Below are 115,343 nucleotides of genomic sequence, written 5' to 3' on the forward strand. Positions count from 1 at the left end.
CGCCGTGCGGGAGATCTCGCAGAAGTACGACCCGCAGTTCGCCTCGCTCACCGTCGGCGACGCGGGCGCGGCCGTGGTGCTCGACGGCACCGACGGGCCGGGGCTCGACTACGTGGAGCTCAATACCAGCGCCGCCTTCGCCGAGCTGTGTCTCGGGATGCCGAGCGATCAGGGGCCCGGGGTCGCGCTCTACACCGACAATCGCGCGATGCACAACGAGTCCCGGTATCTGCTGTGGACCGCACGGCAACAGGAGTTCCTCGCCGCGCGCGGATCGAGCTTCACCGCGGAGGGTTACGACTATCTGATCCATCATCAATTCAGCGGCCCAGCAGTGGAATTGATCAACAAGATCGCTGAGCGCGAATTCGACGCGGCGATGCCGCCGGGGCTCGCGGTACTGGACCGGTACGGCAACACCGCGTCGACCTCGCATTTCGTGGTGTTGCACGACGCTTTACGGCAGGGACTGATCGCGCCGGGGTCGAAGGTACTGCTGGTACCGGCCGCTTCCGGGGTGGTCGCGGGATTCTTGTCGGTGACAATCGGCGATCTGCGGGTATAGGACAGTATGGGAATCATCATTTCTTCGGCAGTGACGCGCAGCGGCGGAGTCAGCTCAATAGGTCAGGCGGCAGATGCCGCGCGCGACGCGCTAGCGGGTGCCGGGTGTCCGCCCGAACAGGTCGACGCGCTGATCAATGTGGGGGTCTATCGCGATGCGAACCTCGTGGAACCGGCGGTCGCGGCGCTGATCCAGCAGGCGGCGGGGATCGGGTTGGACTATCGGCGCGGTGATGTGCCGTGTTTGTCGTTCGATCTGATGAACGGCGCCTGCGGAGTGGTGAACGCGGTGGGCGTAGCCGCTTCGCTGCTGGCCGATCTGCCTTCCGGGCATGTGGTGGTGGTGTCGGGGGACGCGCACCCGTCGGGGCAGGCCGGCGCGGAGTTCGCGTTCGAACCGGTGGGGGCGGCGTTCGTACTCGAGAACTACGCGGAGGCCGCGGGATTCGGCGGAGTCCACGTGAGTGCCGGTGACGCGCCGCCCGAACCGCAGGGTTATGTGAAGTTGTCCGCGATGGGCGCCGAGGGGCGCTCTTCATTGACGGTCGAATTACTCGCCGGGACAGCGGAACTCGTCGAACATGCCGCCATCGCGGCGCGCGATGCGTTGACGGCGGACGGGCTCGACGCCGCGCAGGTGGTACTGCTGTGCGGCAAGCCGACGCCGGACTTCGCGGACGAACTGGCCGCCCAGCTCGGCGTGGGCGCGGTGGTGACCGACGACTTCACCGGCGACGCACACACTTCCGCGTTGACCGCCGCGTTCGTGGCGGCACGCGATGCGGGACTGGCTGATCGGCCGTTGCTGTTCGTTGCCGCTGATGGTGGACCCACCGCGGCGGCGGTGACCTATCGAGGGGTTGGTGTGCGGTGACGCGGGCTCTACACGTTGTTCCGGATCCGGTGAGCGCGCCGCGGCACGGTCGCCATCGTGCGGTGTCCGATGCCCCGGTGGGGGTGCCGAGTCGGCGCACGGTGCTGGCCTTGCGCTCGATTCCGGTGGTCGGATGGGTGTTCCTGCTCGTCGGGGTGGTGCGGCCGTTCCAGGCTCGGTGGCTGCGGGTGGCCTTCTGGATCGATGTGGTGCTGAGCATCGGGGTGCACGCCGCCCAGATTCCGGCGGCCCGGGCGGTGGCCGCTGAGCGGGGGATCTCGGGTCGGCGGGCGGCCGTGATGACCATGTTGTTCGGCGCTACCTGGTGGAAGACGCTGGGCGAGGCCGAACAGTGACCGATGCGCCGGGCTCGGGTGCTGTGACCACCGGCTTCGCGCCGCGGGCCATCGGCGGGAGGACCTCGCCCGGCTACGGCCCACGAGATCGCCGACGCGATAGCGCGCCGCGATGACTGTGCTGGTGACCGGCGCAACGGGATTCGTCGGCGCGGCGATCGTGCGTGGACTGGTGGACCGTGGCGTGCCGGTTCGGGCGATGGTTCGGGATCCGGCATCCGCGCCCGCGGGTGCCGAGGTGGCGGTGGCCGACCTCGCGGACGCGGGTGCGCTGGCGGCCGCGGTGGCCGGGGTGCGCGCCGTTGTGCACGCGGCGGCGCTGCTCGGCGAATTCGGAAGGCCTGCTGAGTTTTTCGCGGTGAATGTGGCCGGGACCGACCGGCTGGTGCAGGAAGCGTCGGCGGCCGGGGTGCGACGGTTCGTGTTCATCGGCAGTCCGAGTGCGTTGATGGCGCCTGATGGTGGGGATCAGGTGGGGATCGATGAGACCGTGCCCTACCCCGCCCGGTTTCTGAACAGCTATTGCGAAACCAAGGCCGTGGCTGAGCAATTGGTGCTGCGCGCTGATGCGCCGGGGTTCACGACTTGTTCGCTGCGACCGCGGGCAGTGTGGGGACCCGGGGATCGGCACGGGCCGATCGTGCAGATTCTGGCGAAGCTGCGAGCGGGACGGTTGCCGGATCTGTCCGGTGGGCGCGATGTTCAGGCTTCACTGTGCTACATCGACCATCTCGTCGATGCTGTAGTTCTCGCTCTCGACGCCGAGAAAGTCGGTGGGCGTGCGTATTTCGTCGCCGATGCGGCACCTGTTTCGGTGTGGGCGACATTGGACGCGGTGGCAGACCGGTTCTCCTTGGCTCGACCGAGCGTCACCGTGCCCGCGCCAGTGCTCGGTGGGGCGTTGGCGGCGATCGAAACGCTGTGGCGGATCCCGGCGGTCGCGCAGCGGTGGGCTCCGCCGCTGTCGCGGTACGCGGTCGCGCTCGTCACCCGGTCGGCGACCTACGACATCTCGCGCGCTACCCGCGAACTCGGCTTTCGTCCTACGGTGCCGTTCGAGACGGGCTTGGACAACTTCCACCGCTGGGTCGACCAGGTCGGCGGGCTCGACCGGCTGCTGGAGGATGCGTGAGTGAGCTGTGGGTGGTGATTCCCGCCTTCGACGAGGAACTCGGCATCGGCAAAACCCTGGCTGCCATCGCGGCGCAACAGGACACAGATTTCACGGTGGTCGTGGTCGACAACAATTCCGCCGACCGCACCGTCGAGGTGGTCCGGGCCTTCGCCGCGGCGCATCCGGTGCCGCGCATCGTCGTGATCGGCGAACAGCAGAAGGGCACCGGCGCTGCCGCCGATACCGGTATGCGGCACGCGATTGCACAAGGTGCGACCTACCTGGCCCGCACCGACGCCGATTGCCTGCCTGCCCCCGACTGGACCCGGCGGGTCAAAGCCGGGTTCGGCTCCGGGCTGCGACTGGTCAGCGGTCAACTGATTCCACGCACCGACGAAGGTGTTTCGTGGATCGACCGCACGATCATCCGGGTGGCCCTGGAAGTGGCGTCGACCTTCGGCAAGGTGCGTTCGGGAAATCGGGATCCGAAGTATCTCGGGCCATATGTGATGACGCCGGGGTGCAACATGGCGATCACCGCTGAATTATATGACGCCGCAGGCGGATTCCCACGAACCGCGATCGAGGATCTGCACGAGGACCGCGCGCTGGTCAATGCGGTGCGCACGATCACCACCGACTATGGTTTGCGCCGGGACGTGCGGGTGTACGGCTCGAATCGCCGGGTGCGGGCCTGGGGCATTCGCAAGACTCTCGCCTGGTATGCCGATCATCGGTATCGGCCCGACGTGGTCGATATTCGGTGAACGAAGTGGAGGGGAGCACCGGTGACCGACTTTCTCGAAAGGCTTGCCACGCAGGCTGAACGGATTCCGGACGCCTCGGCGCTCGGAACGGTCGGCAAGCGTGCGCTCACCTATCGGGAACTTGTGGAGACGGTCGGCGGGGTCGCGCACAATCTCGGCGAGGCGGGGTTCGCGCCGGGTGATCGGATGCTGTTCTCGATTCGGCCGAGTGTGTCGTCGGTGCTGTTGATCTTCGGTGTGATCGCGGCGGGCGGGACGATCGTGTTCGTCGACCCCGGCGTGGGCCCGGAGCTTTTCGCCAAACGCGTCGACGTGGTCGAACCGTCTTGGGCCGCAACGGAATCCCTGCTGTACACCGTGAGTGGACCGCTGGCCGGGTTCGGTCGAAGGAAGGGGCTGGAGCTGCCCCGGTTCGGCGCGCTCGATGTTCGGCATATCCACAGTGGGGTGTGGTTGCCCGGCACACCGCTCGGGTCGATTCCGTTGCGGCGGTTCACCGGTGACGCGCGCGAGAGGGCGCTGCCCGCCGCGGATCCGGATGCGGCGGCGTTGATCGTCTTCACCTCAGGAACCACCGATGAGCCGAAAGCCGTGGTGCACACCCGTGCTTCGCTGAGCGCAGGCCTCGCCGCGATGGGCGGAAGGACGAGCCTCGCACCTGGCGCCTTCCTGCACACCGAGCAGCTCATGATGGGGCTGCCCGCGCTGATGGCGGGGGCCCGGTGGGCGATGCCGCGGTATCCGCGCTTCGGCACACACATCGATCCGGTGCGGTTCACGCGGAATCTGCGCAGCGCTACGCACGCCTTCTACACCCCGGCCGATCTGGCTGTCGCCCTCGCCGCGATCGAGGCCGACGCCCTTGCGGCGCCGCCGAATCTGCGCCAGGTAGCGCTGGGCGGGGCGCCGGTCACCTCAGCCCTGCTGCGTCGAGCACAGAAGTCGTTGCCCGACACCGAGTTTCTCGCCGTCTACGGGATGACCGAGATCCTGCCGGTGGCGGTCGCGACCGGCGCCGCGAAGCTCGCACACGACGGGGATCTCCTCGGCACACCTGTGCGTGGTGTGCGGGCAAGGATTGCCGACGATGGCGAACTCGTGCTGTCGGGCCCGAATCTGTGCCGCGGATATCTCGGCGCGGAGCCCATGACCGAGATCGCGACCGGCGACCTCGCCCGCTGGGACGGCAAGGAACTCGTCCTCACCGGACGCAAGAAGGACATGATGATCAGGGGAAAGACCAACATCTACCCCGGGCTGTACGAGCCGGTGATCACCGCGATCGACGGGGTGCGCGAAGCGATCATGGTCGGCCTGCCGGACGAGATCGGCGACGAGCGGATCGTGCTCGCCATTGTCGCCGAACCTGAGTCCGCGGACATCGTGGCACTACTTCGCGAACGACTGCCGCAGATCATCGACACCACCGCCGTCCCCGATGACATCGTGGTGGTGGATCGAATTCCGGTCAGCGGGCGGACGAACAAACCGGACCGGGCGGCGCTACGGGAGCTTGTGGTCACGCTGCTCGCGTGAGCACGCGGCCGAGCGCCCCAGTGCTGAACTCAGCGGCGCGATGACGGTTGCCGGTCGGCTCAGCGGGTGACCGAGCGGATGGTGCTGTCGGCGAGGGATTCGATGGTCGCTCGCGGGAGCATGGTGTCGACGTAGCAGAAGGTGATCGACATCGTGGTGCTGAGAGTGGCTACCGCGACGGTCAGCGCACTGGCGCAGGAATTCGTTCCGGCGACCGTCAGCGCGGTGATGTCCAGCGGCTCAGGGGTTTCGGGTGGCGACAGTCTGCCCAGGTTGCTGAGGGTGACGTTCCAGGGGGCGCGGCGGTCGATGAGTTCGATGGTGCGCCTGCCGGATTCGAGCGAGCGGGGGCAGCCGTGGCGGATGGCGGCCAGGGCGGTGAGATCGTTGTTCTTCGACAAGTGTTGGGTCAGTTGAGTTTTCGCCGCACGGGCCGCATCCCAGCGGGAGCCGGCCGGTCCGTAGGGGACGAAGGTGGGGACTACGGCGGTGAACATGCCGGGCTCGTCGGCGGCCGGGGGTGGGTTCAGGCGGGCGCGGACGTCGACCGGGATGCCGATGCCGGCGACCCCGGATGTCCGGGGAGCGAGTTCTCCGAGGGCCTCGGCCAAGGCGGCGGCCAGCGCTGCGTTGATCGTGACGTCGTGCTGGTGGCAGCGAATACGCAACTCGGTGAGGGCTTCACCCTCGATGGTGCGGATCACGGTGCGGGTGCGGCGGATCGGTAGCGGTGGCGGAGTGCCGGGCAGACCGGCCGGGCGGCGGGCCATCGCGGTGAGTTGGCCGCCGATGTTGGTGCGCAGGCAATGCAGGAGGCCGGTGTTCGCGGGTGGGATGAGGTCGTCGGGGGGCGGACTCGGCGGGCGCGATGTGGCGGGGACGGGAGATCCGAAGGTGTAGGCGAGGATTCGCCAGGCCAGCGACACCATCGAACGCCCGTCGAGCAGGACGTGGGACAACACGAGGATCAGGTCGTGGTGTTCGGCGGAAGTGCCTGGGCGCCAGGCTAAATCGATGAGCCGTCCGGGCGCTGTCGCCAGATCGATGGAGTCGGCCAGTTGTTCGTCGAAGATCGAGCGCCACTCGTCGGGGTCTTCGACTAGGCGGTGCAAGACCGGCAGGTGCGGGTCGGCGGACGGAGCGAAACAGGGGCCGTCGACAACCGTTGTTCGCAGCAGCGGGAATTCCGCGAGCACTGCGTCCGCGGCTTCCTCGAGGCGGTAGGCGCCGATCGAACCCCGCACCCGCAATCGGACGACGCAATTCGCCGGCGACAGCTGATCGACAAGCCAGAACCAGCGCTCCGCTGCCGACAGCGGCCGCGTCACCTCGCCCATCGCGGCCTCCCCTGTCTCGGCAACTGCGTCACCGCGAGCGTATCGAACCGATGCCCGCCCGAAACTCAGCGCTTTCACATGGAGTTACTACATGCGTATTATGGACTTATGGGTTTCGAGTGGCCTGATTGGGCGATCGCTCACCTGATCGGCATCGAACCCAGCGAGGTTCGGCAGGTCCTCGCAGCGTCACGACGGTGGCCACGCCCGGCCTTCGACGGCCAGGTGACCGTCCTGACGGTGTGGGGGCGCACCACAGCAGGCCGCCCGCTGATCGTGGTGATGCGACAGCGGGAGGACTGGACGTGGGTGATCATCGGCGCACGGACGATGCGCGCCGAGGAACTGGCGCAATTCGAGCAGTGGGAAAGTGGGAACCGATCATGAGCGAGCAGGGACTTCCGTCCAGCAAAGAAGAACTCGCCGACTTCATGGATCGGCTGAGTTTCACCGACGAGCCCACCGACGCCCCACCACGCCTTCCGGTCAACGAAGACATCATGGTGACCACGTCGATGCGCCTGCCCCTCGGCCTGCACACCCGCCTGAAATCCCTCGCCGACGAACGCCGGGTAGGCGTCTCCACCCTCCTGCGCGAATGGGCCGAGGCAGCCGTCGCCGACATCGACGACGAAGACCAGATGATCTCCCTCGCCGAAGCCAAACGCGCCCTCTCCCGAGTCCACCCCATCCACCGCGCGAGCTGACGAGCGAACCCGCCGTTGCGACCGGCTATCGCGGCGAAGCGCCCGCCGGGGCCGTCAGAACACGCACCGTGCAGTTGACCCCCGGCGCATTGGCCAATCGCGAATCAGTGGTGAGCAGGTCGCACCCGTAGGCCTCCGCCGCGGCGACGTAGGCGGCATCGTAGGCAGTCAGGTTGTCGTGTAGCTCCCAGATCCTGGGTACGAGAACGCGGGTGACGGGGACTTCTGGGTCGAGTTTTTCCAGGGCGGTGACCGCTCCGGCCGCTTGCTCGATGCTGATCGTGCCCGCACGGGTGAAACGGCGGATCACCGAAAGGACCTCGACGGTCCAGTGCTGAGGCGCGATCCATCGGTTGTCGGCTTCGAGGGCCGCGCGACAGCTGTCACCGAGGGGGTCGGGATTCAAGAGAGCATGGACGAACACCGAAGCATCGACCACGATCACTCGCCGATCTCCGGTCCGCCGAGCACCGAATCGCGCTCAGCGCGTTCAGAATCCAGCGCTACCACCACATCCTGCGCGGTGAAGGCAACATCCCACGTCGCGGGACTGAACTGTTTGAGTACCGCGATGTTGTCCTGACGGCGGGCTTCGTCACGGACCAGGTCGAAGAGAAAGGCCTGCAGCGACTGCCCCCGCCGCTGCGCCAGCGCGACCAACTGATCGCGCAGCGGCTCGGGAACGTCGCGGATCTGCAAGGCAACCATGCATGCAATAGTACATGCACACTTGATCAGCGACCAGGTGGCAGGTGCGGGGCAGTGGAATACCACGAAGGCCCCCACTCAGGAGTGAGGGCCTTCGTCGGCGGTTCAGCGGTGCCTCAGCGGCGGCGCTTGCCCTTCGAATCGGTGCGGGCGGCTTCGCGGCGTTCGCGGCGGGTGCCGGGTTGCTGTTGGCCGCCGTATTCCTGGGCGTCGGAATGGGATTCGGCGTGGCCGTCTTCGGCGGGGCCCGAGTAGTTCATGGCTCGGGGAGCCTGGTCGGTGATGCCCTTGGCGCGCAAGGCAGGCGGGGCCTGGGTTTCGGTGGGGGTGTCCTGGGGGCGGTTGCCGACCGGGGAGCGCAGGCCCTTGTCGATGGAGACGCCTTCGGGCTGGGGCTGCTGGACTTCTACCTGGAGGTTGAAGAGGAAGCCGACGGACTCCTCCTTCAGGCCTTCCAGCATGGCGGCGAACATGTCGAAGCCTTCGCGCTGGTATTCGACCAGCGGGTCGCGCTGGGCCATGGCGCGCAGGCCGATGCCCTCCTTGAGGTAGTCCATCTCGTAGAGGTGTTCACGCCACTTGCGGTCGAGGACCGAGAGCAGGACCTGGCGTTCCAGATTGCGCATGGCGCCTTCGCCCGCGAGGCCGTCGATTTCCTGTTCGCGCTTCTCGTAGGCGTTGTGGGCGTCTTCGAGGAGGACCTCGCGTAGTTCGTCGCGGGTGAGCTCGCCCGCGTCGCCGGTGGCCGTCTCGCCGGTGAGTTCCTTGTGGTCCAAGGTGACCGGGTAGAGGGTCTTGAGGGCGGTCCAGAGCTTGTCCAGGTCCCAGTCCTCGACGTAGCCCTCGGCGGTGGCGCCGTCGACGTAGGCGGTGGTCACGTCGGTGATCATGTTCTGAACCTGACCCTCCATGTCCTCGCCACGCAGGATCTGGTTGCGCTCGCCGTAGATGACGGTGCGCTGCTGGTTCATGACCTCGTCGTACTTCAGCACGTTCTTACGGATCTCGAAGTTCTGCTGCTCGACCTGGGTCTGGGCGCTCTTGATGGCCTTGGAGACCATCTTCGCCTCGATCGGCACATCGTCGGGCAGGTTCAGCCGCGTCATGATCGCCTCGAGGGCGGCGCCGTTGAAGCGGCGCATCAGCTCGTCGCCCAGCGAGAGGTAGAAGCGGGACTCGCCCGGATCGCCCTGGCGGCCGGAACGACCACGCAGCTGGTTGTCGATTCGACGCGACTCGTGGCGCTCGGTGCCGAGCACGTAGAGACCGCCGGCCTCACGGACCGTCTCGGCATCGTCCTCGGTCTGCTTCTTCACCTGCTCGAGCGCGGAGTGCCAGGCGGCCTCGTACTCGTCGGGGGTGTTCACCGGGTCGAGGCCCTGCTTGCGCAGCAGGATGTCGGCGATGATGTCGGCGTTGCCGCCGAGCACGATGTCGGTACCACGACCGGCCATGTTGGTGGCCACCGTGACCGCGCCGGGGCGGCCGGCCTCGGCGATGATCTGGGCTTCCTGCTCGTGGAACTTCGCGTTCAGCACCGAGTGCGCCACACCACGCTTGGTGAACTGCTTGGACAGGTACTCCGAGCGCTCGACGCTGGTGGTACCGATCAGCACCGGCTGGCCCTTCTCGTGCCGCTCGGTGACATCGTCGACGACGGCGGCGAACTTGGCCTCTTCCGACTTGTAGATCAGGTCGGCCTGGTCCTTACGGACCATCGGCTTGTTCGTCGGGATCGGGACCACGCCGAGGTTGTAGATCGAGTGCAGCTCGGCGGCCTCGGTCTCGGCGGTACCGGTCATGCCGGACAGGCGGTTGTAGAGGCGGAAGTAGTTCTGCAGGGTGATCGTGGCCAGGGTCTGGTTCTCCGGCTGGATCTCGACCTTCTCCTTGGCCTCGATAGCCTGGTGCATGCCCTCGTTGTAGCGGCGCCCGACCAGGATGCGGCCGGTGAACTCGTCGACGATGATCACCTCGCCGTCGCGGACGATGTAGTCCTTGTCGCGGGTGTAGAGCTCCTTGGCCTTGATGGCGTTGTTCAGGTAGCTCACCAGCGGCGAGTTCGCGGCCTCGTAGAGGTTGTCGATGCCGAGCTGGTCCTCGACGAACTCCACGCCGGCCTCGTGCACGCCGATGGTGCGCTTCTTGATGTCGGTCTCGTAGTGAACGTCCTTCTTGAGCAGCGGCGCGATGCGCGCGAACTCGGCGTACCACTTCGAGGAGGCGTCGGCCGGACCCGAGATGATCAGCGGGGTGCGGGCCTCGTCGATGAGGATCGAGTCGACCTCGTCGACCACGGCGAAGTTGTGACCGCGCTGGACGAGATCGTCCAGGGAGTGAGTCATGTTGTCGCGCAGGTAATCGAAGCCGAACTCGTTGTTCGTGCCGTAGGTGATGTCGGCGTTGTAGGCCACGCGGCGCTCGGCCGGGGTCATCCCGCCCAGGATCACGCCGACCTCGAAGCCGAGGAAGCGGTGCACGCGGCCCATCCACTCGGCGTCGCGCTTGGCCAGGTAGTCGTTTACCGTGACCACGTGCACGCCGTCGCCGGAGATCGCGTTCAGGTACGCGGGGAGCACACAGGTGAGCGTCTTGCCCTCACCGGTCTTCATCTCCGAGATATTGCCCAGGTGCAGCGAGGCGCCACCCATGATCTGGACCTTGTAGTGCTTCTGGTTCAGCACCCGCCACGACGCCTCACGCGCCACGGCGAAAGCCTCGAGCAGCAGGTCGTCGAGGGTTTCCCCGGCGGCGTAGCGCTCGCGGAACTCGTCGGTCTTGGCGCGCAGCTCGTCGTCGGTCAACGGCTCGATCTCGTCGCCGTACGCGATGACCTCATCGGCGAGGTTCGAGAGCCGCTTGACCATGCGACCTTCACCAATCCGTAGCAACCTCGTCAGTGTCAGCGCAGGCACGGGTCTCGTCAGTCCTCTGGTCGGAGTTGTGTTCAACGGCGATGGTAGTCCGCAGACCACCGTACCCGGCGGCGTGGACCCGTGCCTGACGTACCGGCGCAGTCATTGCCCCAGGTCACGATGCCCGGCGAGCCTCGTTGCCCGGCACTGCGATTCACCTGCCGTGACGTAGGATGTAGCGCGTGCCCGATCAGCGCCACGCGGCACCGGAAGGAGCATCGGAGCGCGTGATCACGAGATTGACGCCGCAGGACGCGTCGTTCTATCGGCTCGAGTCGAGCAGCAACCCGATCCACATCGGCTCTCTCGCGATTCTGAACAACTCCTCCCCCGACGCCGCGGGCCAGGTACTCGACTACGAAGGCCTCGTCGACCTGGTCGAATCCCGGCTGCCGATGGTGCCGCGCTACCGCCGCAAGGTGCGCGAGATCCCGCTCGCCATGGGTCGGCCGGTCTGGGTCGAGGACAGTCGTTTCGACATCAGCTATCACATCCGCCGCTCCGCGCTGCCCGGTCCGGGCAGCGACTCCCAGCTCTACGATCTCGTCGCCCGGCTCGCCTCACGCCCGCTGGATCAGGGGCGGCCACTGTGGGAGATGTATTTGATCGAAGGCCTCGCCGACGGTCGCGCCGCGGTGTTCACCAAGTCACATTCGGCGCTCGTCGACGGTGATACCGCCCTGGAAATCGGGCACGTGATCCTCGACAACTCCCCGCTGCCGCGCGAACTGGCCGACGACGCGTGGCGGGCACCGCGCGAACCATCCGATGTGGAATTGCTGGCGGGGGCGCTGTCGCGACTGGCCGCGCAGCCGCGAGAGGCCTACAGCGTGATGCGCGACGCGGGATCGAACGCGTTCGGAGTGGTGCGCGGCACCCGGATGGCGGTGCAGGCCGCGGCCAATGTGGTGCGCGCGGCGACCTCGAGCGCGGCGCCGGACAGCCCGCTCAACGCCCGCACCTCGCGCAGCCGCCGCTTCGACGTGGTGCGCACGGATCTGGAGGACTACCGCACGATCCGCGGGCATTTCGACTGCTCGATCAACGACACGGTGCTCGCGGTGGTCACCGGAGCGCTGCGCAACTGGTTGCTCTCGCGCAACGAGGCGCTGGTCGAGTCCACCAATCTGCGTGCGGTGGTACCGATGTCGGTCTACGTCGACGGCGACAACCAGCTGACCCCGGCCAGCGAGGTGTCCTCGTTCCTCATCGATCTGCCGGTGGGCGAACCGAATCCGACGATGCGGCTGTCGCACATCTCGCACGCCACCGACGCCGCGGGCAGGCAACGTCGCGGTGTCAGGGCGCGCACACTCGTGCACCTGGCCGGGTTCGCGCCCGCGAGCCTGCACGCGATGAGTGTGCGGGCGGCGAGTACCTTCGCCGACAACAGTTTCAATCTGGTGATCACCAACGCGCCGGGACCACAGACCGCGATGTACATCGGCGGGGCGCGCATGCTCGAGATGTATCCGGTATCGCCGCTGCTGCGCAATCAGACGTTGAGTTTCGGGCTCACCTCGTACGACGGTCAGGTCTTCTACGGACTCAACGCCGACCGCGACGCCATGGCCGATATCGATGTCCTCGCGGCATCGGTGCACGAATCGATGGAGGAGTTGCTCGGTGCCTGTCTCTGAGAACGACACGATGCGCGTCTACATCCCGGCGACGATTCCGATCCTGCGCCAACTCGTCGACGAGCAGCAGCTGTTCCCGCTCGGCGGGACCGCGTTCGCCGTGACACCCGCCCTGCGCGAGGCGTACGCGGCGGGCGACGACGACGAGCTCGCGGAAGTGGCGATGCAGGAAGCCGCACGGGCCTCCATGCGCCTGATCGGCGCCGAACGCGACGGCCTCGACGATCTCGGCGACAGCGAAGGCGCGGCGGCCGACCCGGTCAGCCCGGTGTACCGGCGCGCGGTGATCGCGGCGGATGTGCCGGGAGCGACACTGCGGCCCGATCTCGACGACGCTGTGGTGAAACTGTCGGGGCCGCTCACCTTCAAGCAGGTCGCGGCGGTGCATGTGGACTTGGCCGACGCCGAGCCGCAGGTCGCGAAGGCGGTGGACGTCATCGACGCCGCCGACCTCGGTGACACCGATGCCGAATTCGTGCTCGGTGACGCGGAGGACCATCAGCTTGCCTGGTACGCGCCACAAGAAGTGCCGTTCCTGCTCGAGCTGTTGTAACTGTCGGCGCAGGGCCGACGGGGTTGCCCACTGTTCACAACTGGCGCTGAACCTACGATGCCGTAACCTGGCTGCGAGCGAGTCACCCCACGGTGGCCCGAATGCACGACAGGGAGAAATCGCAGCGCATGGTCCTCAATAAGTTCCGGGAATGGCTCGAAGCACCGGCGGCGCAGGTCGCCGACCGCGGCGGCAAGCTGAACGTGTTGCGCGGCGCGGTCGCCCGGGTGACCACTCCCCTGCTGCCCGACGACTACCTACACCTGGCCAACCCCCTGTGGTCGGCGCGCGAGCTGCGCGGGCGCATCGTCGAGGTGCACAAGGAGACCGCCGACTCGGCGACCCTGGTGATCAAGCCGGGCTGGGGCTTCGATTTCAAATACCGGCCAGGGCAGTACATCGGTATCGGCATCCTGATCGACGGCCGCTGGAACTGGCGTTCGTACTCGCTCACCTGTCCGCCCGACTGGACCGGCGAGGGCGGCAAACGACTCATCTCCATCGCGGTGAAGGCGATGCCGGAAGGCAAGCTGTCAAGCCACCTTGTCAACGGGGTGGCCGCGGGCACGATCGTGCGGCTGGCCGCGCCGCAGGGCGGGTTCGTGCTGCCGGAGCCGCCGCCGGCGAAGGTGCTGTTCCTCACCGCGGGCAGCGGCATCACCCCGGTCATGTCGATGCTGCGCACGATGGACCGCCGCGACGGCGTCCACGATGTGGTGCACGTCCATTCCGCGCCCACCGACGCCGACGTGATGTTCGGCGCCGAGCTGCGCGCCCTGCATGACAAGCACCCCAGCTTCGTCTCGCACCTGCAGCTCACCGACGCGCAGGGCCTGTTCTCCCTGGCCAGCCTCGACGAGCTCTACCCCGACTGGCGCGAGCGCGAGACCTGGGCCTGCGGCCCCGCCCCGATGCTCGACGCGATCGAGAACCACTGGAAGAACGCGGGTGTGGCCGACAAGCTGCACATCGAACGCTTCGAGGTGGAACGCTCCGCGATCGGCGAGGGCGGCACCGTGACGTTCGGCACCACCGGGCGCAGCCTCACTGTCGACGGCGCGACCAGTCTGCTCGAAGCCGGTGAATCCGTCGGCGTGCAGCTGCCCTTCGGCTGCCGGATGGGCATCTGCCAGACCTGCGTGGTCACGCTGTCGGCCGGACACGCCCGCGACCTGCGCAACGGCGACGAGCGCCAACCGGGCGACAAGGTGCAAACCTGCATCTCCGCCGCCGCCGGCGACTGCACCCTCGACATCTAGGTCGGCCCGCCGGAGCAACCACCGGGTACCCTCGGAGTTATGCGTCGGTCACACACCGTGACCAACGGCAATCGTTGAGGCCACTGATTTCGATCAATTCCGGCCGGGCACGACTCAGGACCACTCACAGGAGGACCCCCGGTGGCTATCACCGATATCCAGGCCTTCGCCCATCTGACGGCGGCCGACATCGAGACCCTGGGGAAAGAACTCGATTCGATCCGCCGTGAGGTGGAGACCTCGCGCGGCGAGCGCGACGCGAAGTACATCCGTCGCACGATCGCGGCCCAGCGCGCACTCGAGGTGGCGGGGCGCGCGGTGCTGTTCGGCAGCCGCAACCGGTGGGCGTGGCTCGGCGGTACCGCCATGCTCTCGGTCGCCAAGATCATCGAGAACATGGAGCTGGGCCACAATGTGAGCCACGGCCAATGGGATTGGATGAACGATCCCGAGATCCACTCCACCACCTGGGAGTGGGACATGACCGGCACGTCGTCGCAGTGGCGGCGCGCGCACAACTACTCGCACCACACCTACACCAACGTCCTCGGCAAAGACGAGGATCTCGGGTTCGGCATTCTGCGGATGACGCGCGACGAGCAGTGGCGCCCACTGCATCTGGCCCAGCCCGCCGCCAACCTGCTGCTCGCCGCGACCTTCGAGTGGGGTATCGCGCTGCACGATCTCGGCATCGAGAAGGAACTGGCCGGCGTCAAGGCAGGCACCCTCACCTCGCCGCCCGATCTCGATTTCTACCGCAAGGCGGGGCGTCAGGTCGTCAAGGACTTCGTGCTGTATCCGGCGCTCACCGGCCCCGCCTGGAAGTCGACACTCAAGGCCAACGCCACCGCCAACCTGGTGCGCAACCTGTGGTCCTACGCGGTGATCTTCTGCGGCCACTTCCCCGACGGCGCGCAGAAGTTCACCGCCGAACAGCTCGACGGGGAGACCCAGGGCGAGTGGTACCTGCGTCAGATGCTGGGCAGTGCCAACTTCAAGGCCGGTCCCGTGATGGCGTTCATGAGCGGCAATCTGTGCTACCAGATCGAGCACCACCTGTTCCCCGACCTGCCGAGCAATCGGTACTCGGAGGTGGCGGTGCGGGTGCGCGAGCTGTGCGACAAGTACGACCTGCCTTACACCACCGGGTCGCTGGGCAAGCAGTACCTGCTGGCCTTCCGCACCATCCACAAGCTGGCACTGCCGGATCGTTTCCTCAAGCGCACCGCCGACGATGCGCCCGAGACGTCATCGGAGCGCAAGTTCGCCGGTATCTCGCTGCCCGAGAGCCTGCGGGTCGATCCGGAGACCGGTAAGCGGTTCGGGCTGCGCTCGGCGCTGCACGATGCGAAGGTCGCGCTCGAGATCAAGGCACGGCACGAGAAAGAAGTGCTGCGCGAGGCGAAAACAGCGCTCAAGGCGCGGGCACGGCAGGAGAAGCTGGCGCTGCGCGAGGCAAAGCGGGCGCTGGGCGAACGCGCGGTGCGCGAGCGTGGCGTGCTGCGCGACAAAGCCGCCCGTCGCATGGCCCGACACGCCTGATAACATTTACGTCTCGGTTTCGCAATAGGACTTATCACACATTTCGTCGCGAAAATCGCCAACCTACGCTCTCGTAACTTACGGTACTGTAGCCGCCATGGCGATCTCGGATGTCAAGGAATACGCACACCTCACCGCTGCGGATGTCGAAGCTCTCGGTGCGGAGTTCGATGCGATCCGCCGGGAGATCGAATCCTCGCGCGGCGCGGCCGACGCGCGCTATATCCGCAACGTCATCCGGTTACAGCGAGCGCTCGAGATCAGCGGCCGCACGGTACTGTTCGCCAGCTTCCTGCCCCCGGCCTGGCTGGCCGGTGTCGCCCTGCTCGGCTCGGCCAAGATCATCGAGAACATGGAGATCGGCCACAACGTCATGCACGGGCAGTGGGACTGGATGAACGATCCGGAAGTCCACTCCACCTCGTGGGAATGGGACAACGCCGGACCGTCGGCGCACTGGAAGATCACCCACAACTTCCTGCACCACAAGTACACCAATGTGCTCGGCATGGACGACGACATCGGTTACGGCCTGCTCCGCGTCACCCGTGACCAGCGCTGGATGCCGTTCTACCTGGGCAATCCCGTCTACAACCTGCTGCTGCAGGCGCTGTTCGAGTACGGCGTCGCGATCCAGCATCTCGAGCTGGGCAAGGTCGCCAAGAAGAAGTGGGCCAAGGACTCGCCCGAGTGGAAGCAGTTCGAGGCCGACCGCACACTGGTGCTGAAGAAGATCGGCAAGCAGGCCGCCAAGGACTATGTGGTCTTCCCGCTGCTCACCGGCCCGGCGTTTCTCACCACGCTCACCGCCAACATCGCCGCCAACGTGGTGCGCAATGTGTGGACCAACGCGATCATCTTCTGCGGGCACTTCCCCGACGGCGCCGAGAAGTTCACCAAGGCCGACATCGAGGGCGAGACCAAGGGCGAGTGGTACCTGCGCCAGATGCTGGGCAGCGCCAACATCAGCGGCGGGCCGCTGCTGCACTTCATGAGCGGCAACCTCAGCCACCAGATCGAGCACCACCTGTTCCCCGACCTGCCGAGCAACCGCTACGCCGCCATCGCGGTGCGGGTGCGCGAGCTGGCCGAGAAGTACGACCTGCCCTACACCACCGGTTCGCTGCCGGTGCAGTACTTCAAGTCGTGGCGCACCATCCTCAAGCTCTCGCTGCCGAACAAGTACCTGCGCCACACCACCGACGACGCGCCGGAGACCAAGTCCGAGCGCCTGTTCGCCGGCAACACCACCCCCTCGATCGACCCGGCGACCGGACGTCGTCAGGGCCTGCGTACCGCGCTGGCCGCCGGGCGCAAGCTGGCCCGCCGGTCTCCTGCCTGACCCGGCTGCGGTTGGATGGTCGGTGTGAGTGCCGATCAGCTGAGCGTCTACGACGCGATCCGTCTGCGTCGTGACGTGCGCGCCGAATTCACCGGCGAGCCGATCGACGACGACACCCTCCTGCGGATTCTCGACGCGGCGCATCGCGCGCCCAGCGTCGGGAACTCACAGCCGTGGGACTTCGTGGTGGTGCGTCAGGCCGAGACGCTGCGCCGTTTCGCCGAACATGTGGCGGACAAGCGAGTCGAGTTCGGTGCGTCGCTGCCCGCCGAGCGGGCGGCGACCTTCGCGCCGATCAAGATCGACGGAATCATCGAGAGCGGCACGGGTGTTGTTGTCACCCACGATGATTCGCGTGGGGGGCCGCAGGTGCTCGGCCGGGCGAGCGTGCCGGAGACCGGCGTGTATTCGACGGTGCTGGCGATCCAGAACCTGTGGCTCGCGGCGACCGCCGAGCAGGTGGGGGTGGGCTGGGTGTCGTTCTACGACCCGGAATTCCTGCGCGAACTCGTCGGCCTGCCTGTCGGGATCAAGCCGGTGGCCTGGCTGTGTGTCGGGCCGGTGAGCCGATTCCAGCAGGTACCGGATCTGGAACGGTTCGGGTGGCGTGCGGGACGCTCGTTGACCGACGCCGTGCATCGCGAGACCTTCGGCGGCTGAACAAGGATCCGGACACCCGCACAGCGGATGCCCGGATCGGTCAGCGTTCTAGGCCAGCTTGATCAGGCCGTAGTCGAAGGCGTGTCTGCGATAGACCACCGACGGGCGGTCTGTCTCTTTGTCATGGAAGAGGAAGAAGTCGTGGCCGACCAATTCCATCTGGTAGAGGGCGTCGTCAACCGACATCGGTGTCGCGGTGTGCACCTTGGTGCGCACGATGTGTCCTGGGCCCGATTCGTCGACCGGCTCGTCGTGATCGTGGGCTGCGGAACCGTTCGGCTGGGTGAACAGCGACTCGTCGACCAATGTGGCAGTGGCCTGCGCGACCGAGACCGGCGTCTTGTCGCCGTAGTGCACGACGCGCCGCTTGTCCTTGGACCGGCGCAGTCTGCTCTCGATCTTCTGGGTGGCCGATTCGAGCGCGGCGTAGAAGCTGTCGGCGCACGCCTCGGCGCGCACGATCGGTCCACGGCCGCGCGCGGTGATCTCCACGCGCTGACAGGCCTTGCGTTGACGACGGTTGCGTTCGTGGAACAGTTCCACATCGAAGAGGAAGATCGACGGGTCGAAGCGCTCCAACCGAGACAGCTTCTCCGTCACGTAGATTCGATAGTGGTCTGGTATTTCGACGTTACGACCGGATACCACCACTTCGGCGTGTGGTGTCTCGGATTCGATCGTCTCGGTGGCACCGTTGAAATGTGCCGTGGGTTCAGCATCTTGCACTGATGCCCGTGAAGAAGTCGTCACGCGTACCTCCCGGATATGGCCGCACAACTACGAACGTAGGGCGGCGGGATTGAGCTGTGCCGATCGGGAATCGCCCGGCACCTGTATCCGCGGCACCACCTCCCAAACTTGTGGTTCGGTGTGTGCTCGCGACGCTAGTCCGCCATGAGCAAGTCCGCCACTGTTCACGCGAACTTTCCTCAGTCAAGCCGCGCAGGTCACCAAAACCGCTCGCGGAACTATGCCGATTCGGCCAAGAACACGTACCGATTCGCACGCGGTGGCACCGGTAGTGAGTACGTCGTCGACCAGCACTACCTGGTCTTTTCCAGTGATAACACCCCGGTCGCCCTGACCCGCGACGGTCGTGATCTTGCCGCGCAGATTGTGGGTGCGTTCATGCGGCGTCAAGCCCACCGAATCGCGCACACCGCGACCCATCCGCAGCAGCGGTGCGGTTCGGCAATCGATCAGCCATCGCGCCGCCACCGCGGCCGAGCGGGCCACCGGATCACCGCCACGCCGTCGCGCTGCCGCGGTTCTGGTCGGTGCGGGTACGAGCACCAGCGGGCGGTCGGGGGCGCGCAGACGGACCAGTGCGTGGGCCAGTGCCAGGCCGAGTGGGTCGGCGAGATCGCGCCTGCTGTGTTCCTTGGCTGCCAGCACCGCCCGCCGGCCAACGCCTCGGTAGGGCCCGAGCGCCCAGCACGGAACACCGGGGTCCGCACGCGGCCGAACCCGGACCAGCCCGCGGCCGAGCTCGGCGGCGCACCCGGCACACCATTGCTCGCCGACCGCACCGCAGCCCCCACACCGGTCGGGCAGGATCAGATCCAGCAGCGCCTTCATAGCGAGCGAGTATGGCAGTGGCCACCGACACATTCAGTCGCTCGACCAGCGTTCTCGGCCCGTCGCTCGACGGTGTTGTCCTCGGCGTGCCACCGCCGATGTGTCAGCTCGGTAGGACCGGTACAACCTGTTCTCCGGTCAGTCCGGGTACCTCGCGCCAGAAACGGTCGTTGCGGGTCGGATCGGCGGTCTGTAGCTGCAGGACGGCCCGGGAATCGGCCACGTACTGCGTGGCCGGGGCCGCTGTCACCACCCGGACCGGCGGGGTGAGGTTCTGCGAGGTCACCGCGCTGAATTGGGAGCCGTCGATGGAGACGGTGAAGACCGGGTCGACGTTGCCTTCGCGGGCGACCATGACGGTGTCGCCGGTGACCCAGCTCAGCGAGACCGCGCGCGAACTCAGGCCGAGCGCCAGCGGCACCGGGGAGGTGAGCGCGTACTTGCCGTCGGGACGACGCTCGACCACCGCAACGTAGACCTCGCCATCGGCGATCAGCGCCGCCCGCACGCCGGTGCGCGAGATCATCACCTCGCTGATCGGCGGCCGTGGTGCGCCCGCGCCACCGACCAGGGCCGAGATGTCGACGTCTTCGGTGGAGACATTGCCGGTGGCGCGATCGGTGACCGCCCGGATCACCCGTTCGCCGTCGATCACCGTCCAGGCGGCGCCGCCGTCGCTGGTCCAGGACGGGCGGGCGATGCTGGCGCCCTCGGCGACCGCGAACGCCTTGGCGCCGTAGTTGCCGATGAGCAGGGTGCGCGCCGGTTCGGGTGCCGGTTTGCCGGAGTCGGCGACCGCGGCGACGAACTGGCCGTCGGCCGAGATGCCGACCGATTGCAGGTTGGTCGCCTCGCCGAAGGAACCGCTCGGCGTGACGATGCCGTCAGGGGTGACCTGCACCAGGGTGCCGTTGCGCAGGGCGTGCAGGCCGATCCGGTTCTGGCCGGGCGCCGAGGCACTGTACTGGTCGACATCGGCCACCGACCAGCCGTTGGCCGCGTACCGGTCGTCGAGCGGTTTGCCGTCGGCGAGCAGCACGTACGGGCCGAGGATCTCGGCGCCGGACAGGGTGAGCACCACCTGCGCAGCGAGCAGTTCACGCTCGCGCTGGCCGAGCCCACCGATGCCGGCGAAGTCGATCCGCACCCCGCCGATGCCGACGCCGACATCGCCCGGTTCGTTGTTGGCCTTGGTGATCGGACCGCGCAGCGAGACCGGGTCGGCCAGCTGATTGCGGACCACCGGGGCGATCGTGGACTGTGGTCCCTCCGCGAGCATGCCGATCAGTCGCTCGGTGAGCTGGGCGCGCGGCACCGAGACCCAGCGCGGATCAGGGACGAGCAGCGAACTACCCGGGTCGATGTAGTGCAGGACATAGCGGTGATAGGACTTCACGAAGGCGTCGTTGTCCATCACCACGCCCGACGGCAGCTCGGTGATCCGCCACTCGCCGTCGATCTTGCTCATCTCGATCTTGTTCTCGAGGGTGCCGTCGGTGGCGCGGTAGCCGCCGTCGCGAGCGAGCTCGCCGACCTTGCGAGCCCGCAGCACGTAGCTGGCCTTGTCGCCCGACCGCGACTCGCGCAGGGTGTCGGGGCGGTCGTCGACGATCGTGGTGCTCGCCTCGTCGTTCCAGCTGCCCGCGGTCTCCGGCGCCATGTACTGGCGGGCCGCGGCGTGCCGGTTGGTGGGATCGGCGCTGGCTGTGAGGAAATCGCCGAGCAGCAGGTCGGGGTCGCGGCCGGAGATCGGCGGGGTCGGGCCCTCCGAGGTGGGAGCGCGGTTGATCGTGCCGAGCGCCTGGGGCGCGGAGGACTCAGGGAGACTGGCGCACCCGGTGAGCACCATCAGGGCTACCAGTACCGCTGCGAGCAATGCGGCGCCGTGCCGATCCCGACGATCACCACGCGCGCTGGTCATGACTCTCCTTCTCCGGTCTCGACGGGTCTCGACTTGTCAGCGGGGACCGTGCCACGTCCATTGGTCTGGGCGCCCGCGGCAGGCGGTTCGATGGTGGACTCCCCCACCGCGGGTTCGGGGTCGAGTGGTTCGACCATCTCATGTCCGTCGGGCTCGGCGCCCGTCGGCTCGATCACTGCCGCATCGGCTCCCGTCTGCTCAGCTTCGGTCGACCGGGCCTCCGGCACTACGGCCCCCATCGACTCACCGCCGGTCGATTCGGCGGCAGGCGCATCCGTGGCAGGCACATCGGTGGACGCGTCGTCGACCGTCGGCTCGGCCGGTTCGACTTCCGGCAGCGCGGGGACCTTGCGCAGCATCGGTTCCAGGGCGAGCGGGCTCTGCCCGAGCTTGCGCCCGCGCACCATCGGCAGCAGCAGACGGAAGCTCGCGCCGACGCCCGGATCGCCCCATGCTTCGAGCCTGCCCTCGTGCAGATTCGCGTCCTCGACGCTGATCGACAGGCCGAGCCCAGTACCGCCCGAGCGACGTACCCGCGACGGGTCCGAGCGCCAGAACCGGTTGAACACCAGCTTTTCCTCGCCGGGCCGCAACCCGACGCCCTGATCGCGCACCACCGTCGCGACGGCATTGGCCTCGGCGTCGCCGCGCATGCGGATCAGCACCGGTTTGCCCTCGGAGTGGTCGATCGCGTTGGCGAGCAGATTGCGCAGCACGCGCTCGACGCGGCGCGGGTCGACCTCGGCGACCACCGGCTCCTCCGGCAGGTCGATCACCACCTCGATCTCGGCGTCGCGGGCCAGGTGGCGGACCGTGGAGATCGCGGCCCGCGCGCACATCCGCACGTCCAGCGATTCGATCTGCAGTTCGGCCACGCCCGCGTCGTGACGGGAGATCTCGAGCAGGTCGTTGAGCAGGCCCTCGAACCGGTCGAGCTCGTTGACGAGCAGCTCTGAGCTGCGCGCGAGCGCGGGATCGAGTTCGTCGCTCGAGCCGTGGATGAGGTCGGCGGCCATGCGCACCGTGGTGAGCGGGGTGCGCAGTTCGTGGCTGACATCGGAGGTGAAGCGGCGCTGCAGATTGCCGAATTCCTCGAGCTGGGTGATCTGGTTCGACAGGCTCTCGGCCATCTCGTTGAACGCCTGCGCCAGCCGGGCCATGTCGTCCTCGCCGCGCACCAGCATGCGTTCTTTGAGCCTGCCGTCGGCGAATCGGCCCGCGATCCGCGCCGCCGACCGAATCGGCAGCACCACCTGCCTGGTGACCAATGCGGTGATCGCGGCGAGCAACACCAGCAGCACCACACCACCGATGAGCATCGTGCCGCGCATCAGCGACAGGCTCGATTCCTCGCTGGCCAGCGGGAAGATCAGATAGATCTCCAGGGTCGCGACCTCGGCGCTCGGGCTGCCGATCACCAGTGCGCGCCCGCGGTAACCGTCCGGGTCGGCGACGGTGGTGAACTGGTAGGAGACCTGGTTGCGCTGGACGAAACGGCGCAACTCCTGCGGCACCTCGCCGAGCGGTCCGGCCTGGATCTCGTGCGGCGGAGTGCCGCCGACCATCGCCAGCGCCGAGTCGAAACTGCCCGCGGCGCCGGTGGACTGACCGGTGCCGCCGCGGCTCGACAGGGCCGCCCGCGCGTCGGCGAGCTGCTGGTCCTGGCTGATGCCGGACTGCACGCCCGACATCTTGTTCTCGATCGTGCTGCGGGCACGATCCATCTCCTCGACAGCCGCGTTGATCTTGGCTTCGAGGAGCCGGTCGGTGATCTGACCGGTCAGCACGACCCCGAGGATCGTGATCACGATGAGCGACAGGGTCAACGTCGAAACGATGACTCGCAGCTGCAGCGAACGGCGCCACAGATGGCCGAGTGCGGTCCCGACGGCCTGAAACCAGGCCATGATCGGGGTCGCCCACCGCCGCAGCTGCGCCACTGGACCAGTGGTCACAGCGGCGCCCCGCAGTGACCGATCACGGCGGTCCGGCCTTGTATCCGACCCCGCGCACGGTCAGCACGATCTCCGGGTTCTCGGGATCCTTCTCGACCTTGGCGCGCAGTCGCTGCACGTGCACGTTCACCAGACGGGTGTCGGCGGCGTGCCGGTAACCCCAGACCTGTTCGAGCAGTACCTCGCGGGTGAACACCTGACGCGGCTTGCGCGCGAGCGCGACCAGCAGGTCGAACTCCAGTGGGGTGAGCGAGATCTGCGCGGGGCCGCGGGTCACCTTGTGCGCGGGCACGTCGATGACGATGTCGGCGATCGAAAGCAGCTCGGCGGGCTCGTCCTCGGTGCGGCGCAGGCGCGCTCGCACGCGGGCGACGAGTTCCTTGGGCTTGAAGGGTTTGACGATGTAGTCGTCGGCACCGGACTCCAGGCCGAGAACTACATCGACCGTATCGGTCTTGGCGGTGAGCATGACGATCGGAACGCCGGAATCGGCCCGCAGCACGCGGCATACGTCGATGCCGTTCATGCCGGGCAGCATCAGGTCCAGCAGAACCAGGTCGGGGCGGATCTCCCGCACCGCTGACAGGGCCTGTGTGCCGTCGCCCACCACATGCGGGTCGAACCCTTCCCCGCGCAAGACGATGGTCAGCATCTCAGCGAGTGCCATATCGTCGTCGACGACCAGAATCTTGGGCTTCATAGTCCTATGTTGTCATCTCCATGGCCAGGATCGGGCTGCCACGCCATTAATGGTGTGAACCCGTCGCGTATCCAACCTTATCCGGCAAAGATTTCCGAGCAGAGGGTGAGTAACGCAGGCCTATCGTCATCGGATCGGTATGTCCACCACCGGCCGAACCAGTCGCGGTCGGCGAGTTCACGATAGACCTCGCCGGTGCGCTGCTGCAGACCGCCGTCCCGTTCGTAGGCATCGAGGGCGCGCGTGTCATCGAGTTCGCCACGGCGACGGGCACGTTCGGCCGCCACCTCGGTGGACACGTCGAGCAGTACCGTCAGATCCGGCGCCGGCAGTTCGAGCCTGCCGAACTCCAGATCGCCCACCCACGAAACGATTTCGCCATCGGCGTTCTGCTGCGCCCGCGCGGCCGAGTAGGCGGCGTTGGAGGCCACCCACCGGTCCAGAATCACGATGTCGTTGCCGCCCAACAGGTCCGACAGCTCCGCGCGCGCCGCGGCCCGGTCGAGCGCGAACATGATCGCCATCGCGTTGATCGACCCCGCGAGATCACCGTTGCCCCCGCGCAACGCCTCCGCGGCGAGATCGGCGTGGATCGAATGCCCGTACTGCGGAAAGGCCATACTGTCCGCCCGCAGCCCTTTGCCGGACAATTCGGCGATCAACCCATCGATCAGCGTCCGTTTTCCTGCCCCGTCGAGTCCCTCGACCGCAATCAGCACGCCCATGCGCAGCAGATTACCCGCAGATCACGGCACCGACCCGACCCCGGCCGTCCCACCCCGGAAACATGGTCTGGTCGGCGCCATCGCGGTCGACGAGGATTCTCGCCATGAGGTTGATTCTCCGCACCACGGCGGCCACGTTCGCCATCACCGCCGCCCTCGCCTGCGGTACCGCGACCGCGCAGGCCGCCGATCCTGTCCTTCCCCCCGACGCGGGGTCCTCCACGGCCTTCAATTCGGTGATGTGCGCGCTGCTCGGTATCAGCAGTGAACACAACATCTTCTGCACCGGCCCGATCCTCGGCTAGCGGGCGCGACCTCCCGATTTCCCGTCGCCGGTCGACCACCACGACGGGCAGCAACGCGATCACCAGCGGCACCGCCGGTGCGCTCGGCGCACCCGGCGTGCTGTGTTCGCTGGCGACGATGTCGGGCGTGTCACCGCAGAACACCTTCTGCCTGGGCTAATACCCCGGCTGAGGCCGAGACGACAGTGGCCCGCCGACCGGATGGTCGACGGGCCACTCTCATGTCTGAATCAGTAGCGGTAGTGGTCGGGCTTGTACGGGCCTTCCACGTCCACGTTGATGTACTCGGCCTGATCCTTGGTGAGCTTGGTCAGCGTGCCACCGAGGGCCTCGACGTGGATCTTGGCGACCTTCTCGTCGAGGTGCTTGGGCAGGCGGTAGACCTCGTTGTCGTACTCCTGCGGCTTGGTCCACAGCTCGACCTGCGCGATCACCTGGTTGGAGAAACTGTTCGACATCACGAACGACGGGTGGCCGGTCGCGTTGCCGAGGTTGAGCAGACGACCCTCCGACAGCAGGATGATCGCCTTGCCCGAATCGAAGGTCCACTCGTCGACCTGCGGCTTGATGTTGATCCGGGTCGCGCCCGAACGCTCCAGCGCCGCGATATCGATCTCGTTGTCGAAGTGGCCGATATTGCCCAGGATCGAGTGATCCTTCATCGCCTTCATGTGCTCGAGGGTGATGATGTCCTTGTTGCCGGTCGAGGTGATGACGATGTCGGCATCGCCGATCGCCTGCTCGACGGTGACCACGTCGTAGCCGTCCATCAGCGCCTGCAGCGCGTTGATCGGGTCGATCTCGGTGACCTGCACGCGCGCGCCCTGGCCCGCGAGCGACTCCGCGCAACCCTTACCGACGTCACCGTAACCGCAGATCAGCACCTTCTTGCCACCGATGAGCACATCGGTGCCACGGTTGATGCCGTCGATCAGCGAGTGGCGGGTGCCGTACTTGTTGTCGAACTTGGACTTGGTGACCGAGTCGTTGACGTTGATCGCCGGGAACACCAGCTCACCCGCGGCGGCGAACTGGTACAGGCGCAGCACGCCGGTGGTGGTCTCCTCGGTGACACCCTTGACCGACTCGGCGATGGTGCTCCACTTGGTCTTGTCGGCCTCGATGCTCTCGCGCAGCAGGTCGAGGAACACCGTGTACTCGGCGGAGTGGTCGGCGTCGGCGGGCGGAACCACACCGGCCTTCTCGAACTGCGCACCGCGCAGCACGAGCATGGTCGCGTCGCCGCCGTCGTCGAGGATCATGTTGGCCGGGGCGCCGGGCCAGGTCAGCATCTGCTCGGCGGCCCACCAGTACTCTTCGAGCGTCTCGCCCTTCCAGGCGAAGACCGGGATGCCTTTGGGCTCGTCGACGGTGCCGTTCGGGCCGACCACGATGGCGGCGGCGGCGTGGTCCTGGGTGGAGAAGATGTTGCAGGAGGCCCAGCGCACGTCGGCGCCCAGCGCTACGAGGGTTTCGATCAGGACGGCGGTCTGGACCGTCATGTGCAGCGATCCGGAGATTCGCGCGCCCTTCAGCGGCTGAACGTCGTGGTATTCACGACGCAGTGCCATCAGGCCCGGCATCTCGTGCTCGGCGAGGCGGATCTCCTTACGGCCGAATTCGGCCAGCGAGAGGTCTGCCACCTTGAAGTCGATGCCGTTGCGGACGTCGGGGGTGAGCTCGGTGCGCGCGGGGAGTTCTGAGGTCGTCACGGTGGCTAGGTTACCGGTTGGGGCCGCGCGAGTTCCCCGCTGTCGTCAAGGTCGAGCCTCAGGCCGCGGCGCGGTATCGGGCCAGCAACCGTCGCGGCTTGTCTGGCGCGACATTGGCCAGGCTCAGGTCGCCGCCGTAATGGGCCGCGACCCTGGGGTCCATCACCGCACGCCACAGCGGTGGGACGGCGGCCAGCAGGATCATGGTGGCGTACCCGGCGGGCAGCTGCGGCGCTTCCTCGGTGCTGCGCAGGGTCTGATAGCGCCGGCCCGGGTTGGCGTGGTGGTCGCTGTGGCGCTGCAGATGGAACAGGAAGATGTTGGTGACCAGGCGATCGGAGTTCCAGCTGTCACGCGGGGAGCACCGTTCGTAGCGGCCGTTGGGCTTGCGCGCGCGCAGCAGTCCGTAGTGCTCGACGTAGTTGACGGTCTCGAGCAGGCCGAAGCCGATCACGGCCTGGATGACCAGCCACGGCAGAATCGCCGGGCCGAAGACCAGGGTCAGCGAACCGAACAGCACCGCCGTCATCGCCCAGGCCTGCAGGATGTTGTTCTCGATACTCCACCAGCTGCGCCCCTGCCGGTACAGGCGCGCGCGCTCGAGTTGCATGGCCGACCGGAACCCGCCGAGCACGCTGCGCGGCAAGAATTCCCAGAGCGATTCACCCATCCGGGCACTGGCCGGATCCTCGGGCGTTGCCACCCGGGCGTGGTGTCCGCGATTGTGCTCGACGAAGAAGTGCCCGTACCCCGATTGGGCGAGCGCGATCTTCGACAGCAATTTTTCAGCACTCTCCACCCGATGGCCCAATTCGTGGGCGGCGTTGATGCCGATGCCGCTGACGAAGCCGACCGTGGCGGCCAAACCGAGCTTGTCGACGAGCGCCAGCTCGGGGCTCGTCCACATGAAGCAGGCCACGCCGAGGCTGATCATCTGGATCGGCAGGAACAGGTAGGTGCACCACCGGTAGTACCGGTCGGCGGAGAGCGCCGCGTAGTCCTCGTCGCGGGGATTGTTGCCGTCTTCGCCGACGATCCAGTCCAGCACCGGGATGGCGATCAGGACGATGACAGGCCCGATCCACCAGAACACTTCAGCCTTGGTATGGAACACCAGCTGGGAGGGCAACAGCGCGCACGCCGGGGCGATCAGCCCTAAAGCCCAGAGATACCGTTTGGGATCACGAAAACCCCCCGGTTTGCCAACCGTTTGCACACCCGCTCCGCTACAAAAAGACCGATCGTCGACCGATGTGAATACTGACAGACCATAGGCGCGTTACACAGCGGCAGATCCTCAAACGTGGTGACGGTTACACAGGAGCGAATCAGGGCTCGTGACTTCTCTCAGTGATCCAGCTCACCTGATGGGACGCGCATGCCCCGTACCTGCACAATCGCCTCCACGTACGGAGTGAGCAGGGCGCTCATCTCGGCGGGGGCGTCGCGCTCGGGGACCGGCGGGTTCGGGATATAGCTCAGCGCGATGCGCACGAGCGCGTGCGCGAGCACATCGGCCTCGGCCCGCGTCGCGTTCACCCAGCTGTGCATGAAGACCTCGGTCAACCGCGCGGTGGCGTGCTCGAGCAGCGGGGCCGCGTCGAGAGTGATCAACCGCAGCAGATCCGGCTTCATCTCCCCGCTCAGCAGCGAGCGGACCAAAGGGTCGCCCGCGGCGGAGAGAAAGAAGCCGGTCATTCCGACCTGGATCGCGGCCCGCGCGTCACCGGCATTGGCGTCGAGCGCCTCGCGCACGTGGTCGACGAGATCGTCGGCCAGGCGCAACGCGTAGGCCTGCGAAAGCCCCGCGCGCGAACCGAATTCGTTGTAGAGGGTCTGCCTGCTCACTCCCGCGCTGGCCGCGACGTCACCGAGGGTGACCTTGGACCAGTCACGCTCGGTGAGCAGTTCGCGCATCCCGTCCAGGACCGAGTTGCGCAGCAGTTCGCGCGCGGCCTCCTGGTACGGGACGCGCGAACCGGTGCGCGGGGTGCCCGCGACGCTCACGAACGTTCGATCTCGACCATGAAGAAGTCGGACTTGCGGGCACCGCAGTCCGGGCAGGTCCAGTCGTCGGCGATATCGTCCCAGCGGGTACCGGGGGCGATGCCGTCATCGGGCCAGCCCTGGGCCTCGTCGTATTCGAAACCGCACTGTGCGCACTGATACAGCTTGTAGTCGGTCACAGCGATTCTCCTACCGCCTCGAAGTCGATCTTCTCCCGCACCCCGCAGTCCGGACAGCACCAGTCGTCGGGGACGGCCGTCCACAGTGTGCCAGGCGGAAATCCTTCGCGTGGGGCACCTTTGGCTTCGTCGAAGACGAAATCGCATACCGGACATCTGTAGGCGCTCACGACCCGACCTCGGTTCCGTACTTTTCCAGCACCTGCTCCCGGCGCTTGGGTTCGATATTGGCGAGGGTGACGTCCCCGCCGTAGTGCGCGAGCACGCGCTTGTCCATCACCTTGCGCCAGATCGGCGGGAAGTAACCGAGCAGGATCATGCTGGCGTAGCCGCTGGGCAGGTTCGGCGCGCCGTCCCAGCTGCGCAGCGTCTGGTAGCGCCGGGTCGGGTACGCGTGATGGTCACTGTGGCGCTGCAGGTGATAGAGGAAGATGTTGGTGACGATGTGGTCGCTGTTCCAGCTGTGCGCGGGTGCGGGGCGTTCGTAACGTCCGCTCGCGGTCTTCTGCCGGACCAGGCCGTAGTGCTCGAGATAGTTCACCGACTCGAGCAGACTGAAGCCGACGACTGCCTGCAGGATCAGGTACGGCAGCACCTCGATGCCGAACACGGCGATCAAGCCGAGCCACAACACCACCGACATCGCCCAGGCGTTGAGCACGTCGTTGCGCAGCGTCCACGGACTCTTCTCCAGCCGGCCCAGTCGTTCCTTCTCCAGATGCCAGGCCGAGCGCAGGCTGCCCCAGACCGTGCGCGGCCAGAAGGCCCAGAACGATTCGCCGATCCGCGAACTCGCGGGATCCTCCGGGGTGGCGACCCGGACGTGGTGACCGCGGTTGTGCTCGATGTAGAAGTGCCCGTAGAACGACTGCGCCAGCGCGATGCGCGCGAGCCAGCGTTCCAGTTCGACCTTCTTGTGGCCGAGTTCGTGCGCGGTGTTGATGCCGATGCCGCCGATCATGCCAACGCTGATCGCGATGCCGATCTTGTCGACCACATTGGCGCCACCGGGGAAGCCGAGCCAGTGCAGATTCGGCGCGGTGATGATGTAGCAGGCGAAGATCAGCGAGGCGTACTGGAACGGCAGGTACAGGTAGGTGAGGTAGCGGTAGTACTTGTCGTTCTCCAGGTACTCCATCACCTCGTCGGGCGGATTGTTGCCGTCCGGACCGAAGAACAGGTCCGCGAGCGGGATCACGAGGTAGACCAGCACGGGGCCGAGCCAGAACGGGATCTCGGCGATGCGGTGCCAGCCGAGTTGGTTGAGGCCCCAGATCAGGGGGATCGCGATCGTGAACAGGCCGGTCGGGGCGAACAGGCCCCACAGCCACAAATATCGCTTGGAATCTCGCCATTGCGGCGGCGCGACCCGCTGCTCGGACGCGTTGGCATCAGTCGACATCATCGTCTCCAGTTCCGAGGCACATCTCACACCTGTGATGTGCGTAACTCTCTGTCACAGACGATATGTCCGGATGCGTCCGCTGTCTAGACAAATTTGCCGATTTGTAAAGCAGTGTCGGTCCGATAACGCCGACGGCGACCGTGCCCGAACTGGACACGGTCGCCGTCGTTACAGGTCAGTGACCTATTCAGGGGCCTTTACATTCGGCCTCTGACCGGAAGCAGCACGTCCGCGCCCGGTGGTAGCCCGTCGACCGGCCACCACCGCAGATCGGTCGATTCGGCGCTGCGCACCGGGACCGCGTTCGGCGGTGCCACGATCTCGAAGAGCAGGTCGAGATGCCGCGTCGGGACGCCGAGCGAGCAGGTGATCGGGTGCGCCTGCGCGCCGTAGAGACCGGGCGTGAGAACCAGGTCGGGGATGCCCGATTCCTCCACGGCCTCGCGCAGCGCCGCGTCCGGCACGGTCTTGTCATCGGGTTCGCAGTGACCGCCGAGCTGGATCCAGCGGCCGACGCGCGGGTGCAGGGTGAGCAGGATGTCGCGGCGATCGTGCGACAGCACGATGGCCGACGCGGTGATGTGGCCGGGGGCGTGTTCACGCAGGCAGCCGCGAGGCGCCGAGCCGAGGAAGGCCAGAATCGCTTCGCGCAGTGAGCGATCCGGGTTCGTGTCCGGCTCCCACTCGGTGAGCAATTCGGTCGCCGAGGCATGCAGCGATTCCGCGCTCATCGGACCAGCTCCGTCACCGCGGCGCGCGTCACCACGCCGGGCGTCGGCTGTGCGGCATGTGCCGACTCCGCGGTCGCCGCACGCAGCTCCGACGCGGCGGCGAGCGCCTTCGCGCTCACAGCTCTACCAGCCCAGCGCCGGCCGGTCCGACGGTGCGCGGGACAGGCTCTTCGAGTGGATGACCGATCGCGATGGCGCCCAACGGCATCCAGTCCTCGTCGAGCCCGAGGACCTCGCGCACGATCTCGGGCGCGAAGATGGTCGAGCCGATCCAGCAGCTGCCGAGTCCGTCGGCGGCCAGCGCGACCAGCAGACCCTGCACCGCCGCGCCGACGGCCACCGTGAACATCGTCTGCTCGGCGGCCTGACGGCGAGCGTCGGGATAGTCGTGGGCGCCGTCGGGCACGCAGAACGGGATGATCACCTCCGGCGCGTCGAAAAGGATACGACCGCGCGCGATTCGACGTCGCACGCGTTCGGCATCGAGCCCGTCGGCGGTGAGGTCGGCGCTCCACTTCTCGGCCATGGCCTCGAGCAGCTGTGCCCGCAGCGTCGCCTTGCGCAGCCAGACGAAACGCACCGGGCGGGTGTGGTGCGGGGCAGGCGCGGTGAGGCCGACCGCGACGGCGGCGCGGATCCGTGCCGGGTCCACGGCGTCGCCGGCGAAGGCACGCACCGAACGGCGCAGCGGCACAGCCTCTTTGCGCCCCTGCTCGAGCGCTTCGGCGGTGCCGAGCCAGAACAGGTCGTCGACGCCACCGCGCAGCAGCGCGGCCGCGGTCGAACCGTCGTCGTCGGTCCGCAGCCCGCGCACCACCGCCACCGGGACGCCGCCGAGCTTGCCCTTGACCAGGTCGGCGGCCGCGGCGAGTTCGTCGGCGATGGCCACCTGGGTGACGTGTAGTTCGTTGCCCTGCCCGTCGACGGCGCCGTCGTAGTCGTGCAGCACACGCAGCCCGGCCGAACCGATGGCGGCGTCGATCTGGCCGTTGCGCCAGGCCCGGCCCATGGTGTCGGTGATGACCACGGCCACGTCGACGCCCAACCGCTGGGCGAGCGCGGTACGCAAAGCCTTCGCGCTGCCGTCGGGATCGACCGGCAGCAGCACCAATTCGCCCTCGGCCACGTTCGAGCCGTCGACCCCGGAGGCCGCCTGCACGATGCCGAGCCGGTTCTCGGTGATGAGGGTGCGGCCCTTGCGCGCGAGCACCCGAACGGCTTCGTCCTCGACGAGCTGGCGACGCACGGTGTCGCGTTCGTCGGGGTCGATCGGCGCGGCCACGATGCGACCCTCCACCTTCGACACGATCTTGCTGGTGACCACCACGACGTCGCCATCGGCGAGCCAGGGCGCTTGCGCCGCAAGATGTTCGGCGAGATCATCGCCCGGCCGGAACTCCGGCAGCCCCGGCACCGGCAGAATCCGGAGTTCGTCGGCGGCATGGTCGGGCAACGCGCCACGACTGTCACCAGCCAGTGGCTGCGACGCTTCCTGGCGAATCTCGCTCATGCCTTCACTCCCGCCAATTCCAGTGCGGCGCGCGCCATTTCAGCGGTCGCCTCGGGGTCGCTCATCAGCAGCGGCACACTGCGCACCTCGACGCCGGGAACCTCCGCGGAGTCGGTGGAGTGCACCAGCCAGCCGTCGAGGATGCCGGTGGCCGAGCGCGCACCGTAGTGACGCCCGATGGCCTCGGCCGTCGACTCGACCCCGATCGCCGATAGGCACTCATCGGCCATGCCGCGCAACGGCTTTCCGTCGATCACCGGCGAGAGCCCGATGACCTTGGCCTCGGTGGTGCGCAGCGCGCCCCTGATTCCGGGCACGGCGAGGATCGCGCCGATGCTCACCACGGGGTTCGACGGGGCCAATAACACGGCGTCAGCGGCGCCTATGATTTCGGTCACATTCGGCGCCGGGGAGGCTTGCTCGGCACCGATCGAGGCAAATCCGTGCGTCGGGAGGGCCGCGCGGTACCGCACCCACCACTCCTGAAAATGGATCGCGCGACGTTCGCCAGCATTGTCGGGATCGCTGACCACCACGTGGGTTTCGCAGCGATCGTCGGTAGCCGGGATCAGCCGCACCCCCGGTTGCCACCGATTGCACAGCGCTTCGGTGACCGCGGACAGCGGATATCCGGCGCGCAGCATTTCGGTGCGAATGAGGTGGGTGGCGATATCGCGATCGCCGAGGCCGAACCAATCGGGCTGGGCGTTGTATTTCGCCAGCTCCTCTTTCGCGTGCCAGGTTTCGTCGGCGTGGCCCCAGCCGCGCTCGGTATCGATGCCACCGCCGAGGGTGTACATGCAGGTGTCGAGGTCGGGACAGATGCGAAGGCCGTGCATCCAGACGTCGTCGCCGACGTTGACGACAGCGGAGATGTCGGCCTCGGGCAGCAGCTGCCGGACGCCTTGGAGGAACCGGGCACCGCCGACGCCGCCGACGAGTACGGCGATCTTGGGCTCGCGCACCGAGTGTTGTGCAGTCACAAGGTCACAGCCTAGTGACCGAGGGTTGCCGACTGATTTCGCGCCGAATTCCAGCGAAGTTGCTGATCATTTGCCACAGCACATAACAAGATCAACACGAAAGGCGGGTGCGGAGTGTAACGGAAGGGTGACGGCGGGTTGACCACCGGCAAGTGCGGCGTGTCTAATCACAGACATGTCATTCCGGTCACCGCGAGAGGGCATAGCGCGGGGGCGTTTGCGAGAGGGTTCCAACTCGCCTGAAAAGGCCACCGCGCGAGGACTTGGCGCACGGGTGGGGTTGCGAGCGGGTTCCAACTCGCCGGAAGGCAGGCTCGGGGAAGCCCGCGAGACTACGTCGCGGTGTTGGGCCGTCGGGGTTGTATCTGGTCCGACGGAAAGAATCATTCTGCGCTAACACATAGTGAGGAGGCGGAACGATGACCGAAGATCTGGTCTCGCCGACCGATTCCACAGCAGGCGCAGCTCACGCTGTCTGCGCTGACATGAGCTGGCAGGAACCGGACGTGGTAAGCGAAGTCGCGGCTCCCCGGCTGAGTCTGGTCGTGCCGGGCTTCGACGAAATGTTCGAGTCGATCGAAGAGCAGTGGCAGGAACGTGCCCTCTGCGCTCAGACCGACCCCGAGGCGTTCTTCCCCGAGAAGGGCGGCTCCACGCGTGAGGCCAAGCGAATCTGCTTGGGCTGTGAAGTACGTGACCAGTGCCTGGAATACGCACTGGCACATGATGAACGCTTCGGCATCTGGGGCGGTCTCTCGGAACGAGAGCGTCGCAGGCTGAAGCGCGGAATCGGTTAAGTGACTGTTCGAAAGTAGACTCTCTCCAGGCCTGGCCCGGAGCCACGCAGGCGCAGTACGTCGGTGTCTCCGGGCGAACGCCCTTGTTGATCTTCACGGTGCAGGCGAGAGAGGTGAAAGACCCATGGCACGTTCCCGGCGTCATTCCCCGGCACCCACCGCCCGTTCGGTGACCCGCCGCGGCCGCGGTGTTCGTGGCCCCATGCTCCCGCCGACGGTGCCCGCGTGGCGCACCAGAGGGCAGAAATTCGATCGGCTCGTGCTCGAGGCCTTCGCTCCGCTGGACACCCGCTGGCACGATCGCCTCACCAAGCTCGATATCGCCGTCGACGATGTGCCGAAAATCCGTCCGCTGCATCCTGATTCGGTCACCTGGCCGGACGAGGTCGTGGCCGACGGCCCGGTGCCACTGTCGCGGCTCATCCCCGCCGGCGTCGACCGGCACGGTGCGGCCACTCGCGCCAGGGTGGTGTTGTTCCGCAAGCCGCTGGAATTGCGGGCGGCCGATCCGGACGATCTGGTCGAGTTGCTGCGCGAGGTACTCGTGCAGCAGATCGCGACCTACCTCGGCGTCGACCCCGATCTGATCGATCCCGAGCCCGAATAGGCCTCGCCCGCCGGTGCGCGCCAGACCGGCGAACGGTGCGCGACTGGGCCCTTTCCGGGCCCTTTTAGGGCGTGTCCGTCTCCACTTTCCGCGCGTGGAGGGCTAATCTCGACGTCGTGATCCCTATGCGTCGTTGCTGCCGACCCGGCTGCAAGAACCCGGCTGTAGCGACGCTGACTTATGTGTACTCCGACTCGACCGCCGTCGTCGGACCCCTGGCCACTGTCGCCGAACCGCATTCCTGGGATCTCTGCGAGACGCACGCCTGCCGCATCACCGCGCCCAAGGGCTGGGAACTGGTCCGCCACGAAGGCGGCTTCTCCTCGAGCACACCCGACGACGACGATCTGACGGCACTGGCCGAAGCGGTCCGCGAAGCGGGCCTACGCCGCCGCCCCGCCGAACCCGACCAGCCGGGCTACCGCGACAACGCCCCCGCCGCCCCACGCACCGCGCGCACGGGCCGCCGCGGCCACCTCCGCGTTCTCCCGGACCCCTGACCCAGCCGAGCGCTCCCCACGCAGGACCTGCCGAACACGGTCGAGCTAGGCGGACCTGTACGGCCGAAGTCGCGGAGAGGCGGATAGGCTTGTGCGCATGACGACCCTCGCGCGCTCTGGCGAACTCGTGAATGCCGTGATCAAGGCTTATGACGTCCGCGGGGTGGTGGGCGAGCAGATCGACGAGGCGTTCGTCAGCGACGTAGGCGCTTCCTTCGCCCGCCTGATGCGCGCCGAGGGTGCCGAGCGCGTCGTGATCGGCCATGACATGCGCGAATCCTCCCCCGCCCTCGCTGCGGCTTTCGCGCAGGGCGTGCAGGTCCAGGGCCTCGATGTGGTGCACATCGGCCTCGCTTCCACCGACCAGCTCTACTTCGCCTCCGGCAAGCTCGGCTGTCCCGGCGCCATGTTCACCGCCAGCCACAATCCGGCGAAGTACAACGGCATCAAGCTGTGCCGCGCGAACGCCCTGCCGGTCGGCCAGGACACCGGGCTGGCGACCATCGCCGCCGAGGTCATCGAGGGCGTGCCCGCCTACGACGGCGCGCCCGGCGCGGCGACCACCACCGATCTGCTCGCGGACTACGCGACCTACCTGCGCGAACTGGTGAACCTCGACGAGATCCGCCCGCTCACCATCGCGGTCGACGCGGGCAACGGCATGGGTGGCCACACCGTGCCCGCCGTGCTCGGCACGCTCGGCCCGATCACGATCGTGCCGCTGTACTTCGAACTCGACGGCTCGTTCCCCAACCACGAGGCCAACCCCCTCGACCCGAAGAACCTCGTCGACCTGCAGGCACTTGTCCGTTCCAGCGGCGCCGACATCGGCCTTGCCTTCGACGGCGACGCCGACCGCTGCTTCGTCGTCGACGAGCGCGGCGAGCCGGTGTCCCCCTCGGCCATCACGGCCATCGTGGCGCAGCGTGAGCTGGCCAAGGAGCCGGGCGCGACGGTTATCCACAACCTGATCACCTCACGGGCGGTGCCCGAGCTGGTCGAGGAGCTGGGTGGCAAGCCGGTGCGTACCAGGGTCGGGCACTCGTTCATCAAGCAGGAGATGGCCTCGACCGGCGCGGTGTTCGGCGGCGAGCATTCGGCGCACTACTACTTCCGCGATTTCTGGGGTGCCGACTCGGGCATGCTGGCCGCGCTACACGTGCTGGCCGCGCTCGGCGAGGGCGAGCGGACCGTCTCGGATCTGATGGCCGCCTACGACGTGTACGCCGCCTCTGGCGAGATCAATTCGACCGTGTCCGATGCGGCCGATCGCACCGCCGCGGTGCTCGCCGCGTTCGCCGACCGCACCGAATCGGTCGACCGGATGGACGGCGTCACCGTCGATCTGGGCGAGCACGCCTGGTTCAACCTGCGCGCCTCGAACACCGAGCCGCTACTTCGACTCAATGTCGAGGCCGGATCGCAGGCCGAAGTAAACGCACTCGTGACCGAGATCCTGAGCATCGTCCGCGCCTGACTGGGAAGATGAAACCAGTACCCGTGGAATCACATGCCCGGTATTCGGCGACGGCGGATTACGAGCATTGCCGGTGCCCGGCTGGAATAGTGGAGTCACAGACGACACAGCGCGATGAGGGGAGGTGGATTCGGCGATGATCGCTGGAACACCGGTATTCGACCTCGACGACGCCGAGTCGCTGGCGGCGGCCGACACCGGCGGCGCCCTGCGCTCGGCTGCCTCGGGCGGCGCCCAGGTGCGGGCCACCGCCGCGGCGGTCGCCGAAACCTCGCTCATCGAACGGCTCGCCGACCTGCGCCCGCGCAGCCTGGTACTGGTCGCGGGCTCGGGTCGCGCCGCGCGCGCGGCCGGGCTGCTCGTCGCCACGCTCGGCGACCGCGCCGGGCTGCCGATCGTGGCCGTCACCGCGCTGCCGCCGTGGGTCGGCCCGCTGGATGTGGTGCTGGTAGCCGGCGACGACGCGGGTGATCCGCGCCTGATCGACGCCGTCGACCGTGCCCTGCGCCGCAGCGCCGAGGTGGTGATCGCCGCGCCCAACGAGGGTCCGTTGCGCGCGGTGGCCGCCGGTCGCGCGATCGTGCTCGAACCGCGGGTGCCCGTGCTCGACCACAATCGGCTGTTGCGTTTCCTCGCGGTCGGCATCGCGGTGTTGCGCGGTGTCGACGCCCAGCGCAGCGGCCCGGCCACGCCCGATCTCACCGCGCTGGCCGACATGCTCGACGCCGAAGCGTTACGCGACGGCCCGACCAACGAGGTCTTCCATAACCCGGCCAAGACCCTCGCCGCGCGCATGCACGGTGTCGGAGTCGTCCTCGCGGGCGACTCCCCCGCCGCGGTCGAACTGGCCGGGCACGGCGCCGAGGTGCTGCTGCAGTCCGCGGGCAGGCTGGCTTCGGCGGCCGATCTCGCCGACGCCGTCGCCGCGGTCGGTCGCCTGGCCGCGACCACCGGTGGCACCGCGCCCGGCTTCGATCCGCTGTTCCACGACGAGGAGCTCGACGGACCCGCCCCGGTCGACCGGGTACGGGTGCTGGCCTTGAGCGTGCACCCCGATCAGGCCGCCGCCCGGCGCAAGCTCGCGGTCTTCGAGGGCGCGGGCGCGGGCTTGGTCGACGCCGATCTGGTCCATGCCGACGTCGACGTGCTGCAATCCCAGCTCGCCGACCCCGGCGCCATGATCGAGCGAACGGCTGCCGAATCCGCCGCGGGGGGCGGACACGGCAGCGAACTCGAGCAGCTGGCCGTGCTCGCGCTGCGGCTGGACATGGCCGCTGCCTATCTTCGGCTGATCGGTGCGCGCGGTACCGCCGCGCCCGAACCGGATCGATATGACGGGGGACGCTACTAGTGCAGGAACTCGTTGGTGCGCTGCGTTCTTACGCATGGGGGTCGCGCACCGCGCTCGCTCAGCTGTGCGGAAGGCCGGTGCCCTCGGCCCATCCCGAGGCCGAACTCTGGTTCGGCGCGCACCCGGCCGATCCCGCGCAGGTGAAGCTGGACTCGGGCAACCGCTCGCTGCTCGAGGTACTCACCGCCGACCCGGCGGGTGAATTGGGCGCGGTGGCCGATACTTTCGGCACCCGGCTGCCGTTCCTGCTGAAAATCCTCGCGGCCGAGGAACCGCTGTCGCTGCAGGCGCACCCGAGCTCGGCGCAGGCCCAAGCCGGTTTCGAACGGGAGAACCGCACCGGGGTGGCGCTGGATTCACCGCTACGCAACTACCGCGACGACAGCCACAAGCCCGAACTCGTTGTCGCGCTGGAACGTTTCGAGGCGCTGGCCGGGTTCCGCGACCCGCACCGCACCGTCGACCTGTTGCGCGCACTCGACGTCCCCGGTCTCAATGTCTACGCCGAACTGCTTGCCGCCCAGCCTGATTCGGCCGGGCTGCGCACGCTGTTCACCACCTGGATCACGCTGCCGCCCGCCGCCTTGTCGAAGCTGCTGCCCACGGTGCTCGAGGGCTGTGTGCAGTACCTGTCCGGTAAGGGCGCGCGGGAGTTCACCGCCGAGGTGCGCACCGCGCTCGAACTGGCCGAGGTCTACCCCGGCGACGCGGGTGTCCTGGCCGCGCTACTGCTCAACCGGCTGACCCTCGAACCTGGTCAGGCGCTGTTCCTCGCGGCCGGCAATCTGCACGCCTATCTGCGTGGGGTCGGCGTGGAGATCATGGCCAACTCCGACAATGTGTTGCGCGGCGGGCTCACCCCCAAGCACGTCGATGTGCCGGAGTTGCTGCGCGTCCTGGATTTCGAGCCGATCGACCTGCCGGTGATCGAACCCGAACCCGGCGACGACGGCGGTATCCGATACCACACGCCCGCACCGGAATTCGCACTGTGCCGCTTCGACCTCGGCGCCGAGGCCGAGCCGGTCGTGCTCGCCGACGCCGGGCCGGGCATCGTGCTGTGCACCGCGGGCACGGTCGAGCTGTCCGAGAACGGACGCACTCTCATCGTCGAACGTGGCAGCGCTGCCTGGATCTCCGCCGCCGACACCGACATCAAGGCGCGCGCGCTGCGCGGCCCCGCTCAGCTGTTCAGCGCCTGCGTCGGGGACAACTGATACCGACACCCACTTTCGCGCCTGCATCCGATTAGGCTGTGGCGAGTCGTGTTCAGTGAGCAGAAGGGCGGGCCGGCATGTCGGCTGGTGGTGGCAAGAAGGCGATCCTCGCGGCGTTGACGGCCAATGCGGGGATCGCGGTGGCGAAGTTCATCGGCGCGTTCATCACAGGGTCGGCGTCGATGATGGCGGAGGGCGTGCACTCGGTCGCCGACACTTCGAACCAGGGCCTGCTGCTGTTCGGGCAGCGCGCCGCCGCCAAGGACGCCGACGAGCTGCACCAGTTCGGTTACGGCCGCAACCGCTACTTCTACTCGTTCGTCGTGGCGCTGGTGCTGTTCACCCTCGGCTCGGTGTTCGCGATCTACGAGGGCATCCACAAGATCCAGCATCCCGAGGAGCTGAGTCAGCCGATCGTCGCGGTGGTGATCCTGGTGATCGCGATCGGCCTGGAGACCTACAGCTTCCTCACCGCGGTGCGCGAATCCAGGCCGCTCAAGGGCAATGCGAGCTGGTGGCAGTTCATCCGCAACTCGCGCAGCCCCGAGCTGCCGGTAGTGCTGCTCGAGGACACCGGCGCGCTGGTCGGTCTCGTGCTCGCCCTCGGTGGCGTCGGACTCACCATGGTCACCGACGACCCGATCTTCGACGGCATCGGCACCCTGTCCATCGGCATCCTGCTCGGCATCATCGCGATCGTGCTGATCATCGAGATGAAGAGCCTGCTCATCGGCGAAGGCGCCACCCCCGAACAGGGTCGGGCCATCCGCGAGAACCTGGTCGACGGCACCAAGATCACCTCACTGATCCACCTCAAGACCCAGTACATCGGCCCGGACGAAATGCTGGTCGCCGCCAAGGTCGCCCTCGCCCCGAACCTGGGCATCGCCGATGTCGCCGAGGCCATCGACGCCGCCGAGATGCGCGTGCGCGCCGCGGTCCCCACCGCCCGCCTGATCTACCTCGAACCCGACCTCTACCGGGTCAAATAGCGGCTGGCGCCGCGGTTCGGTGCCGACGACACGGTGAACGAGGTCAGGCGTCTGGGCGGGCACCGGCGGTACGGTGCCCGGTATGGCCGAGCAGGGTGGAGACAGCAAGGTCGCGATCCTCGCCGCGCTCGGGGCGAACGCGGGGATCATGATCGCGAAGTTCATCGGCGCGTTCATCACCGGTTCGTCGTCGATGCTGGCCGAGGCGGTGCACTCGGTGGCCGACACCGGCAACGAGGCGCTGCTGCTGGTCGGACGTAATCGGGCCGAGCAGCCGGCGGACACGCTGCACCCGTTCGGATATTCGCGCAATCGGTACTTCTACTCGTTCGTCGTCGCGCTGGTGCTGTTCGTGATGGGCAGCCTGTTCGCGATCAACGAGGCGATCCACAAGATCCGGTTCCCGGAAGAGATCGAGTCGGCCTGGGTCGCGATCGCGATCCTCGGTGTGTCGCTGATTCTCGAAAGTGCCAGTTTCGTCACCGCGCGCAAGCAGTCGGCGCTGCTCAAAGGCAAGAGTTCGTGGTGGCACTTCATCCGCAACACTCGTAATCCCGAACTGCCGGTGGTGCTGCTCGAAGACGCGGGCGCGATCACCGGGCTGATGTTCGCGCTGGCCGGGGTGAGTCTGTCGATGATCACCGGCGACGCGGTGTGGGACGGCGTCGGGACCCTGTTCATCGGCCTGCTGCTCGGCGTGAACGCCGTGATCCTGATCGTGGAGACCAAGAGCCTGCTGATCGGTGAGGGCGCGACGGCCAAGGACGACACCGCGATTCGGTCGGCGCTGCTGGCCGATCCGCGGGTCGAGCGCGTCATCCGGATGCAGACCCAGTACCTCGGGCCACAGGATCTGCTGATCAACGCCAAGATCGCGCTGCACGCCGGCCTCGACATCACGCAGGTGGCCGAGGTGATCGACTCCGCGGACGACCGCATCCACGCCGCCGTGCCGAACACGAGCACGGTCTACCTGGAACCCGATGTTTTCAAGCCGGACAAGGTCCACGACGCGCCGATGAAGCCCTACCGGTAGGCCGGTGCCTCGCCGCGCAACAGGTCGAGCGGGTCGGTGACGATGCCGAAACGGTTGCGCAGCAAGTGTTTCGCCGCGTGCAAGCCAGGCATCCCGTGGACGCCGGGACCCGGCGGGGTCGACGACGAACACAGGTACGTGCCCGGAATCGGTGTGGCGTAAGGATTCCAGCGAGCGATCGGCCGGAACACGGTCTGGCGCGTAGTCATCGCGCCCGCCGAGATGTCACCGCCGATGTAGTTGGCGTTGTGATCGGGCATGAAAGCCGCCGGTCGCACATGTTCAGCGAGGATCAGGTCGCGGAAGCCGGGGGCGAAGCGCTCGACCTGGTCGATCACCTGGTCGCTGATATCGCGGTCGGTTCCGTTGGGGACGTGCGCGTAGGTGTACAGCGTGTGCTGGCCAGCGGGTGCGCGAGTGGGGTCGACCACGCCGGGCTGAATCGCCAGGACGAACGGCCGATCGGCGAATCTGCCGGTGGCGACCTGGTGTTCGGCGTGCATGGCTTCGGCTCTGGTGCCGACCAGGTGCAGAGTGCCTGCCAGGTCGGCGCCCGGCGCGGCCCACGGCACCGGCCCCGACAGCGCGAAGTCGACCTTGCAGGCGGCGTTGCCGTACTGGAAATGCCCGAGGCCGTTGCGGTATCGCGACGGCAGCCGGTCGCCGGCGATGCGAAGGAGTTCGGCGGGCGAGGTGTCGAACAGCACGGCGCGCGCGGTCGCGAGCTCGGCGAAATCGTCGACCCGATGCCCGGTGATCACCTCGCCACCGAGCCGTTCGATCTCGGCGATCATCGCGTTCGGGATGGCCTGGCTGCCACCGCGCGGAACCACCCAGCCTCCCGCGTGCGCGAGGGTGCCCAGCAGCAGTGCCGCGCCGACCGCGGGGAAGGCCCGCGGTGAGGTGATGGCGTGGGCGGCCACCCCGCTGAACATCGCGGGCGCGACGTCACCGTGGAAGCGGTTGTCGGACAACGGGGATGCCTGCTCGAGCAGCCGGGTCGCGAACTTGATGCCGGTGCCGACGTGCAGCGGTGGGTGCCGCAGATCCGACATGGCCAGGTCGACCACCTCGGGCCAGTGCTCGACCAGCGGCGCGAACAGGTCACGCCAGGCCCGGCCGTCGCGGCCGAGGTCGGCGACCGTGGATTCCAGGTTGCGCCAGGCCAGTCCGGCGATCCCCCCGTCGAGCGGGTGTGCGTAGGAGACGGTCGGAGCGAGCAGTTCGACACCGTGCGCCTCGAGATCGAACGCGCGAAAGAACGGTGATGCCAAGGCCATCGGATGCGCACCGGCACAGATGTCGTGATGGAAGCCGGGCAGCGTCAACTCGGCCGTACGCGATCCCCCGCCCGGCTGCTCCTGCGCTTCGAGAACCCGCACCGACAACCCGGCGCGAGCGGCGATCACCGCTGCGGCGAGTCCGTTCGGTCCCGACCCCACTACTACGACTTCCGCCATTGCCGTCCCTCCGCACGTGTGCCTACCTGCTCCAACTTACGCGGGGCCGGTCCGCGCGCCGATGAGGTTTCACTCACCGTGCCGAGTACCCGCTCAGCGCCGAGCGCTATCGGTGACGGGCCCGGCAAGGTCTCCGCTGCCTGTCTGCGCTGGGGCGGGGCCCGCGCCAGCGCGCCGGCGCTCGATCTACACAGCCCCGTCGACGAGCAGGGCGATACGCCGTTCTCTCAGATCAGGGCGCAGCCGGCCGTTGCGCTCCAGCGTCGCGAGGCCGTGCAGGGAGGCCCAGGCGACTTCGGTGCGGGCCCCGAGTTCGTCGCCTTCGGCGTACGGGGTGAACATCGCTTCGAGTCCCGCGAAGGCGTCGCGCAGTGGCTGCGGAGCGTTGAGGCCGAATTCGAGGTCGGTCTTCTGCTCGAAGATGGCGTCGTAGCGGGCCGGGTTGTCGGTGGCGAAGTCGAGGTAGGCGCGGGCGACATTGGCGACGACCTCGGAGTGGGTGGTCGCGGCCGCCCTGGCCAGCTTCAGTTTCTCGGCGAACTCGGTGCAGCCCTGCAGGGCCACGGCGCCGACGATCGCCGCCTTGTTCGCGAAGTGGCTGTAGAGCACGGGCTGGCTGTATTCGATGCGGTCGGCCAGTTTTCGGATGGTGACCGCGTCCCAGCCGTCCGCTTCGGCCATCTCGCGTGCGGCGTCGATGATCCGCTGATGGCGTTCGGCGCGGTCGCGTTCCTTGCGTTGCTGCGTACTCATGCTTGAAATTCTAGCAGCGCTAGACAAGGTAGCGAGGCTGAGTTATGGTTCTTCTAACACCTAGCGCCGCTAGTTTTCAGAGCACAGTGAAAGATTCAGGAGCACACCATGACCACCTCGCGCATCGCCACCGCCCTCTCCCTGCTCGGCGGGCTCTTCATCATCTACGTCGGCATCAACTACCTGATCGCCCCGGAGGCGACGGCCGCGGGCTTCGGCCTCCCCGCGGTACCCCAGGGCGACGCGGTGGCGTTCCTGAACCTCAAGGGCGTCCGCGACATCGTCAGCGGCCTGGTGATCCTCGGCCTGCTGGCCACCAAGCAACGCTTCGCCCTCGGCGTCGCCATGCTGGCCACCTCGCTCACCCCGTTCGGGGACATGGCCACCGTCCTGAGCTGGCACGGCTCCACCGCCACCGCCTTCGGTGTCCACGGCTTCACCGCGGTACTGGTCGCACTGGCCGGCGTGCTGCTCATCCGTGAACGCCGTGTGAGCTCGACCGAACGCCAGCTCGTCACAGCCTGACGATGAATTCTGTCCCGCCGCACCGTCTTCACCGATAACGAACACCCGTCGAGGAGGAACCACCATGGCGAACGCGCCGCACGGACCCGCGTCCTACTTCCCCACCATCGAGACCAAGTACGGGCGCTCCGTCGACGAGTGGTTCACCCTCCTCGACGCGGCCGAGCCAACCGGGCACACGGCACTGGTCACCTGGCTGAAGTCAGAACACGGCCTCGGCCACGGCCACGCCACCGCCCTCGTGCAGTTCCACCTCAACCCGGGCAAGTGGTCCAGGATTTGACTCCCCCAGTCGGCATACGATTCGGATCACGGAGCCCCTGCTCGAGAATCTGACCCGATGAATCACCGAAAAGGCCCCGCGAGTTCTCATCGCGGGGCCTTTCGGCTGTCTCACTGCGCGTCGACAGCCTGTACTGGAACAGGTTTCGTGATGTCGACCGGGTGGTCGACATCGTGGTCGTCAACCATCGTCTCCTCGTCGAACGGCAGTTCACGGTCGAGCACCCGCCGGGTCCGGTCCGCGTCGACCGTCTTGGTCCAGGTTCCGATGAGCAGCGTCGCCACCGCGTTACCCGAGAAGTTGGTCAGGGCACGGGCTTCGGACATGAAGCGGTCGATGCCGACGATGAGGCCGACGCCGTCCAGCAGGTCGGGGCGGTGGCTCTGCAGGCCGCCGGCGAGGGTGGCCAGGCCGGCGCCGGTGACGCCCGCGGCGCCCTTGGACGCGATGATCATGAACAGCAGCAGGCCGATCTGTTCGCCGAGGTTCAGCGGTTTGCCCATGGCGTCGGCGATGAAGATCGAGGCCATCGTGAGGTAGATGGCGGTGCCGTCGAGGTTGAACGAATAGCCGGTCGGCACAACAACACCCACTGTCGTCTTCTCCACGCCCGCGTGTTCCATCTTGGCGATCAGTCGCGGCAGCGCGGACTCCGACGACGAGGTCGCCACGATCAGCAGGTACTCGCGCGACAGGTACCGGCACAGCTTCAGGATCGAGACGCCCGAGACCATGCGCAGGATCACGCCGAGCACACCGAACACGAACACCAGACACGTCAGGTAGAACGCGATCATCAGCGTCGCCAGCTGCACCACCGCAGACCAGCCGGTGCGGCCGACCACGTTGGCGATCGCGCCGAACGCGCCGATCGGGGCCAGCCACAGGATCATCGACAGGATCCGGAAGACAAGTTTCTGCATCAGCGAGACCGCTCGCAGGATCGGTGCGCCTGTCTCGCCCATCGCCTGCACGGCGAACCCGACCAGCAACGCGACGAACAGTGCTTGCAGCACGCTGCCCGCGGTCAGCGAGGACACCAGCGTGGTCGGCACGATGTTCTGGATGAAGTCCCACGTGCCGCCCGCGCTGTGCGCCTGATCGGCGTACTTCGCACCCGCGCCCGAGGCCGTGACGTTGAGCCCCTCGCCCGGATCGATCAGGTTGCCGACCACGAGCCCGATGCCGAGCGCGACCGTCGACATCGCCAGGAAATAGCCGATGGCCAGGCCACCGACTTTGCCGACGGTGGCGGCCGCGCGGACCGACCCGATGCCCAGGACTATCGTGCAGAAGATCACCGGCGCGATCATCATCTTGATCAGGTTCACGAACAGGGTGCCGAGCGGCGCCAGTGACTGACCGAATTCCGGTGCTACCCGGCCGACAATGACGCCGGCCACGACGGCGACGATCACCGCGATATACAGCCAATGGGTATGGTCGCGTTTCCGTGGTGCGGTGGTATCGCTCATGCCGACGAGCATGAGGAACTATTGTGACGGCCGTCACTTTGTTCCATAAGGTTCATATCGGTGCATAACGTTCAGAAATCCAGGTCGGAGGCAAGAGGTGCGACGAGGACGACTGTCGCTCGCGGGACAGGCCTTCGTATGGCAGCTGGTGGTGCTCGCGCTGCTCATCGCCGTCGGCACGATCCTGGCCGTGCTCGATGCCAGACGCGACCATGATCTGGCCGCGGAAATGCAGGTCAGGGATGTCGCGGTGACGGTGGCGCGGTCGCCGTCGACTCTGGCCGCGGTGAACTCGCCCTACCCGAGCGGGCTGCTGCAGCCGACCACCGAGCGGATCAGAGCGGCCACCGGCATGGACTTCATCGTCGTGATGGCGCCCGACCGCACGCGCTACACCCACACCAACCCCGACCTGATCGGCAAGCCGTTCGTCGGCAGCATCGACGGTGCGCTGGCAGGCCAGACGCTGACCGAGACCTTCACCGGCACCCTCGGCCCCTCGATCCGCGCGGTCACTCCGGTCTACGACAACGGCCGGGTGGTCGCGCTGGTCTCGGCGGGGGTCACCCGCGCCAAGATCAGCACCCAGGTCGCCACCCAGCTGCCCCTGATCCTCGGGGTGGCCGCGATGGGTCTCGCGTTGGCCGCGCTGTCGTCGTTCCTGATCAGCCGCAGGCTGCGCCGCCAGACCCACGGGCTGGCCCCCGACGAGCTGCGCGCGCTCTACGAGCACCACGACGCGGTCCTGCACTCCGTGCACGAAGGGTTGGTGGTGTTCGGTGCCCAAGCCGAGGCGGCGGAGGTGGTCAACGATCAGGCGCGCACCCTGCTGGACCTGCCCGACGGGCCGGTCCTCCGCAGCGACCTGCCGGTTTCGCTGCAGCAGATGAGCGGTGGCGTGGTGCGCGACGAGACGCACGTGACCACCGACCGCATCCTGCTGGTCAACCAGGACCTGGTGAGCTGGGAGGGCCGCGAGATCGGCACCGTGCTCACCATCCGCGATCAGACCGAACTGCGCGCGGTGCTGGGTGAGCTCGACTCGGTGCGCGGCTTCGCCGAATCGCTGCGCGCCCAGGCCCACGAGGCGGCCAACCGGCTGCACACCGTGGTCACCATGGTCGAGCTGGGCCGCCCCGATGAGGCGGTGGCCTTCGCGACCGAGGAACTCCAGCTCTCACAGGTCCTGATCGACCGGTTGCTGGCCGCTGTCGGTGACGCGGCGCTGGCCGCGCTGCTGCTCGGCAAGGTCGACCAGGCCGCCGAGCGCGGCGTGAGCCTGGCCATCAGCGAGGACACCGCGCTGGACTCCACCGATCCGCTCTCGGCGCACGAGACCGTGACCCTGGTCGGCAACCTGATCGACAATGCGATCGATGCGGCCGCGGGCACTGTCGACAAGCGCGTCGAGGTGTCGGTGTGTCACCGCGACGGCGCGCTGTGGGTGCAGGTGTCCGACAGCGGGCCCGGTATGTCGGCCCAGATGTTCTCGCGGGCCGCCGAACGCGGCTACACCACGAAATCCGACCACGCGGGCCTCGGCCTCGCTCTGGTGCACCGCCTCGTCGATCGACATCGCGGCACCATCACCACCACGGCCGCACCACACAGCGCGGTCATCGTTCGCATTCCGCTGAGGGAGAAACCATGATCCGGGTCCTGATCGTCGAGGACGAGCCGTTGATCGCCCAGGCCCATCGGGCCTATCTCGAACGGCTCGACGGTTTCGTCACCGGTGGGCTCGTGCACACCGGGCGCGACGCGCTGCGGGTGGCGGCCGAGGCGATCGCCGACGGCAATCCGTTCCACCTGGTGTTGATGGATATCGGGCTGCCCGATATCAGCGGGCTCGATGTGGCCGCCGCGCTCAACGGGCTCACGCCCCGTCCCGATGTCATCGCGATCACCTCGGCGCGCGAGCTGAACATGGTGCGCAGCGCGGTGGCGCACGGTGTGGTGCTGTACCTGCTCAAGCCCTTCACCTTCGCCGCCTTCCGCGAAAAGCTGGAACGTTACCGCGATTTCAACACCGCGCTGCCCGCGGGCGAGGCGGCACTGTCGCAGTACGACATCGACCGCGCGCTCGGCGCGCTGCGCACCGCCGACCAGAAGGCCGGCGCGCCGAAAGGCGTTGTGCAGCACACCCTCGAGGAGGTCTCACGGGCGGTGCGCGCGACCGAGACCGGCATCACGGCCACCGATGCCGCTGCCGTCGTTGGTGTTTCGCGCATCACCGCGTGGCGATACCTCGAGAAGCTCGCCGACGACGGACTCGCCGAACGCCGTGCCGATTACGGGCGCGCAGGTCGCCCGAAGACCCGCTACCGCTGGCGCGCGAGCACGTAGGCGACCGAGCGGGGCTTCGTTACGAACGAAACCCATTCGACCGGACCGGGACTCACCAGCGCCCCCGAGCCCGACGATCGCCACCGACTCAGGCGGGACGCGAGGCACCTGCCAAGTCGTCGGGCGCCGGCGTTCGCGCGACAGGTCCGAGGTCGACCGGCATATGTTCGAAACCGTGCAGCGTGAACAGGTTTCGACGCGTCGGCTCGCCACGTAACCGCAGGTTCGGGTAACGGGTGTAGAGCGCGCGCAGGGCATGGACCGCTTCCATCCGGGCCAGGCTCGCACCGAGGCAGGCGTGGATGCCGCTGCTGAACGCCACGTGCTCCCTGAGATTGGGGCGGTCGATGTCGAAGCGGTGCGGGTCGGGGAAGACGGCCGGGTCACGGTTTGCCCCGGCCAGCGACAGGATCACCGTCGTCTGCGCCCGCACCAGGCCGCCCTCGATCTCGACATCCTCCAGCGCCTGGCGCGCGGTGGTCTGCACCGGCGGATCGAAGCGCAGCGTCTCCTCCACCACATCGGGCCAGCGTTGCGGATCGTCCTGCGCGAGCGCGAGCTGATCGGGGTACGCCGACAGCGCGGCCACCGCGTTGCCGATCAGATTGACCGTCGTCTCGAAACCCGCGCCCATCAGCAGACTCGCGCCCGCCTGCAGTTCCGCCAGGTTCAGCTCGCCCGAACTGACCAGGGTGGACAGGATGTCCTCGCCCGGCGCCCGGCGCAGGGTGGCGATGTGGTCGGCGAGGAAGTCGTCCATCTCCTCGATCGCGCGCATCGCGCCACGGTAGGACCGCCACGACGTGCCGATGTCGAGCAGGGGTGTCACCTTGTCGCCCCAATCGAGGAACCTGTCCCGGTCCGCGGGCGCGAAGCCGAGCATTTCGGCGATGATCGCGATCGGCACCTTGGCGGCGAAATCGGTGATCAGGTCGACCGATCCGTCGGCGGGCATCGCGTCGAGGAGTTCGGCGGTGACCACCTCCACCCGGTCCCGCAGCCTGGAGATGGCGCGCGGGGTGAACGCCGAGGCCACCGGCTTGCGCATGCGCGTGTGGTCGGGCGGGTTGATGACCAGCATCGACGGGGGCTCGACCGGGTTGGGTGGCACCGTGACCCGCTCGGCGAGCTTGCGCCACGGGGTGGGCAGATCGTTGCCGAGGGCGGGCCGCACGCCGAATCTGGGGTCGCGCAGAATCGCCCGAACCGGCGCGTGATCGAACGCGGCGTAGGACAGTGGCGTTTTGCGCAATCCGCCCGACCCGCGCAGTTCATCGATCAGCGGATAGGGATCGTGCAATCCCCGCCGACCGCTCAGCAACGTCGCGAACGGATCACCGCGACGCACCTGCCAGCGCAGGATCGCGCGCGGTGCCCCGTGTTCGGCCGACCATCGAACCCAGTACTGCGCGAACATCGCCACCCCTACCGTCGAAGCCGAGAACTTGCTTCCACAGTACGGAGCGGGTGTGACACGCGACACGTTCCCGAGGCGGAGCCGAACCAATACCCAGGTAGGAGCTAGCGGCGGACGGTCACCTTCTCGGTGACGACCCGATGCTCGATCGCACCCGGATCCGGATTGACGACCTGCACCAGCGAAGCCCCCGCGAACAGCACCGCGACGAACCCGTCGATCACTTCCTCGACCGTCTCCCACGGCGTACTCGAAAGCACCCGATCGCCTGCGGAAAACCCTTGCAGTGCGGCTGATTTCCGGGCCGTGGCCAGCACTTCGCTCACCGAGAGACCGTCGAGCGCCGCCCGGAAACCGCCGGGCAGGAACTGATCACCGTGCACCCGCACCGCGGTCGCGAAATCGGTGACGCCGACCGGAACGTCGCGGACCGGCGTTCCCATCGCGTCCAGCGACAGCACCGCCACCTCGTCGACACCATCGGCATCGTCGAGCCGGTCGGGTGTGACCAGCGCGAGGTCGGCATCGGGATCGGGTGTGAGCACCACTTCGGTTCCCGCCCACCAGCATCCGAGCAGCACCGCGGCGGTCTGCCAGTGCGCGGGCAACAGCACCGCCACCCTGGCGCCGGGGGTGAGCGCGAATTCGTCGCGGATCAGGTTCGCGGTCTTGGCGGCCCAGTTGGCCAACGTCAGCCCCGACAGTTCGATCCGGGCGCCGGTGGCGTCGTCGTACCAGGTGACGCGCGGTCCGGCGGGATCGCGTTCCAGAATCGGGTCGAGGAGGGCGTCGGTCAGGGTCGAGTTCGGCTCACGCATGGGTCAATTCACACATTTCGGTCCGTTCTGGCCTGCGTCGATCGGCGGGGCGGGCGGTATCGGTGTCGCGGTCGCAGTCGCGCCTGCATCGAACATGCCTGCCGCGGCTGAGCCCGGACCAGAGTAGTCGCTCGCCAGCACCACGCTCACCGTATCCGCCGACAGCGACGGATCCGCGACCACGGTGAGACCACCGAGCGCCTCGGCGACCGCCGCCGCCTTCGGATTGTCGGCGTCCGCGGCCAGCACCCGGCTCGAGCTCACGCTGCCGCCGGTGTAGTTGCCGACCGTGCCTTCCTTGAATCCCTTGCCCGTCAGCGCCGTCGACACCTTGCCCGCGAGCCCGGTGGCACCGCCCGCGTTGAGCACGCTCACCGTCACCGTCGACGGGTCGAGTTTCGGTCCGTCGTCGGCCTTCTCCTCGCCGACGAGCCCGGCGACGAAGCTCTGCACCGTCTTCGGATCGACCTTGACCACCGATTCCCCGTCCGAGGTCATGCTGTTGAGGTCGGAGACGGGAACGGTCTCGAATGCCACCTTGCCGCCGGACAGATCCTTGAGCTGCTGCAGGAAAGCCAGCACGTCCCAGTCCTCGTCGAGCACGACGGTGCGCCCGACCGCCTCGCTGATCTCGCTGAGCTTGCCCGGATTGGCGAGGGTCTTGGCATTGAGCATCTGGCCGACGAGTTGCGCCATGAACACCTGCTGACGCACGATCCGGTCGATGTCACCGCGTTCGAGGTCATGGCGCTGACGCACGAAGCTCAACGCCTCCTGACCGTCGAGACGCTGGCGCCCGGCGGGGAAGTCCGCGCCCGACATCGGTTCGTCCACCGCCTGATTCAGGCACACCTCGACACCGCCGACCGAGTCGGTGAGCAGCACGAAGCCGAGCAGGCTCACCTCGGCGTAGTGGTCGACGCTGATGCCGGTCAGGTTGGCCACCGATTTGATCAGCGCCTGCCGTCCCGCCTTGGTCGACTCGCGTTCCGCCTCGGCCTCGGACTTGCCGTCGGCGAGCAGTTCGGCGCGTTCGGTCTCCTTGGTCGAGCCGTACGCGGAGTTGATCTTGGCCTTGCCCTGGCCGCCGCCGATATCGACGTAGGAGTCGCGCGGGATGGAAATCGCGGTGGCCGAACGGCCGTCGTTGGGGACGCGGATCAACACGATGGTGTCGGTGTTGGTGCCCACCTCGTCGCCCGCGTGCAGCATGGCGCGTTCGGCTGTGGTGAGCGGATTGCCGTGCGCGTCGGTACGGCTGTCCACGCCGACCAGCAGGATGTCGACGGCGCCGTCGCGGCCACCCCCGAGACCGAGGCCACCGATCCGGTCGATATTGGCGATCAGGTTGTCGACACTGCGCCAGGCGAATCCGGTGAGGCACAGGACCAAGACCGCCGAGATCGCCACCATCAATTTGGCCGGGCCGAAGGTGCCCGCAGGCGCGCTGACCGGCCTAGTCGACTCTCGCACTCGTGCATCCTCTCGACGAACTCCGCGCCCGGTCCGCTCTTCCCCCCGGCAAACACCGCCGTGTCGTTGGCCCGGGCTCGTCCTCGGATACCGGCCATCACAGGCTAACCATTAGTTACCACACCGAGGCCCAACCGCAGGTGCCCCGGCGTGCCAGACTTGCGGCGTGAACGCCGATTTCCCCGCCCCCGCTCACCTGATCGTAACCGGCGCACGCGGTCTGCTGGGGCGACAGATCTCGCGGCTGGCACCGGCGGCGCGCGGCTTCGGGCGGGCCGAACTCGATATCACCGACCGCGGTGCCGTCGACGCCGTCCTCGTGCCGGGTGCCGTGGTGCTCAACTGCGCGGCCTATACCGCGGTCGACGCGGCCGAAACCGATGTCGAGGCCGCGTTCGCCGCCAATGCGACCGGACCGGCCGTGCTCGCGGCCGCCTGCGCGGACGCGGGTGCGCGGCTGATCCACGTGTCCACCGATTACGTCTTTCCCGGCACCGCGCGCACGCCGTACGAGCCGAGCGACCCCACCGGACCGCACACGGTCTACGGCCGGTCCAAACTGGCCGGTGAGCAGGCCGTGCTCGAGCTGGGCGCCCAGGTCGTGCGTACCGCCTGGGTGTACGCCGGTGTCGAGGGGGATTTCGTCGCGACCATGCGCAGGCTGGAAGCCGAACGCGACACCATCAGCGTGGTGAACGACCAGCTCGGCTCCCCCACCAGCGCCGCCGACCTGGCCGCGGCGCTCCTGGAATTGAGCACCCGTCCCGACACCCCCCGTGTGCTGCACGCCACCAATTCCGGCACCGCCACCTGGTTCGATCTCGCCGCGGCGGTTTTCGCCGACCTGGGAGCCGACCCGAACCGGGTATTGCCGTGCGCGTCCAGCGAATTCCCCAGACCCGCTCCGCGCCCGGCGTATTCGGTGCTGTCCCCGGCGGCCTGGGACGCGGCCGGCCTCACCCCCCTTCGCCCTTGGCGTATCGCACTCACCGACACACTGAGCCGGTTGTCCGACTAGGCTCCGCTCTCGTGAACGACGCAGCCGATTCTCCAGCCCCCGCCGGCCTTGCCGTGGTCACGGTGACCTATTCACCGGGTGAGCACCTCGAGCACTTCATCACCACCCTGGCCGACGCCACCAGCGAGAAGCCGCAGGTGATCCTGGCCGACAATGGCTCGACCGACGGCGTCCCCGAGCTGGTCGCCGAGGCCAACTCGCACGTCACGCTGCTGCACACCGGCGGCAATATCGGCTACGGCGGCGCCATCAACCGGGCCGTCGCCGAGATCGACCCGTCGATCGAATTCGTGATCCTGGCCAACCCGGACATCCGCTGGGGCGTCGACTCCATCGACAAGATGCTCGAGGCCGCAGCGCGCTGGCCGCGAGCGGGCGCGATCGGGCCGATGGTGCGTGAGCCCGACGGCAGCATCTATCCCTCCGCCCGTCGGGTCCCCGGCCTCGCCGACGGCGCCGGACACGCGATTCTGGGCTCGGTCTGGCCGAAGAACCCCTGGTCGGTGCGCTATCGCCAGGAGAACGAGCAGATCTCCGAGCGGGTGGTCGGCTGGCTGTCCGGCTCCTGCCTGCTGGTGCGCCGCGCCGCCTTCGACACCATCGACGGATTCGACTCGCGCTACTTCATGTACATGGAGGACGTGGACTTCGGTGACCGCATGGGCAAGGCGGGCTGGCACAATGTGTTCGTCCCGGACGCCGAGGTGACCCATGCCAAGGGCCACGCCGCGGGCAAGCATCCCGAACTGATGCTGCCCGCCCACCACGCCAGCGCCTACCGCTTCCAGGCGGACCGGCATCCGCACTGGTGGCAGGCACCGTTGCGGGGCGCGTTGCGGGCCGGACTTGCGGTTCGCTCCAAGATTGCGGTTCGATCGGCGCTGCGTGAGCAAGCGCGAACCGGTGCCTGAGTAGGCGCCGGTCCACTGTGAACAGGGGAAACTCGATGGCAGGCAATGCAGGCACCGACGCGGTCATTCTCGTCGGCGGACAGGGCACGCGGCTGCGTCCGCTCACCCTCTCGGCGCCCAAGCCCATGCTGCCGACGGCCGGGCTGCCGTTCCTGACCCACCTGCTGGCCAGGATCGCCGAGGCCGGGATCACCCACGTGGTGCTCGGCACCTCCTTCAAGGCCGAGGTCTTCGAAGAGCACTTCGGTGACGGCTCCGACCTGGGCCTCGACCTGGAGTACGTGACCGAGACCGAGCCGCTCGGCACCGGTGGCGGTATCCGCAACGTGCTGCCCAAGCTGCGCGCGGACAACGTGATGGTGTTCAACGGCGATGTGCTCGGCGGCACCGACCTCGGTGCGATCCTCGACACCCACGAGTCGACCAATGCCGACGTGACCCTGCATCTGGTCCGGGTCAGCGACCCGCGCGCCTTCGGTTGCGTGCCGACCGACGCCGACGGCCGCGTCACCGCGTTCCTGGAGAAGACCCAGGATCCGCCGACCGACCAGATCAACGCGGGTTGCTACGTGTTCCGCCGCGAATACATCGAGAAGATCCCCACGGGTCGTCCGGTCTCGGTGGAACGCGAGGTCTTCCCCGCGCTCCTGGCCGAGGGCGCCCGCGTGCAGGGCCATGTCGACGCCTCCTACTGGCGTGACATGGGCACCCCGGAAGACTTCGTGCGCGGCTCCGCGGACCTGGTCCGCGGTATCGCTCCCTCCCCGGCCCTGCCCGGCCAGCGTGGCGAGTCCCTCGTCCACCCCGGTGCCGGTGTGGCGCCGGGCGCGCTGCTCATCGGCGGGACCGTGGTCGGGCGTGGCGCCGAGATCGGCGCGGGTGCGCGGCTGGACGGCGCGGTGATCTTCGACGGCGCGGTGGTCGAAGCGGGCGCGACGGTCGAACGCTCCATCATCGGCTTCGGTGCCCGCATCGGTCCCCGCGCGCTGGTTCGCGACGGCGTGATCGGCGACGGTGCCAATGTCGGCGCCCGCTGTGAACTCCTGCGCGGCGCCCGCGTGTGGCCCGGAGTGGTCATCCCCGACGGCGGCATCCGCTTCTCCACCGACGTCTGATCCACCCGACGCCGGGTCATCGCCGATTTCCTCGGCCGGTGGCCCGGCGTCGTGCTGTTCAGCTGAAGCCGACGGCTTGGTCGCCCCAAGCGGTGTGCAGGTCGGCGTCGGGGTTGTCCACGACGCGGTCGATGGTGTCGATGAGCAGGGTGGTGCGGGCGGTGGGGCGGTAGTGCGGCCAGTGCTTGGAACCGTCGATCGCGGCGGGGACGCCGTGTTCGGCGAAGGCCAGCCAGCGACGCTGCATGCGACCCGAGACCGCGACCGAGGCTTTGCGCCCACCGAGCCAGAAGGTGGGGTCGTGGTTGAAGGTGCCGAAATTGCCGAAGACATAAGGCAATTCGGTGGCGTGACCCGCTCCGACCCTGGCCGCCTTCAACATCGGGGTCGCGTAGTCGAACCGGTACATCCAGGTCGGTGAATGCTGCGCATGACCCTCGGCCACCCAGGCCGCGGGCATCCGGAACGCCGCGTCGGTCGACATCGCCAGTGCCCCACGGGTTTTGGTGAGATCGGGGTAGGCCGAGGTGATCTCCGCGATCCGCTCGGGCGACATCTCCGGATGCGACGCGGCGACATCGCGCAGCATCGCGTTCACCGCGTCGGGCGTCACCGGCATGATCGGCGAGCGCAGCACCCGGAACAGCGACGCCTCATCGCGATTGGTCCCGATCAGCAGTGGCACCCGATGCGAATGCCCCTGCTGGAATCGGTCGATTGGATAGCCCGGCAACAGATCTCCGTCGACGACCGGTGCGGCGGCGAGCCTGCCCGGTTCCTTGATCGGTACCTCGTCCAGCAGCACCGCACCGACCTCGACGAGCTGCTCGATCGGCAACTCCAGCAACCGATTCGCCTCGCCCGGCCCGAGTTCCAGCAGTTCCAGGTACCGCTGGCCGACGACTGCGGCCCGCTCCTGCCCGAAAACCGTAGTGGCGGGCGGACTCTGCACGATCGCCTTGTGGAACAAACCGGCCCCGGCAGGCGAAGTGAGCAGCGCGGTCACGCACCCCGCGCCCGAGGACTCGCCGAACAGCGTCACATTGCTCGGATCGCCGCCGAACGCGGCGATATTGTCGCGCACCCACGCGAGCGCGGCGAGCTGATCGTGCAGGCCCAGATTCGCGGTGAACTGATCACCGAACGAGGACAGATCGAGGAAACCGAGCACCCCGAGCCGATAGTTCACCGAGACGACGACCACATCGCCGGCCTCGGCCAGCTTGCGCCCGTCGTAGATGGTCTGGGCGGCGGTACCGAGGCAGTAGGCGCCGCCGTGCAGCCACACCATCACCGGGCGCGGTTCACCGTCGCTCGGTTCGGGTCGCGGCGACCAGACATTGACCCACAGACAGTCCTCGCCCATCTGCAGATCGGAACCCACCGGCACCATCGCGCCCATGGCCTGCGGTGCGATGTCACCGAACACCACGCAGTCACGAACGCCGTCCCAGGGCTTCGGGGGCTCGGGCCTGGCGAATCGGGCAGGTCCGGCGGGTGCGGCGGCGTAGGGGACGCTGCGCCATACGGCGATCGGACCGTCCCAGGTTCCGCCTGCCAGTCCGTATTCGGTGTCCGCCAGTGGGTCGGCCTCGTGCGTCCGCGTGTCGGAGTCGAGATCGGGCTGAATGCTCATCGCACACCTCCTAGCCGGCGCGACCGCACGGGTGCCTGTGCATTTGCTCCCGCGGGCCGCAGCACCTGGTGACTTCCTACGAGAGTACGTGCGCACCGGGCGTGCGCGCGCCCTACGCGCCGTTTCCGCAGGTAACAGTTACTTCGCGGTACAGAAGGAAGCGGCTTCTCGTGCCGGTGCCGCTTACACTGGGCCGATGCCGAACTACAGCTTCCGGTGTCGCTCCTGCGGCGACACCTTCGACGTCAACCGGCCGATGGCGCAGTCCTCGGATCCGGCATCGTGCCCCCTCGGCCACGACGACACCGTCAAACTGCTCACCACCTTCGCGGCCGTGGGACGTGGCTCAGCTCCCACTCCCGCACCCGCACCTCGTCCGGCCGGTGGCGGTTGCTGCGGTGGTGGCGGTTGCTGCTGACCTGATTCACTCGCGCCGGTCGACGTGGCCGAGGTCGCGGTCGGGCGCGATCCGGTCGCGAACCCGCTGCTTGAGGATCGCGATATCGGGAAACCCCCCGTCCGCCTTGCGTTCCCAGAGTTGTTCACCGTCCAGGGTGATCCGGAAGATGCCGCCCTGCCCGGGAACCAGCGCCACCTCCCCGAGTTCGGCGGCGAACGTGGTCAGCAGTTCCTGCGCCATCCAGCTCGCCCGGAGCAGCCAGCGGCATTGGGTGCAGTACTCGATCGTGATACGGGGCACCACAGCAGTATCCCCGGATCAGGCCTGGAACGTCCCGTCGAGGTAAACCCAGGCCCCGTCGACCCGCACGAAGGTACTCAGCTCGTGCATCGCGTCGCGCACACCGTCGACCTTGTAGTGGGCGATGAACTCCACAGTCCCGTTGTCGTCGAACGGCCCCCCACGCTGCGTTCCCACGATCTCGAGAAACAGCCACCGCTGACCCCGATCGAGCTCGAGCTCGGCAGGACGAGTGCTGGGATGCCAGGACCGCAGCAGATAGTCCACATCGCCGACGACATAGGCGGTATAGCGCGAGCGCATAAGCGTTTCCGCGGTCGGCGCGGCCTTCTCGCCGGCCAGAAAGGGCCCGCAGCAGGCATCGAACGGCTCACCGCGACGACACGGACACGCTGTCACTACTCGTTCGCCTCTCCGGGAATTCGGCGGGCCGCCCGGGAGCCCGACTTTCGGCTCCCGGCTTTACGTCGAGTGCGCAGCGGCCGGGAGGGCCTAAACTACCAGTCGGCCGATCATCCGAACGGCTGGTGTGCGAGGGGGGCGAGGTCCAACACCCGAGCCAGCTCCGCGGTCTGATCCCGCCAGCGCCGTAGGTCGGTGACGCTGGGCGCCATCTCGTAGTCGAGGTGATGCGCGGCCCGCGACAACGCGGCCCACAGCGCCCCGACCTGACCCGCGGTTTCCGGCCCGGCGTACACCCGAAGAGCGAGCAGCTGCGCCCGCATCGGACATCGCATCAACTCCGGCGCCACCTGCGCCCACAATTGATCTACCGCCTGCTCGAGCGCCAACCGCAGGATCCACGCCACCGCCCGTGACCACACCCCGCCCGCGTCCGACACCGACCCGTCCAGCAAATTCTCGGCCGCTTCGAGCCGCTCCGCCACCGAGGGTCGCGTGAACTTCGCGCGAGGCCTGCCGCGGCGATTCACGACGCCGCTACTTCCCCAGCGATGCCACTCACGCGCGCACCACGGCAGGCTCGTGCGCGCGCAGCCAGGTGATGAATCGCTCGGTGTCGCTGATCAATTCCCGCATCGGACGGTCGATCGGAACGTGCGCGCCCGCGGTGGCGTCACGGAGGACGCCGACGAGCCAGCGTCCGCCGACCGCGCTCAAGTGCTTGTTCAGATCGTCCACCCGCGCACCGACACCCATGATCGCGAGCGTGATCATGGCCCTGGTGGTGTGCGCGTTGCGAACGCGCCGTTCCACTTCACTGTGTTCGAGCCCGGCGGCCAGTAGTTCGTGCCGCGCCTTCGCCAGACCCGCCGCCTCGATCGCCGAACGGCAACAGGTGGCAACGAGTTCGTCGGCGATGGCGGCTGGGAGTTGCGGTGTGCGCAGCAGCGATCGCGCGTCGTCGAGATACCGGCGAACCGGATCGCCGGTCACCCGCACCTCGACGATCGAACGCTCGCGACGCTGCACCTCGAGCACCGTCGCATCGAGCTGCATCCGGCGCACCGCCTCGGCAAGTCGCTCGTCGTGGGTGAACACCACCACCTGCCGCGACGCCGCCACCTCGGCGAGCACCCTCGCCAGCCCGTCGACCTTCGCCGGATCCATCGCCTGGACCGGGTCGTCGATCATCACGAACCGGAACGGACTGTGCGCCACCGTGGCTCGCGGCAGGAACAGCGACAGCCCGAGCGCGTGCAGCTCCCCCTGGCTCATCACCCCGAGCGCCGCACCGTCGACCTCGTCGACGGTCACATCGAGCAGCACCCGCCGCGCCGTCCCCGCACTGCCCTGCAGGCGGATCGCGCCCAGCTCCACATTGCTCTGCTGCCGCAGCGTGCTCCACACCCACCGCGCCGTGGTCTCCAACGGCCGCATCCGCTCCTCGCGAATCGTCGCCGTCGCCGCTTTGAGCCAGTCGGCTGCCTTCTTCACCACCCGCAGTTCGCTCGCGTGGTCGGCGACGGCACGAGCGGGGTCGAGCCAGGCGCGAATGCGCGGGACCAGCGGCGACCACACCGTATCCAGCCGGTCCAGCTCGATCCGCGTATCCCGTTGCAGTGCCTCGAGTTCCGCGGCGAGATCGGCGTGGACCGTCCGTAGCCGATCCGGTATCCGATCGTCGTGGTCGGCGGTGGCCAGCGCGGCCCACTCAGACCAGAGCTGCCCGACGATTTCGCGCTGCTTGCGCAACGAGTCCGGGGTTTCGTGCGAACCAGCGCCGCCGACACCGCGCGCGGTCGCCGAGCCGAGCTCCGCCGGCACCGCGCAGGGGAGGCCACGAGCCGCCACCAGTGCCGCATCGAATTCCGCCGTGGCCGCTTGGAGCGCCGCCAGTTCCGCAGTGCGGTAAGCGATTTCGGAATCAGCGGCGGTGCGCCATTCGGTGTCGAGATCGTCGCGTCCGCAGACCGGGCACGGACACGAACCCGAGGCAGCCACGTGGTCGCGTGCCCGCGTGAGCAATTCGAGCACACGCAGGTCGGCTGCGGTGTCGGCGGTCGCGTGCCGCGCCACATTCCGGGACGCTTCGGCGAGCCGATCCGCCGTGGCCGCGACCTGCTCGGTGCCGGGCACGGCCAGCCGCAGGATCGCGCGCAGACCCTCCGGCCCATCGATCCCGAGGACCGAGTCGGCCACCGCACCTGCCACCGCGTCGATGTCGGGGTCCGGGGTGCGCAGCAGATCGGCAACGCCGCGGGCGCGCTCGTCATCGGCTTCGGCGAGTTCGACCAGCAGGTCGGCGCGCGATTGGCGCGAATCCTTCACGGCGCGTTCGAGTTCGAGCTTGCGCAGTCTGATCTGTTCGGCCGCGGCCGCCAACTCGTCGAGACCGAGCAGGCGATGCAGCGCGTCGAACAGATCGCTCGGCTTCCCGTCGACGAGCGCGCCGAGTTCGCTGTAGGACAGGAACGGCCGGTACAGATCGAGCCGTTGCCTGCGGCCACCCGGGTCGACCGATGCCGCCGGTTCGGATCCACGCCGCTCGGTCCACTGCGCGTCGGCCAGTTCCGCGCTCGCGTCCCAGCGGGTGGCGACCGAGAGCGCGGGCTCGTCACCCGCGGTGAGCAGTTCGATATCGATCCGGGCGGTATCGGGTTCGTGCAGGTTGCGCCACCCCTCCCGCCATGCGGTCGAGCGGCCGTCCCAGCGCCGGTTCCCACCGGTCAACGCGAATTCCGCGGCCTCGGCGAAACTCGACTTCCCGCTGCCGTTGCGCCCGACCACCAGCGTCAGACCTGGCCCCGGATTCAGCCGCAGCGTCGCCGCGGGTCCGATCCCTCGAAACCCCTGCACGGTGATCGACCGCAGAAAGACCCCGGTATCACCGGAATCCGTTGCGGCCGAGTCACCGTCGACAGCGCTCAGCGCGGCGAGCACGCATTCGGCGACCCGTTCCTCCACTGCCGGGTCGGCGGCGAGCTCGCGCGCGACCACCTCGGCGATCCGATCCGAGCACACTCGAGACATCCCCCTTCGCGCCCGCGCGCAACGCGACGATTCTGGTGGAAACGCTACCCGATCGCCGGACGTTCGCCCAGGGGATGCGCAGGGCCCCAGCGAATCTGCCCGCGGGAGTGGAATGGCCATCGTGATGCCACGGCGGGCCCTCGATGTCCACCCCTCGCCCACCCCGGCGGGCAGCTCGATGAGGTGTTCACACCCGCGTTACGCTGCGTCGAGCAGCGCGGGCGGTCCGGGCGGTGCCGAACAGATCAGAATGCCAGACATCACCGTTCACAGCAAGAGCTGGAACACGAATTTCCCACAGCACCAGCATTTTCCAGGCATTTGTCCGCCACGTCCGTCAGTTGTCGGTGGGTTGCGGTAGATATTTCGGCGAACAGAGAACGGGGGAACCGATGACCGAGCACCGCACGCCGTGGACCGAGGACCAGGTCCGCGCACTCGCGCCCGACGCGAGCTCGCTGGCTGCCGCACGCAAGCTGGCAGGTCGCTGGCGCGACACCGGCACGGCGGGCAACGCGGTCTGGGGGCTGTGCCAGGGCAGTGGCGCGAAGCCGTATCAAGCGATCGTCGACCTGGACGGGCCCGCGTACAAGTGCTCGTGCCCGAGCCGCAAGTTCCCCTGTAAGCACACGCTGTCACTGCTGCTCACGTGGTCGAGCGGCCAGACGCCGGTCCGGGACGCCCCCGCCGATTTCGCGGCCGAATGGCTGGCGGGACGCGCCGCGAAGGCCGCCGCGCCGCCGAAGGCCAAGGCGGCGAGCACCCCGTCGCAGGCCACCGTCGAGCAGCGACGAACCCGCGTCGCGGCCGGGCTCACCGAACTCGAGGTCTGGCTGACCGACCAGATCCGGACCGGCCTCGCCCAGACCGACCGGTCGTTCGCCGCCTACGAGGCGATCGCGGCACGGATGGTCGACGCGCAGGCGCCCCGTGTCGCCGAGGCCCTGCGCCGGTTGCCCACGGCGGTCGTCACCAACGAGCACTGGCCCGAACTGCTGTTGCGCGAGTACGCCCGCCTGCACCTGCTGGTCCTCGCCCATCGCCGGCTCGATGCACTCCCCGAGTCGCTGCAAGCGGGTATTCGAACTCATGTCGGCTATCCGACGGCGGCCGAGTCGGTCCTGACCCAGCCCGCCGTGCGTGATCGCTGGCTGGTGCTCGGCATGCGGGTGAGCGAGGAGGAGCGCCTGCACACCCGGCGAACCTGGTTGCGCGGTCGTAGCAGCGGACGATGGGCCCTGCTCATCGAACATTCCTTCGCCACACCGAATTTTACCGGTGAGGTGCCCGCGCCCGGTAGCGAGGTGGACGCGGAACTGCACTACTACCCCGGCGCGGCATCGCTGCGCGTGCAGTGGGGTACCCGCCACGGCGCCCCCGAGCCGTTCACCACCATCCCCGCTGTCGGCGGCACCACGATCGACGACGCGTTGGACGCCTACGCCGCCGCCCTGAGCAATGACCCGTGGTTGCGGGCCTGGCCCGCGCTGCTCACCGATGTCGTGCCGATGCTCGACGAGAACGGGTGGCAGCTCGTCGCGGCCGATGGCACCGCGCTACCGCTGCCCGCGGGCGTGCGCCCGTGGCGGCTGATCTCCGTCGCTGGTGGTCACCCGGTGACCGTGTGCGGCGAGTGGCGAGCCGACGGCTTCGACCCGATCACGGTCTTCTCCGCGGGCGAGGTGAGCGACCTGGAAACCGACTTCCCCACCGAGACCACCCCCACTCCAGCACTGGCCGAACTGGTTTCGGTGGCGCTGCTCGGTACCGCCCGCCGCAGCGCCGACGGCGTCCAGCTCGATGCCGCGGTCGCCACCGCCGTCCCGCAACACGCGGGCGAACCGGCCACCCGGTTGCTCCACACCGCCGCACTCCAAGACCTGTACCTGCGCGGCGGGCAACTCCCCCGCACCGCGTCGATACCCGAACCCGCCGCGGACGATCCACGCCCGCTGCTGCCGCGTCCCGCCGCCGACCGCCTGAGCCGCCTGCTCGCGGACAAGTCGCCGTTCCTGCCCGAATGGTTCGCCGCGGCAACACCCTTCGACTTCCGGCTGCCCGATGTGCTGTGCGTCCAGGCGTTGTCCGCGGCCTCCGACACCGCACTGCGAGCACCGCTGCTCCGCCTGGCGGGTCGCCGTGGACGATGGCTGGCCGCCCGCAACCCCGCCTGGGCGAAACTCGTCGACGAATTCCCCAGCGACGCAGCCACATCGCACACGGAAGCGCCCGGCATCGCTCGGCCACTCGCCCACACAACGGACGCCGATACCGCGAGTGCCGACCTCGGGGCGGGTCGTGAGCCGAGCACCGATACCGGCTCTGGGTCGAGCGACGACGCGGGCGCAGGTGTCGCGCACGATGTGTGGCTGTTCGGAACGCCGGGAGAGCGCAAGGACTGGTTCGCGCGTACCCGCCGGGCGGATCCGGCCGCGGCCCGCGCCGTGTTGACCGCGGCGTGGCCGAAGGAGTCAGGGCCGGTCAAGGCGGAGTTGCTGGCGTTGCTGGCCGATGGGCTGAGTTCGGCGGACGAAGCGCTGCTCGAGCGGGCACTCGACGATCGACGCGGCGATGTCAGGCGGACGGCGACCACGCTGCTGAACACTCTCCCGGACGCCGCGTTCGGGCAGCGGATGGCGACGCTGGTGGCGTCCTGGATGCGGGTGGCCGACGACGGCACTGTCGAGGTGACGGTCCCGGCGGAGCTGGACGCGCAGGCCCGCCGCGACGGCATCACCGATGCGACCGATCAAGCGAAATTGCGCTGGGACACCCCGGATTCGACGATCACGACCCTGCACCAGGCGATCGGTGCGACGCCGCTCTCGGCATGGGCTCCGATCGTGCGCGCCACCGAGGAAACGGTCGCGTCCACCGCGCTGACGCTGTCCCTGCCACCCCGCTATGCCAAGGCGATCGTGGACGGCTGGGTCGATGCCACGCTCGCCCAGCGCGACACCGGGTGGGCCCGTGCGCTGTTCGCCCACGCGACCCCCACCGAGCAGGCCGTGCTGCGGCGTCGCGAACTGTTCACCCTGCTCGATGCCGCCGACCGGATCGAGCACGTCCTCGACCTCGACGCGCATCAACTCAACGAACTGCACGCGATCCTGCCCGGCCTCGATCACCCGTGGCCGGACCGAGTGGCCACCCATGTGCTGCGCCTGCTCGGCGAGCGCGCCCGCACCACCGCGCGTCAGCCGCACGCCAGTGCCGGCGTGTACACCGACAGGGCGCTGCTCACCGCGGCGAGCGTCCACCTGCCTGTCGAACTGGCCGCGCGCATCACCGCGCTCGCCGACAGCACCGAAGACCCCGCCTGGCAACAGGCTTTCCACCGACTCGCCCACGATCTCACCGACCGCGCCACCATGCTCGAGGAGCTGCGATGACCACCACCGAACCGTCTACCACTCTGCTTCGCCCACACGCCGAACAGGCCTTCGCCGACGAATTGGCCGCCCTCGGCCGCGTCGACGATCGGGTGCGCCCGCCGTCCTGGAAGCTGTCGCCGTGGGCGGTGGTCACCTACATCCTGGGTGGCACCCTCGACGACGGCACCGTGATCACACCCAAATACGTCGGCCCGCGCAGACTGATGGAGGTCGCGGTCGCGACCCTCGCCACCGACCGGGCACTGCTCCTGCTCGGCGTCCCTGGTACCGCGAAAACGTGGGTATCCGAACATCTTTCGGCCGCGATCAGTGGCGAGTCGACGCTGCTGGTACAGGGCACCTCCGGCACCGCGGAAGAAGCGATCCGCTACGGCTGGAACTACGCCAGGCTGCTCGCCGAAGGCCCGAGTGACGAGGCCCTGGTCGCGTCGCCGGTGATGACCGCCATGCGCACCGGCGCCATCGCCCGGATCGAGGAGCTCACCCGCATCCCCTCCGATGTGCAGGACGCGCTCATCACCATCCTGTCGGAGAAGACCCTGCCCGTCCCCGAACTCGGCGGAGAAGTGCAGGCGGCCAAGGGTTTCAATGTCATCGCCACCGCCAACGATCGCGACCGCGGCGTGAACGATCTTTCCTCGGCCCTGCGCCGCCGCTTCAACACCGTGGTGTTGCCGCTGCCCGCCGACGAGGATTCCGAGGTCGCCATCGTGAGCCGTCGCGTCGAACAGCTCGGCGCCGCACTGGAATTGCCGACGGTTCCCGCCGCCGCCGAGGAAGTCCGCCGCGTGGTGCGGGTCTTCCGCGAACTGCGCTCCGGCATCACCGCCGACGGTCGCACCAAACTCAAATCCCCCTCGGGCACCCTGTCCACCGCGGAGGCGATCTCGGTGATCACCAACGGCCTTGCCCTGTCCGCCCACTTCGGCGACGGCGTCCTGCGCGCCTCCGACATCGCGGGCGCCGTCCTCGGCTCGGTGATCAAAGACCCCGTCGCCGATACCGTCGTCTGGACCGAATACCTCGAGGCCGTGGTCCGCGAACGCCCCGACTGGGCCGACTTCTACCGAGCCTGCCGCGAAATCGCCGGCTGACATCCACCGCCGGGGAGGACGGAACACACAGCGCACATGGTGTTTTCGATGAGTCAACGCAAGAACGCGGCCCACTCGGCCGCCGGTGCGACCACACCGGACGATGCCGACGTCCACAGGCGCCCTGGGTCGGAGGCTGTCGTGGGCGGGGCCGCCCACGACAAGTCGGTCGATGCGGTCGCGGTGACGCGGGTATTCGGCATCCGGCACCACGGACCCGGATCGGCGCGATCCCTACGGCACGCGCTCGAGGAGTTCCGGCCTGACGCCATTCTCATCGAGGGCCCTGCCGATGCCGATCCGCTCGTCGGGTTCGTCGCCGCCGACACGATGGCCCCACCGGTCGCACTGCTGGCCTATGTCCCGGATTCGCCTGCCCGCGCCGCATTCTGGCCGTTCGCGGTGTTCTCGCCGGAATGGCAGGCCATGCGCTACGGGGTCGACCACGCCGTCCCGGTTCGCTTCTGCGACCTTCCGGCCACGAACGTCCTCGCCGCCGAGGACAACGCCCGTGGTGGCGGCTCCGATCCCCTCGCCGCCCTCGCCGCGGCCGCGGGCTACGACGACGCCGAGCGCTGGTGGGACGCCGTCGTCGAATCCGTCCCCGACAGTGCGGCTTTCGATGCTATCGCCGAGGCGATGGCCGCGCTCCGAGAGGACGCCCCACACTCCGCGACCGGGACCGCGCCACCCGCGGCGGAACACTATGACCCGTCGATCGCGCCCCTCATCGTCGACCGGCACACCCTGGTCCGTGAAGCGCATATGCGGCAGGTGATGCGGCAGGTACTCAAGGGTGGCGCGAGGCGGTTGGCGGTGGTGTGTGGGGCTTGGCATGCACCCGCGCTGGTCGAGCCGCTCGGTCCTGCGGCTCCGGATATGCGCCTACTCAAGGGGTTACCGAAGACGAAGGCGGCGTTGACCTGGGTGCCGTGGACGCATTCGCGGCTGGCGGCCGACTCGGGCTACGGGGCGGGTGTCACCTCGCCCGGCTGGTATCACCATCTGTTCACCGAGACCGAGCGGCCGGTCGCGCGGTGGCTGACCAAGGTCGCCGGGGTGCTGCGCGCGCACGATCTGCCGGTGTCGAGTGCGCACATCATCGAGGCCGTGCGGCTGGCGGACACCCTCGCGGCGTTGCGCGGCAGGCCCTTGCCCGGATTGTCCGAGGTCACCGAAGCCGTGCGGTCGGTCATGTGTGGTGGCGACGAAACCATGCTGCGCCTTGTCGTCGACGAGCTCGTGGTCGGCGAAACGCTCGGCGGCGTCCCGGAGGACACCCCGACGGTCCCCCTTGCCGCCGATCTGCGTGCGCGCAGCAAGACCTTGCGGCTCAAGCAGGAAGCGCTCGCCCGAAACGTCGACCTCGACCTGCGCAAGGAACGCGACGTCGAACGCTCGCACCTGCTGCATCGCCTGCGCCTGCTCGGGATCGCCTGGGGCACTCCGACAACCGGCGAGGTCCGCAGCACCGGTACCTTCCGGGAGACGTGGACCCTGCGCTGGGAACCCGAATTCGAAGTCCGCATCGTCGAAGCCGCGATCTGGGGCACCACCCTGCGCACCGCCGCGGAGACCAAGATCCTCGACACCGCGAGCCGCGACGACGTCACCGTCACCGCGCTCGCCGACGCACTGGAAATGGCCCTGCTCGCCGATCTGGGCGGCGCCACCGAGGGTCTGATCATCAGGCTGGAGGCGGCGGCCGCGCTCGACCACGACGTCACCCACCTGCTCGGCGCCCTGCCCGGTCTGACCCGCACCCTGCGCTACGGCGATGTCCGCGGCACCGACACCAAGGCCCTCGCCCACGTCGCCGACGGCCTGCTGGTGCGGATCTGCGCGGGCCTGCCGGGCGCCGTCACCGGCCTCGACGCCGATGCCGCCCAAGCCCTGCGCACCCAGATCGATGCCGCGCACACCGCCATCAGCACCCGCGACGACGAGCACGCCACCACCGAATGGCTGGCGACCCTGCAGCGCATCGCCGACCGCGACGATGTGCACGGCGCGATCGGCGGGCGCGCGGTGCGCCTGCTCTGTGACGCCGAACGGATCGACGACGCCGGCTCCGCCCGCCGCCTCGCCGCCGCGCTGTCCATCGGCAACACCCCCGCCGCCAAGGCCGCCTGGATCGACGGCTTCCTCGGCGGTCGCGGCCTGCTCCTTGTTCACGACCGAGAGCTGTTGCGCCGCATCGACGAATGGCTCCGCGACCTCAACGAAGACCAGTTCGTCGCCACCCTCCCGCTGCTGCGCCGCACCTTCGGCTCCTTCGAATCCGGCGAACGCCGAGCCATCAGCCAGGCACTGCGCGACACCGGTTCAGCCCCGACCGCCGCCCACACCCCCACCGCGATCGATCCGATCCGCGGGCAATTGGCACTGCGCGCGGCGACCGCGATCCTCGGGGCCGCAGGATGACCCGCCCGCACAGGCAGCTGACGCCGAACCAGCGGCCGGGCCGTGCGCGACATCAGATCCGCGGCTCGCGCTCCTTGCCCGCAGTCCCACACGAGAATCGCGCACCGCGAATCGCCCGCGGCGCGGTCGCCACGGCGGCCGTGCGCGGCACCCTCGCGATACCGCAGCCAGATCGCACGCTCGACCACCAGGAGCACCGATGACCGAACCCGACGAAACCCAGTCGCGCCGTTGGCGTCTCGTGCTCGGCACCGCGGCCGAGGAGCAACTCGGCGGCTTGAGCTCGGGTGCCGATCAGGCGATGGACCAGGCACTGTCGGCCCTCTACAACACCGGCGAAGCCGGGGGTTCGACGAAAAGGTCAGGGGGACTCGGCGGTTCGGCGCCCCGAGTAGCGCGCTGGCTCGGGGATATCCGCACCTATTTTCCCGCGACCGTGGTCGAGGTGATGCAGCGCGACGCCGTCGACCGGCTCAACCTCACCCAGCTGCTGCTCGAACCCGAACTCCTGGAGTCGGTCGAGCCCGACGTACATCTGGTGGGCACGCTGCTCGGTCTCAACCGGGTGATGCCAGAAACCACCAAGGCCACCGCGCGCATGGTGGTCGAGAAGGTGGTGCGCGAGATCGAGCAGCGCATCGCCGCCAAGACCGTGGCCGCCGTCTCCGGCGCGATCAATCGGGCCGCCCGCACCCATCGCCCGAAACTGCGCGACATCGATTTCAACCGGACCATCCGCAAGAATCTGGCCAACTACCTGCCCGAACACCGCACTGTCGTGCCCGAACGGCTCGTCGGTTACGGCCGCAAATCGCAGTCGATCCAGCGCGACGTTGTCCTGGCCATCGACCAATCCGGCTCGATGGCGGCCAGCGTCGTCTACGCCTCGGTCTTCGGTGCCGTCCTCGCGTCGATGCGGTCGTTGAAGACCTCACTGGTCGTGTTCGACACCGAGATCGTCGACCTCACCGATCAGCTCGCCGACCCGGTCGACGTCCTGTTCGGTACCCAGCTCGGCGGCGGCACCGACATCAACCGCGCCATCGCCTACGCGCAAACCCTGATCACCCGCCCCACCGACAGCCTGTTCGTGCTCATCTCCGACCTATACGAAGGCGGCGTGCGCAACGAGATGCTGCGCCGCTGCAACGCGATGAAGGAAGCGGGCGTCCAGGTGGTCGTGCTGCTCGCCCTCTCCGACGAGGGCGCACCCGCCTACGACCACGACAATGCCGCAGCACTGGCCGCCCTCGGCATCCCCGCCTTCGCCTGCACCCCCGACAAATTCCCGGACCTACTCGCTACCGCTCTCGACCGTGGCGACATCACCCGCTGGGCCGACACCAACGCCCCGGCGGTCTGATTCGCCGTGCCGCCCGCGACGAGAAGCGCCTCGCTTGCCTTGCCTGACGGGTGCGCAGAGCGCGGCAGCCAGGCAGTTCGGTCTCGCTCGGGCCCGGTGCAGCAGCTGAACTCGAAGGCAGGCACATAGACCGGCACGAGGGACTCGGAGCGCATCGCGCCCGGGCCAACTAGGCTGCGAACGATCGGGTTCGTTGGACGGGGTGAGGCGATGTTGCGGCGCGGGGCGGTGTTCGCCGGTTTCGTCATCGAGCGTGAGCTGGGGCGGGGCGGGATGGGCGCGGTGTACGCGGCCAGGGATCGCAGGCTGCCGCGGCTCACCGCGTTGAAGTTGATGCACCGTGATCTGTTCGCCGACTTCGAGATCCGGGCCAGATTCGAACGCGAAGCCGACCTCGTGGCCCAGCTCGATCACCCGAACATCATCACCGTCTACGACCGCGGCATCGACGAGGAACGACTGTGGATCGCCATGCAGTTCGTCGACGGTACGGATGCGTCGGCGGTTCCGGTGCAGCAGTTCGGGATCGAGCGGATCGCCCAGATCGTCACTCAGACCGCGAGCGCCCTCGACTACGCCCACCGCCAGGGTGTCCTGCACCGCGACGTGAAGCCCGCCAACATCCTGCTGTCGCGCACCGCGGGCGTCGGCGCCGGCTTCGACGAACGAGTCGTACTCACCGACTTCGGCATCGCGAAGCTCCTCGACGACACCGGTGGCCTCACCCGCACCGGCCAGTTCACCGCCACCATCGCCTACGCCTCCCCCGAACAACTCAGCAGCGCCCCCCTCGACGGGCGCGGCGACCAGTACTCCCTGGCCTGCACGGTATTCCGCCTCCTCACCGGCACCGGCCCCTTCGACGCCCCCAACCCCGCCACCGTCATGCTCGGCCACCTCAACACCCCACCCCCGTCGGCAAGTACCCGCCGCGCCACGCTCCCCACCGCGGTCGACACGGTTCTGTCCAAGGCCATGGCCAAAGATCCGGCCCACCGCTTCCCCAGCTGCACCGCCTTCGCCACCGCCCTCACCGAAGCCCTCCGCCGCCGCCCCGCCGCCGGGGCAACCTCGGCGCTGCGGCCGGGCACCGGCCCCGTGCCACACGGATCTCCGAACGCCGCCGGGCGACACGACCCGACCGCTGTCCGCCACACCGCGACCGAGCCGGAGCGTCTCGTCTCCGTCCACGGCCGCGGCATCGACGTCCGGTCGGCCCAGGGATCGACCGCACACAGCACGCACACATCGAGCCCCGAGCGGACCAGGGACGCCGTCGCGACGGCCGCCCCGCTCTGGCTGAACGCCGTGCACGGCTGCCTACTCGGCGGCGCGATCGGCGATGCGCTCGGCGCTCCCGTGGAAACCCGTTCACTGCAACAGATTCGCGCCGAGTACGGCGCGGCTGGCGTCATCGACATCGACCCGCTGCGCATCTCCGAAGAGACCCAGCTGACCGCGTTCACCGTCGAAGCGCTGATCCGGGGCTCGGTGCGGGCCAGGGCGAAGGGCATCGGCGGAGCGACGATGGGTCTGCTCCAGCAGGGCCTGCTCGTGTGGTTGCGCGGACAGGTCTCGGAGCTGCCCGATCAACCGTTCGCGCTGCACAGCTCCCTCAGCGGGTGCCCCGAGCTCACCGAGCAACGCGGCGTGGCCAACTCGGTCTACACCGCGCTGCGCCGGGCGGCCGAGCGGCGCGCACCGACCAGCCCACTCGGCACCCGCGACCAGCCGATCAACAACTCCAAGGGCAGCGGCGCCGTAATGCGTGCCGCCCCGTGCGGATTCGGTTACGCCGCAGACCGTTCCGGTGCCGCCACCGACGCCATCTTCGAATTGGGTTGCGATGCTGCCGCACTCACCCATGGCCATCCCAGCGGCTGGCTCCCGGCGGGCACCCTGTCCGCGCTGATCTATCAGCTCGCCCGCGGTGCCGACACCGCCACCGCGCTCTCGCGCGCACGAACAGAACTGACGAGCTACGCCGACCACGAGGAAACGTCGGCCGCGCTCAACGCGGCGAACCGGCTCGCGGCCCGGATCGAACGCGAAAGGCGTTACCCCACACCGGAAGACGTCGAGACCCTCGGCCAGGGCTGGATCGGTCCCGAAGCCCTCGCGATCGCCGTCTTCGCCGTCCTCGCGGCCGAGGGTCTCGGCGGCGCACCCCACGACATCGTCCGCACCGGACTCCTACTGTCGATCAACCACTCCGGCGACAGCGACGCCACCGGCTCCCTCGCGGGCAGTCTCCTCGGCGCCCGCTACGGCCGCAGCGCCCTACCCCGCCGCTGGTTCGAGACCATCGACGCGCGCCGCGTCCTCGAACGCCTGGCCGCCGACTACTCCACCGAATTCGGCCTCACCCCACCGGCCGACAACACAGGCCAGCCGACCGGCGACTGGTACAACCGCTACCCGGCGTGATCGCCGTCCACCCGGCACAAGTCGGCCCCCGGCGGAGTCGTCCACCGGGGGCCGAAGTGCCTGTGCCGTCTACAGATCCGCGATAGCCGCCAACGGCGGCGTTCGCGCGGCCCGCACACCCGGCCACACCGCCGCCAGCACACCGACCACACCGGACGCGACCAGCACGATCACCAGCTGCGACCACGGAATAGTGATCTGGTCGATGCCCATGTCCCGCAGCGTGCGCAGGAATCCGACACCGAGCGCGATACCGAGCACCAGCCCGACGATCGCGCCGAAGATCGCGATCAACATCGACTCCAGGTAGATCGTGCGCCGCACCTGCGCACGCTGAGTACCGACCGCGCGCAGCATGCCGATCTCGCGCCGCCGCTCCACCACCGACAGCGCCAGGGTGTTGATGATGCCGAGCACCGCGATCACCACGGCCAGCGCGAGCAACCCGTAGAGAATGGCGAGCAGGGTGTTGATCTGCTTCCCCTGCGCGCCCTTGAACTGTTCGTGGTCCTGCACCTGCACCACCACGAACGGCTCGGTGGCCTTCTCCAGATTCGCCCGCATCGCCGTGAGATCGGCGCCCGGTTCGGCCTTGACCAGCACGAAGACATTGGTGCGCAGACTCTGCGGCATCAACTGCTCGTAGATGCCGGGATCGACCACCATCGGACCGAGCAGCGGTGAGTTGGCGTAGACGCCGGCGATTGTGAGCTCGAGCTGCTTCTTGTCGAGGCTGGTGATGGCGACCTTGTCACCGACCTTCCACCCGCGCGCGGCCGCCTCGGTCTCATCGACGAGCGCGCCACCGGCGGGGATCGTGTTGGTGCCGCTCTTCATCTCGATGTCCATCACCGGATCGATCGGGCCGTCCGGTGAGGTGGCGCCGATCTGATCGTCGCCGACCTTGAACGCCACCACCCGGATCCCGGTGACATCGCTGACCCCCGGCACCTCGGTGCGCACGGCGTCGACCGCCCCGATCGGCGCGCCGATCATCTGCGGACCGGCGAGCACGTACTCGGCCTTCACACCCTTGTCGATGAGCACGCCGACACTGGTTTTCGCCGAAGCGCCGAGAATGCCGATCGCCGAGACCAGCATCAGGCCGAGGGTGAGCGCGAACGCGGTGGCCGCGGTTCGACGCGGATTACGCGTGGCGTTGTTGCGCGCCATCTGCCCGATCGGACCGAACGGTTTGGTCAGCACCCCGAGCACGGCCACCATCGGCCGCGACAACGCGGGCGCGGCCAGCAGCACCGCCAGGATCAACCCGAGCGCACCGACCCCGACGGTCACCGCCGAGCCCTTACCGGTCCCCTGCGCACCCACGTACACGAGCACCCCACCGGCTACGGCCAGCACCGCACCGACGATCGTCCGCAGATGCAAAGAGTCACCGGCACTGGCGAATTCGGAACGCATCGCCTCCACCGGCGGCACCTTCGCGGCCCGTCGAGCAGGCGCGTAGGCACTGGTCACAGTGACGATCAGGCCGACGAGCAGCGCGATGATCGCGGTCCGCGGCAGCACCGTCAGCGACCCCGTCGGCAGTCCGAGATCGAAGGCGTTGAGCAACGCCGACAACCCGTACGCCAACCCGATACCCGCGGCCAGCCCGAGCACACTGCCGATCAGCCCTATCACGATCGCCTCGGCGACGACCGAGCGCCCGACCTGCTGACGACTCGCCCCGATCGCGCGCAGCAACGCGAGTTCGCGCAGACGCTGCGCCACGATCATCGAGAAGGTGTTGTAGATGATGAACGTCCCGACGATCAGCGCGATCGCGCCGAAGGCGAGCAGGAAGTAGTTGATGAAGGTGAGCGCCTCGGAGATCTCCTTCTTCATGTCCTCGCGGACCTCGTCGGAGTTCTGCACCTTGTAGTTGGGCAGGCCCGCGGCGAGCTGATCGCGCAGGTCATCGGCCGAAACACCGGGCGCCGCGGCGATATCGGCGTAGGCCACGTGCGAACCGTCGGTGAACAGCTTGCGGCCCTGGGGCTCGGTGAACATCACCGCGACCACTCCGCTGCTCCCCGCACCCGGCATCTCGTAGATGCCGGACAGGGTCACCTCGAACGGATCACCCTTGGAGGGAATCAGCACCTTGGTCTTGTCGCCGACCTTCAGCCCGGCCTTCTCGGCGCCACTGGTGTTGAGCGCGATCTCGTTCAGCTGGGTGGGCGCGGCGCCCGCCACGAATTTCTCGGGCTCCTCGACAGACTTCTCCGGCGGCAGGTAGGACAGGCCGAAACTCGGTGCGCCACCGGTCTGGACGGCCTTCTTGCCGTCGGGCTCGAGCAGCACGACCGGGCCGTTCACGGCGGGGGCGACCCGTGCGACACCTTCGTGCTTGGCCAGTGCGTCGACGATATTCGTCGGTAGGCCCAGTGATTGGCGATCCGACGGGCTGACGCGCACGTCGACACCTTGAGCCTGGCCTTCGAAAATACCGTCGAAGGTGCGCTGCAAGGTATCGGTGAAGACGAATGATCCGGAGATGAAGGCGGTACCGAGCACCACTGACAACAGGGTCAGCGCCAATCGCACTTTGTGCGCGGCGAGGTTACGCAAGGCGACCTTGCGCATGGGCCCGCCCGCCACCCGGCCACCGCCCTTCATCGAATCGCTGCGCGGTGCTGTGTTCGTCATCGAGTTTCCAGCGCCTTCATCCGGTCGAGGATCGAATCCTGGGTCGGGTCACGCAGCTCGTCGACGATCCGGCCGTCGGCGAGGAACACGACGCGGTCGGCGTAGGCGGCCGCGCGCGGATCGTGGGTGACGATCACGACGGTCTGGTTGAACTCGTCGACCGAGGCACGCAGGATCGACAGCACCTCGCCCGAGGAATGTGAGTCCAGGTTGCCGGTCGGCTCGTCACCGAAGATGATCTCCGGCTTGCCCACCAGCGCACGCGCACACGCCACGCGCTGCTGCTGGCCACCGGACAGCTCGGACGGCCGGTGCTCGAGGCGGTCGCCGATGCCGAGGCGCTTGACCACGGTGTCGAGCCATTCCTGGTCGGGCTTGCGGCCCGCGATATCGAGCGGGAGGGTGATGTTCTCCAGCGCGGTGAGCGTGGGGACCAGGTTGAACGCCTGGAAGACGAACCCGATCCGATCCCGCCGCAGCGCCGTCATCTGTTTGTCGGACAGGCCGGTGAGCGCGGTGTCACCGATGCGCACCTGGCCCGCGCTGGCGCTGTCGAGCCCGGCCAGGCAGTGCATCAAGGTCGACTTGCCCGAACCCGATGGACCCATGATCGCGGTGAATTCGCCCTTCGCGAAGTCAGCCGACACCCCGTCCAGTGCCTTGACCTGTGTATCTCCCGATCCGTACAGCTTGACCAGATCGGTCGCGGCGGCCGCGATATCGGTGGCGGCCGCCGCGTCGACGGCCTCGGTCCCCATGGCGTGCGAAGTCATGCTGTCCAGTCTGGCTGTCCAGGGTGAACCGCGCCATCCGGGATCCCCCCGATACCGCAGGTCTCAGGGGACTCTCAACCAGCGAGCCGGCCTCGATTCGGTCGGCCCCGTGTCAGGGGGTCGGCTAGCGCACGACCCATTCGAAAGCCGCGGCTTCGGAGCGGGCACCTTGCGCGGCACGGGAACGGTTGGGCTCACCGAGGTCCGCGAGCAGTCCTTCGGTGAGAACGACCAGGTCAGCCAGGGTTGCGGGGGTGAACCAGTCGGGGCGGGTGGCGAACAGGATGTCCTCGGAGGCGGTGTTGCCGCTGGCGCCAGGAGCGAAGGGGCAGCCGCCGAGACCGCCCAGTGCGCCGTCGACCATGGTGGCGCCCGCGGCGACGGCGGCGAGGGTGTTGGCCACGCCCATGCCCCAGGTGTCGTGACCGTGGAAGACGATGCGGCGCGGCGGGGTGGAGTCGCGCACCGCGGTGACCAACGCGCTCACCTGGTCGGGGCAGGCCTGGCCGAGGGTGTCGGCGAGGACGATGTCGGCGGCGCCTTCGGTGCGCGGGTCGTTCGCGATGGCGAGGACGCGTTCCGGATCGACGGGACCGTCGAACGGGCAGGTGAACGTCGTGGCCAGGCACAGCTGGATCTCGCCACCGGCATCGCGGGCGAGGCGGATGGCGTCGGGCATCGCGGCCACCGAGGTCTCGGTATCGCGGCCGATGTTGGCCGTGTTGTGGGCGTCCGACACCGAGAAGCAGTACTGGAAATTGCGCGCACCGGCCGCGGCGGCCTTCTCGACATGGCGCGGCGTGGCCACCCACACCCAGCATTTCGCCAGCTCATCCGGGGTGAGCGCCGCGATCAAGTCGAGCGAATTGGCCATCGGCGCAACAAGATCGGGTCGCGCCATCGAGCCGATCTCGAGCGCGGGCACACCGGCGGCGAGCAGCCTGCGCACCACGTCGACCTTCCGCTCGACCGGCAGCACCTTGCCGGTGAGCTGCAAACCGTCGCGCAGCGTCACATCACGCAACAGCGGCGCGGTCACCGCCGCTGCTCCGGTTCCCGCGCGGGCACACACATCACGCCACCGCACGGTTTGTCACCCACGCTGGCCGGGGTCGGATGGACCGTCGGGCGCACGTGTCCCGGACCGCGCGGCTCCCACTTGTTGCGCACCGGCGGGCGGCGCCTGCCGTGTACTCGCCTCGTCACAGTGCCTCCAGCGCGTCGATCTGATCTTCACTCATCCCGAGCAGCCCGCCGAGCACTTCCCTGGTGTGCTCGCCGAGGTCGGGGCCGACATTGCGGATCGGCAGCGATGCGCCCCCGATCACCGGGACGATGCCACCGAAACCCACCTGTTTGGGTTCGGCCTCGCCCACGTCGACCGGGAACGTCTGGATCATATTGCGCGCGCGGTACTGCTCGTCGGCCACGATATCGGCCGCGGTGTAGATCGGACCACAGGGGATGGCGGCGGCGTCGAGAAGTTTCAGTGCCTCCGCCCTGGTGTGCTGAATCGACCATTCCGCGATCGAGGCGTCCAGGCGTTCGCGGTGGCGCCAGCGGCCGTTGTTGTCGGCCAGTTCCGGGTCGACGGCGAGGTCGGGGCGGCCGATCACCTCCATGTACCGCTGGAAGATGGCGTCGCCGTTGCCACCGATGATGATCGAGTAACCGTCGCTGGTCGGGTACGCGTTCGACGGGGCGATGCCCTCCATCCGCCCACCGACGCGTTCGCGGTTGATGCCGTAGGCGAGGTGGTCGGGGATCAGCGATTCCATCACCGACAGGATCGACTCGTTGAGCGCCACGTCGATGATCCGTTCCACCTGCGGCACCGGCCCCGCGACCCGTTCGCGCTGGAACAGCGCCATCACGGTCCCGAACGCCGCGTAGATACCCGCGATCGAATCACCGATCGACACCCCGGTGCGCACCGGCGGCCGATCCGGGTCCCCCACCAGCTCCCGCAGCCCACCGACCGCCTCCGCGACCGCCGCGAACCCCGGCCGCGCCGCCATCGGCCCGGTCTGCCCATACGCCGAGATCCGCGTGATCACCAGCGTCGGATTCACCTCCTCGAGCACCTCCGGCCCGAGCCCCCACTTCTCCAGCATTCCCGGCCGGAAGTTCTCCAACAGCACATCGCACTGCTTCACCAGGTCGAGCACAACCGCCCGCCCCGCGTCGGTCCGCAAATCCAGCACGATCGACTTCTTGTTCCGATTGACGGTCCGATACAACATCGAGGTGTCACCCCCGTACAACCGCCAGTTCCGCAACTCATCGCCCGTACCAGGGCGTTCCACCTTGATCACCTCGGCGCCGAAGTCGCCGAGAATCCGTCCGGCAGTGGGAGCGGCAACATAGTTACCGAGTTCCAGGACGCGAACACCGTCCAACGGCCGAATACTCATGCGCCCAGTATGGCGGGCCCCCTCCCAACCCTCTCAGCCACACCGTGAACCCAGCCTGTCACCCCGCGAACCCAGCCTGTCCCCGTCTTCCACACCCCACCCTCCCAACCACCGCACTCCCGACCTGGGACAACCAAACCCCAGGTCAGCACCACCTCAACTAGCGAGCAACTCAACTTCCTCGACGATCGAGTAGTCCTCAGCGTTCCCCTTCAGCACAGTGCTCGACTGCCCGTCGATGCCGACCGGAATGTCACCGGCGAGGGTGATCCGGGTCAGTCGACGCGGCTGGTCGTCATAGTCGTCGATGGCGTAATGCTGAGTGGCACGGTTGTCCCAGATCGCCACATCACCGTCGGCCCAGTTCCAGCGGGTGGTGTTCTCCAGGCGAATCACCCGATCCTGCAACAACCGAAACAGCTGCTCGGACTCCTTGGACGGAATCCCCACGAACTGCTTCACGAAGTGCCCGAGCAACAGCGACCGCTCCCCGGTTTCAGGATGCACCCGCACCACCGGATGTTCGGTCTCGTACACATCGGACTGGAACTCCGCCGAGTACTCGACCTGGGCCGGACGAACCTTGTCGACCGCACCGGCATAGTCATAGAGATTGGTGTGCACCGCACGCAGGTTCTCGGCCAGCGCCTTGAGCGGCGCGGGCAGCGAGTTGTAGGCCGCGACCGTGGACGCCCAGGTCGTCGAACCGCCGTAGCTCGGCAGATACTCCGCGCGCAGGATCGACGCCTTCGGCACCCGGTCGACAAACGTCACATCGGTGTGCCAGGAATTGGCGCGACCCCGCTCGGAGTCGATGGCCAGACTCTTCACCCCGGCCGACTTCACCGTCGGATGCGGCGTGGTCGGCGTGCCGAGCAGCTCCGCGAATTCGTACTGACCGTCCTCGGTGAGGTGGTTCTGACCACGGAAGAAGATCACCTTGTGCTCGTTGAGCGCACGTCGGATCGTCGCCACGGTCGCCGCGTCCAGATCACCACCCAGCCGGACACCATCGATCTGCGCGCCGATGTGGGCGCCGAGCTTGGTCACCGTCACGGTGGCGGGGATAGCGTGGTCGACCGTCATGGGGATCACCTTCACTGTCGTTCTCGATCGGTTGGTTCGCATCAAGCACACCGCGAATCGCGTTCGACAGACAGGTTTTGCCTCGGGGTGATCCCAACACCCCTCAGCCGAGGTTCTCCCGCAGGTAGGCCAGGTCCTCGGCGACCCCGTCGGCCGGGGTTTCCAGGATCACCGGCGCACCGGCGGTGCGGCAGACCTCGGCCAGCAGTTGCGGGTCGATGGTGCCGTCGGCGAAATTGGCGTGCCGGTCGGCGCCGGAATCGAATTCGTCGCGCGAGGAGTTCAGGTGCACGAGATCGATGCGCCCGGTGATCGCCTTGATCCGCTCGACCACCCCGACCAGTTCCTCACCGCCGGCCCACGCGTGACAGGTATCGAGGCAGAAGCCCGCGCCGTACTCGCCGACCGCGTCCCACAACCGCGCGATCGAGTCGAAATGCCTGGCCATCGCGTGATTGCCACCGGCGGTGTTCTCGATCAGGATCGGCACGGCGAATCCGCCCTTGTCCTGTTGACGCTCGAACAGCTTGCGCCAGTTGTCGATTCCGGTGTCGAGCTCGGCGTCGGAGCGCACGTGCCCGCCGTGCACGACGAGCCCGAACGCACCGAGTTCGGCCGCGGCCTTCGCCTGCTGGGCCACCGCGTTGCGCGAGGGCATCCGCAACCGGTTGTTCAGGCTCGCGACATTGATCTGATAGGACGAGTGCACGACAACATCGATCGGACTGGCGAGAATCTCGGCAGCCTTGGGGTGGGGCTGGGGTTTGTCCCAGCTCTGCGGATCGACCACGAACATCTGGACGACCTCGGCACCGAGCTTCTCGCCGAAGCCGATCGGATCGCTCTCGTCGCGAACGTGTGCTCCAATGCGCATAGTTGCCACCTTAATATCGGGCACCGACAACTTTGCCCGCGATGTTGCACCGCGACGGCTCAGAGAGATACATCGGTAGAATTTCAAACGGGTGCTCTGCCCTGGAGGGGGTGACTTCGCGTGTTGCGCAAAGGCGACGTGTTCGCCGGATACACGATCCGGCGCGTGCTCGGACAGGGCGGGATGGGTGTGGTCTACCTGGCCAGGCACCCGCGTCTGCCCCGGCTGACCGCACTCAAACTGCTCAGCGGCGAACTGTCGGCCGACGACGAGACCCGCCGCCGATTCGAACGCGAAGCCGACCTGGTCGCCCAGCTCGAGCACCCCAACATCGTCAATGTCTACGACCGGGGCAACGACGACGGCCAGCTGTGGATCTCCATGCAGTTCGTGGCTGGCACCGACGTGGCGACCGCCGACGTGAACGTGCTGACACCGGGCCGGGCGGTACAGATCGCCGCCGAGACCGCCACCGCGCTGGACTTCGCGCACGCGGGCGGCGTGCTGCACCGCGATGTGAAACCGGCGAACATCCTGCTCGCCAAACCGCCGATCGGGCGCCCGGAACGCGTGGTACTCACCGACTTCGGCATCGCGGCGGTCCGCGACAGCGAGACCACCCTGTCCTCGGGCGACTCGATCACCGCCACCCTGGCCTATGCCGCGCCCGAGCACCTGGCAGGCGCACCGCTGGATCATCGCGCCGATCAGTACTCGCTGGCCTGCACGCTGTTCTGGATGCTCACCGGCTCGGTGCCGTTCCCGGGCCCGAGCCCGGGCGCGGTGATCCAAGCGCACCTGAGCAAGCCACTGCCGCCGCTGCGCAGCCTGCGCCCCGATCTACCCGCGACCCTCGACGCGGTGCTGGCCAGGGCCACCGCCAAGCGCGTCGACGCACGATTCGCCAGCTGCGCGGAGTTCGCGCAGGCGGCCAAGGCCGCGCTGTTCGCGGTGCCGGGGCCATGGCATCACCAGCAGCAGTACAGCCCGACCGGCGTCGTCCTGCGCGCCCGCGAGCCCTACCCGCAGGCACCGGGCTATCCCCGACCGCAAACGCCGGCGCAGCCGTACCGCAACGCACCCCCACCGACACCCCCGCAGCCGCACCCACACGTGCAGCCGCACACCCCGCCGACAACTCCCGCGCAGCCGCACACGCATGCGCCGCGGCCGTCGACGGGCGGTTCGGCCATCCCGCCGCGCCGCGGAACGCCGCGCCCCGGCACCATCGATTTCCCCGGCGGCCGTAACCATCCCGGCTACATCGTGCCGCCCCAGCAGCGCCGCCCACCGTGATCGTGCACCCCTCGGCGTCATAGCCGGCTGTTAAGGTTTCGTTGATTTTCCCGTGGCGGGCCACCCCGGCCGCGGCTTTTCATGCTGTACGCGCGTGCGCTGGTGGGTCCCGGCGCGCGGCGGGAAGTGGAGCAGACATGCTGGCCAACGGAGATGTCTTCGCCGGCTACGTCATCGAACGGCAGCTCGGTCGTGGTGGCATGGGTTCGGTCTATCTAGCCAAACATCCTCGGCTGCCGCGGATGACGGCGCTGAAGTTGCTCAACCGCGAGATGTTCTTCGACGACGAGGTGCGGGCGCGGTTCGAGCGCGAGGCGGATCTTGTTTCGCGCCTTGATCATCCGAACATCGTCACCGTCTACGACCGCGGGCACGACGACGAGCAGCTGTGGATCTCCATGCAGTTCATCGACGGGATCGACGCGGCATCGGTGGATCCGCAGACGCTGCCGCCCGCCCGCGCGCTGCAGATCGTGAAGGAAACCGCCGACGCGCTCGACTACGCGCACGGCATGGGTGTGCTGCACCGCGACGTGAAACCGGCCAATATCCTGCTCGCCCGCTCGGGCGCGGGCCGTGGCGAACGGGTGTACCTCACCGACTTCGGCATCGCCCGATTGCGGGACGACACCGGTCATCTCACCCAGACGGGCACCTTCACCGCGACGCTCGCCTACGCCTCGCCCGAACAGCTCACCGGCGCCGCGCTGGACCACCGTTCCGACCAGTATTCCCTTGCCTGCGCGCTGTTCTGGCTGTTCACCGGTTCGGGACCGTTCACGGCGACCAACCCGGCCGCGGTCATCCAGGGCCACTTGCAGCAACCGCCGCCCGCGCTGAGCAGTGTTCGCCCCGGACTGTCCTACGCGCTGGACGGCGTGCTCGCCAAGGCGATGGCCAAGCGATCCGACGACCGGTTCGATTCGTGTTCGGATTTCGCCGCGGCGGCGATCGAGGCGTTGAACAGTCCGAGTGCGCCCGCGATGCCGATTGTCGGTCCGCGACCGGGCACCGGCGGGGCACACCCGATCGCGGGACGGCCCACCACGGGTGGCGCGATTCCACAGACCGGCCTGCCGTATCCCGTTGCGACACAAGGCCCGATGACCGGCGGCCCGATGGGCACCACCCAGGGCCCCATGACCGGCGGCCCGATGGGCACCGCGCAAGGCCCGATGACCGGCGGTCCGATGGGCACCGCCCAGGGCCCGATGACCGGCGGCGCCCAGCGGCCGCAGACCGGCGCCACGCAGAATCCCTACACCCCGCAGTCGCGCCCGCAGTACCAGTCCGCGCCGCGGCCACAAGCCGCCGGTTTCACCCAATACCCGCAGCGACCGCCGTCGAAGTCGAACACCGGCCTGATCATCGGCATCGTCGTCGCGGTGATTCTGGTGATCGCGCTGCTGATCGGCATCGGCATCGCGGCCAGCGGCGATGACACCGGCGGCGACCGCACGACCACCACCACCACTACCGCAGCGGCCAACCTCATCACCCCGAGCGCCGACGCGATCAGCGCCGAATTCGGCCGGATCGTGCCCGCCACGACCGACGATTCCACCGGGTACAACGGCGCGACCTGCTGGGAGACCGACAGCAGCGATCCGCCCTCGCCCGCGGAAGGCGAACCCGATTTCGGTGCCTGGGCGCACCTGTGGAGCTGCTTCGGTGGCGGCGACAGCGACGATCCGTTCTACCGGATCTACGCCTTCAACTCCGCTGCCGACGTCAAGTCGGTGCTCGACGGCCTGCCCACCAACACCAAATCCACCGACAGCAACGGCGGCAAGCAGTACACCAACTACAAGTACACCGACAACGGGAACAAGATCATCACGCAGTTCACCGGTGACCCCGACCGCGCCCAGTTCCTGATGTACACCGACGGCTACGGCACGGCCGACGAGGTGCTGCGCTGGTGGCGTTCGGCGCCGCTGAACTGATGTCGATGCTCGACGGCGGCAGCATTTTCGCCGGATACACGATCGAACGACTGCTGGGCCGTGGCGGCATGGGCTCGGTGTATCTGGCGCGCCATCCGCGGCTGCCCCGGCGCACCGCGATGAAGCTGCTGAATCGAGAGCTGTTCTTCGACAACGAGATCAGGGCCAGGTTCGAGCGCGAGGCCGACCTCGTGGCGCAACTCGATCACCCCAATATCGTCACCGTGTACGACCGGGGTGTCGAGAACGACCAGCTGTGGATCTCGATGCGCTACATCGACGGCGCCGACGCGTCGTCGCTGCAGTCGCCCGTCGACCCGGCGCGCGCGGTCAGGATCGTCGCCGAAACCGCGGCGGCACTGGACTTCGCGCACAGCAGAGGCGTGCTGCACCGCGACGTGAAGCCGGCCAACATCCTGCTCGAACCCGTCGACACCACCGAACGCGTCTACCTCACCGATTTCGGCATCGCCCGCCTGCACAACGACAATGCCGCCAAGCTGACCCAAACCGGAACTTTCACGGCCACACTGGCTTTCGCCTCACCGGAGCAACTGTCCGGGATCGCCCTCGACGGCCGCGCCGACCAGTATTCCCTGGCCTGCACGCTCTTTCGCCTGCTCACCGGAACCACTCCCTTCGACGCCACCAACCCCGTCGCGGTGATCCAGGGCCACCTCCAGCAACCCCCACCCCGGGCGAGCACCCTGCGGTCGGGCATCACCCCGGCGCTGGACTCGGTAATCGCTCGTGGCATGGCCAAGCGCCCCGAAGAGCGCTTCGCCACCTGCGCCGAGTTCGCCGCCGCCGCCGTGCAGGCCCTGGCCGGTCATGCTGTGCCGCAACAGTTCCCTGGCTCGGCGGCGACGAGGACCTACCCGCCGAACTCGCCGTACACTCCCGGCGCCGGGTACCCGGTAGCCGGCGGCCCGAATTCGCCTGTCGGACAAACACCATGGACAGGCGACCAGCCTTGGGCCGCAGGCGGCCGACCACTGCCCCAGAATTACCACCCGCAGTGGGCACCGAGCCCCGGTCAGCCGTCGCCTGCCGGGGTCGGCGCGTATTCGCGGCCCGCCGATGCCGGAGCCGGCCAACCGTGGCAGCCGTACGGTCCCTCGGCGCCCAACGGGTCGTCGCCGTACCCACCGAGCACCCTCGCTCAGCGCGCCCGCGAAGCGGGGAATGCCCGGACGACAGGCGAGCGTACCTCGGTCCGCGAGGAGTATCTCGGCAAGAAGCGGGACTCACGCTGGGAGGGGTCGCCGATGGGCTGGCTGGCGATCATCGCCGCCGTCGCGTTCCTCGGCTGGGTGTTCTGGGTGGCGTTCGGCGATGACGGAAAGGCGGGCGCGTCGGGTCAGCCCGCTCTCGAAACATCGCTATCCGCAACGCCTTCCGCGTCGACCCGCCCGACCTCGACGGCGCCGCCGAGCAGCGACCCGCAGATCATCGGCGCCAACGCTGCACAGCCCAGCGACGAGCTGGATTGGTGGCGTTCGGCTCCGCTGACCTAGGCGTACCCGCGCATTCGCCTCCGGCCGTGCGCGTTCGACGACCGCCGCGCCCATCAAGCGGTCAAGGTGTAGTGCACGAAGTCGCGCACCGGCTCGAATCCGATCCGCTGGTAGATCTTGTTCGACGTCGGGTTGGCCAGATCGGTGAACAGACAGGCATCGGCGCCTTCCGCCCGAATCCGGCCCGCGACCGTCGCCGTGAGCGCACTCGCGAATCCATTGCCCCGGAACCGCGGTGGCGTGTAGACCGGCCCGATTCTGGCCCAGCCGAACACCGCCGTCTGCCGGGCGACCAGCGTGACGGGCGTCCCGTCGTGCTCCCACAACCACGACGTTCCAGCCTCGAGGCGCCTGCGCACCGCCGTCTCATCGAGTCTTTGTGGCACGTCGGCCTCCACACCGAACTCCTCGATCATCGTGATGACGAGGGCGACGTCGTCGGCGGTGGCCTGGCGCGCAGCGCCGACGGCGCCGGGCACGGACAGCTCACCGAGACCGAACAGGCGGGTCGAGTACTTCTCGCGGTAGCTACCGCCGCCGACCGCCGACCAGCGCGCCGCGAAGGCAGCGGCGGCGGCGCTGTCGCCTTCGACGCTGCGTAGCACGATGTCGCGGGCGAGGAAGGCATCGGCGACTGCCGCACTACTGTGCACGGGCAGCTCACCGAGGTAGACAGCGCCGTTCGTGCACTGCGCGATGCCGACGACCACGCCCGCACTGTCGCGCACGCTCAGGAATTGCGTCACCATCGCCCCGGACCTGCCGTTGATCCGGTTGACCAGCACGGTCGCGATCACCGTGTGGCGTAGCGGATCACGGCGGAGGAACGGCTCCGCTTCGGTCAGGAACCGGGCAGCGTCGGTGGTGATATCGATGCGCACCACACCGACGGTAGGTCTTCACACCCGCGGTCGCATTCGAATTATGAGGTGTCTCAGGTTGTTTCGCGCGCGTCCCGATCGGTGCGCAGCTTCAGTAGGATGAGTCCAGCCGTGCAGGCCAGAATCAGCCCGGCGACGGTGATCTCCACGTGCAGCCCCGCGATGCCGAGGCCGGCGCCGACGAGTCCGCCGATGAAGAACAACCAGCCCATGACCCGCGCGACGACCACGAAGGTCCCGGGCGGTGTCGACGACAGATGCCCGGCGGCGGTCGAATCAGTGTTCGCCGCCGCGGTTTCCAGCCGGGGTGTCGAGAGTGCTCCCATGAGATTCTCCTCGATGACGCCGATCAGATACTTGCACAGCGCAAACTTCGCGCGACAGGTGTTTCGGTCCGGGCGTCTCATGCGTAACTTTGCTCACACACGCTACGACTCGGTGACGCCGAACGCGCGCGACACGTCCCCACGACACGCTGAATTGATCAATCCGATATCTGGACCACTAGCGTTTAAAATGCGCTCTTTCGCTCGACCTGCACTACTGTGAGGCGATCTCGATGCCGACGAGGAGTAACAGGCGATGGATAACAGCAGGGCCAAGTTCGTAGGTCCGGCAGTCGCTGTTGGCGCGGTATCGCTCGGACTGATCATCATCGGTGCGTGCGGTGTCGGACAGCAGGATGTCTACGTGCCGGCGCCGCCGTTGAGCGCGGATCTGGCCGCCGCACCCGCGCGGGTGGCCGATGAGCCCACGTCGACGACGGTGCACATCCCGATCCCGCCGTCGCCCACCTGGCGGATCGCGCCGTACATGTCGCCGCGAAAGCCGTTCAGCCTCAGCTCGACCGAGACCTCGCCGTCGGAGACGCCATCCGAGGGCGAACCGGCACCCGAGTCCCGTCCGGCCGAGGCGACCACGGAATCCCGGCCGCCCGAGGCCGCGACTCGCCCGCCGGAGACCACCGAGGACGAGCCGACGACCACCCGGCCGCAGCTCACCTCTCGGCCGAACCCGACCCGCACCGTGACCCCGCCCCGCGTCGGCGATGACGAAGCGGCCGAGGACTACCCGCCCACCCACGCCTTCGACCGCGCAACCCCGGTCGACACCGCCGCTACGCCGACCCCGGCCGCGACCACTCCGGCGACGCCCGAAACATCGGCTTCGACCACGACCGATGCCCCGGTGCCGACCGAGTCCGCGGGCTGACATCGCGCTGGGCGGACATCGTCGGGCCCGAGGGTCGACAATCCGACCGTCGCGACCGACAGTGTCCGCCCAGTGCGGTCTGTCTGCGAACTACAGCTCGACCAGGTCGTACTCGCCGACCCGATCGGCCAGCTCCCGCCGATGTTCCAGTGCGCCACCGAGCGTCTGGCCGATCGCCGTCAACCGGGCCACGTAGTGGCTCACCGGATACTCCGCGGTGACGCCGATGCCGCCGTGCATCTGGATCGCCTCCTGCCCGATGTGCTCGGCGGACTTGCCCACCTGCAGCCGCGCCCGCGACGCGACCGCCGGATCGTTGCCGCCGTCGGCCAGTGCCGCCGTCGCGTACAGGCTCATGCTGCGGGCCAGTTCCAGCGAGACGTAGCAGTCCGCCGCTCGCTGGGTGAGCACCTGGAACTTCGACAGCGTGACCCCGAACTGCTTGCGGGTCTTGAGGTATTCGGTGGTGAGCGTGAGGGCCACCTCCATCGCCCCGACCGATTCCGCGCACAGCGCCGCCTGCGCGTAGCCCTGGGTCAGGGCGATGGTCTCGCCGGCGTCGACGGCGTCACCGAGCAGTGCGCCCGTCGCGCCTGCCAGATCGAACTGCGCGGCCCGGCGACCGTCGAAGGTGCGATACGCACGTCGTTGCACGCCATCCTGATTCGGGTCGACCAGGAACAGCCCGGTCCCGCCGTCGGGCAGCACCGCACTGACGATCAACTCGTCGGCGACGTCGCCGCGCAGCACCGGATTCTTCACGCCGGTCAGCGCGTACCCGTCGCCCTGCGCGACCGCCGTGGTGGCGAGCTCCGTCGACGGCCATCGCGTGCCGGGCTCGGTGTGGGCGAAGGCGAGCAGAGTGGTTCCCTCGGCCAGCGCGGGCAACAGCCGCTGACGCTGCTCGGCGCTGCCTGCCAGCCGTAGCAGTTCAGCCGGGATCACCACCGAGTCGAGCACGGGTTCCGGCGCGAGCGCGCGACCCAGCTCCTCCTGCACCAGCATCGCCTCGACCGGGCCCGCGCCGACGCCGCCGTCCTCCTCGGGAATGGTCAACCCGAGTACGCCCAGGTCGGCGAGTTGCTTCCAGACCGTGCGGTTCCAGCCGGGGTCGGTGTCGCCGCTCTTGGTGAGGGCTTCACCGTCGTAGAACCGGTGCAGCAGTTCACGCACGGTGTCACGCAGCATCGTCTGTTCTTCGGTCAGTGCGAGTTCCATGTCAGCGCCTCACAATCCGAGGATCGTGGAGGAAATGATCGAGCGCTGGACCTCGCTCGAGCCTCCGTAGATGGTCACCTTGCGGTAGTTCAGGTAGCCGGGACCGGTGTGCTGGGCCCAGGCGGGTGAGGCGATGTCGTCGGCGTCGACCGGCAGCGCGTCGGTGCCCGCGATGTCGAGGAGCAGTTCGGTGGCGGCCTGCTGCAAGTCGGTGCCCTTCAGCTTCAGCACCGAGGAGGCCGGATTCGGCTTGCCCGCAACAGAGTTGGAGACCACGCGCAGCTGGGTCAGCTCCAGGGCGAGCAGTTCGTTCTCGAGGTCGGCCAATCGCGCCGCGAACACCGGGTCCTCCAGGAGGGTGCCGCGTCCGGTTCTGGTCGCGCGGGCGTACTCCTTCGCGAGGCCGAGCTTGACCTTGGTCTTGCCGACGCCGGTGATGGAGGTGCGTTCGTTGCCGAGTAGGTACTTGGCGTAGGTCCAGCCCTGGTTCTCCTCGCCGACGAGCTGATCGGCGGGCACCCGGACGTTCTCGAAGAACACCTCGTTCACCTCGTAGCTGCCGTCGATCAGCTTGATCGGGCGCATGGTGACACCGGGTGACTTCACATCGAAGAGCAGGAAGGAGATGCCCGCCTGCTTCTTCGGCGCGTTCGGGTCGGTGCGCACCAGGCAGAAGATCCAGTCGGCGTACTGGCCGAGCGTGGTCCAGATCTTCTGGCCGTTGACGATGTAGGAGTCGCCGTCGCGGACCGCGGTGGTGCGCAACGAGGCGAGGTCCGAACCCGCGTCAGGCTCGGAAAAGCCTTGGCACCACCAGATGTCGAGCGCCGCGGTGGGTGGCAGGAAGCGCTGCTTGAGTTCCTCGGAACCGAACTGCGCGATCACCGGACCCACCATCGAGGCGTTGAACGTGAGCGGCTCCGGCACCGAGGCCAGTTGCATCTCGTCGAGCCACAGATGGCGCTGCATCGGCGTCCAGTCCTTGCCGCCCCAGGCCACCGGCCAGTTCGGCACACACAAGCCGTTGTCGTTGAGGATCTTGTTCGCCGTGACGATGTCCTCGCGGGACAGGTCCGCGCCGTGCTTCACCCGGTCACGAATGTCGGCCGGGATCTCGGTGGCGTAGAAATGCCGGAGCTCGTCGCGGAAAGCGACCTCGTCAGGGGACAGGGCTAACTTCATACGGGTCTCCCAGTCACTCGTAGCCGTCGAAGAGAAACTTACCCTTCGGTAATCCTCGGTGTCGACTACATCACACTCGATGCCTGTCCCACCGGCGCCCGCCACGCCGCCGGTGGCTCGGCGACCCACGTGCCGACCTGGTACGTTGCCAGACGAACCGGACTATCCGGCGACGAGCATCCACCGAGGAGTTACGGGTGAACGGCAGATCCATCGCAGGTAGAGCAGCGGCGATCACCGCGGCGAGCATCGGCGCGCTGGCACTGCTGGCCCCGAGCGCGACCGCGACGCCGGTGGACGACGCGATCAATCACCTGAACCACCTCGCGGGCGAGGACGCCCCGACGAAGGCCGGCGTCGGCGCGATCGCCGGCTTCACCAACATGGTCGGCGCCGACACCCTGCGTGATATCTCGACGCAGTTCACCCCCTTCACCTACGCGGCGCCCACTTTCGGCTGCGGCAGCAACGGCCCGATCACGACGATCATCGCCGCGGCGTCGTTCGAAGGGCCGGGCCCGCGCACCGAGGCCAGCCTGACGCCGGGCGATATCCGCTTCAGTGCGAGCCCGCGCCACACCGGCGTTCCGCTCGCATCGGGACTCAGTGTCGCCTGGGTCAATGTCAACAACGGGCAGAGCGGCATCGTCGGCCTCGACGACCAGACCGAATTCAACCTGCCGTCGCTGTCGAAGACCGTGCACAGCGGCGCGGGCACCGTGGTCGCCTCCATGTGGGGAACCATCGACTACGCGGGTGCCCGCTGTGTGATGCCCCCGACCGTCGGCACGTTCGTCGTGCCCGATCTGCCGGTCGTGGTCCCCGAAGCTCCGGCGGCTCCGCCCGCCCCCGAACCCAAGGCCGTCAACCCGGGCTCGGGCGAATCCGCCTCGGGCGCACCGGCTTCGACGACCCCCGCGGCCCCCGCGCCCGCGGAAACGCCGCAGCCCGCACCGGCTCCCGCTCCCCCGGCCCCGCCCGCGGCAGCCAACGTCGGCGGCTGAGCCGCTTCACCAGCAGTCCCCGCCGCGCGATCGGGCGGGTGCGCATGCGCCGGTCGCTTCGAGGCGATTGACTGGCGTAGCTCTCAGCCGATCGGGCGGATACGCAGGACCGTGCCCTCTTCGGAACCCGCGAGCAGGGCCGACGGGTCGGCGGGGTCGGCGACGACCGCGGTCAGCGGCTGGGTGGAGACGACGGTGCAGGCGGTACCGGTGGCCGGGTTGACGCGGACGAGGTTCCCGGCCAGCGTGGTGACGTAGAGCGAGCCACCGCGGACCACGAGATCGTCGACGAAATCGGGGAGAGCGCCGAACGAGGTCAGGTCAGCGACCGTGGTCGCTGTGCTCGGGTCGGTGCGGGAGAGTCGCAGTACGCGACCGACCGGGCCGGCAGCGGCGGCGAAGTTCGCGGTGACGTAGACCGAATCACCCGACACCACAACGCCGTTGGGGCCATCGATACTGACGGCCGACCACCAGTCCATGTCCTCGCTGCCGTCGCGGCGCAAGCGGTGCAGGCCGTTGCCGGTGGTCACATACAGATTGCCGTCGGCGTCGAAGGCGGCGCCGTTCGGCTGCGGGAACCCGGTCGCGAAGGCGACGGGGGTCGGGCGCGCGGCCGCGGGATCGAAGCGGACGATGCCGCCGGAACCGGCCAGCGGCGAGTTGCCGGTGACCACGTAGAGCAGTCCGTCGGGACCGAGCCGGACCGCACCGGGCGAGGGCACGGCGACGGTGGCGGTGAGTCGCCCGTCGCGGTCGTAGCGTTGCACCTCCCCGCGCATGACCCGCGAAACCCAGAGGTCACCGTTGGCGTCGATGCCGAAGTTCTCCGACCAGTCCAGCAGCGGCACACTCGACCTGATCGCGACATCCTGGCGCGCCTGTCCACACAGCGACAGCGGCGCGGCCCCCGCGACAGTGCCGGAACCGAGCGAAGCGCTGCCGACGACAGCGGCACCGACCACGACACGGACGACGCAACGGCGGAACGACAACATCTGCAACCCTCGACTCTGTTCGACCTGGTTCGACGCGCGAAGTCTAACGGCTGCCGGCCCACCGTGGGCAGCGCACGTCACCTGCGGTTCCGATCACGGCGTATCACGTACCGGCGCTGTCCCGCATGACAATTCATCGGCGACTCGCAGCGGGCCGGCCACGGACGGCGGATTCGCCGATCGTGAGCGGCGATAATCGACCGGTGCCCTTCTTCGACACCGAACGCGGACGCCTGCACTGCAGGCAGTGGTCCGTCGAGCAACCCGCGGCGCGGCTGGCGCTGCTGCCGGGAACCGGTCAGCACAGCGGGCACTACCACCGTTTCGCCGCGGCGTTGCGTGCCGCGGGGATCGAGCTGTGGGCACTGGACACCGCGGGGCAGGGGCTGAGCGAAGGCGATCCCGACGCGCCGGGCACCCTCGACGAGCTGACCGCCGACGCGTGGGGATTTCTCGCCCTCGTCCGAGCCGGTCATGCGGCCGCGCCGGTGTTGATGGGCCACTCCCTCGGTGCGGTGACCGCCTTGAACTGTGCCCGCGAAAACTGCTCTGACCTGGCCGGACTCGTCGTATGCGGCACCCCGCGCCGCGCCGCCGACCTCGCACCGGACCCCGGTCTGCCGCTCCTCGCGGTGCACGGGGTGGACGACCGGCGAGCACCCATCGATGTAATCCGGCTATGGACAGCACGGCACCGATCGGTAGATTTGCGCGAGTACGCCGACGCCGGACACGACCTGTTGCACGAACCGGTGCAGCACCGCGTGGCGGCCGATATCGCGGAGTGGGTACTCACCGCGGTGCGATGAACGACGAAGGGGGAACCGGTGCAACCGAACCGAACGGGGCTGCCGAATACGGCGGCTCTCGGCCAAGCCGTCGACGAGGGTGGGCTGTGGATCGACGGGGTGCTCGTCGCCGACGGTGCGCCCGAACGCTGCGCGCTGCGCTACGAACGGCTGGCCGACGAGGTCGAAGCCCAGGTGCTGGCGCTCAGCCGGACCGCGGTCATTCCCGGCTTCGGCGGACTCGCCTCGGGCGCCGCCCTGCGCACCGGCTTCGAGACCAAGGCCACCGAGGCACTCGACGAACTGCGTGCCTACGCGCGCACCGCGCGCGATCTGGCCGCCGTTTTCCGCGCCGCGGGCGCGACCTACCGCGAGGCCGACCAGGCGCTGGCGGGCGCGGTCGCCGCGATCGAGGTTCCCGGTGGTGGTGGCGATGCGTAGTCTCTCCGGCCGGACCGATGTCGACTATGTGTCCGTCGTCGAAGTCTTCGACAACCTCTCCCACGCCGAGATCCACAATGCGGTAAGACAACTCGACCCGGCGGCGCTGGTGGGGGCGGGTGAGGTGTTCCTGACCACTGCCACCGGCCTCGGCGACGGGGTGGAGATCGCGCACGGTGAGATCCGTGCCGCGATCGCCGACGGCTGGCGCGGTGCGGCGGCCGGGCAGGCCTCCGATGCCGTGCGCGACTTCGAACAAGCGGGTCGCCGGATCGCCGATGTGTTGACCGCGGTCGGTGTGCGTCTCAGCCAGGCAGGCGACGCGGCGGAGTCCATTCGCGCGGCTGTCGCGGAACCCGATGGGGCACAGCCTGATCCGGCCGCGGCGCTGCTCGACTCCGAGCAGGCCGCGAACAACGCCACGATCGCGCGTGACGCCGAGAACGCCAGGCTCGACGCGGTGCAGGCGATGGAGACGATCTACGCCGGAGCGTTCCTGCCGACCGGGTCGGGTGTGCCCGCGTTCACCGGAATCGCCACGGAGACAGGCACGGCCGCTGCCGGTGCGGCCGGGTCGGGCACCGTGCCGTCGGCTGGAATCCCGCAGACGACCGCGTCCGCCGCGATCGCATCGGCGACCTCACCCGCGACCACCTCCGCTGCCACTGCGTCCGCCGGATATTCGCCGGTTGCCGGCACAGGCACGACCCCGACGAGCAACGGCGCGTACCCGGCCGCCGGAACCGCCACCGGCGTGTTGAGCGCAACCGCTCCCGCGACGACTGCTCCCGCCGCGAGGACAGCGCCGGGCCAGCCGCTGACCAGCGCCAACGGTGCGAGCGCCACCACCCCGCCATCGACTACCACGGCCGCACCCGGCGCAGTGCAGGTAGGCAACCGACCCCGCCCTGCCAAGTCCGAACGGACCGGTTCCGCGACAACCGATGTGGCGGGGGCCGACCCGAAAGCGGCCGGCGGCGGCCCGACCGATGCCACTGTGACCAGTAGCGCTGCGGCCGGCGGAGTGGGCGCAGGCCAGGTGACCGGCGCCTCGACCGGAAGTACGACCGAAGCCGCGAGCGATGGGCGGCAGGAGCGCGATCCCGCGGTCGCCGGCGGTGAGGCCGCGGCCGGAATGGGTGCGGGTGCGATCGGCGGGATGATGGGTGGGGCGATGGCCGCCGCTGATCAGACCCGGCCCGCCGGTGGGCCGCGGCCCGCCCCGCCGGTGGAGGAGCCCGAGGACGAGGACGACGAGTTCCTGCGGTACCTCGAGGACGAACCGACCTACCTCGAGCCCGCGGACGAGGTGAATGCGCTGATCGGGAAGATGGAGCCGACCAGTCCCGCCGTGCTCGGCGAGTGGACCGAGCGGGAGTGAACTGGCATTTCACCCCGGACCAGTTCGCGCTGACCTGGGCGCGCACCGACGGCGACCGGATCCCCTATCCGCTCGCCGTCCGCGCGTCGGCTCGCGACACCGTCGAGCGCGCCGCCCAGCAGCCCGCGCTCGACGCCTGGTGCGCCCGCACCCTCGACGCCGACCTCGCGGCCGCCCTGCGGGTGCTGGCGAAACCGGAGATCCGCGTCGAGGTCTGCGGCCACGCACCCGCACCGGTACGAATGCTAGGCGCGGTCACCGCGGACGTCGCGGTACTCGCGGTGCAGGATCCCGGCAGCGCACCCGACCGCGGCGGCCCGGTCCACGTCCAGGTAGGCAGCACGAAACGTCTTGCCGCCCAGGTCTTCTCCCGCCTACCCGGCCACCCCCCGGGCAGCACACCGCGCATCACCGCCCCCGCCACCCGCGTCGACGAAGACAGCCGCGACCTAGTCACCGCCCCCGTCGCGGGCCCCTCCGACGCCGCCCGCATCCGCCGCCTCCTCCAGCGCCCCCGCACCGGCATCGGCCAAATCCTCGTAGCCACAGGCACCGACCCCAAACCCGCCGGCGTCCTGTCCTGGATCGACCTCCCCAACGACGGCCGCTACCTAGTCCACGCAAGCCGCCACATAGACATCATCCCCGCCACCCCCGACTCCACCGTCGAATGGCTACGCCGCCTACTCCGCAGCGCCTGAACCCGCACCCGAACCCCGCGCTCGACCAAACCCCGAACGTATCCACTACCCGAGCTGAAGAAACCCCACAAGATCAGCCAACTCTTCCTCCGTATCCGGAAGATACTCGGTAAGCAGCGGAGACCGAATAACAATGGCCTTCCACATAGCCCGACACAACGTCGCATGAATAACACTGCGCGACAACAAGGGCCGCATCCCGAACGGCGCATCAGCAGGCGTAGAAGTAGTCATAGACAGCAGAACCACAGCGGCCTCCCGCCCACGGAACCGATCAGGCGTCCCCACCAGCACGTCCTCGATCTTGGCGCGCGCCAGCAGCGTCCGAATCCGAGCCACCTGCGCCGCATAGGGAGCGACAACCACAATGTCATGCGGGTGCAGCTTGCGCGTCCCTCCATCGGAGGTCCACGTCTCACCGAGCAGAACCCGCACCCGCCGCACCACTTCCCGCGCCTCGGCATCGGATTCGGTAGCACTACCCCGATGCTCCACGAGCACCGTACTCACCCCGGGCGCGATACCCGCCAAATCCCTTGTCAACGTGACCGCCTCGTCCGCACGCAGCCGACCGTCATAACAACTCGCCGAAACCGGCTCACAGATCGCGGGGTGCATCCGCCAGGTGCGATCGAGGAAGTAACCACGTTCGGTTGGCAGCGTCGCCGCACCTTCACACAGCCACTCCAGCACCGAAACCTGCACCGGCTCTGGATGTTTCGCTTGTGACCTGGCCGGAACCGGATCGCCGATCAACAACAGGTTGCGCGCGCTCACCGCGACCGCGACCGTATCGGCCAGCGAGCATTCGCCAGCATCGGCAATCACCAACAGGTCGAGTGCCCCGGGCGCGATCAGCCGATCATCGACGAAATCCGCTGTGGTGCCGCCGATCACGCACCCGTTGACCGCGTTGTCGAGAAAGCGCGGATACCGCGTGGCATCGATCGCCGACCACTCGGGGCCGACCGACGCGACATCCTTCTTCGCCACGAGTTCGGGCAGCAGGCCCGCTTCGACCACCGCGTCGAAGATCCGCTCGATCACCGCGTGCGACTGCGCCACCACCCCGATCCGCCACTTGTGCCGGGTGACGAGTCGCTCGAGCGCACGCCCGGTGATTCCCGTCTTGCCGGTGCCGGGCGGCCCGTGCACAGCCAGATACGAGGCGTCCAGCGCACCGACCGCGTGGGCGAGGACGGCCCCGAGATCGTCGTGGGGCTGGGGCAGCGCCATCCCGTCGCGCAGTCGCGGCGCGCGGCGCAGCAGCAGATCGTAGACGGCGTTCTCGGGCACCCACGGCAGACTCATCAGCAGATCCTGGGCGGTGTGCTCCAGTGCGGCCTCGATCTCGGCCTCCCCGTCGGGCGGGCCGGGGGCGATGGCGGCGGGGAGGTCGTCGTAGGGCGGACAGCCTGCCGGGAGCAGTTCTTCCAGGCGCACGGTGTCGTCGAAATTCGGGTCGACAGCGCAGCCGAGCACGGTGGCGGTCGCGGTCGCGCGGCGGCCGAGCGTCTGGGTCATGCCCGCCGCGGCGGCACCGTCGTAGATCGTGACCATCTGCGTGCCGGGAGTGAGGGTGGCGCCCGTGCCGAGCCTGCCGGTGAGCGTGAGGTAGCGCCGCATCGTCGGAAGTTGCGGCGTGCGATGCCATTTGGTGTCGACGGTGCCCCATTCGACGACGAGCACGCCCGGCGCGTCGGCCCATTCGCCGACCGGATGGCCGAGCCGATCGATATGAGCCCACCAGCGCGGCTGCCGTTCCCGTCGGTGATAGCCGAGGACCGCGGCCGTCAAGGAGGCGGCGCGAGCCGAATCACCTTGCGCGTCAGCGGCGAACTCGCTCAGCGCCGCCTCCAGCGAGCCGGGATGCAGCGAGGGCGGCACATCGGAATCCGCGACGGCGAACCGAGCGCCGGGAACAGCGATTCCCGCATCGGCCGCGCGATCGAGCAACCAGTCGCGGATACCGAGGACCGTCGCCGCGCGACCGGGTGTATCGGGCAGCAATGCGGCCAGTCCCGTTGCGTCATACGACTGTTCACCGATCAACAGCGCGGTGCGCACGATCGGCGCGAGATCCACCAGCGCACGATCGGCCAACAGCTCATCCAGCAGATCGGCTCCGGTCCCCAGCTGACCCGCCCCATCGAGCAGCGCCGTCCGAACATCCGAACCATAGTGGTACACGCGCACATCCGGATCCGCCGCCCGGTGCTCGGCGATGATCTCCAGCAGCTCCTCGAGCACTCCCCCGCCCTGAGCCGATGGGGCGTCATCGACGAGGTTCACCGAGTCGAACTCGTCGAAACCGGCCGCGCGAGCTTCGCTTCCCCCCGGCCGAAAACCGGTCCCGGCCACGGCATGATCGAAGCGATCGGGGCCTCGGGTGCTGTCGGGCGAGTCGCTGACAACGCGCGCGAAAGCGATGGTGTCGGCCTCCGCGGATACGGCGCCGCCCAACCGGGCGAGGGGGTCGCGCGGATCGAGGACGCCATCGTCACCGGCGACTCTCCGTCCCGCAGCGCCCGCGTCCGACGCGTCGGCGCACGGATAACCGCCCGGATTCGCCTGTTCCACACCACCCGGCCCGAAGACCACGGCGTTGGTATCCCGCGGACCGAATGTCGGGCGGTTGCCGATGATGCTCGGCTGCGCGACCCCGGCCACGACCGGCCGGAAGACGACGGTGGCAGCGTCGGCGAGTTCGAGGCCGGTGATGGCGCCGTGCCGGTCCAGGTCGATGACCAGGGCGAGGTCGCCGGGGCGCGGGGCGGGCAGGGCGCCGAGCGCGGTGGCGTCGCGGAGCAGGAAGGCGGGGCGGCCGGTGCGTTCGCGGACCAGTTGGATGTCAGCCTGTGTGCGCAGTGCCGTCACCGTGCGCGGGGCAAGACCGGGAACGGGAGTACTGGTGGCGGCCAAGCGGTCGATCGTGAGGACGCCCGCCTCGCGCAGCCTGGCCCGCTGAGCGGCGCGGATCCCCGCGACCAGCAGGAGATCTCGCGCGTTCGCCGCCGCCGCACGGCAACTCGGGCACCGGCCGCACGCCAGATAGCGCGGATCGCCCCACTGCACCGGCAGCAATTCCGCCAGCTTGTCCTCGATGATCCGCTCCACCCGAGCCCGCCGCGCCGAATACACCGGCGCCAGCTCCTCGGTCACCACCCGCCGCACGCCGTCGGCTGTCCAGAGGTAGGCCGACGGGTCGGCAGCGAAACCCGCGTCGGCGAGAGCCTGTGCGCACGCCGCGAACTCGAGGCGAGCGCACAGCAATTCGCGAGCCGAGTCGACCTCGACGGCGTGCACGAAAGCGGCGATCCGCTCAAAAGGCGTTCGTCCAGCGGCTAATTCGCGTCGCAGCAGCCGACTGTCGGCGGGCGATACCGCGGCCGATCCGGCGATACCGCTGATCTCGTCGTCGGCCGACGACACCGAATCCTCGTGCCGAGCCGACATCGCCACTGCCGGACCCGACGACGACGTCAGACCTGTTGAGGCAGCGCCGTCCTCGATGCGCGACCACCCCGACTCGCCCGACCGCTCGAACCCCCGCCGTCCGTCGGATCCCACAGCCGGCACAGATTCGGCGTCGCCCGCCGGATTCCGCGCGCCACGACCGGGCGCCGCAGGCGCGCCGACCGCAGCCGGACCGAGTGCACTGTGCAGCGTGTAGCGCGGTACGCCAGCGGCGCAGGGGGATTCGTCAGCTACCTTGCCCGACTCGTCCACCGCACTGACCAGGTCTACGCCGGCGTGGACTACACCGCGCGCGGGGCGCATCGGACCGGGAACCGACGCATCGGAAGTCCGGACCAAAAGATCAGCACCACAGGCGAACCGACCATCGAAGAACACGGCACCGTAGATCGCCTCGGCACCGGAACGCAGGGCGTGCGCGGTCTGCTCCGCGGCAGCGGTGAGCGCCGCGATCCGGGCAGCCGCGTCACCGCCGACCATCTCGGGCGACGGAATGCGAACCAGCCCCGCACCGAAGTGCGTGACCAGTTCGGCTGACGGTTCGGCCGTGCGCACGAGCGGGGCGGTGGTGTCGGGAACCCCGGGTAGGTTGCCGAGGGCGGCGTCGATGCCACGCAGCACCGCGAACTCACAGTTCGCCGCGCGCGCGAGATCGCCGACGGCACCGACTACCCGATCACCGGACACGAACAAGCGCGGCCCTCCTGTGTTCACGCACACCCGACGCCCAACACCTTAACCAGCGCTGCGAGAGACCAGGGCACTACCCGCGAACAGCGCGAATGCGCCGACCACGACCCTGGTGCACGCGAGCGGGACTCAGGTGCGCGGCTTGCGCCGTTCGGTGCGCGGACGCGCCTCGCGGTCGCGGCGCGGGCCACGAGCGTTCAGTCGCTGCGCCGGTGCGCCCTGGTCGGGCGTCAGCTGGATCAGCACGCCGCTGATCCTGGTGCGCCGCAGGGCTTCCAGCGTTTCGTTGGGCAGGTTGGCAGGCAGCTCGACGAGGCTGTAGTCGGGCCGGATGCTGATGTGACCGAAGTCGCTGCGCCGCAGGCCGCCCTCGTTGGCAATGGCGCCGACGATCGCGCCCGGCACCACGCGGTGCCGCTTGCCGACGCTGATCCGGTAGGTGGCGAGTTCTTCGCCGTTCTCCCGGTTGAACGACGGCGGACGCGGACGGTCCTCGTCGTCGTAGCGGCGCGGTGCGCGCTCACGGTCGCGGTCGAAGTCACGCTCGCGACGCGGGGCGGGCTCCGGCTCGGGCGACATGAAGAAGTTGTCGCCGTCGTAGCCGGCCACGGCCAGTGCCGCGGCGATATCGGCGAGCGGAGTGTTGTGCTCGGCCTCGTAGTCCTCGATCAGCTTGCGGAACAGCGCGATGTTGTCCGAGGACAGATTCTCGGTGATCGAGTCACCAAACTTGGAGGCGCGCGTCGCGTTCACATCATCGACACTCGGCAGCTGCATCTCGGTGAGCGCGCTCTTGGTTGCCCGCTCGATCGACTTGAGCAGGTGACGCTCACGCGGGGCCACGAACAGCAGCGCCTCGCCCGAACGGCCGGCGCGGCCGGTGCGGCCGATGCGGTGCACGTAGGACTCGGTGTCGTGCGGGATGTCGTAGTTGACGACGTGCGAGATGCGATCCACATCGAGGCCACGCGCGGCCACATCCGTGGCGACCAAGATGTCGATGCCGCCCGACTTCAGCTGCCCGATCGTGCGTTCACGCTGGTTCTGCGCGATATCACCGTTGATCGCGGCGGCGGAGAAACCACGCGAGCGCAGCTTCTCGGCCAGCTCTTCGGTGGCCTGCTTGGTGCGCACGAAGATGATCATCGCCTCGAAGGCTTCGACCTCGAGCACGCGGGTGAGGGCATCGAGCTTGCGCTGATGCGACACCTGCACATAGCGCTGGGTGATGTTCGAGCTGGTCTGCGTCGTGGACTTGACCGTGATCTCGACCGGATCGTTGAGGTACTGCTTGGAGATCTTGCGGATCACGCCCGGCATGGTGGCCGAGAACAGCGCGACCTGCTTGTCCTTGGGGGTGTCACGCAGGATGCGCTCGACGTCTTCCTGGAAGCCCATCTTGAGCATCTCGTCGGCCTCGTCGAGCACCAGGTAGCGCAGCTGCGAAAGATCCAGCGTGCCCTTCTCCAAGTGATCGATCACACGGCCGGGGGTGCCGACGACGACGTGCGCGCCGCGCCGCAGACCCGACAGCTGCACGCCGTAGCTCTGCCCACCGTAGATCGGCAGCACGTGCAGACCCGGGATGTGCGAGGAGTATTTGCCGAACGCCTCGGCGACCTGGATCGCGAGTTCACGCGTCGGCGCGAGCACCAGCGCGCTCGGCTTCTTCTGCGCGGTGTCCAGGTTCATCAGGATGGGGATCGCGAATGCCGCGGTTTTGCCGGTGCCCGTCTGCGCCAGGCCAACCACGTCGGCGCCGGAGAGCAGCGGGGGAATCGTCGCCGCCTGAATCGGGGACGGCGACTCGTAGCCCACATCGGCGATGGCCCGCAGTACGCGGTCATCGATCCCGAGATCGGCGAAAGTCGGGCCGGTGTCGTTCCTGTCGTTGTCGGCAGGAACGCTGTCGACCTCATTTGTACTCATTGACCACGAGTTTACTGCCTGGCGGTAGCTGCCCCAACCACCAGGTGAATACGGTGAGACCTATGCAACTGCGCGACGGGTCAGCACATCAGGAACATCAGCCGGTGACAGTGGGGATCGCGGTGGTCCAATTCGCCCCCGAAACCGACCCCGAATCGAACCTGTCGACCCTGCGTGAACACGTGCGCGCCGCAGCCGATGCGGGTGCGCGCGTGGTGGTCGCGCCCGAATACTCGATGTTCGCTGTGACCCGCCTCGACGAGCGGGTGGTGGCGATCGCGCAACCGCTCGACGGCCCTTTCACCACCGGACTCGCCGCGCTGGCAGCCGAATTCGGAGTGTTTCTGGTGGCCGGGGTGGTGGAGTTGCCGACACCGGGGGCGACGCGAATCAGTAATACCCTCGTCGCGCACGGGCCCGACGGCGCGCGCGTCGCGGTGTATCGCAAGGTGCATTTGTACGACGCGTTCGGGCATCTGGAATCGGATGTGGTGGAGCCGGGCCCGCTCGTCGCGCCTGTGACATTCGCCGTCGACGGTGTGGTATTCGGCATGCAGACCTGTTTCGATCTCCGTTTTCCGGAGGGGTGTCGGCGTGTCGCGGCAGCGGGCGCGCACGTATTGCTGCTGCCCGCGCAGTGGATTCCGGGGCCCGCCAAAGTCGACCAGTGGACCACGCTGTTGCGGGCCCGCGCCATCGAGAACACCGTGTACGTGGCGGCGGCCGATCAGTGCGCGCCGCGCGGTGCGGGCGCCTCGATGATCGTGGATCCGGCGGGAACGGTGCTGGCCGAACTCGGCGACGAGCCGGGCGTGCTCACCGCGACGGTGGATCCGGCGCACCTGGCCAGGGTACGCACCGCCAATCCCAGCCTCTCGCTGCGACGTTTCACCATTTCCGAGGCGCCCGCGGCGGAGTAGCGTTCGAGGCGATGGTGTACCCGGATCGCGCGGCGGCGGGCCGCGCCCTCGGCACGGCCCTCGAACACCTGCGGTCCACCCGCCCGCTGGTGCTCGGGCTGCCACGCGGGGGTGTGCCGGTGGCGGCGGCGGTGAGCGCGGCGATCGGCGGGGAACTCGATGTGCTGCTGGTACGCAAACTGGGGCTGCCGTGGCAGCCGGAGTTGGCGATGGGGGCGCTCGGGGAGAGCGGACTGCTGGTCCTCAATCGTGACGTCGTCGACCGCAGTGGGGTGAGCGCCGAGGCGTTCGACGAGGTGGAACAGGCCGAGCGCGCCGAGCTGCGCCGTCGACAGGCGATGTTGCGGGTCGCCGATCCGATTCCGCTGGCGCGGCGCACGGTGGTGATCGTCGACGACGGGATGGCGACCGGGGCGACGGTGGTGGCCGCGTGCCGGGTGGCGAATGCGCAGCACCCCGCCCGTGTGGTGGTGGCGATGCCGGTGTCCTCGCCCGAGGCGGCGCGACGGGTCGAGCGGGAGTGCGATGAACTCGTCTGCCTGTGGACGCCACCGGACCTGGGCGGAGTCGGCATGGCGTACAGCGACTTTCATCAGCTCGAGGACGACGAGGTCATCGAGCTGCTGCGCTGAAGCACACCCGCGGCGCGAGCAACCCACGCCGGTCGACCAGACAGGTCGCACTCAGCCGAAGCACTGCCCCTCACCACGGTAGGTCGGCACGGTCGTGCGAGTGCCCGCCTCGTCGACGAGGTGGATCTCGGCGAAGCGTTCGCACAGTTCGCCCGCCTTGGCGTGACGGAACCAGACGCGGTCGCCGATCTCGAGTTCCGCGCCGCCCGCCAGGGGCGTCTGGACCTCGCCCGCGCCTTCGGAGCCGAGCAGCTTCAGGCCCGCGGGCCACACCGGGACGGGGACGCGGCTAGGGCCCGCGGGGCCGGAGGCGATGTAGCCACCCGCGAAGACGGTCGCGATGGCCGGGGCGGGTTTGCGCAGCACCGGGGTGGCGAAGAACAGGGCGGGGCGGGGGGTGAACGAGCGGTAGTGATCGAACAGGGTCGGCACGTAGAGGCCGGAACCGGCGGTGACCTCGGTGACGTCGGGGTCGGTGATCGAGACCTCGATGGAGCCGGTGCCACCACTGTTGACGATTTCCAGCGGGCCGGTCACCGCGCGGACCGCGTCGAGTACCCGGGTGCGCCTGCGGCCGATTTCGATGGCGGACAAGCGTTTCACCACGCGGACCGCCGGATTGCTGTCGGGCAGACCGGCGATCTGTGACTCGTAGGTCATCACGCCGACCACCGTGAACCCGCGGCGCAGCGCCTCGCCTGCCAGCTCGGCGGCTTCTTCGGGACTGCGCACGGGCGAGCGACGGGCACCCAGGTGCAGCGGGCCGATGCGCAACGCGGCATCGACATCGAGGCAGACGCGGGGGTGGACCAGGTCGGTGCCGAGCGCGGCGCGGGTGAGTTCGAGTTGGGCGACATCGTCGATCATCAGCGTGATCGCTTCGAGCAGGGCGGGGGCGGCGGCGAGTTCGGCCAGGGCGGCGCGGTCGAGCACCGGGTAGCCGAGCAGGACGTCGCGGGCGCCGAGGCGGACCAGCCAGATGGCCTCGCGCAACGAGTACGCCATGATCCCGGCGAACCCGTCGCGGGCGGTGAGACCGTCGCCGAGCACACGCTCGAGCACGGCGCGGCACCGCACGGATTTGCTGGCCACCCGCACCGCGACGCCGTTCGCGCGCCGAACCAGGTCGGCGGCGTTGCGATCGAGGGCGGTCAGGTCGAGGGCGGCCAGCGGCGGGTCGAGCTCCGCGGTCGCCGCGTGCAGATGGTGCAGCGATGTCGTCTGGGTCACTCGACTACTGAACCACCTATTTGGTCAGTCGTCCAGCATTGCGGGTCAGCTTTCGACAGCCTTCAGGGTCAGACAGCCGACCAGGTCGTCGATCACCACCAGGATGGTCTCGTCGTTGCCGTCGGCGAGCCAGCGCAGCACCGAGCCGTGGAACACCGAGACGAGGTAACCCGCGACCGAATCGACCGGCTCGAGCCACTGTGTGCCGGACAACCGCGCGCACATCCCCAGGAAGTCGGCGGCTTCGTCGTCCATCTCGCGGAACATCGCGACGGCGGACGGATCGCCGACCGTGTCACCCGAGGGCGTCCACCGCAGACGCAAGGTCTCCAACGCGGCTTCGTAGGCGGCTATTCGCCGGGTGGGCGCGGCCTTCACCAGCGGCCAATAGGTGCTGAGCCCAGCATGCAAGTACACCCGCAGCGCCCGAACACCGGTGGCATCCGAACTGGCGGCGGCTTGTTCGACGGCATCACATACCGCAGGCCGTAGCGAAATTTCTGTTAGTTCACGACTGGCGCTCAACGACGACTCCTCGGCAACAAAATTCGCTGCCCGCGGCGATGCGAGCTTGGTGGTCACCGAGCTCGATCTTAGAAGATTTTCAGGATTCACGAACTGGTTCAGCCATCCTTTTCAGACTGAAAGATTGTTTTGTTACCCGAATGCGACCTTTTGTAAAACCGACCATACGGCTTCAATTCTTCGCATTCCTGGATATCCAGCCCCCGCGCTGGAATCCGCGCATCTGATCAATACTACAAGTGGACCCCGGTCCGCCCCGCTCGGTGTGGGCGACGGCACAGTGGCACCCATCGGAACGGACGCGACACATCCGGTGACCGATCCGCGAACTCCGGCGCGGCGGCGCCGGAGTCGCCGATAACCTGGTCAGGTGACTCTCTCGCCTCCTGCCGATCAGTTCGCTCTCAGCGGCACCTTCAATTTCCGCGATGTGGGCGGCCTTCGCACCGCCGACGGCACCACGATCCGCCCCGGTGTGCTGCTGCGATCCGCTCAGCTGAGCGGTCTGGACGATCAGGGCCACGACACCCTGCGAGAATGGCGCGTCACCGACGTGCACGATCTGCGCGGCCTCGTCGAGATCGACCACATCGGCCACGACACCCTCCCCGACAACGTGCGCCTGCACGTGACGCCGTTCGATTCACGCATGGAGGAGGCGCCGCCGCACGAGGCGAAGACCGTCTCGGCGTTCGCGCACATGATCGAGGTGTACCGGGCCTTCCCGACCCTGCCCGAGGCACACACCGCGATCGCCGAACTGGCCGGCTCGATCGTGCGCGGCGACGGCGCGGTCCTGGTGCACTGCGCGGCAGGCAAGGACCGCACCGGCTGGGCGGTGGCCACCGTGCTGCGCGCGGTCGGCGTCACCGAGGAGGACGTCTACACCGACTTCCTGGCGAGCAACGCCGCGGTCGAACCGCTGCGCAGGCTGCTGGAACCGAAGATCGGCAACGGCGACGCCCTGTCGGACGACCTTCTCGGCGTCCGCGAGGAATACCTCCGCACCGCCGACGCCAGCGTCCGCGCGGTCCACGGCGACATCGAGAACTACCTCACCGTTGTCGGCCTGACCGGCGAACTACGCGAGGCCCTGCGCGCTCGCCTGGTGTGATCACAGCCCGCTGACTCGCCTGTCCGGGTCGACCCGAACCAGCCCGTCCGCACCGATACTGACGAAATCCCCGGTGTGGAACCAGCTTCCGCTGAAGCGGGCGGCCGATGCGCCGGGGTTGTTCCAGTAGCGCCTGCTGACATTCGGCCCACGACACAGCAATTCGCCGTGACCCGTGCTCGCCCTGGGGCCAGCGAGCGCCAATTCCGTTCCACCGAAAGCGAATCCGAGCGTCGCGTCGGAGTCCGGGAGCTCGGTGTCGTCGACCATCAGGCCGATGCCGCTGGTCTCGGTAGCACCCCAGACCGACCACTGCCTAGCCGAGGGGAACAGTCCGCGCAGCGCGGCGGTGAGGGCGGCGGGGGCCGCGGCGGCGGCACGCTCGGAGCGATGGCAGGCCTTACTGACCCGCCGCACGCCGTCACCGGCACGGCGAGCGACGAGTTCGGGGACCAGGCCGGCGAAGATCCGCGGCGTGGCCGAGACGGTGTCGATCCGCTCGCTCACCAGCACGTCAGCGAGGCTGCGGGCGCCCGGGGCAAGGACGACGGTGCCGCCGACGGCGAAGGTGGGCAGCAATTGGTCGACGCAGCCGCTGGCGTGCGCCAGTGGCAGCAGCACCAGATTGCGCAACCCGTCGGCGGGCAGACCGAGCGCGCCGACTACCGACGACACCGCCGACAGCAGGTTCTCGTTGGACAGCTCGACTCCCGCGGGCATCGACCGACGGGTGCCCGTGTAGCAGAGCAGGGCCGGATCATCCAGTGCCGCACCATCATCGATGTAGGCCGTACTGTCGGGCAGCGGCCCATCGGGACCGAGCACGAAATCGGCTCTGCTGTCGGCGATCACCTGGTCGGCGATCGCGGCGGGCAGCGCATCCGGCACCAGCACCGGCACCGCGCCCGAGAGCAGCGCGCCGAGAAACGCCTGCACCCAGCGCGCGCTGGTCGGCATGTGCACCGCGACCCGATCGCCGTACCCGATGCCGTGGCCCTGTAGACCGCCCGCGATCCGCGAGGCGCTGTGCCAGAGTTCGCGGTAGGTCAGACGCGGACCGCCGACCTCGACCACGGCCTCGCGATTGGTGAACGAGTGCACGCGCAGGTCGAGTAATTCGGTGAGGGCCGGATTGAGGTCGCCGTAGCGCAGCACACCGTCGGAGCCCCGCCGCAGCTGCGTTGCCGCACTGGTGGCGGGGAACTCGAAGACGGCCGCGCCCGGTTCGTGCTCGCCATGACCCATCCGGACCTCCGTACGTCGATACAGCCGCACTGTGACTATATGACGTGGATCACACAGCTGTCAGGCACTCGGCGCGCTCATTCGCCGCGATAGGTGGCCTTTCCCGGTCCGACATCGAGGAAACTGCGGACCGCGCCGCGCAGGTCGGCGGTGTCGAACAGCTCGCCCGAGACCTTCGGCGTCACCGAATCGGCATGTGCCACACCACCGGAACGCCACGCCTCGATGATCTGCTTGGTCGCGGCGTGCGCGCGCGTCGGCCCTTCCGCGAGCCGGGTGACCAGTGCGCGCGCCGCGGTTTCCAGGTCCTCGTGGATCGCGTTCACCACGCCCCACTCCGCCATCGTCGCGGCGGTGTAGAGGTCGCCGGTCATCACGAACTCGCGGGCGCGCCCGGAGCCGGCGCGTTCGGCCAGCCGCTGCGGCCCGCCCATCGACGGTGTCAGCCCCACGACCGTCTCCACCAGCCCGAACTTCGCCTTCGGCGCGGCCAGGATGATGTCGCACGCGAGCGACATCTCGAAGGCGGCGGTCAGGGTGAGCCCGTGCGCGGCGAACACCACCGGACACGGCAGCGCTTCCAAGGGGTGGATGACCTGCTCGAACAGCTCTCGCCACAGCTGCGCGCCCTCTTCGACCGTGCGGCCGTCGAAGATGTTCACATCGACACCGCCGGAGACGACCTTGCCTTCGGCCCTGATCAGCAACGCACGCGGCGGCAGCGCGCGTACCGCGGCGATATCGGCGATCAGTGAGGCGATGAGGGCGCGATCGAACAGGTTCAGCGGCGGGTGGTCGATCGTGATCGTCGCGTACTCGGCACCGCCTTCGGTGAACTCACGCGACAGTCGGGTTGGCAGCGTTTTACTCATCGGGTCAGCGTAGAACTTCGAGCCCCGCGGTCGACAGAGCCAGTCGAGAGAAACGGTCGCGCGCATCACGGAACCGCGGGCTGTCGGTGGTCGTTGGCATGATGAGCTCTCGGTTGCGCAAGTGCCCTACAGTTCGACTCGTTGGGGCGAAGAGGAGGACGACGCCGTGTTCAAGAACGCGATCGAAAAAGCCGTGGTCGATGTGCTCGACACCGGGTCAAAGCTGCAGGCGCCGGCCGTACGCCGCTATGTCGAATTCCTGCGTGAGCGTCATCCCGGGGAGAGTCCGGCCCAGATCGTGACACGGTTGGAGAAGCAGTATCTGCTCGCCGTCACCGGCAGCGGTGCGGCCGTCGGCGCCACCGCGGCGGTGCCGGGTGTCGGCACGATCGCCGCACTCGGGGCGGTGAGCGCCGAGACCGTGTTCTTCATGGAGGCGTCGGCCCTGTTCACCCTGGCCCAGGCCGCGGTGCACGGCATCGAGCCCGAAAACAAGGAAGCCCGGCGCGCGCTGGTGCTCGCGGTCGTACTCGGCGATGCCGGGATCGCGATCGTGCAGAAGGGACTCAGCACCCAGTCGAAGAATTGGGCGGGCGCGCTGGCGGGCAAGGTTCCCGGCCTCGGCGGGATCAACAGCAAACTGCTGCAGCAGTTCATGAAGCGGTTCATCACCAAGCGGGTCGCGCTGATGGCGGGCAAGGTGCTGCCCGCAGGCATCGGCGCCGCCATCGGTGGCGCGGGCAACCGGGCGCTTGGCAAGGTGACAATCGAGAACGCGCACAAGGCTTTCGGGCCCGCGCCCGCGCTGTGGCCGACCCCGCTGCACAACGTGATCGATGCCGATCCGCTGCCCGCGATCGGTACCCGCAAGGCGACCGAGAAGTGAGCAAGGGTGGTGACGCCGTGCTGCTGCGTGGTGTCGGCAAGCAGTTCGGGCCGGTGAGCGCGGTCCACGAGATCGACTTCGCCGTGCCGGCGGGTTCGGTGACCGCCCTCGTCGGGCCCGCCGGAGCGGGCAAGTCGACGGTCCTGCAGATGGTGCTGGGCCTGCAGCAGCCGACCACGGGCAGTATCGCGGGCGTCGACCGTGGTCCCGCCGCGGTCGGGGCGGTGCTGAGTCCGCGTGGCCTGCATCCGGCACGCACGGTGCGCGATCAACTGCGGTGCTACGCGCCGGTCGCGGGGGCGTCGCGGCGCCGGGTCGCCGCGGTGCTCGACGAAGCCGGCCTCACCGCTGTCGCCGAAACTGTTGTCGCCCAGCTACATCCGGGTCAGCAGACACGCCTGGCCCTGGCCATGGCGTTGCTGGCCGATCCCCGGCTGCTGGTGCTCGACGATCTGTTCGCGGGCGCGAACAGCATCGAACGCGGCTGGCTGCTCGAGCTGCTGCGTCGCCACGCGAACCGCGGCGGCACCGTGCTGGTGAGTTCCGACGCACTGGCCGATGTGGTGTCGAGCGCCGATCAGCTCGTGGTGCTCAGCGAAGGCACTGTCGTCTGGCAGGGCACACCGGCCAAGTTGCGCCGCGGCCATCCCGACCGGCTCGTTGTCGCCGCGTCGCCGTCCATCGCACTGGCGACCGCGCTGGCCGGGCAGGGCTTCACCGACGCGGTCATGCGACCCGACGGGCGTCTTGCCGTCGCCGAGGCGAACGAAGCGACCATCCGCTCGATCGCCGACACCGCGCAGGTGCGGATCGGCAGCATCGTCGCCGATCCCATCCACCCCGATCGGGTGCTGGCCTCGCTGACCAAACCGCGCCGCCACCGGCACACCGTCCCGACGCCGACTCCCGCCGCGTACGTCCCGGCCCCGACCTCGTATGGGATGCCTCGATGACCACCTCCGTGATCCCCGCCGATCTCGTTCCCGGTATCGACGCCGAGGCGCGCAAGATCGTCGCGCTGCGCCAGACCCGGCTGCTGCTTGCCGCGCCGGTGGCGCTGGCGCTGGTCGCGACGCTGATCACCGCGATCATGTCGGGGCCCGCCGATCCGAAGGGTCAGCCCGCGACCGGGGCCGCCACGATCGGCCTCTACCTCGGAATGGTCGCGGTCTTCGTGGTCGCCGCGTTGCTCGGCATCGCCTCGACCGGCGGTGAGTACCGGCACAAGACCATGGCGTTGACCGTGCTGTTCGCGCCCGATCGCGACCGGCTGGTCACCGCGAAGTACGCCGCGACCGCCGCTTTCGCCTTCGCGCTCGCGCTGGCCGCCGAACTGGTGAGCTTCGTGGTGCTGCTCGTCGCGGCGCGCGGGAAATTCGAACTCGGCTGGCAGCTGATCGAAGTGCTCGCGGCCGGTCTGCTGGTAGCCATGTGCTGGGCGGTGATCGGCGCCGGAATCGGGCTGCTGCTGCGCACCTTCAGCGGCGCGGCGTGGCTGGTGCTCGGCTGGGCGTTCGCGCTCGAACCGCTGATCTGGGTGGTGGCCAAGGGTTTCGGCGCGGGCGGATTCGCCGCGCTGCTGCCCGTCTCGGCCACCGTGGCCGGGGTCAGCGCCGGCTCGTTCGACGAGGCCGAGGTCTTCGCGCCGACACCGGCGGCACTGGTGGTCCTGCTGCTGTGGACAGCGGCGGTCGGCGCCGCGGGGTGGTGGGACCTGCGCAACCGAGACCTGTAGTGCCCGCGACCGCGGGTTCGTCCGGGTGGATCCGCAGGCTGTGGCGCCTGTGCCTGGAACACCCCCGGCTGCTGGCGGGCATCGCCGTCTCCGTGCTGGCCGGTGCGGCGGTCGCGATCGCCGCACCGCTGGCGACCAAACGCGCGGTCGACGCCGCCCAGGTGGGCGACACCGCGGTGATCGGCAGCGCCGCCGTCCTGCTCGCCGTACTGGCTGTGACCCGGTTCGTCGTCACCTTCGCGCGCAGGCTCTGGGCGGGCAAGCTGTCGCTGGAAGTGCAACACGGCCTTCGCATCTCGCTGCTCGCCGCCTTGCAGCGGCTCGACGGCGCGGGCCAGGACGCGATCCGCACCGGGCAGGTGGTGTCGCGGTCGATCACCGATCTGCAGCTCGTGCAGGGACTGCTCGCCATGGTGCCGTGGTCGGGACTGGCGGTGTTGCAGTTCGTGCTGTCGGCGGTGGTGATGGTGTGGTTGAGTCCACCGCTGGCGCTGGCAGCCCTGCTGGTCGCGCCCGCGATGGCGGTGATCGTGTTCCGGATGCGGCCCCGGCTCTACGCGGCGACCTGGTCGGCGCAGCAGCGCGCGGCCGACCTCGCCGAACACGTCGAGCAGACGGTGACCGGGGTGCGGGTGGTGAAGGGATTCGGGCAGGAATCCCGGATGGTCGACATCCTCGAAGACCACGGCCGGCTGCTGTTCGCCGAACGGATGCGCGCCGCGCGAATCAACGCCAGGTTCGCGCCGTTGGTGTCGGCGCTGCCGCAGGCCGGGCTGGTCGCGGTGATCATCGTCGGCGGTGTGCTCGCCTCGCACGGCGCGATCGGCATCGGCACCTTCCTCGCGTTCACCGCCTACCTCGCCACGATGACGTCCTCGGCTCGCACGATCACCTCGGTGGTGATCATGGGTCAGCTCACCAAGGCCGCCGTCGACCGGGTCTTCGGGGTGATCGACGCGGCACCGGTGCTGGTCGATCCGGACGACCCCGCCGAGCTACCGCCGGGACCGCTCGGGATCGAATTCGATGCTGTCAGTTTCGGTTTCGAGGCCGATCAGCCGGTGTTGCAGAAACTCGACCTCACCGTGCGGCCCGGCGAGACCGTCGCGGTGATCGGTCCGGCGGGGTCGGGCAAGTCCACGCTCTCGCTGCTGCTCCCCCGCTTCTACGCACCCGACGCGGGCCGGATCAATCTCGTCGGCGCCGACGGCACCCGCGTCGACCTGGCCGAGCTGCGTGCCGACGAGCTGCGCGGCGCGGTCGGTGTCGTCTTTGACGATCCGTTCCTGTTCTCCGACACCATCGCCGCCAATATCGCGCTCGGCAGGCCCGACGCCACCGACGCCGAGATCCGGGCCGCCGCGACGGCCGCCGCCGCGGACGAGTTCATCGCCGCGCTGCCGGAGGGCTACGACACCGTCATCGGCGAACGCGGGCTGACCCTCTCGGGTGGCCAACGCCAGCGCGTCGCCCTGGCCAGGGCGCTGCTCACCCACCCGCGCGTGCTGGTGCTCGACGACGCCACCTCCGCGGTCGACGCCGTCACCGAGGCCGAGATCTTCCGCCGGCTCCCCGACCCGGGCGGGCGGACCACGCTGATCCTGGCGCACCGGGAATCGACGCTGGCCCAGGCCGACCGCGTCATCCGGCTGCCCGCACCCATCGCGTCGGTGGTGCCGGCGACCGGCGCCATGACCACACCACTGGGCGACGCGGGCAAACCACGCTCGATGTCGTCGGCCTCGAACGACCTCAGCGAAACACCGGAACTGCGCGCCGCGGTCGACGCCCTGCCACCGGCAACCGAGGAACCCGCCCTGCCCGGCGACCTCCGCGCACCCCAACCCAGCTTCGGCCTGCGCGCACTGCTGCGCCCGGTTCGCGGCCTGGTGTGCGTGGTCGTCGGGCTGCTCATCGTCGACGCGCTGGTCGGTGTCGCGTTCCCGCCGCTGGTCCGCTATGCCATCGACATCGGCGTCACCGCGGGCGACGACTCCGCGCTCGTCCTCGCGGGGGTGATCGGGATCGGGCTGGTGCTGGCCGGCTTGGTGGTCGGCGCCGCGGTCACCGTGCTCACCGCGCGCACGGGCGAGCGCGTGCTGTTCGGGCTGCGGGTGCGCAGCTATGCCCAGTTGCAGCGGCTCGGCCTCGACTTCTACGAACGCGAACTGTCCGGTCGCATCATGACCAGGATGACCACCGACGTCGACGCGCTCTCGACGTTCCTGCAGACCGGAGTCGCCACCGGGCTGGTCGCGCTGATCACCCTGATCGGCGTCGCCATCGGACTGTTCTTCATCGATGCCGGGCTGGCCGTGGTGGTGCTGGTCACCGTCTTGCCGATGCTGGTGGCCACGCTGCTTTTCCGCCGGGTGTCCTCGGTGGCCTACACGGTCTCGCGCGAACGGGTCTCGACGGTCAACGCGGGTTTCCAGGAGAACATCGCCGGCCTGCGCGCGGTGCAGGCCGCCCGCAACGAGCCGACCGCCGCGCGCCGCTTCGCCGAGTACTCCCACCGCTACCGCGATGCGCGGATCCGCGCGCAGCGAGCGATCGCGGCCTATTTCTCCTTCGGTCTGGCCTGGGCCGATCTGGCGCTCGCTGTGGTGGTCTACCTCGGCGCCAATGCCGTCGCGGACGGACGCACGACCACCGGCACGCTCGTCGCCTTCGTCCTCTACCTGGGTCTGCTGTTCAGTCCCATCCAGGAACTGTCACAGGTCTTCGACGGCTATCAGCAGGCCAGAGTCGGGCTGCGGCGGATCGGCGATCTGCTGCGCACCACGTCATCGATCGCCGCCGACCCACCCGACGCGATCTCGGTCGACCGCCTGCGCGGCGAGATCGTCTTCGACGACGTCGGATTCCGCTACCCCGGCGCGAGCACCCCCGCCCTCGACGGCGTGACCTTCGCGGTTCCCCCTGGCGCGACCCTGGCACTGGTCGGGCCGACCGGCGCGGGCAAATCGACGATCGTGAAGCTGCTTGCCCGCCTCTACGACCTCCCACCCGAGCCTGCGGCCGGTGCGATCCTGGTCGACGGTATCGATCTCCGGAAATATGTCCTCACCGAGTACCGCACGCGGCTGGGAATCGTGCCGCAGGAAGTTCACTTGTTCACCGGCGACGTGGCGAGCAACATTGCATTCGGGCAAACATTCGCCACCTCGGTGGACATCGCGATGGCGGCCGACGCCGTCGGCGCGTCGGAAATGATCAACGGTCTCCCCCGAAAAATGCACCATCCGGTCGGTGAACGCGGACGCGGACTCTCCGCCGGACAACGCCAGATGATCGCGCTGGCCAGGGCCGAACTGGTCGACCCCGACCTGCTGCTGCTCGACGAGGCCACCTCCACCCTCGACCCGGACACCGAGGCATCGGTGCTGGTTGCGAGCCGATCGCTGGCGCGAGGGCGGACCACGGTGGTGGTCGCGCACCGTCTCGCGACCGCCGCGCGCGCCGATCTGGTTGCCGTGGTCGAACACGGCCGTATCGTGGAATTCGGCGCGCCGTCAGACCTACTCGCCAGTAACGGTCACTACTCCCGACTCTGGGCGGCGGGGCAGGAGGCAGAGGGCATAGTGTCGACCCAAGACCGGTAGCGACGCCTGTCAGCCGCTGGGCATATGCTCGGTGAGGGCGCATCGGCAGACATGGCTGATACCCCTGCCGGGCACGTCACAAACGTCGCAGCGCGAAGAACGAAATGAGGCGAACACCAGCTGTGAGCAGCTCAACTTCCCAGTTCGGACAGAACCAGTGGCTAGTCGACGAGATGTATCAGAAGTTCAAACAGGACCCATCCTCGGTCGACGCAAGTTGGCACGAGTTCCTCGCGGATTACACGCCGGAAGCCACCGAATCCGGTAACAGCCAGGTTCCGGCCGCCTCCACCGCTCCCGCGGCAGCCGCTGCGCCCAAGGCGGCAGCAGCGCAGGCCCCGGCCCCCAAGGCCGTGGTAGCGACCCCACCGCCGAAGCCCGCCGCGGCTCCCGCGCCGGCTCCGGCCGCCAAGACCGTGCGCGCACCGCAGACCACACCTGCACCGGTGTCCAACGCACCGGCCACCACCGCGCCCAAGGCAGCGGCTGCCGCCGGCCCGGAGAACAAGGTGCTGCGCGGCCCCGCCGCCGCCATCGCCAAGAACATGTCGGCCTCGCTGACGATCCCCACCGCGACGTCGGTGCGCGCGATCCCCGCCAAGCTAATGATCGACAACCGCCTGGTGATCAACAACCACCTGGCCCGCACTCGCGGCGGCAAGATCTCGTTCACCCACCTGCTGGGTTACGCGATCGTGCAGGCGATCAAGGCGTTCCCGAACCTGAACCGCCACTTCGCCGAGATCGACGGCAAGCCGAACTCGGTCACCCCGGCCCACACCAACCTGGGCCTGGCGATCGACCTCCAGGGCAAGGACGGCAACCGATCGCTGGCCGTGGCCGCCATCAAGGAAACCGAAGACATGAGCTTCGGTCAGTTCCACGCGGCCTACGAGGACGTCGTGCGCCGGGCCCGCGAGGGCAAGCTCGGTAACGACGACTTCGCCGGCGTCACCATCTCGCTGACCAACCCCGGCACCATCGGCACCGTCCACTCGGTGCCGCGCCTCATGCCGGGCCAGGGCGCGATCATCGGTGCCGGTGCGATGGAATACCCCGCCGAGTTCCAGGGCATGAGCGATGAGCGGATCGCCGATATCGGCGTCGGCAAGCTGATGACGCTGACCTCGACCTACGACCACCGCATCATCCAGGGTGCCGAGTCGGGCGATTTCCTGCGCACCATCCACAACCTGCTGATCTCCGACGAGTTCTACGACGAGATCTTCCACGGCCTCGGCGTGCCGTACGAGCCGATCCGCTGGCGCAAGGACATCAGCGCGCGCGGTGTCGACAAGAGCGCCCGCGTGCTCGAGATGATCGCGGCCTACCGCAACCGCGGTCACCTGATGGCCGACACCGATCCGCTGCGCCTGGTCAAGGACAAGTTCCGCAGCCACCCCGACCTCGACGTCACCGAGCACGGCCTCACCCTGTGGGACCTGGACCGCACCTTCGACGTGGGCGGTTTCCACGGCCAGGAGCGGATGAAGCTGCGCGATGTGCTCTCGATCCTGCGCGATGCGTACTGCCGCCACGTGGGTGTCGAGTACACCCACATCCTCGAGACCGACCAGCTGCAGTGGATGCAGGAGCGGGTCGAGCAGAAGCACGTCAAACCGACTGTCGCACAGCAGAAGTACATCCTGAACCGGCTCAACGCCGCCGAGGCGTTCGAGACCTTCCTGCAGACCAAGTACGTCGGCCAGAAGCGTTTCTCGCTCGAAGGCGCCGAAGCCGTCATCCCGATGATGGACGCCACCATCGACCAGTGCGCCGAGTACGGCATGGACGAGGTCATCATCGGCATGCCGCACCGCGGTCGCCTCAACGTGCTCGCCAATATCGTCGGCAAGCCGTACTCGAAGATCTTCACCGAGTTCGAGGGCAACATGAACCCGGCGGCCACCCACGGCTCCGGCGACGTGAAGTACCACCTCGGTGCGCACGGCCAGTACCTGCAGATGTTCGGCGACAACGAGATCGAGGTCTCGCTCACCGCCAACCCCTCGCACCTCGAGGCGGTCGACCCGGTGCTCGAGGGTCTGGTGCGCGCCAAGCAGGACCTGCTCGACAAGGGCGACGGCCCCGACGGCTTCTCGGTGATGCCGCTGATGCTGCACGGTGACGCCGCGTTCGCCGGTCAGGGCGTGGTCGCCGAGACGCTGAACCTGTCGGGTCTGCGTGGTTACCGCGTCGGCGGCACCATCCACATCGTGGTGAACAACCAGATCGGCTTCACCACCGCGCCGGAGAACAGCCGCTCCACCGAGTACTCCACCGACATCGCGAAGTTCATCGGCGCGCCGATCTTCCACGTCAACGGTGACGACCCGGAGGCCTGCGACTGGGTCGCGCGCCTGGCGGTCGACTTCCGCCAGAAGTTCCGCAAGGACGTCGTCATCGACCTCGTCTGCTACCGCCGCCGCGGGCACAACGAGGGTGACGATCCCTCGATGACCCAGCCGGAGATGTACGACATCATCGACACC

At 68.4% G+C, this 115,343-nt stretch carries 101 protein-coding genes (2 of these 101 running past the window's edge); 53 read left to right on the top strand and 48 right to left on the bottom strand.

Annotated features, from left to right (window positions below; translation table 11 throughout):
* From ACWZHB_RS22205 to ACWZHB_RS22230, 6 genes are all read left to right on the top strand, one after another.
* Positions 1-565, top strand: the 3' portion of a protein-coding gene (locus ACWZHB_RS22205) for a 3-oxoacyl-ACP synthase III family protein (protein ID WP_427903763.1). The gene continues 464 nt to the left of window position 1, outside the view; the window shows 565 of its 1,029 coding nt (coding positions 465-1,029); its start codon lies off the left edge, out of view; the stop codon is at positions 563-565.
* A gap of 6 nt (positions 566-571) precedes the next feature.
* On the top strand, positions 572-1,438 hold the full coding sequence (locus ACWZHB_RS22210) for a hypothetical protein (protein WP_427903764.1): 867 nt from the start codon (positions 572-574) through the stop codon (positions 1,436-1,438).
* A gap of 62 nt (positions 1,439-1,500) precedes the next feature.
* Positions 1,501-1,794: a hypothetical protein gene (locus tag ACWZHB_RS22215; RefSeq protein WP_427903765.1), complete on the top strand. Its 294-nt coding sequence runs from the start codon at positions 1,501-1,503 to the stop codon at positions 1,792-1,794.
* Between the two features lie 112 nt (positions 1,795-1,906).
* Positions 1,907-2,926: an NAD-dependent epimerase/dehydratase family protein gene (locus ACWZHB_RS22220; RefSeq protein ID WP_427903766.1), complete on the top strand. Its 1,020-nt coding sequence runs from the start codon at positions 1,907-1,909 to the stop codon at positions 2,924-2,926.
* The gene (locus tag ACWZHB_RS22225; RefSeq protein WP_427903767.1) at positions 2,923-3,675 is read left to right on the top strand and encodes a glycosyltransferase family 2 protein; all 753 of its coding nucleotides are present in this window, start codon (positions 2,923-2,925) and stop codon (positions 3,673-3,675) included. The genes ACWZHB_RS22220 and ACWZHB_RS22225 overlap by 4 nt, the downstream gene beginning before the upstream one ends.
* Positions 3,676-3,696: 21 nt before the next feature.
* Positions 3,697-5,211, top strand: coding sequence for a class I adenylate-forming enzyme family protein (locus ACWZHB_RS22230; RefSeq protein WP_427903768.1), 1,515 nt, complete (start codon positions 3,697-3,699; stop codon positions 5,209-5,211).
* A gap of 59 nt (positions 5,212-5,270) precedes the next feature.
* Here the strand turns inward: ACWZHB_RS22230 and ACWZHB_RS22235 are convergent, their stop codons facing one another.
* Complete coding sequence (locus ACWZHB_RS22235) at positions 5,271-6,548, bottom strand: phthiocerol/phthiodiolone dimycocerosyl transferase family protein (protein WP_427903769.1); 1,278 nt, start codon at positions 6,546-6,548, stop codon at positions 5,271-5,273.
* A gap of 108 nt (positions 6,549-6,656) precedes the next feature.
* On the opposite strand from ACWZHB_RS22235, the gene ACWZHB_RS22240 reads away from it, so the two are divergent.
* Both ACWZHB_RS22240 and ACWZHB_RS22245 read left to right on the top strand, forming a co-directional pair.
* Positions 6,657-6,935 (top strand): hypothetical protein, encoded by a 279-nt coding sequence (locus tag ACWZHB_RS22240; RefSeq protein WP_427903770.1) that lies wholly within the window; start codon positions 6,657-6,659, stop codon positions 6,933-6,935.
* A complete protein-coding gene (locus ACWZHB_RS22245; protein ID WP_427903771.1) occupies positions 6,932-7,255 on the top strand; it encodes a hypothetical protein in 324 nt (107 codons plus the stop codon). The genes ACWZHB_RS22240 and ACWZHB_RS22245 overlap by 4 nt, the downstream gene beginning before the upstream one ends.
* A gap of 25 nt (positions 7,256-7,280) precedes the next feature.
* On the opposite strand, the gene ACWZHB_RS22250 is transcribed toward ACWZHB_RS22245, so the two are convergent.
* From ACWZHB_RS22250 to secA, 3 genes are all read right to left on the bottom strand, one after another.
* Positions 7,281-7,700 carry a type II toxin-antitoxin system VapC family toxin gene (locus ACWZHB_RS22250; RefSeq protein ID WP_427903772.1) on the bottom strand — a complete coding sequence of 140 codons (420 nt, stop codon included), beginning with the start codon at positions 7,698-7,700 and terminating at the stop codon, positions 7,281-7,283.
* On the bottom strand, positions 7,697-7,963 hold the full coding sequence (locus ACWZHB_RS22255; protein ID WP_427903773.1) for a hypothetical protein: 267 nt from the start codon (positions 7,961-7,963) through the stop codon (positions 7,697-7,699). The genes ACWZHB_RS22250 and ACWZHB_RS22255 overlap by 4 nt, the downstream gene beginning before the upstream one ends.
* A gap of 116 nt (positions 7,964-8,079) precedes the next feature.
* Entirely contained in the window at positions 8,080-10,878 is a 2,799-nt protein-coding gene (gene secA, locus ACWZHB_RS22260) for a preprotein translocase subunit SecA (protein ID WP_427903774.1), read from the bottom strand.
* A gap of 227 nt (positions 10,879-11,105) precedes the next feature.
* Here secA and ACWZHB_RS22265 point away from each other — a divergent pair, with 227 nt between their 5' ends.
* From ACWZHB_RS22265 to bluB, 6 genes are all read left to right on the top strand, one after another.
* Positions 11,106-12,518 carry a WS/DGAT/MGAT family O-acyltransferase gene (locus ACWZHB_RS22265; protein ID WP_427903775.1) on the top strand — a complete coding sequence of 471 codons (1,413 nt, stop codon included), beginning with the start codon at positions 11,106-11,108 and terminating at the stop codon, positions 12,516-12,518.
* A gap of 10 nt (positions 12,519-12,528) precedes the next feature.
* Entirely contained in the window at positions 12,529-13,071 is a 543-nt protein-coding gene (locus ACWZHB_RS22270) for a DUF6912 family protein (RefSeq protein WP_427909257.1), read from the top strand.
* 128 nt (positions 13,072-13,199) lie between these two features.
* Positions 13,200-14,330 carry a ferredoxin reductase gene (locus ACWZHB_RS22275; RefSeq protein ID WP_427903776.1) on the top strand — a complete coding sequence of 377 codons (1,131 nt, stop codon included), beginning with the start codon at positions 13,200-13,202 and terminating at the stop codon, positions 14,328-14,330.
* Positions 14,331-14,471: 141 nt separating this feature from the next.
* Positions 14,472-15,872, top strand: a complete 1,401-nt coding sequence (locus ACWZHB_RS22280; protein ID WP_427903777.1) for a fatty acid desaturase family protein — start codon at positions 14,472-14,474, stop codon at positions 15,870-15,872.
* A gap of 97 nt (positions 15,873-15,969) precedes the next feature.
* Entirely contained in the window at positions 15,970-17,214 is a 1,245-nt protein-coding gene (locus ACWZHB_RS22285) for a fatty acid desaturase family protein (protein WP_427903778.1), read from the top strand.
* A 15-nt stretch (positions 17,215-17,229) separates the two neighbouring features.
* Positions 17,230-17,874, top strand: coding sequence for a 5,6-dimethylbenzimidazole synthase (gene bluB / locus ACWZHB_RS22290; RefSeq protein WP_427903779.1), 645 nt, complete (start codon positions 17,230-17,232; stop codon positions 17,872-17,874).
* A 48-nt stretch (positions 17,875-17,922) separates the two neighbouring features.
* Here the strand turns inward: bluB and hpf are convergent, their stop codons facing one another.
* From hpf to ACWZHB_RS22320, 6 genes are all read right to left on the bottom strand, one after another.
* Positions 17,923-18,624 (bottom strand): ribosome hibernation-promoting factor, HPF/YfiA family, encoded by a 702-nt coding sequence (gene hpf, locus ACWZHB_RS22295; protein WP_427903780.1) that lies wholly within the window; start codon positions 18,622-18,624, stop codon positions 17,923-17,925.
* A 183-nt stretch (positions 18,625-18,807) separates the two neighbouring features.
* Entirely contained in the window at positions 18,808-19,452 is a 645-nt protein-coding gene (locus ACWZHB_RS22300; protein ID WP_427903781.1) for a ComF family protein, read from the bottom strand.
* 103 nt (positions 19,453-19,555) lie between these two features.
* Positions 19,556-21,373: an MtrAB system accessory lipoprotein LpqB gene (gene lpqB / locus ACWZHB_RS22305; RefSeq protein WP_427903782.1), complete on the bottom strand. Its 1,818-nt coding sequence runs from the start codon at positions 21,371-21,373 to the stop codon at positions 19,556-19,558.
* The gene (gene mtrB, locus ACWZHB_RS22310) at positions 21,370-23,280 is read right to left on the bottom strand and encodes an MtrAB system histidine kinase MtrB (RefSeq protein WP_427909258.1); all 1,911 of its coding nucleotides are present in this window, start codon (positions 23,278-23,280) and stop codon (positions 21,370-21,372) included. The genes lpqB and mtrB overlap by 4 nt, the downstream gene beginning before the upstream one ends.
* A 70-nt stretch (positions 23,281-23,350) precedes the next feature.
* Positions 23,351-24,028 (bottom strand): MtrAB system response regulator MtrA, encoded by a 678-nt coding sequence (gene mtrA, locus ACWZHB_RS22315; RefSeq protein WP_379240180.1) that lies wholly within the window; start codon positions 24,026-24,028, stop codon positions 23,351-23,353.
* A 77-nt stretch (positions 24,029-24,105) separates the two neighbouring features.
* Positions 24,106-24,753: a dTMP kinase gene (locus ACWZHB_RS22320; RefSeq protein ID WP_427903783.1), complete on the bottom strand. Its 648-nt coding sequence runs from the start codon at positions 24,751-24,753 to the stop codon at positions 24,106-24,108.
* Positions 24,754-24,857: 104 nt separating this feature from the next.
* Between ACWZHB_RS22320 and ACWZHB_RS22325 the strand changes: the two genes are divergently transcribed.
* Entirely contained in the window at positions 24,858-25,058 is a 201-nt protein-coding gene (locus ACWZHB_RS22325) for a hypothetical protein (protein WP_427903784.1), read from the top strand.
* Between the two features lie 230 nt (positions 25,059-25,288).
* Here ACWZHB_RS22325 and ahcY read toward each other — a convergent pair whose 3' ends face one another.
* From ahcY to cofD, 10 genes are all read right to left on the bottom strand, one after another.
* Positions 25,289-26,770, bottom strand: coding sequence for an adenosylhomocysteinase (gene ahcY / locus ACWZHB_RS22330; protein WP_427903785.1), 1,482 nt, complete (start codon positions 26,768-26,770; stop codon positions 25,289-25,291).
* Positions 26,771-26,828: 58 nt separating this feature from the next.
* Positions 26,829-27,986 (bottom strand): alkane 1-monooxygenase, encoded by a 1,158-nt coding sequence (locus ACWZHB_RS22335; RefSeq protein ID WP_427903786.1) that lies wholly within the window; start codon positions 27,984-27,986, stop codon positions 26,829-26,831.
* A 131-nt stretch (positions 27,987-28,117) separates the two neighbouring features.
* Entirely contained in the window at positions 28,118-28,777 is a 660-nt protein-coding gene (locus ACWZHB_RS22340) for a TetR/AcrR family transcriptional regulator (RefSeq protein ID WP_427903787.1), read from the bottom strand.
* Positions 28,774-28,956, bottom strand: coding sequence for a rubredoxin (locus ACWZHB_RS22345; protein WP_266292625.1), 183 nt, complete (start codon positions 28,954-28,956; stop codon positions 28,774-28,776). The genes ACWZHB_RS22340 and ACWZHB_RS22345 overlap by 4 nt, the downstream gene beginning before the upstream one ends.
* Complete coding sequence (locus tag ACWZHB_RS22350) at positions 28,953-29,126, bottom strand: rubredoxin (RefSeq protein ID WP_358107553.1); 174 nt, start codon at positions 29,124-29,126, stop codon at positions 28,953-28,955. Before ACWZHB_RS22350 ends, ACWZHB_RS22345 begins: the two co-directional genes overlap by 4 nt.
* On the bottom strand, positions 29,123-30,361 hold the full coding sequence (locus tag ACWZHB_RS22355) for an alkane 1-monooxygenase (RefSeq protein ID WP_427903788.1): 1,239 nt from the start codon (positions 30,359-30,361) through the stop codon (positions 29,123-29,125). The genes ACWZHB_RS22350 and ACWZHB_RS22355 overlap by 4 nt, the downstream gene beginning before the upstream one ends.
* 197 nt (positions 30,362-30,558) lie before the next feature.
* A complete protein-coding gene (locus ACWZHB_RS22360; protein WP_427903789.1) occupies positions 30,559-31,092 on the bottom strand; it encodes an NUDIX hydrolase in 534 nt (177 codons plus the stop codon).
* Positions 31,089-31,211 (bottom strand): hypothetical protein, encoded by a 123-nt coding sequence (locus ACWZHB_RS22365; protein ID WP_427903790.1) that lies wholly within the window; start codon positions 31,209-31,211, stop codon positions 31,089-31,091. The genes ACWZHB_RS22360 and ACWZHB_RS22365 overlap by 4 nt, the downstream gene beginning before the upstream one ends.
* Positions 31,208-32,602, bottom strand: a complete 1,395-nt coding sequence (locus tag ACWZHB_RS22370; protein WP_427903791.1) for a coenzyme F420-0:L-glutamate ligase — start codon at positions 32,600-32,602, stop codon at positions 31,208-31,210. Before ACWZHB_RS22370 ends, ACWZHB_RS22365 begins: the two co-directional genes overlap by 4 nt.
* Entirely contained in the window at positions 32,599-33,585 is a 987-nt protein-coding gene (cofD, locus tag ACWZHB_RS22375; protein WP_427903792.1) for a 2-phospho-L-lactate transferase, read from the bottom strand. The genes ACWZHB_RS22370 and cofD overlap by 4 nt, the downstream gene beginning before the upstream one ends.
* Positions 33,586-34,148: 563 nt before the next feature.
* On the opposite strand from cofD, the gene ACWZHB_RS22380 reads away from it, so the two are divergent.
* The 8 genes from ACWZHB_RS22380 to ACWZHB_RS22415 all read left to right on the top strand — a co-directional run bounded on the left by ACWZHB_RS22380 (position 34,149) and on the right by ACWZHB_RS22415 (position 41,562).
* Entirely contained in the window at positions 34,149-34,382 is a 234-nt protein-coding gene (locus ACWZHB_RS22380; protein WP_133733920.1) for a WhiB family transcriptional regulator, read from the top strand.
* 124 nt (positions 34,383-34,506) lie between these two features.
* Positions 34,507-34,989 carry a metallopeptidase family protein gene (locus ACWZHB_RS22385; protein ID WP_194826429.1) on the top strand — a complete coding sequence of 161 codons (483 nt, stop codon included), beginning with the start codon at positions 34,507-34,509 and terminating at the stop codon, positions 34,987-34,989.
* A 125-nt stretch (positions 34,990-35,114) separates the two neighbouring features.
* A complete protein-coding gene (locus tag ACWZHB_RS22390) occupies positions 35,115-35,489 on the top strand; it encodes a DUF3499 domain-containing protein (RefSeq protein WP_427909259.1) in 375 nt (124 codons plus the stop codon).
* Between the two features lie 97 nt (positions 35,490-35,586).
* Positions 35,587-36,966 carry a phosphomannomutase/phosphoglucomutase gene (locus ACWZHB_RS22395; protein WP_427903793.1) on the top strand — a complete coding sequence of 460 codons (1,380 nt, stop codon included), beginning with the start codon at positions 35,587-35,589 and terminating at the stop codon, positions 36,964-36,966.
* A gap of 136 nt (positions 36,967-37,102) precedes the next feature.
* Positions 37,103-38,317 carry a tobH protein gene (locus ACWZHB_RS22400; protein WP_427903794.1) on the top strand — a complete coding sequence of 405 codons (1,215 nt, stop codon included), beginning with the start codon at positions 37,103-37,105 and terminating at the stop codon, positions 38,315-38,317.
* On the top strand, positions 38,317-39,534 hold the full coding sequence (gene manA / locus ACWZHB_RS22405; protein WP_427903795.1) for a mannose-6-phosphate isomerase, class I: 1,218 nt from the start codon (positions 38,317-38,319) through the stop codon (positions 39,532-39,534). The genes ACWZHB_RS22400 and manA overlap by 1 nt, the downstream gene beginning before the upstream one ends.
* Before the next feature lie 77 nt (positions 39,535-39,611).
* Complete coding sequence (locus ACWZHB_RS22410; RefSeq protein ID WP_427903796.1) at positions 39,612-40,526, top strand: cation diffusion facilitator family transporter; 915 nt, start codon at positions 39,612-39,614, stop codon at positions 40,524-40,526.
* 82 nt (positions 40,527-40,608) lie between these two features.
* Positions 40,609-41,562 carry a cation diffusion facilitator family transporter gene (locus ACWZHB_RS22415; protein WP_427903797.1) on the top strand — a complete coding sequence of 318 codons (954 nt, stop codon included), beginning with the start codon at positions 40,609-40,611 and terminating at the stop codon, positions 41,560-41,562.
* Here ACWZHB_RS22415 and ACWZHB_RS22420 read toward each other — a convergent pair.
* Both ACWZHB_RS22420 and ACWZHB_RS22425 read right to left on the bottom strand, forming a co-directional pair.
* Positions 41,553-43,022 carry a phytoene desaturase family protein gene (locus ACWZHB_RS22420; RefSeq protein ID WP_427903798.1) on the bottom strand — a complete coding sequence of 490 codons (1,470 nt, stop codon included), beginning with the start codon at positions 43,020-43,022 and terminating at the stop codon, positions 41,553-41,555. The two genes, ACWZHB_RS22415 and ACWZHB_RS22420, sit on opposite strands and share 10 nt — an antisense overlap.
* Positions 43,023-43,208: 186 nt before the next feature.
* Positions 43,209-43,775 carry a TetR/AcrR family transcriptional regulator gene (locus ACWZHB_RS22425; RefSeq protein WP_427903799.1) on the bottom strand — a complete coding sequence of 189 codons (567 nt, stop codon included), beginning with the start codon at positions 43,773-43,775 and terminating at the stop codon, positions 43,209-43,211.
* A 108-nt stretch (positions 43,776-43,883) separates the two neighbouring features.
* Here ACWZHB_RS22425 and ACWZHB_RS22430 point away from each other — a divergent pair, with 108 nt between their 5' ends.
* Positions 43,884-44,300 (top strand): DUF4267 domain-containing protein, encoded by a 417-nt coding sequence (locus ACWZHB_RS22430; RefSeq protein ID WP_427903800.1) that lies wholly within the window; start codon positions 43,884-43,886, stop codon positions 44,298-44,300.
* Positions 44,301-44,364: 64 nt separating this feature from the next.
* A complete protein-coding gene (locus ACWZHB_RS22435; RefSeq protein WP_427903801.1) occupies positions 44,365-44,583 on the top strand; it encodes a DUF4287 domain-containing protein in 219 nt (72 codons plus the stop codon).
* 110 nt (positions 44,584-44,693) lie between these two features.
* Here the strand turns inward: ACWZHB_RS22435 and ACWZHB_RS22440 are convergent, their stop codons facing one another.
* Positions 44,694-46,058: a cation:dicarboxylate symporter family transporter gene (locus ACWZHB_RS22440; RefSeq protein WP_427903802.1), complete on the bottom strand. Its 1,365-nt coding sequence runs from the start codon at positions 46,056-46,058 to the stop codon at positions 44,694-44,696.
* A gap of 97 nt (positions 46,059-46,155) precedes the next feature.
* Here ACWZHB_RS22440 and ACWZHB_RS22445 point away from each other — a divergent pair, with 97 nt between their 5' ends.
* Together ACWZHB_RS22445 and ACWZHB_RS22450 are read left to right on the top strand one after the other, a co-directional pair.
* Positions 46,156-47,709: an ATP-binding protein gene (locus ACWZHB_RS22445; protein ID WP_427903803.1), complete on the top strand. Its 1,554-nt coding sequence runs from the start codon at positions 46,156-46,158 to the stop codon at positions 47,707-47,709.
* Positions 47,706-48,404 (top strand): response regulator, encoded by a 699-nt coding sequence (locus tag ACWZHB_RS22450; protein ID WP_427903804.1) that lies wholly within the window; start codon positions 47,706-47,708, stop codon positions 48,402-48,404. The genes ACWZHB_RS22445 and ACWZHB_RS22450 overlap by 4 nt, the downstream gene beginning before the upstream one ends.
* Positions 48,405-48,492: 88 nt before the next feature.
* Here the strand turns inward: ACWZHB_RS22450 and ACWZHB_RS22455 are convergent, their stop codons facing one another.
* The 3 genes from ACWZHB_RS22455 to ACWZHB_RS22465 all read right to left on the bottom strand — a co-directional run bounded on the left by ACWZHB_RS22455 (position 48,493) and on the right by ACWZHB_RS22465 (position 52,052).
* On the bottom strand, positions 48,493-49,821 hold the full coding sequence (locus tag ACWZHB_RS22455) for a cytochrome P450 (RefSeq protein WP_427903805.1): 1,329 nt from the start codon (positions 49,819-49,821) through the stop codon (positions 48,493-48,495).
* 104 nt (positions 49,822-49,925) lie between these two features.
* On the bottom strand, positions 49,926-50,639 hold the full coding sequence (locus ACWZHB_RS22460) for a TIGR03089 family protein (protein WP_427903806.1): 714 nt from the start codon (positions 50,637-50,639) through the stop codon (positions 49,926-49,928).
* 3 nt (positions 50,640-50,642) lie between these two features.
* A complete protein-coding gene (locus ACWZHB_RS22465) occupies positions 50,643-52,052 on the bottom strand; it encodes an LCP family protein (protein WP_427909260.1) in 1,410 nt (469 codons plus the stop codon).
* Between the two features lie 226 nt (positions 52,053-52,278).
* Here ACWZHB_RS22465 and rfbD point away from each other — a divergent pair, with 226 nt between their 5' ends.
* From rfbD to manB, 3 genes are read left to right on the top strand one after another with little or no spacing between them, the layout of a single operon-like run.
* Positions 52,279-53,130, top strand: coding sequence for a dTDP-4-dehydrorhamnose reductase (gene rfbD / locus ACWZHB_RS22470; RefSeq protein WP_427903807.1), 852 nt, complete (start codon positions 52,279-52,281; stop codon positions 53,128-53,130).
* Between the two features lie 11 nt (positions 53,131-53,141).
* Positions 53,142-54,041 (top strand): glycosyltransferase family 2 protein, encoded by a 900-nt coding sequence (locus ACWZHB_RS22475; protein ID WP_427903808.1) that lies wholly within the window; start codon positions 53,142-53,144, stop codon positions 54,039-54,041.
* 35 nt (positions 54,042-54,076) lie between these two features.
* Positions 54,077-55,156: a mannose-1-phosphate guanylyltransferase gene (manB, locus tag ACWZHB_RS22480; RefSeq protein ID WP_427903809.1), complete on the top strand. Its 1,080-nt coding sequence runs from the start codon at positions 54,077-54,079 to the stop codon at positions 55,154-55,156.
* A 58-nt stretch (positions 55,157-55,214) separates the two neighbouring features.
* Here the strand turns inward: manB and ACWZHB_RS22485 are convergent, their stop codons facing one another.
* On the bottom strand, positions 55,215-56,792 hold the full coding sequence (locus tag ACWZHB_RS22485) for a carboxylesterase/lipase family protein (protein WP_427903810.1): 1,578 nt from the start codon (positions 56,790-56,792) through the stop codon (positions 55,215-55,217).
* A 196-nt stretch (positions 56,793-56,988) separates the two neighbouring features.
* Between ACWZHB_RS22485 and ACWZHB_RS22490 the strand changes: the two genes are divergently transcribed.
* Positions 56,989-57,210, top strand: coding sequence for an FmdB family zinc ribbon protein (locus tag ACWZHB_RS22490; RefSeq protein ID WP_427903811.1), 222 nt, complete (start codon positions 56,989-56,991; stop codon positions 57,208-57,210).
* 6 nt (positions 57,211-57,216) lie between these two features.
* Here ACWZHB_RS22490 and ACWZHB_RS22495 read toward each other — a convergent pair whose 3' ends face one another.
* The 4 genes from ACWZHB_RS22495 to ACWZHB_RS22510 form a co-directional block, all read right to left on the bottom strand.
* Positions 57,217-57,492: a SelT/SelW/SelH family protein gene (locus ACWZHB_RS22495; RefSeq protein WP_427903812.1), complete on the bottom strand. Its 276-nt coding sequence runs from the start codon at positions 57,490-57,492 to the stop codon at positions 57,217-57,219.
* 18 nt (positions 57,493-57,510) lie between these two features.
* Entirely contained in the window at positions 57,511-57,891 is a 381-nt protein-coding gene (locus ACWZHB_RS22500) for a YchJ family protein (RefSeq protein ID WP_427903813.1), read from the bottom strand.
* Between the two features lie 113 nt (positions 57,892-58,004).
* On the bottom strand, positions 58,005-58,379 hold the full coding sequence (locus ACWZHB_RS22505) for a hypothetical protein (RefSeq protein ID WP_427903814.1): 375 nt from the start codon (positions 58,377-58,379) through the stop codon (positions 58,005-58,007).
* 73 nt (positions 58,380-58,452) lie between these two features.
* Positions 58,453-60,924 carry an AAA family ATPase gene (locus tag ACWZHB_RS22510; protein WP_427903815.1) on the bottom strand — a complete coding sequence of 824 codons (2,472 nt, stop codon included), beginning with the start codon at positions 60,922-60,924 and terminating at the stop codon, positions 58,453-58,455.
* A gap of 392 nt (positions 60,925-61,316) precedes the next feature.
* Between ACWZHB_RS22510 and ACWZHB_RS22515 the strand changes: the two genes are divergently transcribed.
* From ACWZHB_RS22515 to ACWZHB_RS22535, 5 genes are all read left to right on the top strand, one after another.
* Positions 61,317-64,316 (top strand): SWIM zinc finger family protein, encoded by a 3,000-nt coding sequence (locus ACWZHB_RS22515; RefSeq protein WP_427903816.1) that lies wholly within the window; start codon positions 61,317-61,319, stop codon positions 64,314-64,316.
* On the top strand, positions 64,313-65,413 hold the full coding sequence (locus tag ACWZHB_RS22520) for an ATP-binding protein (protein WP_427903817.1): 1,101 nt from the start codon (positions 64,313-64,315) through the stop codon (positions 65,411-65,413). Before ACWZHB_RS22515 ends, ACWZHB_RS22520 begins: the two co-directional genes overlap by 4 nt.
* Positions 65,414-65,461: 48 nt before the next feature.
* Entirely contained in the window at positions 65,462-67,837 is a 2,376-nt protein-coding gene (locus tag ACWZHB_RS22525) for a DUF5682 family protein (RefSeq protein ID WP_427903818.1), read from the top strand.
* 199 nt (positions 67,838-68,036) lie between these two features.
* Positions 68,037-69,200, top strand: a complete 1,164-nt coding sequence (locus tag ACWZHB_RS22530) for a VWA domain-containing protein (protein ID WP_427903819.1) — start codon at positions 68,037-68,039, stop codon at positions 69,198-69,200.
* A gap of 210 nt (positions 69,201-69,410) precedes the next feature.
* Positions 69,411-71,627: an ADP-ribosylglycohydrolase family protein gene (locus ACWZHB_RS22535; protein WP_427903820.1), complete on the top strand. Its 2,217-nt coding sequence runs from the start codon at positions 69,411-69,413 to the stop codon at positions 71,625-71,627.
* Between the two features lie 69 nt (positions 71,628-71,696).
* Here the strand turns inward: ACWZHB_RS22535 and ACWZHB_RS22540 are convergent, their stop codons facing one another.
* From ACWZHB_RS22540 to ACWZHB_RS22565, 6 genes are all read right to left on the bottom strand, one after another.
* The gene (locus tag ACWZHB_RS22540; protein ID WP_427909261.1) at positions 71,697-74,216 is read right to left on the bottom strand and encodes an ABC transporter permease; all 2,520 of its coding nucleotides are present in this window, start codon (positions 74,214-74,216) and stop codon (positions 71,697-71,699) included.
* Between the two features lie 59 nt (positions 74,217-74,275).
* On the bottom strand, positions 74,276-75,052 hold the full coding sequence (locus tag ACWZHB_RS22545) for an ABC transporter ATP-binding protein (protein WP_427903821.1): 777 nt from the start codon (positions 75,050-75,052) through the stop codon (positions 74,276-74,278).
* Between the two features lie 124 nt (positions 75,053-75,176).
* Positions 75,177-76,091, bottom strand: coding sequence for a beta/alpha barrel domain-containing protein (locus tag ACWZHB_RS22550; RefSeq protein WP_427903822.1), 915 nt, complete (start codon positions 76,089-76,091; stop codon positions 75,177-75,179).
* 163 nt (positions 76,092-76,254) lie between these two features.
* The gene (locus tag ACWZHB_RS22555; protein WP_427903823.1) at positions 76,255-77,466 is read right to left on the bottom strand and encodes a CaiB/BaiF CoA transferase family protein; all 1,212 of its coding nucleotides are present in this window, start codon (positions 77,464-77,466) and stop codon (positions 76,255-76,257) included.
* Positions 77,467-77,622: 156 nt separating this feature from the next.
* Positions 77,623-78,552, bottom strand: coding sequence for a TauD/TfdA dioxygenase family protein (locus ACWZHB_RS22560; RefSeq protein WP_427903824.1), 930 nt, complete (start codon positions 78,550-78,552; stop codon positions 77,623-77,625).
* A gap of 103 nt (positions 78,553-78,655) precedes the next feature.
* Positions 78,656-79,426 carry a deoxyribonuclease IV gene (locus tag ACWZHB_RS22565; RefSeq protein WP_427903825.1) on the bottom strand — a complete coding sequence of 257 codons (771 nt, stop codon included), beginning with the start codon at positions 79,424-79,426 and terminating at the stop codon, positions 78,656-78,658.
* Between the two features lie 120 nt (positions 79,427-79,546).
* On the opposite strand from ACWZHB_RS22565, the gene ACWZHB_RS22570 reads away from it, so the two are divergent.
* The 3 genes from ACWZHB_RS22570 to ACWZHB_RS22580 all read left to right on the top strand — a co-directional run bounded on the left by ACWZHB_RS22570 (position 79,547) and on the right by ACWZHB_RS22580 (position 84,185).
* Entirely contained in the window at positions 79,547-80,722 is a 1,176-nt protein-coding gene (locus ACWZHB_RS22570; protein ID WP_427903826.1) for a serine/threonine-protein kinase, read from the top strand.
* A 137-nt stretch (positions 80,723-80,859) separates the two neighbouring features.
* Positions 80,860-82,668 (top strand): serine/threonine-protein kinase, encoded by a 1,809-nt coding sequence (locus tag ACWZHB_RS22575; RefSeq protein ID WP_427903827.1) that lies wholly within the window; start codon positions 80,860-80,862, stop codon positions 82,666-82,668.
* Between the two features lie 5 nt (positions 82,669-82,673).
* Entirely contained in the window at positions 82,674-84,185 is a 1,512-nt protein-coding gene (locus tag ACWZHB_RS22580) for a serine/threonine-protein kinase (RefSeq protein WP_427909262.1), read from the top strand.
* A 53-nt stretch (positions 84,186-84,238) separates the two neighbouring features.
* On the opposite strand, the gene ACWZHB_RS22585 is transcribed toward ACWZHB_RS22580, so the two are convergent.
* Complete coding sequence (locus ACWZHB_RS22585) at positions 84,239-85,066, bottom strand: GNAT family N-acetyltransferase (protein WP_427903828.1); 828 nt, start codon at positions 85,064-85,066, stop codon at positions 84,239-84,241.
* Between the two features lie 53 nt (positions 85,067-85,119).
* On the bottom strand, positions 85,120-85,392 hold the full coding sequence (locus ACWZHB_RS22590; RefSeq protein ID WP_427903829.1) for a hypothetical protein: 273 nt from the start codon (positions 85,390-85,392) through the stop codon (positions 85,120-85,122).
* Positions 85,393-85,648: 256 nt separating this feature from the next.
* On the opposite strand from ACWZHB_RS22590, the gene ACWZHB_RS22595 reads away from it, so the two are divergent.
* Positions 85,649-86,278, top strand: coding sequence for a hypothetical protein (locus tag ACWZHB_RS22595; protein WP_427903830.1), 630 nt, complete (start codon positions 85,649-85,651; stop codon positions 86,276-86,278).
* Between the two features lie 90 nt (positions 86,279-86,368).
* Here ACWZHB_RS22595 and ACWZHB_RS22600 read toward each other — a convergent pair whose 3' ends face one another.
* Positions 86,369-87,496, bottom strand: coding sequence for an acyl-CoA dehydrogenase family protein (locus tag ACWZHB_RS22600; protein ID WP_427903831.1), 1,128 nt, complete (start codon positions 87,494-87,496; stop codon positions 86,369-86,371).
* A gap of 9 nt (positions 87,497-87,505) precedes the next feature.
* Entirely contained in the window at positions 87,506-88,678 is a 1,173-nt protein-coding gene (locus tag ACWZHB_RS22605; protein WP_427903832.1) for an acyl-CoA dehydrogenase family protein, read from the bottom strand.
* Positions 88,679-88,875: 197 nt separating this feature from the next.
* Between ACWZHB_RS22605 and ACWZHB_RS22610 the strand changes: the two genes are divergently transcribed.
* Positions 88,876-89,682: a hypothetical protein gene (locus ACWZHB_RS22610; protein ID WP_427903833.1), complete on the top strand. Its 807-nt coding sequence runs from the start codon at positions 88,876-88,878 to the stop codon at positions 89,680-89,682.
* An 83-nt stretch (positions 89,683-89,765) separates the two neighbouring features.
* Here ACWZHB_RS22610 and ACWZHB_RS22615 read toward each other — a convergent pair whose 3' ends face one another.
* Complete coding sequence (locus ACWZHB_RS22615) at positions 89,766-90,680, bottom strand: SMP-30/gluconolactonase/LRE family protein (RefSeq protein ID WP_427903834.1); 915 nt, start codon at positions 90,678-90,680, stop codon at positions 89,766-89,768.
* Between the two features lie 203 nt (positions 90,681-90,883).
* Here ACWZHB_RS22615 and ACWZHB_RS22620 point away from each other — a divergent pair, with 203 nt between their 5' ends.
* The 4 genes from ACWZHB_RS22620 to ACWZHB_RS22635 are packed head-to-tail and all read left to right on the top strand — an operon-like array spanning position 90,884 to position 93,991.
* Positions 90,884-91,489, top strand: coding sequence for an alpha/beta hydrolase (locus ACWZHB_RS22620; protein ID WP_427909263.1), 606 nt, complete (start codon positions 90,884-90,886; stop codon positions 91,487-91,489).
* An 18-nt stretch (positions 91,490-91,507) separates the two neighbouring features.
* Positions 91,508-91,909 carry a hypothetical protein gene (locus tag ACWZHB_RS22625; protein WP_427903835.1) on the top strand — a complete coding sequence of 134 codons (402 nt, stop codon included), beginning with the start codon at positions 91,508-91,510 and terminating at the stop codon, positions 91,907-91,909.
* Entirely contained in the window at positions 91,902-93,290 is a 1,389-nt protein-coding gene (locus ACWZHB_RS22630) for a WXG100 family type VII secretion target (protein WP_427903836.1), read from the top strand. The genes ACWZHB_RS22625 and ACWZHB_RS22630 overlap by 8 nt, the downstream gene beginning before the upstream one ends.
* Positions 93,287-93,991 carry an ESX secretion-associated protein EspG gene (locus tag ACWZHB_RS22635; RefSeq protein WP_427903837.1) on the top strand — a complete coding sequence of 235 codons (705 nt, stop codon included), beginning with the start codon at positions 93,287-93,289 and terminating at the stop codon, positions 93,989-93,991. The genes ACWZHB_RS22630 and ACWZHB_RS22635 overlap by 4 nt, the downstream gene beginning before the upstream one ends.
* Positions 93,992-94,036: 45 nt before the next feature.
* Here the strand turns inward: ACWZHB_RS22635 and ACWZHB_RS22640 are convergent, their stop codons facing one another.
* Together ACWZHB_RS22640 and ACWZHB_RS22645 are read right to left on the bottom strand one after the other, a co-directional pair.
* Positions 94,037-98,155, bottom strand: coding sequence for a bifunctional RecB family nuclease/DEAD/DEAH box helicase (locus tag ACWZHB_RS22640; RefSeq protein ID WP_427909264.1), 4,119 nt, complete (start codon positions 98,153-98,155; stop codon positions 94,037-94,039).
* Positions 98,156-98,287: 132 nt separating this feature from the next.
* Entirely contained in the window at positions 98,288-100,087 is a 1,800-nt protein-coding gene (locus ACWZHB_RS22645) for a DEAD/DEAH box helicase (RefSeq protein ID WP_427903838.1), read from the bottom strand.
* Positions 100,088-100,149: 62 nt separating this feature from the next.
* On the opposite strand from ACWZHB_RS22645, the gene ACWZHB_RS22650 reads away from it, so the two are divergent.
* Together ACWZHB_RS22650 and ACWZHB_RS22655 are read left to right on the top strand one after the other, a co-directional pair.
* Positions 100,150-101,007, top strand: coding sequence for a carbon-nitrogen hydrolase family protein (locus ACWZHB_RS22650; RefSeq protein WP_427903839.1), 858 nt, complete (start codon positions 100,150-100,152; stop codon positions 101,005-101,007).
* Positions 101,008-101,018: 11 nt separating this feature from the next.
* Entirely contained in the window at positions 101,019-101,639 is a 621-nt protein-coding gene (locus ACWZHB_RS22655; RefSeq protein ID WP_427903840.1) for a phosphoribosyltransferase, read from the top strand.
* A 51-nt stretch (positions 101,640-101,690) separates the two neighbouring features.
* Here the strand turns inward: ACWZHB_RS22655 and ACWZHB_RS22660 are convergent, their stop codons facing one another.
* Positions 101,691-102,869, bottom strand: a complete 1,179-nt coding sequence (locus ACWZHB_RS22660) for an alanine racemase (RefSeq protein WP_427903841.1) — start codon at positions 102,867-102,869, stop codon at positions 101,691-101,693.
* A 45-nt stretch (positions 102,870-102,914) separates the two neighbouring features.
* Positions 102,915-103,451, bottom strand: coding sequence for a TetR family transcriptional regulator (locus tag ACWZHB_RS22665; protein WP_427903842.1), 537 nt, complete (start codon positions 103,449-103,451; stop codon positions 102,915-102,917).
* A gap of 313 nt (positions 103,452-103,764) precedes the next feature.
* On the opposite strand from ACWZHB_RS22665, the gene ACWZHB_RS22670 reads away from it, so the two are divergent.
* Positions 103,765-104,508, top strand: a complete 744-nt coding sequence (locus ACWZHB_RS22670; protein WP_427903843.1) for a tyrosine-protein phosphatase — start codon at positions 103,765-103,767, stop codon at positions 104,506-104,508.
* On the opposite strand, the gene ACWZHB_RS22675 is transcribed toward ACWZHB_RS22670, so the two are convergent.
* Together ACWZHB_RS22675 and ACWZHB_RS22680 are read right to left on the bottom strand one after the other, a co-directional pair.
* On the bottom strand, positions 104,509-105,753 hold the full coding sequence (locus ACWZHB_RS22675) for a class I adenylate-forming enzyme family protein (RefSeq protein ID WP_427903844.1): 1,245 nt from the start codon (positions 105,751-105,753) through the stop codon (positions 104,509-104,511).
* A gap of 77 nt (positions 105,754-105,830) precedes the next feature.
* Entirely contained in the window at positions 105,831-106,625 is a 795-nt protein-coding gene (locus tag ACWZHB_RS22680) for an enoyl-CoA hydratase/isomerase family protein (RefSeq protein ID WP_427903845.1), read from the bottom strand.
* Positions 106,626-106,791: 166 nt separating this feature from the next.
* On the opposite strand from ACWZHB_RS22680, the gene ACWZHB_RS22685 reads away from it, so the two are divergent.
* The 5 genes from ACWZHB_RS22685 to ACWZHB_RS22705 all read left to right on the top strand — a co-directional run.
* Entirely contained in the window at positions 106,792-107,511 is a 720-nt protein-coding gene (locus ACWZHB_RS22685; protein WP_427909265.1) for a hypothetical protein, read from the top strand.
* A complete protein-coding gene (locus ACWZHB_RS22690; RefSeq protein WP_427903846.1) occupies positions 107,508-108,464 on the top strand; it encodes an ATP-binding cassette domain-containing protein in 957 nt (318 codons plus the stop codon). The genes ACWZHB_RS22685 and ACWZHB_RS22690 overlap by 4 nt, the downstream gene beginning before the upstream one ends.
* Positions 108,461-109,246: an ABC transporter permease gene (locus ACWZHB_RS22695; protein ID WP_427903847.1), complete on the top strand. Its 786-nt coding sequence runs from the start codon at positions 108,461-108,463 to the stop codon at positions 109,244-109,246. The genes ACWZHB_RS22690 and ACWZHB_RS22695 overlap by 4 nt, the downstream gene beginning before the upstream one ends.
* A complete protein-coding gene (locus ACWZHB_RS22700) occupies positions 109,246-112,851 on the top strand; it encodes an ABC transporter ATP-binding protein (RefSeq protein ID WP_427903848.1) in 3,606 nt (1,201 codons plus the stop codon). Before ACWZHB_RS22695 ends, ACWZHB_RS22700 begins: the two co-directional genes overlap by 1 nt.
* Positions 112,852-112,955: 104 nt before the next feature.
* Positions 112,956-115,343, top strand: the 5' portion of a protein-coding gene (locus tag ACWZHB_RS22705) for a multifunctional oxoglutarate decarboxylase/oxoglutarate dehydrogenase thiamine pyrophosphate-binding subunit/dihydrolipoyllysine-residue succinyltransferase subunit (RefSeq protein ID WP_427903849.1). 1,380 nt of this gene lie beyond the right edge of the window; the window shows 2,388 of its 3,768 coding nt (coding positions 1-2,388); it begins with the start codon at positions 112,956-112,958; its stop codon lies off the right edge, out of view.

It is taken from the genome of Nocardia sp. FBN12 (assembly GCF_054031145.1).

Bases quoted from the DNA above. Each gene is read 5' to 3' on its own strand.
- ACWZHB_RS22680 (WP_427903845.1), bottom strand. From the start codon at position 106,625: ATGAGTAAAACGCTGCCAACCCGACTGTCGCGTGAGTTCACCGAAGGC.
- ACWZHB_RS22370 (WP_427903791.1), bottom strand. From the start codon at position 32,602: ATGAGCGAGATTCGCCAGGAAGCGTCGCAGCCACTGGCTGGTGACAGT.
- ACWZHB_RS22490 (WP_427903811.1), top strand. From the start codon at position 56,989: ATGCCGAACTACAGCTTCCGGTGTCGCTCCTGCGGCGACACCTTCGAC.
- ACWZHB_RS22300 (WP_427903781.1), bottom strand. From the start codon at position 19,452: ATGAAGGCGCTGCTGGATCTGATCCTGCCCGACCGGTGTGGGGGCTGC.
- ACWZHB_RS22630 (WP_427903836.1), top strand. From the start codon at position 91,902: ATGCGTAGTCTCTCCGGCCGGACCGATGTCGACTATGTGTCCGTCGTC.
- mtrB (WP_427909258.1), bottom strand. From the start codon at position 23,280: ATGGCCTGGTTTCAGGCCGTCGGGACCGCACTCGGCCATCTGTGGCGC.
- ACWZHB_RS22600 (WP_427903831.1), bottom strand. From the start codon at position 87,496: ATGGAACTCGCACTGACCGAAGAACAGACGATGCTGCGTGACACCGTG.
- ACWZHB_RS22650 (WP_427903839.1), top strand. From the start codon at position 100,150: ATGCAACTGCGCGACGGGTCAGCACATCAGGAACATCAGCCGGTGACA.
- ACWZHB_RS22360 (WP_427903789.1), bottom strand. From the start codon at position 31,092: ATGAGCGCGGAATCGCTGCATGCCTCGGCGACCGAATTGCTCACCGAG.
- ACWZHB_RS22580 (WP_427909262.1), top strand. From the start codon at position 82,674: ATGCTCGACGGCGGCAGCATTTTCGCCGGATACACGATCGAACGACTG.
- ACWZHB_RS22220 (WP_427903766.1), top strand. From the start codon at position 1,907: ATGACTGTGCTGGTGACCGGCGCAACGGGATTCGTCGGCGCGGCGATC.
- ACWZHB_RS22535 (WP_427903820.1), top strand. From the start codon at position 69,411: ATGTTGCGGCGCGGGGCGGTGTTCGCCGGTTTCGTCATCGAGCGTGAG.
- ACWZHB_RS22655 (WP_427903840.1), top strand. From the start codon at position 101,019: ATGGTGTACCCGGATCGCGCGGCGGCGGGCCGCGCCCTCGGCACGGCC.
- ACWZHB_RS22485 (WP_427903810.1), bottom strand. From the start codon at position 56,792: ATGAGCATTCAGCCCGATCTCGACTCCGACACGCGGACGCACGAGGCC.
- ACWZHB_RS22645 (WP_427903838.1), bottom strand. From the start codon at position 100,087: ATGAGTACAAATGAGGTCGACAGCGTTCCTGCCGACAACGACAGGAAC.
- ACWZHB_RS22410 (WP_427903796.1), top strand. From the start codon at position 39,612: ATGTCGGCTGGTGGTGGCAAGAAGGCGATCCTCGCGGCGTTGACGGCC.
- ACWZHB_RS22415 (WP_427903797.1), top strand. From the start codon at position 40,609: ATGGCCGAGCAGGGTGGAGACAGCAAGGTCGCGATCCTCGCCGCGCTC.
- lpqB (WP_427903782.1), bottom strand. From the start codon at position 21,373: ATGACCAGCGCGCGTGGTGATCGTCGGGATCGGCACGGCGCCGCATTG.
- ACWZHB_RS22515 (WP_427903816.1), top strand. From the start codon at position 61,317: ATGACCGAGCACCGCACGCCGTGGACCGAGGACCAGGTCCGCGCACTC.
- ACWZHB_RS22275 (WP_427903776.1), top strand. From the start codon at position 13,200: ATGGTCCTCAATAAGTTCCGGGAATGGCTCGAAGCACCGGCGGCGCAG.
- ACWZHB_RS22525 (WP_427903818.1), top strand. From the start codon at position 65,462: ATGAGTCAACGCAAGAACGCGGCCCACTCGGCCGCCGGTGCGACCACA.
- ACWZHB_RS22390 (WP_427909259.1), top strand. From the start codon at position 35,115: ATGCGTCGTTGCTGCCGACCCGGCTGCAAGAACCCGGCTGTAGCGACG.
- ACWZHB_RS22460 (WP_427903806.1), bottom strand. From the start codon at position 50,639: ATGCGTGAGCCGAACTCGACCCTGACCGACGCCCTCCTCGACCCGATT.
- ACWZHB_RS22325 (WP_427903784.1), top strand. From the start codon at position 24,858: ATGAGGTTGATTCTCCGCACCACGGCGGCCACGTTCGCCATCACCGCC.
- ACWZHB_RS22555 (WP_427903823.1), bottom strand. From the start codon at position 77,466: ATGAGTATTCGGCCGTTGGACGGTGTTCGCGTCCTGGAACTCGGTAAC.
- ACWZHB_RS22255 (WP_427903773.1), bottom strand. From the start codon at position 7,963: ATGGTTGCCTTGCAGATCCGCGACGTTCCCGAGCCGCTGCGCGATCAG.
- ACWZHB_RS22270 (WP_427909257.1), top strand. From the start codon at position 12,529: ATGCGCGTCTACATCCCGGCGACGATTCCGATCCTGCGCCAACTCGTC.
- ACWZHB_RS22210 (WP_427903764.1), top strand. From the start codon at position 572: ATGGGAATCATCATTTCTTCGGCAGTGACGCGCAGCGGCGGAGTCAGC.
- ACWZHB_RS22510 (WP_427903815.1), bottom strand. From the start codon at position 60,924: ATGTCTCGAGTGTGCTCGGATCGGATCGCCGAGGTGGTCGCGCGCGAG.
- ACWZHB_RS22540 (WP_427909261.1), bottom strand. From the start codon at position 74,216: ATGCGCAAGGTCGCCTTGCGTAACCTCGCCGCGCACAAAGTGCGATTG.
- ACWZHB_RS22520 (WP_427903817.1), top strand. From the start codon at position 64,313: ATGACCACCACCGAACCGTCTACCACTCTGCTTCGCCCACACGCCGAA.
- ACWZHB_RS22245 (WP_427903771.1), top strand. From the start codon at position 6,932: ATGAGCGAGCAGGGACTTCCGTCCAGCAAAGAAGAACTCGCCGACTTC.
- ACWZHB_RS22235 (WP_427903769.1), bottom strand. From the start codon at position 6,548: ATGGGCGAGGTGACGCGGCCGCTGTCGGCAGCGGAGCGCTGGTTCTGG.
- ACWZHB_RS22240 (WP_427903770.1), top strand. From the start codon at position 6,657: ATGGGTTTCGAGTGGCCTGATTGGGCGATCGCTCACCTGATCGGCATC.
- mtrA (WP_379240180.1), bottom strand. From the start codon at position 24,028: ATGAAGCCCAAGATTCTGGTCGTCGACGACGATATGGCACTCGCTGAG.
- bluB (WP_427903779.1), top strand. From the start codon at position 17,230: ATGGTCGGTGTGAGTGCCGATCAGCTGAGCGTCTACGACGCGATCCGT.
- ACWZHB_RS22425 (WP_427903799.1), bottom strand. From the start codon at position 43,775: ATGAGTACGCAGCAACGCAAGGAACGCGACCGCGCCGAACGCCATCAG.
- ACWZHB_RS22560 (WP_427903824.1), bottom strand. From the start codon at position 78,552: ATGACGGTCGACCACGCTATCCCCGCCACCGTGACGGTGACCAAGCTC.
- ACWZHB_RS22435 (WP_427903801.1), top strand. From the start codon at position 44,365: ATGGCGAACGCGCCGCACGGACCCGCGTCCTACTTCCCCACCATCGAG.
- ACWZHB_RS22395 (WP_427903793.1), top strand. From the start codon at position 35,587: ATGACGACCCTCGCGCGCTCTGGCGAACTCGTGAATGCCGTGATCAAG.
- ACWZHB_RS22590 (WP_427903829.1), bottom strand. From the start codon at position 85,392: ATGGGAGCACTCTCGACACCCCGGCTGGAAACCGCGGCGGCGAACACT.
- ACWZHB_RS22575 (WP_427903827.1), top strand. From the start codon at position 80,860: ATGCTGGCCAACGGAGATGTCTTCGCCGGCTACGTCATCGAACGGCAG.
- ACWZHB_RS22385 (WP_194826429.1), top strand. From the start codon at position 34,507: ATGGCACGTTCCCGGCGTCATTCCCCGGCACCCACCGCCCGTTCGGTG.
- ACWZHB_RS22695 (WP_427903847.1), top strand. From the start codon at position 108,461: ATGACCACCTCCGTGATCCCCGCCGATCTCGTTCCCGGTATCGACGCC.
- ACWZHB_RS22430 (WP_427903800.1), top strand. From the start codon at position 43,884: ATGACCACCTCGCGCATCGCCACCGCCCTCTCCCTGCTCGGCGGGCTC.
- ACWZHB_RS22285 (WP_427903778.1), top strand. From the start codon at position 15,970: ATGGCGATCTCGGATGTCAAGGAATACGCACACCTCACCGCTGCGGAT.
- ACWZHB_RS22355 (WP_427903788.1), bottom strand. From the start codon at position 30,361: ATGATGTCGACTGATGCCAACGCGTCCGAGCAGCGGGTCGCGCCGCCG.
- ACWZHB_RS22565 (WP_427903825.1), bottom strand. From the start codon at position 79,426: ATGCGCATTGGAGCACACGTTCGCGACGAGAGCGATCCGATCGGCTTC.
- manB (WP_427903809.1), top strand. From the start codon at position 54,077: ATGGCAGGCAATGCAGGCACCGACGCGGTCATTCTCGTCGGCGGACAG.
- ACWZHB_RS22545 (WP_427903821.1), bottom strand. From the start codon at position 75,052: ATGACTTCGCACGCCATGGGGACCGAGGCCGTCGACGCGGCGGCCGCC.
- ACWZHB_RS22675 (WP_427903844.1), bottom strand. From the start codon at position 105,753: ATGGGTCATGGCGAGCACGAACCGGGCGCGGCCGTCTTCGAGTTCCCC.
- ACWZHB_RS22320 (WP_427903783.1), bottom strand. From the start codon at position 24,753: ATGGGCGTGCTGATTGCGGTCGAGGGACTCGACGGGGCAGGAAAACGG.
- ACWZHB_RS22450 (WP_427903804.1), top strand. From the start codon at position 47,706: ATGATCCGGGTCCTGATCGTCGAGGACGAGCCGTTGATCGCCCAGGCC.
- ACWZHB_RS22455 (WP_427903805.1), bottom strand. From the start codon at position 49,821: ATGTTCGCGCAGTACTGGGTTCGATGGTCGGCCGAACACGGGGCACCG.
- ACWZHB_RS22605 (WP_427903832.1), bottom strand. From the start codon at position 88,678: ATGAAGTTAGCCCTGTCCCCTGACGAGGTCGCTTTCCGCGACGAGCTC.
- ACWZHB_RS22530 (WP_427903819.1), top strand. From the start codon at position 68,037: ATGACCGAACCCGACGAAACCCAGTCGCGCCGTTGGCGTCTCGTGCTC.
- ACWZHB_RS22440 (WP_427903802.1), bottom strand. From the start codon at position 46,058: ATGAGCGATACCACCGCACCACGGAAACGCGACCATACCCATTGGCTG.
- ACWZHB_RS22420 (WP_427903798.1), bottom strand. From the start codon at position 43,022: ATGGCGGAAGTCGTAGTAGTGGGGTCGGGACCGAACGGACTCGCCGCA.
- ACWZHB_RS22595 (WP_427903830.1), top strand. From the start codon at position 85,649: ATGGATAACAGCAGGGCCAAGTTCGTAGGTCCGGCAGTCGCTGTTGGC.
- ACWZHB_RS22615 (WP_427903834.1), bottom strand. From the start codon at position 90,680: ATGTTGTCGTTCCGCCGTTGCGTCGTCCGTGTCGTGGTCGGTGCCGCT.
- ACWZHB_RS22400 (WP_427903794.1), top strand. From the start codon at position 37,103: ATGATCGCTGGAACACCGGTATTCGACCTCGACGACGCCGAGTCGCTG.
- ACWZHB_RS22380 (WP_133733920.1), top strand. From the start codon at position 34,149: ATGTTCGAGTCGATCGAAGAGCAGTGGCAGGAACGTGCCCTCTGCGCT.
- ACWZHB_RS22465 (WP_427909260.1), bottom strand. From the start codon at position 52,052: ATGGTGGCGATCTCGGCGGTCTTGGTCCTGTGCCTCACCGGATTCGCC.